81 protein-coding genes, 4 tRNA genes and 1 pseudogene (1 of these 86 only partly in view) are annotated in these 93,948 nt (G+C 61.4%); 60 read left to right on the forward strand and 26 right to left on the reverse strand.

What is annotated here, in order from left to right; translation table 11 throughout:
- From AB7E19_RS16310 to galE, 5 genes are all read right to left on the reverse strand, one after another.
- A protein-coding gene (locus AB7E19_RS16310) for an aldo/keto reductase (protein ID WP_263309478.1) crosses the window boundary here: on the reverse strand, window positions 1–208 show its 5' portion. 788 nt of this gene lie to the left of the window's left edge; the window shows 208 of its 996 coding nt (coding positions 1–208); its start codon is at window positions 206–208; the stop codon falls past the left edge of the window.
- Between the two features lie 143 nt (window positions 209–351).
- On the reverse strand, window positions 352–1,419 hold the full coding sequence (locus AB7E19_RS16315; protein ID WP_263309479.1) for a galactose-1-epimerase: 1,068 nt from the start codon (window positions 1,417–1,419) through the stop codon (window positions 352–354).
- 27 nt (window positions 1,420–1,446) lie between these two features.
- Window positions 1,447–2,595, reverse strand: a complete 1,149-nt coding sequence (gene galK, locus AB7E19_RS16320; protein WP_042882341.1) for a galactokinase — start codon at window positions 2,593–2,595, stop codon at window positions 1,447–1,449.
- Window positions 2,592–3,650 carry a UDP-glucose--hexose-1-phosphate uridylyltransferase gene (locus AB7E19_RS16325; protein WP_161470379.1) on the reverse strand — a complete coding sequence of 353 codons (1,059 nt, stop codon included), beginning with the start codon at window positions 3,648–3,650 and terminating at the stop codon, window positions 2,592–2,594. Before AB7E19_RS16325 ends, galK begins: the two co-directional genes overlap by 4 nt.
- Window positions 3,651–3,699: 49 nt before the next feature.
- Window positions 3,700–4,713, reverse strand: a complete 1,014-nt coding sequence (gene galE / locus AB7E19_RS16330; RefSeq protein ID WP_042864774.1) for a UDP-glucose 4-epimerase GalE — start codon at window positions 4,711–4,713, stop codon at window positions 3,700–3,702.
- 216 nt (window positions 4,714–4,929) lie between these two features.
- On the opposite strand from galE, the gene AB7E19_RS16335 reads away from it, so the two are divergent.
- From AB7E19_RS16335 to AB7E19_RS16360, 6 genes and pseudogenes are all read left to right on the forward strand, one after another.
- Window positions 4,930–5,934: a substrate-binding domain-containing protein gene (locus AB7E19_RS16335; protein ID WP_010676018.1), complete on the forward strand. Its 1,005-nt coding sequence runs from the start codon at window positions 4,930–4,932 to the stop codon at window positions 5,932–5,934.
- A gap of 661 nt (window positions 5,935–6,595) precedes the next feature.
- Complete coding sequence (locus AB7E19_RS16340; RefSeq protein WP_322131933.1) at window positions 6,596–9,670, forward strand: beta-galactosidase; 3,075 nt, start codon at window positions 6,596–6,598, stop codon at window positions 9,668–9,670.
- Between the two features lie 219 nt (window positions 9,671–9,889).
- On the forward strand, window positions 9,890–10,876 hold the full coding sequence (mglB, locus tag AB7E19_RS16345) for a galactose/glucose ABC transporter substrate-binding protein MglB (RefSeq protein ID WP_010676016.1): 987 nt from the start codon (window positions 9,890–9,892) through the stop codon (window positions 10,874–10,876).
- Window positions 10,877–10,929: 53 nt separating this feature from the next.
- A complete protein-coding gene (gene mglA / locus AB7E19_RS16350; RefSeq protein WP_010676015.1) occupies window positions 10,930–12,450 on the forward strand; it encodes a galactose/methyl galactoside ABC transporter ATP-binding protein MglA in 1,521 nt (506 codons plus the stop codon).
- 15 nt (window positions 12,451–12,465) lie between these two features.
- Window positions 12,466–13,475, forward strand: a pseudogene (mglC, locus tag AB7E19_RS16355) (galactose/methyl galactoside ABC transporter permease MglC).
- A gap of 57 nt (window positions 13,476–13,532) precedes the next feature.
- A complete protein-coding gene (locus AB7E19_RS16360; protein WP_427935948.1) occupies window positions 13,533–15,266 on the forward strand; it encodes a methyl-accepting chemotaxis protein in 1,734 nt (577 codons plus the stop codon).
- Between the two features lie 742 nt (window positions 15,267–16,008).
- Here AB7E19_RS16360 and AB7E19_RS16365 read toward each other — a convergent pair.
- The gene (locus tag AB7E19_RS16365) at window positions 16,009–16,185 is read right to left on the reverse strand and encodes a hypothetical protein (RefSeq protein WP_010676012.1); all 177 of its coding nucleotides are present in this window, start codon (window positions 16,183–16,185) and stop codon (window positions 16,009–16,011) included.
- Window positions 16,186–16,931: 746 nt separating this feature from the next.
- On the opposite strand from AB7E19_RS16365, the gene arcA reads away from it, so the two are divergent.
- The 4 genes from arcA to AB7E19_RS16385 all read left to right on the forward strand — a co-directional run bounded on the left by arcA (window position 16,932) and on the right by AB7E19_RS16385 (window position 21,752).
- Complete coding sequence (gene arcA / locus AB7E19_RS16370) at window positions 16,932–18,152, forward strand: arginine deiminase (protein WP_010676011.1); 1,221 nt, start codon at window positions 16,932–16,934, stop codon at window positions 18,150–18,152.
- A 62-nt stretch (window positions 18,153–18,214) separates the two neighbouring features.
- Entirely contained in the window at window positions 18,215–19,141 is a 927-nt protein-coding gene (locus AB7E19_RS16375; RefSeq protein ID WP_104454938.1) for a carbamate kinase, read from the forward strand.
- 78 nt (window positions 19,142–19,219) lie between these two features.
- Window positions 19,220–20,224: an ornithine carbamoyltransferase gene (argF, locus tag AB7E19_RS16380; protein ID WP_041211943.1), complete on the forward strand. Its 1,005-nt coding sequence runs from the start codon at window positions 19,220–19,222 to the stop codon at window positions 20,222–20,224.
- 121 nt (window positions 20,225–20,345) lie between these two features.
- Window positions 20,346–21,752 (forward strand): YfcC family protein, encoded by a 1,407-nt coding sequence (locus AB7E19_RS16385; RefSeq protein ID WP_010676008.1) that lies wholly within the window; start codon window positions 20,346–20,348, stop codon window positions 21,750–21,752.
- Between the two features lie 154 nt (window positions 21,753–21,906).
- On the opposite strand, the gene AB7E19_RS16390 is transcribed toward AB7E19_RS16385, so the two are convergent.
- From AB7E19_RS16390 to AB7E19_RS16405, 4 genes are all read right to left on the reverse strand, one after another.
- Window positions 21,907–22,398, reverse strand: coding sequence for an arginine repressor (locus AB7E19_RS16390; RefSeq protein ID WP_039039633.1), 492 nt, complete (start codon window positions 22,396–22,398; stop codon window positions 21,907–21,909).
- 218 nt (window positions 22,399–22,616) lie between these two features.
- Complete coding sequence (pyrI, locus tag AB7E19_RS16395) at window positions 22,617–23,081, reverse strand: aspartate carbamoyltransferase regulatory subunit (protein ID WP_010676006.1); 465 nt, start codon at window positions 23,079–23,081, stop codon at window positions 22,617–22,619.
- Between the two features lie 16 nt (window positions 23,082–23,097).
- Window positions 23,098–24,018: an aspartate carbamoyltransferase gene (pyrB, locus tag AB7E19_RS16400; RefSeq protein WP_010676005.1), complete on the reverse strand. Its 921-nt coding sequence runs from the start codon at window positions 24,016–24,018 to the stop codon at window positions 23,098–23,100.
- 274 nt (window positions 24,019–24,292) lie between these two features.
- Window positions 24,293–24,835, reverse strand: coding sequence for a hypothetical protein (locus AB7E19_RS16405; protein WP_039039632.1), 543 nt, complete (start codon window positions 24,833–24,835; stop codon window positions 24,293–24,295).
- Window positions 24,836–25,037: 202 nt separating this feature from the next.
- On the opposite strand from AB7E19_RS16405, the gene AB7E19_RS16410 reads away from it, so the two are divergent.
- Together AB7E19_RS16410 and AB7E19_RS16415 are read left to right on the forward strand one after the other, a co-directional pair.
- Window positions 25,038–25,114: transfer RNA gene (locus AB7E19_RS16410), tRNA-Trp, on the forward strand.
- 209 nt (window positions 25,115–25,323) lie between these two features.
- On the forward strand, window positions 25,324–26,694 hold the full coding sequence (locus AB7E19_RS16415; protein WP_322131983.1) for a phosphatidylserine decarboxylase family protein: 1,371 nt from the start codon (window positions 25,324–25,326) through the stop codon (window positions 26,692–26,694).
- A gap of 54 nt (window positions 26,695–26,748) precedes the next feature.
- Here AB7E19_RS16415 and AB7E19_RS16420 read toward each other — a convergent pair whose 3' ends face one another.
- On the reverse strand, window positions 26,749–27,621 hold the full coding sequence (locus AB7E19_RS16420; RefSeq protein ID WP_322131984.1) for a LysR family transcriptional regulator: 873 nt from the start codon (window positions 27,619–27,621) through the stop codon (window positions 26,749–26,751).
- 100 nt (window positions 27,622–27,721) lie between these two features.
- Between AB7E19_RS16420 and AB7E19_RS16425 the strand changes: the two genes are divergently transcribed.
- A complete protein-coding gene (locus tag AB7E19_RS16425; protein WP_041209527.1) occupies window positions 27,722–28,219 on the forward strand; it encodes a lactoylglutathione lyase family protein in 498 nt (165 codons plus the stop codon).
- Between the two features lie 200 nt (window positions 28,220–28,419).
- Window positions 28,420–30,309: a methyl-accepting chemotaxis protein gene (locus AB7E19_RS16430; protein ID WP_042015637.1), complete on the forward strand. Its 1,890-nt coding sequence runs from the start codon at window positions 28,420–28,422 to the stop codon at window positions 30,307–30,309.
- 128 nt (window positions 30,310–30,437) lie between these two features.
- Here AB7E19_RS16430 and AB7E19_RS16435 read toward each other — a convergent pair whose 3' ends face one another.
- Genes AB7E19_RS16435 through AB7E19_RS16445 form a run of 3 tightly spaced genes read right to left on the reverse strand, consistent with a single transcriptional unit; the run spans window position 30,438 to window position 32,324 of the window.
- The gene (locus AB7E19_RS16435; RefSeq protein ID WP_319861949.1) at window positions 30,438–30,881 is read right to left on the reverse strand and encodes a GNAT family N-acetyltransferase; all 444 of its coding nucleotides are present in this window, start codon (window positions 30,879–30,881) and stop codon (window positions 30,438–30,440) included.
- Window positions 30,878–31,399, reverse strand: coding sequence for a lipocalin family protein (locus AB7E19_RS16440; protein WP_041211937.1), 522 nt, complete (start codon window positions 31,397–31,399; stop codon window positions 30,878–30,880). The genes AB7E19_RS16435 and AB7E19_RS16440 overlap by 4 nt, the downstream gene beginning before the upstream one ends.
- A gap of 1 nt (window position 31,400) precedes the next feature.
- The gene (locus tag AB7E19_RS16445; protein WP_319861950.1) at window positions 31,401–32,324 is read right to left on the reverse strand and encodes an AraC family transcriptional regulator; all 924 of its coding nucleotides are present in this window, start codon (window positions 32,322–32,324) and stop codon (window positions 31,401–31,403) included.
- 118 nt (window positions 32,325–32,442) lie between these two features.
- Here AB7E19_RS16445 and yqhD point away from each other — a divergent pair, with 118 nt between their 5' ends.
- The 5 genes from yqhD to AB7E19_RS16470 all read left to right on the forward strand — a co-directional run bounded on the left by yqhD (window position 32,443) and on the right by AB7E19_RS16470 (window position 39,465).
- A complete protein-coding gene (gene yqhD / locus AB7E19_RS16450; RefSeq protein ID WP_161646668.1) occupies window positions 32,443–33,603 on the forward strand; it encodes an alcohol dehydrogenase in 1,161 nt (386 codons plus the stop codon).
- A gap of 506 nt (window positions 33,604–34,109) precedes the next feature.
- Entirely contained in the window at window positions 34,110–35,636 is a 1,527-nt protein-coding gene (locus AB7E19_RS16455) for a Re/Si-specific NAD(P)(+) transhydrogenase subunit alpha (RefSeq protein WP_010675996.1), read from the forward strand.
- An 11-nt stretch (window positions 35,637–35,647) separates the two neighbouring features.
- Window positions 35,648–37,132: a Re/Si-specific NAD(P)(+) transhydrogenase subunit beta gene (pntB, locus tag AB7E19_RS16460; RefSeq protein WP_042882769.1), complete on the forward strand. Its 1,485-nt coding sequence runs from the start codon at window positions 35,648–35,650 to the stop codon at window positions 37,130–37,132.
- 327 nt (window positions 37,133–37,459) lie between these two features.
- The gene (locus AB7E19_RS16465; RefSeq protein ID WP_025202524.1) at window positions 37,460–38,131 is read left to right on the forward strand and encodes a helix-turn-helix transcriptional regulator; all 672 of its coding nucleotides are present in this window, start codon (window positions 37,460–37,462) and stop codon (window positions 38,129–38,131) included.
- Window positions 38,132–38,157: 26 nt separating this feature from the next.
- Window positions 38,158–39,465, forward strand: coding sequence for a serine dehydratase subunit alpha family protein (locus AB7E19_RS16470; protein ID WP_041215805.1), 1,308 nt, complete (start codon window positions 38,158–38,160; stop codon window positions 39,463–39,465).
- A gap of 72 nt (window positions 39,466–39,537) precedes the next feature.
- Here the strand turns inward: AB7E19_RS16470 and AB7E19_RS16475 are convergent, their stop codons facing one another.
- The gene (locus AB7E19_RS16475; protein WP_029314864.1) at window positions 39,538–40,293 is read right to left on the reverse strand and encodes an outer membrane protein assembly factor BamD; all 756 of its coding nucleotides are present in this window, start codon (window positions 40,291–40,293) and stop codon (window positions 39,538–39,540) included.
- Between the two features lie 116 nt (window positions 40,294–40,409).
- On the opposite strand from AB7E19_RS16475, the gene rluD reads away from it, so the two are divergent.
- The 4 genes from rluD to AB7E19_RS16495 all read left to right on the forward strand — a co-directional run bounded on the left by rluD (window position 40,410) and on the right by AB7E19_RS16495 (window position 45,959).
- Window positions 40,410–41,390, forward strand: coding sequence for a 23S rRNA pseudouridine(1911/1915/1917) synthase RluD (gene rluD, locus AB7E19_RS16480; RefSeq protein WP_010675991.1), 981 nt, complete (start codon window positions 40,410–40,412; stop codon window positions 41,388–41,390).
- 119 nt (window positions 41,391–41,509) lie between these two features.
- The gene (pgeF, locus tag AB7E19_RS16485) at window positions 41,510–42,247 is read left to right on the forward strand and encodes a peptidoglycan editing factor PgeF (RefSeq protein ID WP_427935959.1); all 738 of its coding nucleotides are present in this window, start codon (window positions 41,510–41,512) and stop codon (window positions 42,245–42,247) included.
- A gap of 251 nt (window positions 42,248–42,498) precedes the next feature.
- Window positions 42,499–45,075: an ATP-dependent chaperone ClpB gene (gene clpB, locus AB7E19_RS16490; protein WP_223954799.1), complete on the forward strand. Its 2,577-nt coding sequence runs from the start codon at window positions 42,499–42,501 to the stop codon at window positions 45,073–45,075.
- A gap of 59 nt (window positions 45,076–45,134) precedes the next feature.
- Window positions 45,135–45,959, forward strand: coding sequence for an MBL fold metallo-hydrolase (locus tag AB7E19_RS16495; protein WP_408765897.1), 825 nt, complete (start codon window positions 45,135–45,137; stop codon window positions 45,957–45,959).
- 227 nt (window positions 45,960–46,186) lie between these two features.
- Here the strand turns inward: AB7E19_RS16495 and asnA are convergent, their stop codons facing one another.
- On the reverse strand, window positions 46,187–47,179 hold the full coding sequence (asnA, locus tag AB7E19_RS16500; protein ID WP_316287083.1) for an aspartate--ammonia ligase: 993 nt from the start codon (window positions 47,177–47,179) through the stop codon (window positions 46,187–46,189).
- A gap of 154 nt (window positions 47,180–47,333) precedes the next feature.
- On the opposite strand from asnA, the gene asnC reads away from it, so the two are divergent.
- Window positions 47,334–47,795, forward strand: coding sequence for a transcriptional regulator AsnC (asnC, locus tag AB7E19_RS16505; protein WP_010675986.1), 462 nt, complete (start codon window positions 47,334–47,336; stop codon window positions 47,793–47,795).
- 101 nt (window positions 47,796–47,896) lie between these two features.
- Here the strand turns inward: asnC and AB7E19_RS16510 are convergent, their stop codons facing one another.
- Window positions 47,897–48,652 (reverse strand): substrate-binding periplasmic protein, encoded by a 756-nt coding sequence (locus tag AB7E19_RS16510; RefSeq protein ID WP_233466804.1) that lies wholly within the window; start codon window positions 48,650–48,652, stop codon window positions 47,897–47,899.
- 258 nt (window positions 48,653–48,910) lie between these two features.
- Window positions 48,911–49,315 carry a CBS domain-containing protein gene (locus tag AB7E19_RS16515; protein WP_029314862.1) on the reverse strand — a complete coding sequence of 135 codons (405 nt, stop codon included), beginning with the start codon at window positions 49,313–49,315 and terminating at the stop codon, window positions 48,911–48,913.
- A 159-nt stretch (window positions 49,316–49,474) separates the two neighbouring features.
- On the opposite strand from AB7E19_RS16515, the gene AB7E19_RS16520 reads away from it, so the two are divergent.
- Window positions 49,475–50,179: an SDR family oxidoreductase gene (locus tag AB7E19_RS16520; protein ID WP_039039618.1), complete on the forward strand. Its 705-nt coding sequence runs from the start codon at window positions 49,475–49,477 to the stop codon at window positions 50,177–50,179.
- A 58-nt stretch (window positions 50,180–50,237) separates the two neighbouring features.
- On the opposite strand, the gene folK is transcribed toward AB7E19_RS16520, so the two are convergent.
- Entirely contained in the window at window positions 50,238–50,783 is a 546-nt protein-coding gene (gene folK / locus AB7E19_RS16525; protein ID WP_010675982.1) for a 2-amino-4-hydroxy-6-hydroxymethyldihydropteridine diphosphokinase, read from the reverse strand.
- A gap of 125 nt (window positions 50,784–50,908) precedes the next feature.
- Between folK and AB7E19_RS16530 the strand changes: the two genes are divergently transcribed.
- From AB7E19_RS16530 to AB7E19_RS16545, 4 genes are all read left to right on the forward strand, one after another.
- On the forward strand, window positions 50,909–51,001 hold the full coding sequence (locus AB7E19_RS16530) for a YnhF family membrane protein (RefSeq protein WP_010675981.1): 93 nt from the start codon (window positions 50,909–50,911) through the stop codon (window positions 50,999–51,001).
- A 102-nt stretch (window positions 51,002–51,103) separates the two neighbouring features.
- Window positions 51,104–52,516, forward strand: coding sequence for a sensor histidine kinase (locus AB7E19_RS16535; RefSeq protein ID WP_128342189.1), 1,413 nt, complete (start codon window positions 51,104–51,106; stop codon window positions 52,514–52,516).
- Window positions 52,517–52,621: 105 nt separating this feature from the next.
- Window positions 52,622–53,131, forward strand: coding sequence for a hypothetical protein (locus tag AB7E19_RS16540; RefSeq protein ID WP_039039694.1), 510 nt, complete (start codon window positions 52,622–52,624; stop codon window positions 53,129–53,131).
- 54 nt (window positions 53,132–53,185) lie between these two features.
- Window positions 53,186–54,466, forward strand: a complete 1,281-nt coding sequence (locus AB7E19_RS16545; RefSeq protein ID WP_124245197.1) for a sigma 54-interacting transcriptional regulator — start codon at window positions 53,186–53,188, stop codon at window positions 54,464–54,466.
- A 59-nt stretch (window positions 54,467–54,525) separates the two neighbouring features.
- Here the strand turns inward: AB7E19_RS16545 and AB7E19_RS16550 are convergent, their stop codons facing one another.
- Entirely contained in the window at window positions 54,526–54,999 is a 474-nt protein-coding gene (locus AB7E19_RS16550) for a DUF1097 domain-containing protein (protein WP_043153924.1), read from the reverse strand.
- Window positions 55,000–55,370: 371 nt separating this feature from the next.
- Here AB7E19_RS16550 and msrP point away from each other — a divergent pair, with 371 nt between their 5' ends.
- Together msrP and AB7E19_RS16560 are read left to right on the forward strand one after the other, a co-directional pair.
- The gene (gene msrP, locus AB7E19_RS16555) at window positions 55,371–56,381 is read left to right on the forward strand and encodes a protein-methionine-sulfoxide reductase catalytic subunit MsrP (RefSeq protein ID WP_322131683.1); all 1,011 of its coding nucleotides are present in this window, start codon (window positions 55,371–55,373) and stop codon (window positions 56,379–56,381) included.
- A gap of 91 nt (window positions 56,382–56,472) precedes the next feature.
- Entirely contained in the window at window positions 56,473–57,126 is a 654-nt protein-coding gene (locus AB7E19_RS16560; protein ID WP_286700084.1) for a protein-methionine-sulfoxide reductase heme-binding subunit MsrQ, read from the forward strand.
- 10 nt (window positions 57,127–57,136) lie between these two features.
- Here AB7E19_RS16560 and AB7E19_RS16565 read toward each other — a convergent pair whose 3' ends face one another.
- Complete coding sequence (locus tag AB7E19_RS16565) at window positions 57,137–57,385, reverse strand: PepSY domain-containing protein (RefSeq protein WP_286700083.1); 249 nt, start codon at window positions 57,383–57,385, stop codon at window positions 57,137–57,139.
- A 63-nt stretch (window positions 57,386–57,448) separates the two neighbouring features.
- Between AB7E19_RS16565 and AB7E19_RS16570 the strand changes: the two genes are divergently transcribed.
- The 4 genes from AB7E19_RS16570 (at window position 57,449) to AB7E19_RS16585 (ending at window position 60,468) form a co-directional block, all read left to right on the forward strand.
- Entirely contained in the window at window positions 57,449–57,781 is a 333-nt protein-coding gene (locus tag AB7E19_RS16570) for a PepSY domain-containing protein (RefSeq protein ID WP_010675972.1), read from the forward strand.
- A gap of 87 nt (window positions 57,782–57,868) precedes the next feature.
- Window positions 57,869–58,525, forward strand: a complete 657-nt coding sequence (locus tag AB7E19_RS16575) for a response regulator transcription factor (protein ID WP_005332666.1) — start codon at window positions 57,869–57,871, stop codon at window positions 58,523–58,525.
- A gap of 31 nt (window positions 58,526–58,556) precedes the next feature.
- A complete protein-coding gene (locus AB7E19_RS16580) occupies window positions 58,557–59,903 on the forward strand; it encodes a sensor histidine kinase (RefSeq protein ID WP_010675971.1) in 1,347 nt (448 codons plus the stop codon).
- A gap of 103 nt (window positions 59,904–60,006) precedes the next feature.
- Window positions 60,007–60,468 (forward strand): hypothetical protein, encoded by a 462-nt coding sequence (locus AB7E19_RS16585; protein ID WP_010675970.1) that lies wholly within the window; start codon window positions 60,007–60,009, stop codon window positions 60,466–60,468.
- A gap of 222 nt (window positions 60,469–60,690) precedes the next feature.
- Here the strand turns inward: AB7E19_RS16585 and torA are convergent, their stop codons facing one another.
- Window positions 60,691–63,171 (reverse strand): trimethylamine-N-oxide reductase TorA, encoded by a 2,481-nt coding sequence (gene torA / locus AB7E19_RS16590; protein ID WP_322131684.1) that lies wholly within the window; start codon window positions 63,169–63,171, stop codon window positions 60,691–60,693.
- Between the two features lie 22 nt (window positions 63,172–63,193).
- Window positions 63,194–64,324: a NapC/NirT family cytochrome c gene (locus AB7E19_RS16595; RefSeq protein ID WP_322131685.1), complete on the reverse strand. Its 1,131-nt coding sequence runs from the start codon at window positions 64,322–64,324 to the stop codon at window positions 63,194–63,196.
- A 298-nt stretch (window positions 64,325–64,622) separates the two neighbouring features.
- On the opposite strand from AB7E19_RS16595, the gene AB7E19_RS16600 reads away from it, so the two are divergent.
- Window positions 64,623–66,638 (forward strand): DNA topoisomerase III, encoded by a 2,016-nt coding sequence (locus AB7E19_RS16600; RefSeq protein WP_322131686.1) that lies wholly within the window; start codon window positions 64,623–64,625, stop codon window positions 66,636–66,638.
- 73 nt (window positions 66,639–66,711) lie between these two features.
- On the opposite strand, the gene AB7E19_RS16605 is transcribed toward AB7E19_RS16600, so the two are convergent.
- Both AB7E19_RS16605 and AB7E19_RS16610 read right to left on the reverse strand, forming a co-directional pair.
- Entirely contained in the window at window positions 66,712–68,067 is a 1,356-nt protein-coding gene (locus AB7E19_RS16605) for a TrkH family potassium uptake protein (RefSeq protein WP_041211921.1), read from the reverse strand.
- The gene (locus AB7E19_RS16610; protein ID WP_010675965.1) at window positions 68,064–68,717 is read right to left on the reverse strand and encodes a potassium channel family protein; all 654 of its coding nucleotides are present in this window, start codon (window positions 68,715–68,717) and stop codon (window positions 68,064–68,066) included. The genes AB7E19_RS16605 and AB7E19_RS16610 overlap by 4 nt, the downstream gene beginning before the upstream one ends.
- Before the next feature lie 125 nt (window positions 68,718–68,842).
- Here AB7E19_RS16610 and murB point away from each other — a divergent pair, with 125 nt between their 5' ends.
- Together murB and birA are read left to right on the forward strand one after the other, a co-directional pair.
- The gene (murB, locus tag AB7E19_RS16615) at window positions 68,843–69,880 is read left to right on the forward strand and encodes a UDP-N-acetylmuramate dehydrogenase (protein ID WP_103243871.1); all 1,038 of its coding nucleotides are present in this window, start codon (window positions 68,843–68,845) and stop codon (window positions 69,878–69,880) included.
- 2 nt (window positions 69,881–69,882) lie between these two features.
- Window positions 69,883–70,848 carry a bifunctional biotin--[acetyl-CoA-carboxylase] ligase/biotin operon repressor BirA gene (gene birA / locus AB7E19_RS16620; protein WP_042864793.1) on the forward strand — a complete coding sequence of 322 codons (966 nt, stop codon included), beginning with the start codon at window positions 69,883–69,885 and terminating at the stop codon, window positions 70,846–70,848.
- A 76-nt stretch (window positions 70,849–70,924) separates the two neighbouring features.
- Here birA and coaA read toward each other — a convergent pair whose 3' ends face one another.
- Window positions 70,925–71,863: a type I pantothenate kinase gene (gene coaA, locus AB7E19_RS16625; RefSeq protein WP_029314861.1), complete on the reverse strand. Its 939-nt coding sequence runs from the start codon at window positions 71,861–71,863 to the stop codon at window positions 70,925–70,927.
- A 263-nt stretch (window positions 71,864–72,126) separates the two neighbouring features.
- On the opposite strand from coaA, the gene AB7E19_RS16630 reads away from it, so the two are divergent.
- From AB7E19_RS16630 to gmhB, 22 genes are all read left to right on the forward strand, one after another.
- Window positions 72,127–72,211, forward strand: a tRNA-Tyr gene (locus AB7E19_RS16630).
- A 38-nt stretch (window positions 72,212–72,249) separates the two neighbouring features.
- Window positions 72,250–72,324: transfer RNA gene (locus AB7E19_RS16635), tRNA-Gly, on the forward strand.
- Window positions 72,325–72,496: 172 nt separating this feature from the next.
- The gene (tuf, locus tag AB7E19_RS16640; protein WP_005306325.1) at window positions 72,497–73,681 is read left to right on the forward strand and encodes an elongation factor Tu; all 1,185 of its coding nucleotides are present in this window, start codon (window positions 72,497–72,499) and stop codon (window positions 73,679–73,681) included.
- 52 nt (window positions 73,682–73,733) lie between these two features.
- Window positions 73,734–73,810, forward strand: a tRNA-Trp gene (locus tag AB7E19_RS16645).
- 60 nt (window positions 73,811–73,870) lie between these two features.
- A complete protein-coding gene (gene secE, locus AB7E19_RS16650; protein ID WP_010675960.1) occupies window positions 73,871–74,242 on the forward strand; it encodes a preprotein translocase subunit SecE in 372 nt (123 codons plus the stop codon).
- Window positions 74,243–74,251: 9 nt separating this feature from the next.
- Entirely contained in the window at window positions 74,252–74,803 is a 552-nt protein-coding gene (nusG, locus tag AB7E19_RS16655) for a transcription termination/antitermination protein NusG (protein ID WP_010675959.1), read from the forward strand.
- Window positions 74,804–74,937: 134 nt separating this feature from the next.
- On the forward strand, window positions 74,938–75,366 hold the full coding sequence (gene rplK / locus AB7E19_RS16660; protein WP_005306313.1) for a 50S ribosomal protein L11: 429 nt from the start codon (window positions 74,938–74,940) through the stop codon (window positions 75,364–75,366).
- A 4-nt stretch (window positions 75,367–75,370) separates the two neighbouring features.
- On the forward strand, window positions 75,371–76,072 hold the full coding sequence (gene rplA / locus AB7E19_RS16665; protein WP_010675958.1) for a 50S ribosomal protein L1: 702 nt from the start codon (window positions 75,371–75,373) through the stop codon (window positions 76,070–76,072).
- Between the two features lie 256 nt (window positions 76,073–76,328).
- Window positions 76,329–76,829, forward strand: a complete 501-nt coding sequence (gene rplJ, locus AB7E19_RS16670) for a 50S ribosomal protein L10 (protein ID WP_005339895.1) — start codon at window positions 76,329–76,331, stop codon at window positions 76,827–76,829.
- 51 nt (window positions 76,830–76,880) lie between these two features.
- The gene (gene rplL / locus AB7E19_RS16675) at window positions 76,881–77,246 is read left to right on the forward strand and encodes a 50S ribosomal protein L7/L12 (RefSeq protein WP_010675957.1); all 366 of its coding nucleotides are present in this window, start codon (window positions 76,881–76,883) and stop codon (window positions 77,244–77,246) included.
- A 223-nt stretch (window positions 77,247–77,469) separates the two neighbouring features.
- Complete coding sequence (gene rpoB, locus AB7E19_RS16680; RefSeq protein WP_010675956.1) at window positions 77,470–81,498, forward strand: DNA-directed RNA polymerase subunit beta; 4,029 nt, start codon at window positions 77,470–77,472, stop codon at window positions 81,496–81,498.
- A gap of 91 nt (window positions 81,499–81,589) precedes the next feature.
- Complete coding sequence (rpoC, locus tag AB7E19_RS16685) at window positions 81,590–85,894, forward strand: DNA-directed RNA polymerase subunit beta' (RefSeq protein WP_010675955.1); 4,305 nt, start codon at window positions 81,590–81,592, stop codon at window positions 85,892–85,894.
- 197 nt (window positions 85,895–86,091) lie between these two features.
- A complete protein-coding gene (locus AB7E19_RS16690; protein WP_322131909.1) occupies window positions 86,092–86,808 on the forward strand; it encodes a transcriptional regulator in 717 nt (238 codons plus the stop codon).
- 26 nt (window positions 86,809–86,834) lie between these two features.
- The gene (locus tag AB7E19_RS16695; protein ID WP_010675953.1) at window positions 86,835–87,215 is read left to right on the forward strand and encodes a RidA family protein; all 381 of its coding nucleotides are present in this window, start codon (window positions 86,835–86,837) and stop codon (window positions 87,213–87,215) included.
- A gap of 86 nt (window positions 87,216–87,301) precedes the next feature.
- A complete protein-coding gene (tusD, locus tag AB7E19_RS16700; protein ID WP_010675952.1) occupies window positions 87,302–87,694 on the forward strand; it encodes a sulfurtransferase complex subunit TusD in 393 nt (130 codons plus the stop codon).
- 9 nt (window positions 87,695–87,703) lie between these two features.
- Complete coding sequence (gene tusC / locus AB7E19_RS16705; protein WP_029314860.1) at window positions 87,704–88,060, forward strand: sulfurtransferase complex subunit TusC; 357 nt, start codon at window positions 87,704–87,706, stop codon at window positions 88,058–88,060.
- A 7-nt stretch (window positions 88,061–88,067) separates the two neighbouring features.
- Entirely contained in the window at window positions 88,068–88,346 is a 279-nt protein-coding gene (gene tusB / locus AB7E19_RS16710; protein WP_043153905.1) for a sulfurtransferase complex subunit TusB, read from the forward strand.
- 181 nt (window positions 88,347–88,527) lie between these two features.
- Window positions 88,528–88,902 carry a 30S ribosomal protein S12 gene (rpsL, locus tag AB7E19_RS16715; RefSeq protein ID WP_005306278.1) on the forward strand — a complete coding sequence of 125 codons (375 nt, stop codon included), beginning with the start codon at window positions 88,528–88,530 and terminating at the stop codon, window positions 88,900–88,902.
- Window positions 88,903–88,995: 93 nt separating this feature from the next.
- Window positions 88,996–89,466 (forward strand): 30S ribosomal protein S7, encoded by a 471-nt coding sequence (rpsG, locus tag AB7E19_RS16720; RefSeq protein WP_010675949.1) that lies wholly within the window; start codon window positions 88,996–88,998, stop codon window positions 89,464–89,466.
- 75 nt (window positions 89,467–89,541) lie between these two features.
- Window positions 89,542–91,647, forward strand: a complete 2,106-nt coding sequence (gene fusA / locus AB7E19_RS16725) for an elongation factor G (protein WP_010675948.1) — start codon at window positions 89,542–89,544, stop codon at window positions 91,645–91,647.
- A 54-nt stretch (window positions 91,648–91,701) separates the two neighbouring features.
- Complete coding sequence (gene tuf / locus AB7E19_RS16730) at window positions 91,702–92,886, forward strand: elongation factor Tu (protein ID WP_005306325.1); 1,185 nt, start codon at window positions 91,702–91,704, stop codon at window positions 92,884–92,886.
- 113 nt (window positions 92,887–92,999) lie between these two features.
- Window positions 93,000–93,542, forward strand: a complete 543-nt coding sequence (gmhB, locus tag AB7E19_RS16735) for a D-glycero-beta-D-manno-heptose 1,7-bisphosphate 7-phosphatase (RefSeq protein ID WP_322132005.1) — start codon at window positions 93,000–93,002, stop codon at window positions 93,540–93,542.
- Window positions 93,543–93,948 lie beyond the last annotated feature (406 nt).

Here is a 93,948-nt window from a genome sequence, read left to right on the forward strand (position 1 = left end):
GCCCGTAGTTGTTGGCGAGATCGAAGTGGGTGATCCCCAGATCGAACGCCTGGTGCACCATGGCCTTCGCGGTGGCGGGATTGCTCCCGGCACCGAAGTTGTGCCAAAGGCCCAGACCGATGCCGGGCAGGCGCAGGCCGTGGCGGCCCGCCGGTCGGTAGAGCTGGCGCTGGTAGCGGTCGGGGGCGGCGAGGTAGTTGTCATCCATCACGGTGCGGTTCCTTGGGCTGGTGTGCAATGAGGAGCGACGGGCCCTGCGGCGGGCCTCACCCCGGCTGATTCGGCGGTGCCATCGGGGCCGCCATGACGTGGCGGCGCGCCCGGGCCCCTTCGTCTGCCCGAGCAGGGCTGTCAGGGGGCAGGAATAAAGCGATAACGGGTCTGGTGGCGATAACGCTGCCCCGGCAGCAACCAGGGATCGCCGAGGGCGGGCCGGTTCGGGCTGTCGGGCAATTGCTGGGCCTCCAGGCAGAAGCCGTCGTAATCCCGGTAGGGTCGGCCCTGACGATCCGGTGTGCCGGTCAGCCAGTTGCCGCTGTAGAACTGCAGGGAGGGCTGATTGGTGTAGACCGCCATGGCCAGCTTGCCATCCCCCGAGATCACCCGGGCGGCCCATGGCTGATTGGACCCACCAAACGGCTCATTAGCAGGCTCAAAATCGCTGTTGTTGAGCAGAAATGCGTGATCGTACCCCTTGGCCAACTGCTGCTGGGGGTGGTCCAGCCACGCCTGGCCGATGGGGCGGGGGGCGCGCAGATCGAAGGGGCCTTCCACCGGGGCGATGGCCAGCGGCAGGCTCTGGTCATCCGTGGGCAGGTAGCGGTCGGCGTCGAGGCTGATGGTGTGGTGGCGGATGTCGCCACCGCCATCCAGGTTGAAGTAGGCGTGGCTGGTGAGGCTGACCGGACTGGGGGCGTCCGTGCTGGCGCAGAAGTCGACCACCAGATCGCACTGCTCCAGCCGATACTCCAGGCTCACCCTCAGATTGCCGGGAAAGCCCTGATCCCCCGCACGGGAGAGGAGCGCCAGCTTGACCCTGTCCGCCTCCTGCTCCTTGATCTGCCAGGTGCGGCGATGGAACCCGTCGCGCCCGCCGTGCAGGCAGTTGGCCCCCTGGTTGGCGTCCAGCGTCCAGCACTGGCCTTCCCGCTCAAGGCGGGCGCCGCCGATGCGGTTGGCAAAGCGCCCCGCCACGGCACCCAGCCATACCTGCTGGGTGAGGTAGGCCTCGTCGGCGCAGCCCAGCAGCACCTCCCGCCGCTCTCCCGCCACCGGCAGGGTGAGGGAGGTGAGGGTGGCCCCGTATGCGAGACCGCGCAGCCGCAGTCCCTCCTCGTTTTCCAGCTCGAATCTCATCATGGTTTGCGGTTCCCCGTCGTGATCCCGTCGCCCCCTGCCGGCCTCGCGAGTGCCGGGCAGGGGGCGTCACCCGTTGTCAGGCGTGCGTTACAGTCTGCCGGCCCCTGCGCTGGCACGGCAGACGTAGCAGTCCGCCTTGAGGCCGAAGCGTGCCGGGTATTCCGCCTCCACCACGGCGATCACCTCGGCCACCTTCTCGGGGCGCAGCAGGGCGACCACGCAGCCGCCAAAACCGCCGCCGGTCATGCGCACACCGCCTTCGCTGCCGATCCGGGCCTTGATGATCTCCACCAGGCCGTCGATGGGGGGCACGGTGATTTCGAAGTCATCGCGCATGGCGGCGTGGGACTGGCCCATCAGCTCGCCGAGGCGCACCAGATCGCCCTGTGCCAGCGCATCGGCCGCCGCCAGAGTGCGGGCGTTCTCGCCGACCACGTGGCGGGCACGGCGATAGCAGGCCTCGTCCAGACCGGCCTTGCCCGCTTCCAGCGTGGCCAGGTCAAGATCCCGCAGGGCCTTGACCCCGTAGTGACGGGCGGCGGTTTCGCACTGCTGGCGACGGGTGTTGTATTCGCTGTCCACCAGGCCGCGGCGCACGTTGGAGTTGACGATGAGCACCGCCAGATCGGTGGGCATGGGGATGAGCCGGGTCTCCAGGGAACGGCAATCGAGCAGCAGGGCGTGATCCTGCTTGCCGCTCGCGGAGATCATCTGATCCATGATGCCGCAGTTGCAGCCGACGAACTGGTTCTCCGCCTGCTGGCCGTTGAGGGCGATTTCCGCCTGGCTGATGGCCAGTCCCTGGGCCTCCTTGAAGGCCTGGCCGATGGCCACCTCCAGGGAAGCGGAGGAGGAGAGACCCGTCCCCTGGGGCACGTTGCCGGAGACCACCAGATTGAGGCCGCGCAGGGCGTGGCCCCGTGCCTGCAGGTGTTTCACCACGCCGCGGATGTAGTCGCTCCAGCGCTGGCTGGGGTGGTGCTCGATGGGTTGATCGAGACTGAACCGGTCGCGCTGGTTGTCGTAGTCGGCGGCGATCACTTCGACCAGGTTGTCGCCGCGCAGGCCGATGGCGACGCAGGTCTCGTAGTCGATGGCGCAGGGCAGCACGAAGCCGTCGTTGTAGTCGGTGTGCTCGCCGATGAGGTTGACGCGGCCTGGAGCCCGTACCAGCAGGTCGGGTTGTTGCTCAAACTGCTCGGCAAACACGGCGCTGACGCGCTGGCTCGGGGTCATAGGGCCTCCTCGTTGGACTGGTTCTGGTCGTTGTAGTGGATGGGACTGAGGGCGCGCAGCCGTTCCGCCGCCTGTTCCGGGGTGAGATCGCGCTGGGTTTCGGCCAGCATCTCGAAGCCCACCATGAATTTGCGCACCGTGGCGGAGCGCAGCAGGGGCGGATAGAAGTGGGCGTGCAGTTGCCACGCCTCGGGGCAGTCGGAACGGGGCGGGGCGAAGTGCCAGCCCATGGAGTAGGGGAAGCTGCACTGGAACAGGTTGTCGTAGCGGCTGGTGAGCTCCTTGAGCGCGATGGCCAGGTCCTGTTGCTGTTCCCGGGTGAGATCCAGCATGGAGGGGACATGGGCCTTGGGCAGCAGCAGGGTCTCGAACGGCCAGGCTGCCCAGAAGGGCACCACCGCCAGCCAGTGGGCGGTCTCCACCACGATGCGGGAGCGATCCGTCAGCTCCCGCTCCACATAGTCCAGCAGCAGGGGACGGCCGTGTTCGGCCAGCCAGGCGCGCTGGTGCGCCTCTTCCCGGGCAATCTCGTTGGGCAGGAAGTCGCTGCCCCAGAGCTGGCCGTGAGGGTGCGGGTTGGAGCAGCCCATGACGGCGCCCTTGTTTTCAAAGACTTGGACCCATTCCCACTGGTCAGAGAGCTCGGCCACCTGGTCCATCCAGGTGGTGATCACCCCTTCGATGGCGGGCAGGGGCAGCTCGGGCAGGGTCTTGCCGTGATCCGGCGAGAAGCAGATGACCCGGCTGGTGCCCCGGGCGGCTTCCAGCTTCAGCAGGGGATCCGGCGCCGCGTCAGCGGCCGGGGTGTCCTGCATCAGGGCGGCGAAGTCGTTGGTAAAGACGAAGGTGCCCTGATAGTCGGGGTTGATATCGCCGGTCACCCGGGTGTTGCCCGCACAGAGGAAGCAGTCGGGATCATGGGCCTGGCTCGGCGCCAGGCTCACCTTCTCGACCTGGCCTTGCCAGGGGCGCTTGGCCCTGTGAGGGGAGACCAGCACGTACTGGCCGGTGAGCGGGTTGAAGCGGCGGTGGGGGTGATCAACGGGGTTGAACATCATCACTCCAGTGTGTGAGTTGAATACATCCGAAGGCGCAGGCCAGGGCCTACGCCTCGTAACCATTGGGGTTGGCGGACTGCCAGCGCCAGCTGTCGGCGCACATGGCGGCGAGATCCCGGCTGGCGTGCCAGTCCAGTTCCCGAGCGGCCTTGGCGGGATCGGCCCAGCACTCGGCGATGTCGCCGGGGCGCCGTGGCTCGATTCGGTAGGGAAGGGGCCGACCGCAGGCGGCCTCGAACGCCGCGACCATCTGCAACACGCTCTGGCCCTGGCCCGTGCCCAGGTTGTAGGCGTGGACACCGCCCCGTCCGGCGCAGTGTTCCAGAGCCTTGACGTGCCCTTCGGCGAGATCCATCACATGGATGTAGTCGCGCACCCCGGTGCCGTCGACGGTTGGGTAATCGTTACCAAAGACCGAGAGGCAGTCGCGCCTGCCGATGGCGACCTGGGTCAAAAACGGCATCAGATTGTTGGGGATGCCCTGGGGATCCTCCCCCAGAGTGCCGGACTCGTGGGCGCCGACGGGGTTGAAATAGCGCAGCAGGGTCATGCTCCAGTGGGGCTCGGCCCGCTGCAGATCCTCGAGGATCTCCTCGATGATCAGCTTGGATCGGCCATAGGGGTTGGTGGCGCTGCGGGGGAAATCCTCCCGGATCGGGGTGCTGGCGGGATCGCCGTAGACGGTGGCCGACGAGCTGAACACCAGATTGCGTACCCCGGCCCGTTTCATCGCCTGCAGCAATACCAGGGTGCCGCTCAGGTTGTTCTCGTAGTAGTCCAGCGGGATGCGGGTCGACTCGCCGACCGCCTTGAGGGCGGCGAAGTGGATCACGGCGTCGATGTGCTGCTCGCTGAAGATGCGATCCAGCAGGGCCGGGTCACGGATGTCCCCTTCGTAGAAGCGGGGCTCGCGCCCGCTGATGGCGGCGACACGGGTCAGGACGCCCGCCTTGCTGTTGCAGAGGTTGTCCACCACCACGGGCTCCATGCCTGCGGCCTGCAAGGCCAGACAGGTGTGGCTGCCGATGTAGCCGCAACCGCCGGTGACCAGTACTTTCATCCGTTGTTCCACCCTCAACTCCTCGCATCAGGAAAGCCTGAGCAGGAGTCTAGCCGAGGGGCTGACGGGCAAACTGTGAGCTGCTTAACAAATATGTGTAAACGATTACACTTGTTTTCATCGACCAATGTGGCAAGTTCTGATTTTTCCCCCTGTTATCAGTGACATTGAACGGTATAATGCGGCCAGTTGCAGCGTGAAATAAGTGAAAACAGCATGAGCACCATCAAGGATGTCGCCCGTTTGGCCAATGTGTCAGTGGCAACGGTTTCACGGGTGATGAACAACTCACCCAAGGCCAGTGCCGCCTCCCGCGAGGTGGTGCTGAAGGCCATGGCCGAGCTGGGCTATACCCCCAACGCCAACGCGCGGGCCCTGGTCAGCCAGACCTGTGACACCATGGGAGTGGTGGTGGGCGACGTGGCGGATCCCTTCTTCGGCGCCCTGGTCAAAGGGGTTGCGGCAGTGGCGGTGGAGCAGGGCTTGCACCTGTTGATGGGTAATGGTTTTCACCGCGCCCAGCAGGAGCGGGAGGCCATCGAGCTGCTCATCGGCAAACGCTGCGAGGCACTGGTGGTGCACAGCAAGGCGCTCGGCGACGAGGAGCTGGTCGACTACGCCCTGCGTGCCCCCGGCATGGTGCTGATCAACCGCGACATTCCGAGTCTGAGGGGACGCTGCATCGCTCTCAACAACCGCCAGGGTGCGGCGACCGCCACCCGTCATCTGCTGGATCTCGGCCACCGCCATATCGCCTTCCTGAGCTCGGATCACGCCATCGAGGATGCGCTGTTGCGCCACCAGGGCTATCAGGATGCCCTGGCTGAGGCGGAGGTCTTCGCCGATCCCGAGCTGGTGGAGAGCGGCATGCCCAATGAAGAGGGGGGCGAGCGCGCCATGCTCAACCTGCTGGCCAAGGGGTTGCCCATCACAGCGGTGGTGGCCTACAACGACGCCATGGCGGCAGGGGCCATCTCTGTGCTGGCGGACAACGGCCTCAAGGTGCCGGAAGAGGTGTCGGTGGTGGGCTTCGATGACATCATCTACGCCAGATACCTGAGACCCAAGCTCTCCACCATGCGCTATCCCATCGAGCTGATGGCGGCCCAGGCGGCCAAGCTGGCGCTGCAACTCGCCGCAGGGGAGAGCGAATCGGTGCAGAGCCGCATCTATACCCCCACCCTGATCAACCGCCATTCGGTCGCTCCCGTCAGGTCCTGATCGCAGCGCTTGCGCCCCCGTCGGCGCAAGCGCTGCACCTGGCGAACCCGTACTGCAGCATATAAAGCACCCCCATAGCTCAGACGATAGATAGCTCAGACCATGGATAGCTGAGAGCATGGCTAGCGCAGACCACAGAGGGTTGCCTGAGGAGTGACAACCGTCCCCTCACGCTCCCTGCCTGCCGAACTCGGCAGCTCTTCCCGCTCGTCTGTCACGAGCCCCTCTCCCCCGGCCTGCCGAGCCTCACTTCCGGCCAGATCCTGCCAGACGCCCATCATGGCTTTTCTCTGCGCCGGGCAGGGGCGATCGTGGCCTCTGCGCGCTCCTTCGAGAGGCCGGGCTGCGTGCCCGGAACCGGGTTGAGGCGCTCCAGCACCTGATGAGGCGAGGGGGGCGCGATGTCGGGTCTTTGCCATGGCTTGCTCCGCTGGTTCGGCCATTGCCTCCCGGTTTCACACTCCCGGGCATCTTTTGCCCTTCCTAAGGTCCGCTTTTCCCCCCTTGGGGTCATTTACCCGGATTTATCCGATTTTTACTCCGTTTTACTTAACAAAACGAGTGTAATCGTTTACATCTGTGTGAGCGGGATCGCCGATCACCGGGCAAAACTCTCCTACACTGCAGTGGTTTTCAGCGTGAATGCAGGGAGAAGTGAAGCATGCTCAGGGAGATAGTGGCCCGTCAGGATTGGCAGACCCAGGGGATCACCGCCGTGAACCGGTTGCCAGCCCATACCCCCTTGTCCAGTTGGCGCAGTGAAGGGGAAGCCAGGATGGGGGGGCTGTCACCTTCCCGCCTGTTGCTGGACGGCGAGTGGCAGTTCTCCTGGTTCGAGGCCCCGGAGCGGGTGCCGGAGCTGTGGCTGGTGGAGGATCTGCCGGATGCCTGCCCCATCAAGGTGCCGGGCAACTGGCAACTGGCTGCGGCCTATCCGGGGGCGCGGCCCGTCACGGATGTGCCCATCTACACCAACATCAAATACCCCTTTCCCTGCGACCCGCCCCGGGTGCCTGCCGAGAATCCCACCGGTTGCTACTCCCGCGAGTTCACGGTTGCTGCGGACTGGCTGGCCGAGGGGCAGACCCGGATCATCTTCGACGGGGTGGACAGCGCGTTTCACCTCTTCTGCAACGGCCGCTGGGTCGGTTACTCCCAGGACAGCCGGCTGCCGGCGGAATTCGATCTGACCCCCTTCCTTCAGGCCGGGACCAACCGCCTCGCCGTCCTGGTGCTGCGCTGGTCTGACGGCTCCTATCTGGAAGATCAGGACATGTGGCGCATGAGCGGCATCTTCCGCTCCGTCAGCCTGCTGCACAAACCGGCCCGTCATCTGATGGATATCCGGGTGACGCCCGAGCTCGACGCCTGCTACCGGGATGCCCGCCTCAAGGTTGAATTGCAGGCGGCCAACGGAGCCGGTCTGTCGGTGGAGGCCAACCTCTATGATGGCGACGAGCGGGTCGCGACCCTGCGCCAGCGGATCGGCACCCTGGCCATCGACGAGAAAGGGGTGTATGACGATCGCGCCGAGCTGTGGCTGACGGTAACGGCGCCACACAAGTGGAGCGCCGAGACCCCGTACCTCTATCGCCTCACCCTGACCCTGCTGGACGAGCAGGGAAGCGCTCTCGAGAGCGAGGCCCATGACGTGGGCTTTCGGGCGGTGGAGATCCGTGGCGGCCTGCTGCGGGTCAACGGCCAGCCCCTGCTGATTCGTGGTGCCAATCGCCATGAACACCATCCCGCCACGGGTCACGTGGTGACCCCGGCCGACATGGAGCAGGATCTGCTGCTGATGAAGCGGCACAACTTCAACGCGGTGCGCTGCTCCCACTATCCCAATCACCCCGAGCTCTATCGCCTGTGCGACCGGCTCGGCCTCTATGTGGTGGACGAGGCGAACCTGGAGACCCACGGCATGACCCCCATGGGGCGGCTGGCGCGGGATCCCGCCTGGAGCAACGCCTTCCTGGAGCGGGTCACCCGCATGGTGGCCAGGGACTTCAACCACCCCTGCATCATCATCTGGTCCCTGGGGAACGAATCCGGTTATGGTCCGGCCCACGACGCCATGTATCGCTGGGTGAAGGGGGCGGATCCCAGCCGCCCGGTGCAGTACGAAGGGGGCGGGGCCGACACCCCGGCCACCGACATCATCTGCCCCATGTATGCCCGTACCCACCAGGATCAACCCTTCCCGGCGGTGCCCAAGTGGGCGCTGGCCAAGTGGATCGGCCTGCCGGAAGAGACCCGGCCGCTGATCCTGTGCGAATACGCCCACGCCATGGGCAACAGCCTGGGGGGCTATGCCCATTACTGGCAGGCATTTCGCGATCATCCGCGGCTGCAGGGTGGGTTTGTCTGGGACTGGGTCGATCAGGGGCTGGACAAGCAGACCGACGATGGCCGCCATTTCTGGGCCTATGGTGGCGACTTCGGCGACACTCCCAACGATCGCCAGTTCTGCTGCAACGGCCTGCTGTTCCCCGATCGCACCCCCCATCCCTCCTTGTTTGAAGCCCGGCGTGCCCAGCAGCCCTTCGTTCTGACCCTGCAGGGTCGCCAGCCGCTGACGGTGGAGATCCGCAGCGAATACCTATTCCGCGAGACGGACAACGAACGCCTGCTGTGGCGTCTGTGTGAAGACGGCGTGGTGGTGAGCCAGGGTGAATGCCCGCTCGAGCTGGCCCCCCGGGGGAGCGTGACGCTGACCCTGCTGGAGCAACTGCCGGCCTTTGCGCCGGGGGCGCTCGCCTGGCTGGATCTCGCCATCGTGCAGCCCACCGCCACGGCCTGGGCCGGAGCGGGTCACGAGGTGGCTCGCCAGCAATGCCTGTTGCCCGCGCCCCTGGCGCTGCCGTCGGCCTGCCCGGCGGTCAGCCTGACCGAGCAGCGCGATCACTGGGTGCTTGGCGCCGCAGATTCCCTGTGGCAGCTCGACAAGGCCAGTGGTCGCATCGTCAGCTGGCAGAAGCAGGGCCGCGAGCGGCTGCGCGACGCCATCGCCGATCACTTCTATCGGGCGCCGCTCGACAACGATATCGGCACCAGCGAGGCGGATCACGCCGATCCCAACGCCTGGATTGCCCGCTGGCAGGAGGCCGGACTCAATGATCTGCAGCACCGCTGTCTCGGCCTGGAGGCGAGTCCGGAGCTGGGTCTCATCACGGCGCACCACGGCTACTTCGTGGCTGACGAGCCGAAGATCCTGACCCGCTGGCATCACAGGGTGGACGGGGAGGGCGCCATGCACCTCGCCATCGAGGTGGAGGTGGCCGCCGACATGCCCTCCCTGCCGCGCATCGGTGCCCGGCTCTGGCTGGCCGATGAACCGGCCGAAGGTGCCCCGGTGAGCTGGCTGGGGCTTGGCCCCCACGAGAATTACCCGGATCGCCGGCTCGCCGCTGATCTCGGTCGCTGGCAATTGCCCATCGAGGCGTTGCACACCCCTTATGTCTTCCCGACCGACAACGGGCTGCGCTGCGATACCCGCGCACTGCAACTGGGGGATCTGGCGGTGGAGGGGCGCTTCCACTTCAGCGTCAGCCGCTACAGTCAGCAGCAGCTGACCGAAGCCCGTCACCAGACCGATCTGGTGGCTCTGGGGGGCACGCACCTGTGCCTCGATGGCTTCCACATGGGGGTGGGAGGCGACGACTCCTGGAGCCAGAGCGTGCGGCCCGAGTTCTGGCTGTTGCCGGGGCGTTATCACTGGCACTGCCGTCTGAGCTAGCCGGACCCGCCGTCGCGAGATGGCGAGACCCAAAGGCAGTTTCTCACGTAACTATTTAATTTTTAACAATATTACGGCTATGTAACAGAGTGTAAACGTTTTCATTTTGTTGCCAGGATCACAGACCGCCTCACAACAAACTGATTACATTAGGCTGGCGCCAGCTCAAACGGTGTACAGCATTCCCTACAAAAAACAGATAGAGATCGGAGCATAACAATGAAAAAACTCACGACAGTTGCCACCTTGCTGATGGGACTGATGGCGGGAGCCCAAGCCCAGGCCGATACCCGTATCGGGGTCACCGTCTACAAGTACGACGACAACTTCATGGCCGTGGTGCGCAAGGCCATCGAGAAAGAAGCGGCGGCCACCCCGGGTGTGGAACTGCTGATGAACGACTCCCAGAACGACCAGTCCAAGCAGAACGACCAGATCGACGTACTGCTGGCCAAGGGCGTGAAGGCCCTGGCCATCAACCTGGTTGACCCGGCGGCGGCCCCTGTCGTGATTGAGAAAGCCCGTGCGGACGAGATCCCCGTGGTCTTCTACAACAAGGAACCGAGCGCGGCCGACCTGGCCAGCTATGACAAGGCCTACTACGTGGGCACAGACTCCAAGGAGTCCGGCATCATCCAGGGCCAGCTGATCGCCAAGCACTGGAAAGCGCACCCCGAGTGGGATCTGAACAAGGATGGCGTCATCCAGTTCGTGCTGCTGAAAGGGGAGCCTGGCCACCCGGATGCAGAAGCCCGCACCACCTACGTCGTCAAGACTCTGAACGATGGCGGCATCAAGACCGAGCAGCTGCACATGGATACCGGTATGTGGGATACCGCCATGGCCAAGGACAAGATGGACGCCTGGATCTCCGGTCCGAACGCCAACAAGATCGAAGTGGTCATCGCCAACAACGACGGCATGGCGATGGGCGCCGTGGAGTCCCTGAAGGCCCAGGGCAAGACCGCCATCCCGGTGTTCGGTGTTGACGCCCTGCCGGAAGCCCTGGCCATGGTCAAGAGCGGTGCCATGGCCGGTACCGTGCTGAACGATGCGGCCAACCAGGCCAAGGCCACCTTCGAGCTGACCAAGAACCTGGCCGAAGGCAAGCCGGCCGGTGAAGGCACCAACTGGAAGATCGACAACAAGGTCGTCCGCGTTGCCTACGTGGGCGTAGACAAAGACAACCTGTCCCAATTCGAGTAATTCCTCCCCTCAGGGCAAGGGAGATCCCCTTGCCCTCTTTTCAACCAGATGTGATGGCTGATATGACAACACGGCAACAATCAGAATGGCTGTTGGAGATGATTGACGTCAGTAAGAGCTTTCCTGGCGTCAAGGCACTCGATAATGTCAATTTACGGGTCCGTCCTCATTCTGTGCATGCGTTGATGGGCGAGAATGGCGCAGGGAAGTCCACGCTGCTCAAGTGCCTGTTCGGCATCTACGAGAAGGATCAGGGCAAGATCTTCTTCAAGGGACAGGAGATCAACTTCACCTCGTCCAAAGAGGCGCTGGAGAATGGCGTTTCCATGGTGCACCAGGAGCTGAACCTGGTACTGCAACGCACCGTGATGGACAACATGTGGCTCGGCCGCTATCCCACCAAGGGACTGTTTGTCGACCACGGCAAGATGTATCAGGACACCAAGCATATCTTCGAGGAGCTGGACATCGACATCGACCCCAGGGTCAAGGTCGGCACCCTGTCGGTTTCCCAGATGCAGATGATCGAGATTGCCAAGGCATTCTCCTATGACGCCAAGATCGTCATCATGGACGAACCCACTTCCTCCCTGACCGAGAAAGAGGTCAACCACCTCTTCAAGATCATCAACAAGCTCAAGGAGAAGGGGTGCGGCATCGTCTACATCTCCCACAAGATGGAAGAGATCTTCCAGCTCTGTGACGAGATCACCATATTGCGGGATGGCCAGTGGGTGGCGACCCAGCCCCTCAAGGGCATGACCATGGATCAGATCATCGGCATGATGGTCGGCCGCGAGCTCACCCAGCGCTTCCCGGAAAAAACCAACCAGCCCAAAGAGGTGATCCTCGAGGTCGAGCACCTGACGGCCAAGAACCAGCCTTCCATCAAGGACGTGACCTTCAACCTGCACAAGGGGGAGATCCTCGGCATCGCCGGTCTGGTGGGGGCCAAGCGCACCGACATCGTGGAGACCCTGTTCGGCATCCGCGATCGCAGCGAAGGGACCATCAAGCTGCACGGCAAAGAGGTGGCGAACCACAACGCCCACGAGGCGATCCAGAACGGCTTCGCCCTGGTGACCGAGGAGCGCCGCTCCACCGGGATCTATTCACGCCTCGACATCGCCTTCAACTCCCTGATCGCCAACATGGACAACTACAAGGGATCCATGGGGCTGCTCAGCGACAACAAGATGAAGAGCGATACCCAGTGGGTCATCGACTCCATGCGGGTCAAGACACCGACCCAGCAGACCCAGATCGGCTCCCTCTCCGGTGGCAACCAGCAGAAGGTGATCATCGGTCGCTGGCTGCTGACCCAGCCCGAGATCCTGATGCTGGATGAACCGACCCGGGGTATCGACGTCGGCGCCAAGTTCGAGATCTACCAGCTCATCCTGGAGCTGGCGAAGAAGGACAAGGGCATCGTCATCATCTCCTCCGAAATGCCGGAACTGCTCGGCATCACGGACCGCATCATGGTCATGAGCAATGGCCGGGTCGCGGGGATCGTCAACACCAAAGAAACTGACCAGAGCGAGATCCTGCGCCTGGCATCTCTGTACCTATAAAGACAGGAAGACATTATGGAGTCGGCTAAAAATTTCAATCTGATGCAGGCGCTCAAAGAGAACGGCATCTATGTGGTGTTGCTGGTGTTGCTCATGATCATCGTGATCAAGGAGCCTTCCTTCCTCAGCCTCACCAACCTCAGCAACATCCTGACCCAGTCCTCGGTACGGGTCATCATTGCCCTCGGGGTGGCGGGCATCATCATCACCCAGGGTACTGACCTGTCGGCCGGTCGCCAGGTCGGCCTGGCGGCGCTGATCGCGGCCACCATGCTGCAGGCCCTGACCAACGTCAACAAGGTCTTCCCCACCCTGGGGGAGGTGCCCATTCCGGCGGTGATCCTGCTGGTGTGCGTGGTGGGGGCCCTGATTGGTCTGGTCAACGGCCTGATCGTCGCCTACCTGAACGTGACGCCCTTCATCACCACCCTGGGCACCATGATCATCGTCTACGGTATCAACTCCCTCTATTTCGACTCCGTGGGGGCTTCTCCGGTGGCCGGGTTTGATCCTCGCTTCTCCAACTTTGCGCAGGGCTTCATCCGGATTGGCGGGTTCAAGCTCTCGTACCTGACCTTCTATGCGGCCATCGCCAGCGTCTTCGTCTGGGTGCTGTGGAACAAGACCCGCTTTGGCAAGAACATCTTCGCCATCGGCGGCAACCCGGAAGCGGCCAAGGTGTCCGGCGTCAACGTCGCCGTCAACCTGGTGGTCATCTATGCCCTGGCCGGTGTCTTCTACGCCTTCGGCGGCATGCTGGAAGCGGGGCGGATCGGCAGTGCCACCAACAACCTCGGCTTCATGTACGAGCTGGATGCCATCGCGGCCTGCGTGGTGGGGGGGTTTCGTTTGCCGGCGGTGTGGGAACTGTCGCGGGTGTGATCACCGGCGTACTTATCTTCACGCTGATCAACTATGGTTTGACCTACATCGGTGTCAGCCCTTACTGGCAGTTCATCATCAAGGGCGGCATCATCATCCTGGCGGTAGCCCTGGACTCCATGAAGTACGCCAAGAAGAAGTAAGCATTGGCAGGGAGGGCCGGGTCATCCCGGCCCTTTCTCTTTGGAGGGACCCATACCATGGCATTCAAAGTCAAAATCAACGTGCTGTTGCTGCTCGCCATTCTGGTCACCATCGGTACCGCCTGGTTCAGCGTCAACCATTTCATCAGCGGCTACATCCGCACCCAGGCCACCCAGAACATCAACGAGCAGATCATCCTGGTCAGGGAGAAGCTGGCGGGTGACATCAACCAGAAGGTGCTGCTGGCCGCCAACCTCAACCTCGGGGTGACCAGCGTCAAGAAGGCGCTGCAGGAGACCGGCTTTCACAACATCGTCAAGCTCATTGGCGACATGGCATTCGACGCGAACGGGGTCATCGACGACAAGGCCAGGGTTGACGCCCTGCGCAAGCTGATCCCCGCCGCCAACAACCAGATCACCGTCAGCCCGCTGGAGCAGCTGGACGGCAAACCCGTCATCTCCATCCTGGTGCCGCGCGGTGCAGACTCCGCCTACCTCTACTACCTCGACATGAGTGAGTTCAAGACGCTGCTGACCAAGGTAAGCGGGGAAGGGCGTTACTTCTCCCTCACCGACAGTCAGGGACAGGTGCTCTACAGCAGCAAGCCCCAGGGAGAGAGCGAGAGCCGCCCCAACAAGCTGGATATTCGCGGCAGCGAGTGGACCCTGACCGGTTATGTGGATCTCGACTATATCCGGGCCATGACCCAGGCGCTCAACGGCAAGATCACCCTGGCCCTGCTCGGGGTGGCGGCGCTGGTACTGGCCCTCTCCATGGTGGCCCTCAACCTGGCCTATAGACCCATCCTCTCCTTGCGCGACCTGGTGCAGGAGCTCTCCCAGGGCAATGGGGATCTGACCCGTCGGCTCACGGTGACCAGCAAGGATGATCTCGGCCAGATCTCGGCGGGCATCAACCGTTTCATCGAGCAGTTGCAGGGCATGATGGGGGAGGTGAGACAAGCGAGCGGCCAGCTCAATGAAGGGATATCGGCATTGGCGAGGCAGACGGGGTCAGCCCAGGGCCTGCTGGCCGAGCATGTGCGGGAGACCGAACAGGTGGTCACCGCCATCAACGAGATGAGCCGTACTGCCGTCTCGGTATCGGAGAGCGCGGCCAATACTGCCCAGCTGACCGGCCAGAGCCAGCAACTGGCCAACCAGTCGCGTCAGGTGGTGGATCAGGCCATGGCCAGCGTCACTGCGCTGGTGACGGAGGTGGAGACCACGGCACACTCCATCGAAGCCATGCAGCAGGATGTGCAGCAGATAGGCTCGATTCTCGGGGTCATCGGTGGCATCGCAGAGCAGACCAACTTGCTGGCCCTCAACGCTGCCATCGAGGCAGCCCGGGCTGGTGAGCAGGGGCGGGGGTTTGCGGTGGTGGCGGACGAAGTGCGCTCTCTGGCGGGACGCACCCAGAAGAGTACTGCCGAGATTCAGACCATGCTGACCCGGCTGCAACGGGGCACCCAGACCGTGGTGGCCGCCATGGGCAACACCCGACAGAGCTGCCAGGATGCGGCGGAAAACACCAGCAAGGTGAATGCGTCACTGGATCTGATGGCGGGAGAAGTGGTGGAGATCAACGATCTCATCAGCCATATCGCCACGGCCGCGGAGGAGCAGAGTGCCGTTGCCGAGGAGATCAATCGCAACATGAGTGCCATCGCCGAAGTGATCACCCAGCTCAAGGGGAATGGCGAGCGCACCGTGGACAGCTCGAACGCCATGCAGCGCACCTATGACAGGCTGCGGGAGATAGTGGGGCACTTCCGGCTGGAATAGCGCCGGCTGGGCGAGTCCCGGGTACCCTGGCCAGCAATGCCGTGGCCGGGGTGACCCATCAGCGGGCAGACGTGAAAAATACCCAAAAAAGATGGGGGCGACTTGCGTCGCCCCCGATAGTCTTATCGCTCATATCCTTGAACGAAGTTGCTCCCTGCAATCCCTGACTATACCTCTTCCTTTAGGTTTCCCCTTCCCAATCCTTTGGGGTGTCCTTTAGCCATCATGGCCTGACGAGTCATCCGTTCCCGTCGCACTTTCTCCGTCCTGGGAGGTGTCCTTTACCACATCCTGTGGTGAGTCCATTTGCCCAACCCTGGCAGCCAGTCTTCCTGACCGACTTCATTGCGTCCGTGCAGGAGTAACTATAAGGATTTCGCGCAGGGCGACAATGACATGCTGAAAAACGTTTTATTCAAACTGGTTTCCCGCGAAAGGATAATGAGATTATCTTTTTTAAAATCATGGTTTTAATGATCTCTCATGCTGTTTTTTCACGCGCATCTTCCGACTATGGCGAGAATTTTGTTGGCACTTTACTTACGCAGTCGATGGCGAATATCTCACAAGGCGTTTAACTGCGGTTCAGAATCCGGGGAGACCGGTCAGTGTCGATCGCAGATGAGGGTGGAGGAGGGCAACGGGCATGATGCAGGTGGCGTGGTCCGGATCCCATTCAGGAGATAAAGGAGGGAAAGCGGGGGTGACCCAAGAGGAGATCGCCTCCCCTTGGGCGAGAGGGTCAGGGGTGCTGGCTGCCACCGTACCATTGGCATAGGTAGGCGGGTACCAGCATCTGGGGTGCCTGGTCAACGTGACAGACCACCAGCGGCATGGCGGGGGCTCCCTGAGCATGCACCAGGGCCGGTGTCATGGGCAGGACCAGGGCGACGAGCAGAAACAGCGACGGGATCTTCATGGTTATCTCCTTGGTGACGGGAACGAATGTGACAAGCATCACTTTTTGAGTTAAGGCGAACCCGAAATCGGCGCAAGGTGACTGAAAAAATTCAACTAATGAAAAAACTTTGAATCCCGGTTGCACTCCGGTCGGTGAAAAAGGCGCCATCAGGATGCGTGCAAAATGCATATCCATATAAAAGAGATAGTGCACACGACTTGGCGATGAGGCTCGCCATCTGGCCCGGGCAGGCCGCCATGATCTGGGACAAGAGATGGATTATTCAGCGATAAAGGAGCAGGTGATTATTTATGTGGGAGCAAACGGGATGACAAGCGAGGATAAATTCAAAGGTGGGTGAAGTTTATTCAAAAAATGAGCGATTTGATTTTAATATAATGATTTATTTGATGTTTTTTATTGGCGGCTATCCATTTATGGATATCATGGATGAATGAAATTGCGTTCTTTGTGGAATATATTGGGGCTTTATTGCGTATTTATGCCGGATGGAGGGTGAGGGAAATGTCAGATATGTAAACTCCATCATAAATTAACTTCTGAATTTATGCAGTCTCGGGCGAATGTGATCAATGTCCAAGTTTGGTGGAGTTGCCAGACCTAATCTCTGCGTCGAAAGGCAAGGGCAGGATAGAACACAAGCCGAGTACCCTACATAAAGAATATCCCGCCTTAGCCACGAGCCTGAATAGAAGGAATCTATTCAATCACTCGCAGGGACCACTGCTAGACGGAATATCATCATGAGCAAATTTTATGTGGGTTCTGAAGTTGGCCAGTTGCGCCGTGTCATGTTGCACCGCCCCAACCTCAGTCTGAAGCGTCTGACCCCTTCCAACTGCCAGGATCTGCTGTTTGACGACGTCCTGTCCGTGGAACGTGCCGGTCAGGAGCACGACAAATTCGCTCAGGTACTGCGCGATCAGAATGTCGAAGTCTTCCTCCTGACCAATCTGCTGGCGGAAACCCTGGACGTGCCGGAAGCCAAAGCCTGGCTGCTGCAACACCAGGTCTCCGACTATCGCCTCGGCACTGCCCTGGCCAACGACGTGCGCTGCTTCCTGGCGGACATGCCTCACCGCGAGCTGGCCCGCATCCTCTCCGGCGGCCTCACCTACTCCGAGATGCCCTACAGCGGCGTCAACATGGTGGTCGGCATGCATGCCCCGACCGATTTCATCATCGAACCGCTGCCCAACCACCTCTTCACCCGCGACACCTCCTGCTGGGTCTATGGCGGTGTCTCCATCAACCCCATGGCCAAGGCCGCCCGTCGTCGCGAGACCAACCACGTGAAGGCCATCTACCGCTGGCACCCGCAGTTTGCCGGTCAGGAGTTCATCAAGTACTTCGGTGACGAGGAGCGCGACTACGACAACTCCACCATCGAAGGGGGCGACGTCCTGGTCATCGGCCGTGGCGCCGTGCTCATCGGCATGTCCGAGCGCACCACGCCACAAGGGGTGGAGCACCTGGCCCGCAGCCTGTTCAAGCACGGTCAGGCGAAACAGGTCATCGCCATGGAGCTGCCGAAACACCGCAGTTGCATGCACCTCGACACCGTCATGACCCACATGGATGTCGACACCTTCTCCGTCTATCCGGAAGTCATCCGCAAGGATGTGAACTGCTGGAGCCTGACCCCGGGCGGTGCCACCGGGATGAACATCAAGGAAGAGGGTTACTTCGTGACCGCCATCGAGAAAGCGCTGGGGGTGGATCAGCTCAGGCTCATCACCACCGGCGGCGACAGCTTCGAGGCCGAGCGGGAGCAGTGGAACGACGCCAACAACGTGCTGACCGTGCGCCCCGGCGTGGTGGTGGGTTACGAGCGCAACACCTACACCAACGAGAAGTACGACAAGGCCGGCATCACTGTGCTGCCCATCCCGGGTGAAGAGCTGGGACGTGGTCGCGGCGGCGCCCGCTGCATGAGCTGCCCGATGGAACGTGACGGCATCTGACAAGACGGCGTGGCGCCGGCAGAGGCTGGCGCCACACACACCCGAATTCGAGAGTAACACCCATGAAAAAACCAACTGTCGTCGTCGCCCTGGGGGGCAATGCCCTGCTCCGCCGCGGTGAACCTCTGGAAGCCGACATCCAGCGCAAGAACATCGCCACCGCCGCCAAGACCATCGCCCGCATCGCCGAGGATTACAACGTGGTGCTGGTGCACGGCAACGGCCCGCAAGTCGGCCTGCTGGCCCTGCAGAACAGCGCCTACACCAAGGTCTCCCCCTATCCCCTGGATGTGCTGGGTGCCGAGTCCCAGGGCATGATCGGCTACATGCTGATCCAGGAATTGAAGAACCTGATGCCGAGCCGCAACGTCACCGCGCTGCTGACCCAGGTGCAGGTTGATCCCCAGGATCCGGCGTTTGCCAACCCGACCAAGTTTATCGGCCCGGTTTATGAAGAAGTGGAGGCCCGCGCCCTGGCTGCCGAGAAGCAGTGGTCGGTCAAGGCAGACGGCAAGTTCTTCCGCCGCGTGGTGCCGTCCCCGCTGCCCCAGCGCATCGTCGAAGGCGACGCCATCGAAACCCTGATCGCCCAGGGTCACCTCATCATCTGTACCGGTGGTGGTGGCATCCCGGTGACCTGGGATGGCCAGAGCCTGACCGGCATCGAGGCCGTCATCGACAAGGACATGTCTGCCGCCTACCTGGCCAAGCAGATCAAGGCCGACGCCCTGCTGATCCTGACCGACGCCGATGCAGTGTATCTGGATTGGGGCAAGCCGACCCAGCGTCCGCTGCGGGTCACCAGCCCGGACGAGCTGGCTGGCGTCAAGTTCGATGCCGGCTCCATGGGGCCCAAGGTCGAAGCCTCCTGTGAATTCGTCAAGGCGACCGGCGGCATGGTCGGCATCGGCTCCCTGGAAGATGGCCTCGCCATCCTCAAGGGGGAAGCCGGCACCAACATCGTCGCCACCCATACCGTCAATGCCTGAGCCAAGGCTCTGGTCTGAACAACTGCGTAGTCAATAACACTGCCAAATTGGTCTGAACAAATATAGAGAGAACTCATCATGGCTTTTAATCTGCGTAACCGTAACTTCCTGAAACTGCTGGACTTCACCCCGCGCGAAATCCAATACATGATCGATCTGGCCATCGACCTGAAGAAAGCCAAATACGGTGGCTATGAGCGCAAACACCTGACCGGCAAAAACATTGCCCTGATTTTCGAGAAGACCTCCACCCGCACCCGTTGTGCGTTTGAAGTGGCGGCCTTCGACCAGGGCGCCCAGGTCTCCTACCTCGGCCCGAGCGGTTCCCAAATCGGTCACAAGGAGTCCATGAAGGACACCGCCCGGGTGCTGGGCCGCATGTATGACGGCATCGAATACCGCGGCTACGGCCAGGAGATCGTGGAAGAGCTGGGGGCCCACGCCGGTGTGCCGGTCTGGAACGGCCTGACCAACGAATTCCACCCGACCCAGATCCTGGCGGACTTCATGACCATGCTGGAGCACGGCAAGGGCAAACGCCTGGATCAGATCAAGTTCGCCTACCTGGGTGACGCCCGCAACAACATGGGCAACTCCCTGATGGTGGGTGCCGCCAAGATGGGCATGGACATCCGTCTGGTGGCGCCGAAAGCCTTCTGGCCGGAAGAGGAGCTGGTTGCCACCTGCCGCCTCATCGCCGAAGAGACCGGTGCGCGCATCCACCTGACCGAAGACGTGAAAGAGGGTGTGCTGGGTGCCGACTTCCTCTACACCGACGTCTGGGTCTCCATGGGTGAAGCGAAGGAAGCCTGGGATCAACGGGTCAAACTGATGACCCCGTATCAGGTCAACATGGATGTCATCAACGCGACCAAGAACCCGGATGTGAAGTTCATGCACTGCCTGCCGGCGTTCCACAACGACGAGACCACCATGGGCAAGGAAGTGGCCGACAAATATGGCATGAAGGGCCTGGAAGTGACCGAGGACGTGTTCGAATCCGAGCACAGCATCGTGTTCGACGAGGCGGAAAACCGGATGCACACCATCAAGGCAGTGATGGTGGCTACGCTGGGCGACTGACGTCGTCAGTGGTGCCGGGGGGTGACCCCCGGCTTTTCAACCATGTGACAGCGGCATAATACCTCCAACCCTACGACCCGCAGCCTGCATGGATACCACACCCACAGAAGGAAGCTGGACCATGACCAAATTCAAGTTCCCGTCAGCCTACACGATACTGTTTGTGCTGATCGCCCTGGTGGCCGCCCTGAGCTGGATAGTGCCGGCCGGCAAATACGAGATGACCATGAACGAGGCCCTCGGCAAGGAAGTGCCGGTGGCCGGTACCTACAAACTGGTGGATGCCAATCCCCAGGGGATCGTCGACGTGCTGCTGGCACCCATCGACGGTCTCTACAACCACGACACCTACGAGGCTGGCGCCATCGACGTCTCCCTCTTCATCCTGATCATCGGTGGCTTCCTTGGCATAGTGACCAAGACCGGCGCCATCGATGCCGGTATCGAGCGCGTCACCGATCGCCTGCGTGGCCGTGAAGAGTGGATGATCCCCATCCTGATGGCGCTGTTCGCCGCAGGGGGCACCATCTACGGCATGGCGGAAGAGTCTCTGCCGTTCTACACCCTGCTGGTGCCGGTGATGATGGCGGCCCGCTTCGACCCCGTGGTCGCCGCCGCGACCGTGCTGCTGGGGGCCGGTATCGGTACCCTGGGCTCCACCATCAACCCGTTCGCCACCGTGATCGCCGCCAACGCGGCCGGCATCTCCTTCACCGACGGCATCTGGCTGCGGGTTGCCATGCTGGTGGCCGGCTGGCTGATCTGCGTGGCCTATGTGATGCGTTACGCCAAGATGGTGCGAAGCGATCCCAGCAAGTCCCTGGTGGCCGACAAGTGGGAAGAGAACCGTGCCCACTTCCTTGGCAACAAGAGCGACCAGATGCTGGAGTTCACCACCACCCGCAAGATCGTGCTGGGCATCTTCGTCGCCGCCTTCGCCGTGATGATCTACGGGGTGGCCGTGCTGGGCTGGTGGATGGCGCAGATCTCCGGCGTCTTCCTGGCTGCCGCCATCATCGTCGGTGTCATCTCCCGCATGAGCGAAGAAGAGCTGACCTCCAACTTTATCGACGGTGCTCGTGACCTGCTCGGCGTGGCCCTCATCATCGGTATCGCCCGCGGTATCGTGGTAGTGATGGACAACGGCATGATCACCCACACCATTTTGCACAGTGCAGAGGGGATAGTGACCGGCCTCTCCACCATCGTCTTCATCAACGTGATGTTCGTGCTGGAAGTGGTGCTCTCCTTCCTGGTGCCCTCTTCCTCCGGTCTGGCGGTGCTGACCATGCCGATCATGGCGCCGCTCGCCGACTTCGCCAACGTGGGCCGCGAGCTGGTGGTCACCGCCTATCAGTCCGCCTCCGGCCTGGTGAACCTGGTGACCCCGACCTCCGCCGTGGTCATGGGGGGGCTGGCCATTGCCAAGGTGCCCTATGTGCGCTGGCTGAAGTGGGTGGCCCCGCTGCTCGGCATGCTGACCGTGCTGATCGTGCTCTGCCTGAGCCTGGGCGCCGTGCTGGCATGAATGCCGACAGACATAGGGACAACAACGGGAGCCTGGGGCTCCCGTTTTTGATGGCTGGCAAGGCGGGGCGCCCGGCCTCTCCCGTGGCCTGGCTCCTTGCCGCGCGGGCAACAAAAAGGCGACCCCGGGGTCGCCTTCTGGCATCCAGCAGGGGTCAGCGGGCGTTTTCCAGGGTGCGCACCACGGCGGCGTGAGCCTGGCGGGTTCGGCTGATGTGGCGCGGGGCGATCAGTACCACGTCGTTGCCGGCCACGGCCCCCAGGATCTCGGGATTGGCGTTGCGATCCAGCAGGCGAGCCACCACGGTAGCGGCCCCCGGGGTGGTATGCACCAGCACCATCTGCTGGTTGTGGACCACGGCGCGCACCATGTCGTGGATGGAGCGGGTGCTGCCGGCGGGCTCCAGCTGCTCGTCCACCAGGGTGTAGACCTTCTTGCCGTTGGCGTTCTGGGCCTTGGCGACCCCGAGACGGCGCAGCAGGCGGGAGATGGTGGACTGGCTGATGTCCGCAAAACCGCGGGCGGAGAGCTCGCGGCGGATCTCCTCCTGGGTGCTGTAACAGTGCTGGCCGATGATCTGGCGGCAGGCGTCGAGCTGGGCCAGGTCGGACTCTGGTTCTGCTGGGCGGCTGAGGGTGTTGACCATGGCGACTTCCTTTGGCGATGAGCGATGGCGGTCTCGCCCAGTCTGTCGTTCCGGCTTTTCATAGCGAAAAACACTAATGAGGAGCACTCAAGCAGGGGATGAGCGAGGTATATCCATTACGGGATGGCAAATTATAACCAAAGGGGGAATAAGTGATGTGACAGGGTTCAAAAATGGGCCCGATGGGGCCCACATGGATATCCTTTGTCGGCAGGAAATCAGTAGCGTTCGCTGACGATGTCCTGGGTGAAGGACTTCTCGCAGTATTTGCACTTCATCCGCACCGCCCCTTTCACCTCGCGCACCCGGAAGTAGCTCTCCACCGGTTCGTTGTGGGAGATGCAGTTGGAGTTGGGGCAGTGGAAGACCCCTTCGATGAACTCCGGCAGCGCCAGCTGGTGCTTCTTCACCACCACGAAGTCTTCGATGATGTTGACGGTCGCCTTGGGGGCGAACAGGGCGAGCTGGTTGGCCTGCTGCTCGGTCAGACGGGTGTTCTCGATCTTGATGAGATCCTTCTTGCCGAGGGCGCCGGATTTGAGGTTGAAGCCGACGGTGATCCGCTCCTGGGTCTCGATCAGCTGGAACAGCTTGAGGATCTTGATGCCCTGGCCGGCGGGGACGTGGTCGATGACGGAGCCGTGACGGATGGCTTCGACTTGCAGTTGGTTCTTCTCGGACATGATGTTCCCCTTTCCCTTAGACGGTTTCGTTCAGTACCAGTGCCAGCAGTGCCTGGCGGGCATAGACCCCGTTCTCCGCCTGCTGGAAGTAGTAGGCGTGGGGGGTCTTGTCGACGGCGACCTCGATCTCGTCAACCCGGGGCAGGGGATGGAGGATCTTCATGGTGGGCTTGGCCCCTTCCAGGGTCGCCAGCTCCAGCACGAACTTGGCGGCCATGTGCTTGTACTCGGTCTCGTCGAAGCGCTCCTTCTGGACGCGGGTCATGTAGAGGATGTCGAGCTCCGGCATCACCTCTTCCATGGTCTCGTGCACGCTGAAGCGGATGCCCTTCTCTTCCAGCTCCTCGCAGAGGTAGTCCGGCATGGCCAGCGCCTCCGGGGAGATGAAGAAGAAGCGGCAGTTGAACAGGCTCAGGGCCTGGGCCAGGGAGTGGACGGTGCGGCCGTACTTCAGGTCACCGACGAAGGCGACGTTGAGGCCGTCCAGCTTGCCTTGGGTCTCGTGGATGGAGAAAAGGTCGAGCAGGGTCTGGGTGGGATGCTGGTTGGAGCCGTCACCGCCGTTGATGACCGGCACCCGGGAGAACTCGGAGGCCAGACGGGCTGCCCCTTCCTTCGGGTGGCGCATCACCACCGCATCGGTGTAGGAGCTGATGATCTTGATGGAGTCGGCCAGAGTCTCGCCCTTCTTGGCGCTGGTGTTGCCGCCGTCGGCGAAGCCGATGATGTTGCCGCCCAGGCGCTGGACCGCGGTCTCGAAGGAGAGACGGGTGCGGGTGGAGGCTTCGAAGAAGCAACTGGCGACCAGCTTGTCTTTCAGCAGGCGGCTGTCGGGTTCGGCCTTCAACCGCTGTGCGGTGGCGACCACCAGTTCCATGTCGGACCGGGTCAGATCCGAGATGGAGATGACGTGTTTGTTATAGAGTGGATTGGTCATCGTCTGCATTCCCTTTGGCATCAATGAAGGTTTTTCCGGCACAAAAAAAAGCCCCTGAAACAGGGGCTCTTTTCAAAAAAAACGGGGGATCTGTGGGACGGGAACCGGAAACAACGGGGCCGCTCTGGTGCGCTCCACCCGTCTGCAAGGCTGCTTTTTTCATCAAAAACGGCATTGTCCTGTCCCGACCTTTTTCAAAACCGCACCGATTATAGGGCTGGTTTTTGAATTGTCAAAAATTTATTTCAGAGGCAGGATTTGCCAAGAAAAACGTTTAAGTGTCGCGAACGGGTCGACAAATCCAGAGTGCGTGCTGCGCCTGCAAAGGAGCGCCATCGGCGGCCATGCTGCGCAGGTAGCCGAGCCTGTGGTGCCCCTCCAGCAGGCAGTAGGGATGGGGCAGGGGGTGACCGTCCGGGTAGCAGGTGCCCGGGGCGGTGGCGAGGACGATGACAGGCTCGGACCAGGTGCCCCGGCGCAGCATGTCATCGCCGAGCCAGGAGCGGCGCACGTAGCGGTTGCTGCGCAGCATCTCGCCCCAGCGATCGATCACCTCCATGTGGCGGGAGTCTATCTGCTCGATAATCTGCGCGGTGGGCCAGTGCTCGCACTCGAACTGGTGGCTGGCGAGATCGATAAAGCTCCAGTTGGATTCAAAACCGCGCCAATGACGGTAAATCCACTGGGCGAGCACATTGGAGGGAATGGAGGGCACCAGGGGAGAGACTCTGTCCAGATAGTCGGCCAGGGTCTCCGTCTTGCGCTCATCCCGGAAGTTGAGGGGCGCAAGCTGTTGCAGCAGTCGGTAATTGAGCATGGGCAGCCTCCCTGAGCCTGGTTTCACCCTACCCCCATTTGTGTCCCATTCCTACCCCGTCGGGGCTGCAAATACAGCAGCTTACCCCCGCTCCTTGTTGGAATTGCGGGGATCTGCTCGTCATTTGTTCGATCGCATCGAAAGTGAGAAAAAAAGCCTTTACCTTTGACCTCCGCTTTGTATACTACGCCTCGTTTGTTGCAGGGGCGTAGTTCCAATTGGTAGAACAGCGGTCTCCAAAACCGATGGTTGCGGGTTCGAGTCCTGCCGCCCCTGCCATTTTTCAGAAAGGCCAGCTCATTGAGCTGGCCTTTCGCATTTCCGGCGTTTGCCACCGCCTCCGTTAGCCTCTTTTTCCCCGCTTCGCCGCTGCCATTTCTGTCAATGGAGGCCGCTTTCCCCCTGTGCTACACCTTGCTTCCTGCCAGATGGCGCCCTCAGGCGCATCGCATCCGGCGGGCCCAAGGCGCTTCAACAAGGAGAGAGCGATGAACAAGGCAGTGGATACGCGTCACCCCCATGCCCATGCCGGTGGCTGGGTCCCCCGGGATCAGGCCCATGTGGCGCGCTGGGTGCAGCGGCTGCGTCAGGCGGTCACCCGCCAGCCTCGCCCGCTGGTGGCCCCGATCGCCGGATTGAAGGCGCTGGTGGAGCAGGATCCTCTCCTGCATCAGCAGGCCCAGGGGATGTTTGACGAGGCGTGGCAGCACGAGCACAGCACGCCGCTCGGTCAGGTCCAGGTGCGCAGCTTCGATGAGTTCCTGCAGCTGCTCAACGGCATCATGACCACGGCCCCGGAAGCCTATCAGGATGTGCAGACCCAGGAGCCCGCCGGGCTGATCGGATTCCCCATCAATGCCCTGCTCAACTGGCCCATGGCGACGGCCGCCGGGTACGACTTCTTCGCCAATGCGCTGGTGAACCAGCAACTGCGCAAGATCCTCGGTTACTGGGCCGACTTCCTGCAAAGTCCCGCGTCCCGTTATGTGCTGACCGAGTCGGTGAGCCCCCTGGATCGCCAGACCCTGATCGTCCCCTGGCTGGGTGACGTGGCGAAACGGGAGATGGTCAAGGTGGCGCAGGGGGCGCTCGGGGCCGGCGACAACCCCACCCCAGAGCGCTTCGAGGGGATCTTCCACACCGTGCCGGGAGAGGAATACGAGGGCTTCGCCAGCTGGGACGACTTCTTCACCCGCCGCTTCTGCCCCGGCGTGCGGCCGGTGACGGCCCCGGACGATGACAGCGTGATCGCCAACGCCTGTGAGTCGGCCCCGCTGCAGGTGGTGACCGGGGTACGGCGGCAGGACGCCTTCTGGCTCAAGGGGCAGCCTTATTCCCTGGACAACCTGCTGGACTTCGACCCGCGCGCCGCCGCGTTCGAGGGGGGCACCCTCTATCAGGCCTTCCTCAGCGCCCTCAGCTATCACCGCTGGCACAGCCCGGTGAGCGGCACGGTGCGCTCGGTCAAGGTGGTCAACGGCAGCTACTACCTGGCCAACCGCCACCAGGGTTTCGACAGCCCGGCGGGGCCCGACCCCAGCGCCCCGAACCAGTCCCAGCCCTTCCTCACCGCGGTGGCGACCCGGGCACTCATCTTCATCGAGGCGGACAACCCCAAAATCGGCCTGATGTGCGTGGTGCCGGTGGGCATGGCGGAGGTGTCGAGCTGCGAGGTGACGGTGCAGCCGGGGCAGCGGATCGCGAAGGGGGAGCAGCTCGGCATGTTCCACTTCGGCGGCTCCACCCACTGCCTGCTGTTTCGCCCCGGGGTCGAGCTGGCGTTCGACTTTTACGGCCAGCAGCCGGGGCTGGAGGCGACCAACCTGAGGATCAACACGGCGCTGGCACGGGTCAAATAACCCAGCCGCCGGACAGTAAAAGGCCGCCCTTGAGGCGGCCTTGTTGTTTGTCCATCAGATGGCGCCGACCTGCGTCTTGAGGGTTTCCACCAGCCGCTGGTGGCGTGCGGGGAGCGGCCACTCGGCGCGGTAGATCAGCCAGAGGGTGTCGATCACCTCAATGCTGCTCTGGATCACCCGGATCTGCTCCTGTTGGGCAAAGACGGTGACGGCGAAGCGGGGCAGCACGGTAAAGCCGAGGCCGCGGGCGACTGGCTCCAGGATCAGGCCGATCTGGTTGGTAAAGCCGCGCAGCGGGATCTCGCCGAAGCGCTGGCCGGGATAGCGTCGTCCCAGCAGGCGCTGAGCCATGCTGCGGCCATCCGGGTGGTCAATAAAGCCGAGCTGACAGAGGTGCTGCCAGCTCGGCTCCTCGCCGTCGTTGGGTACTACCAGACAGAGGGGTTCGCGGGCGAAGGGCTCGGCGGCTATGCTGGGGTGCTCCGGCGGTTGATCCACCAGTCCCAGATCGCTGCGCCCCGCCAGTACCGCCTGCACTATGTCGGGGGTGGGGGCAAAGCGGTGCTGGATGGTGAGTCCGGGATGCTCCTGTTGCTGATCGAGCAGCAGGGGATAGAGCAGCAGGCCAATGCTGCCGGGGGTGGTGAGGGTGATGGCGCCGCGGTGAGGGTCGTCATCAGAGAGACGGGCTCGCAGCTGTTCGGCGGCCTGCGCCTGCTGGCGGGCGAAGTCGAGCAGCACCAGCCCGCGCGGGGTGAGCTCCAGCTGACGGGGCTTGCGTAGCAGCAGGGGGCCGAATTCGGCCTCGAGGCGCGAGATATGCTGACTGACGGCGGCCTGAGTGAGATCCAGCCGATCGGCGGCACGGGTAAAACTGCCGGTTTCATGCACCACCACCAGGGTGTGGAGCCAGAGTGGATTAACCATAAATTTAATTTATGTATTCCATTAGTTTGACCTTATTTTTCATTATGGCGTCTCTTCCTATCATGTCACCTGTTTCCCACACACAATTTCAAGGTGACTTATGACTTACCCGCGCAACTTCTCCCACATCGGCATCACGGTGACTGACCTCGACAAGGCAGTCGAGTTCTATACCAAGGTGATGGGCTGGTATCTCATCATGCCGGCGACCACCATCACCGAGGATGACTCCGCCATCGGCGTGATGTGCAACGACGTATTTGGCCCGGGCTGGGGCTCTTTCCGCATCGCTCATCTCTCCACCGGCGACAAGATCGGCATCGAGCTGTTCGAGTTCCCCAACAGCGAGCAGCGCGAAAACAACTTCGAATTCTGGAAGACCGGGGTGTTCCACTTCAGCGTGCAGGATCCGGATGTCGAGGGGCTGGCGGCGCGCATCGTCGCAGCGGGTGGCAAGCAGCGGATGCCGGTGCGCGAGTACTATCCGGGCGAGAAGCCCTACCGCATGGTCTACATGGAAGATCCCTTCGGCAACATCATCGAGATCTACAGCCACAGCTATGAGCTGACCTACTCCGCCGGTGCCTATCAGGGGTAAGTGACAGGCCGCCTTCGGGCGGCCTTGTGGTGCCTGCGGGTGTCAGCATGGAATAGTGAACAGTCTATTGCTGGTAGTGCGTTCTGTTGTTGATAGATGAAAAAATATCAGGATTCACTAAAGACCGTTCATCATTGTGCCGATAGAACTACCAAGATGGGGGTATTCCCGGCCCCCGGCTACCACAAGGATTCGTTGTCATGACTCTCTCGTTGCGCGGCAAGCTGCTCGCGGCCAGCCTGGGGGTAGTGCTGCTGATGGCAGCCCTGCTCGGTATTGTCGCCTTCCACACCCTCAAATCCCGCACCCTTGACGCCATCCAGAGCGAGGCGGTCAACTACGGCCACGCCCACTCGGTGGCCATCGGCAACTGGCTTGAGGATCGCAAGCACGCGGTCGACGCCCTGGCCGCTGTCATTGCGCGCGACCCCGACACGGCCCTGGTGCCCCACCTGTTGCAGACCCGCACCTCCGGCGGTTTCGGCCTCACCTATTTTGGTTCGGCGCAGGGGGAGATGACCCGCCACGATCCCGCCCTCAACACCGCCAACTATGACCCCAGGGCCCGCCCCTGGTACCAGAACGCCGACAAGGCGGGCAAGCTCATCGTCACGCCGCCCTATGTCAGCGTGACCATGCAGCAGATGGTGGTGACCCTGGCCGAGCCGGTGAGCCACCAGGGCCGGGTGATCGGGGTGGCCGGGGCGGATCTCTCCCTCGACGCCCTCATCGACGAGGTGCTGGCCATGAAGGTGCAGGGAGAGGGCTACGCCATGCTGCTCGACCGCACCGGCCTCATCGTCGGCCACCCGAACAAGGAGCTGGCGCTCAAGCAGGTGGCGGAGCTGGATCCCGGTCTCACCGGGGCGGCGCTGGATGCGTGGAGCCGCGACGGCGAACTGCACGGCGCCAACTTGAACGGGCGCGAGGTGCTGCTCTCGGTGCAGGGAGTGCCCGGCACCGACTGGCTGCTCGCCATGGTGATGTACAAGGAGGTGCTGGAGGCGCCGCTCGCCTCCCTGCTGTGGCAACTGGTGGGGCTGACCCTGGTGCTGCTGCTGGTGTTCGGTGCCCTGCTCATCGCCATGTTCAACTACCTGTTCGCGGATCTGGGACGGGTCTCCAGGGCGCTCGCCGACATCGCCCACGGGGAGGGGGATCTCACGGTGCAGATCGCCACCCGCAGCCAGGATGAGGTGGGGCAGCTGGCCCAGAACTTCAACCAGTTCGTGGCGCGACTGCACGGCATCGTCAGCCGGTTGCGGGACGTCACCGTCGAGCTGGCGGCCCAGTCCCGCACCCAGGCGGCGGGGGCCGAGGCCCGCAGCCAGCGGGTGCGCCAGCAGCAGGACGAGATCGTCATGGTGGCGACCGCGGTGACCGAGATGGCCTCCGCCACCCAGGAGATCGCCGGCAACGCCGAGTTTGCCGCCAACACCGCCGGCGATGCGGTGCGCCTCGCGGTGGCTGGCCAGTCCCAGGTCGGCCAGAGCCAGCGCAGCATCACGGGGCTGGCGGGGGAGGTCTCCGACGCCAGCCAGACCATCCACGAGCTGGATGGCCACGCCCAGCAGATCAGCGGCATTCTGGCCACCATCAGCGGCATCGCCGAGCAGACCAATCTGCTGGCCCTGAACGCCGCCATCGAGGCGGCCCGGGCCGGGGAGCAGGGACGCGGCTTTGCCGTGGTGGCGGACGAGGTGCGGGTGCTGTCGCGCCGCACCCACGACTCCACCGCCGAGATCCAGCAGATGATCGAGGCGCTGCAGCAGACCACCCGCAAGGCGGTGGGCGGCATGGAGACCAGCCGCCAGCTGGCGGGCACCAGCGTGGAGGACGCCGAAGCGGCGAATCTCAGCCTGGGCAGGATCAACGAGGCCATCGGCGCCATCAGCGACATGGCGACCCAGATCGCGGCGGCGGCCGAGGAGCAGACCTCAGTGACCGGCGAGATCAGCCGCAACACCGAGAATATCCGCCACGTCTCCCAGGCGCTGGCGGCCCAGGCTGGCGAAGAGGCCGCCCAGGCGGCCCAGCTCAAGTCTCTCACCGAGCGGCTGGAGCAGGAGATCGGGCGCTTCCGGCTCTAGGCTGCGACCCGGATGTGACAAAGGCGACCCCGGGGTCGCCTTTATTCATCCTGTGTATGGATATTATTTCGTCATGCACCCGTTGAATAATGCCGGGTCCTGGCCCGGCAATCGGCCAGGCCAGGGGCTCAGAGGGGCTTGATGTAGCTGTAGAACTCGTTGTCCCGCTGGTAGCCGTGCCCTTCGTAGAGGGCCTGAGCCTGCCGGTTGTCGGTGGCGGTGCTCAGCATCAGGAAGGCGGCGCCCGTCTCCTGGCCGTGGCGATCGGCCCGCGCCAGCAGCGCCTGGGCCACCCCCTGCTGGCGGGCCGCCGGCGCCACGAACAGATCGTACAGCAGCCAGATGGGCTTCAGGGCGAGGGAGCAGAACAAGGGATAGAGGTGGGCAAATCCCAGCACCTCTCCCTCCTCGTTCTGGGCCACGAAGAGCACCGACTCCCCGGCGGTGCAGCGCTCCAGCAGGAAGGCTTCGGCAGCCTCGGGCCGGGCAGGCAGCCGGTAGAACGCCCGGTATTGCACGAACAGGGGGGTGACCCGGGGAATGTCCCCGGGGGTGGCCTGGATGATCCTCATGGGGCGTTCCCCGCCGGATCCTGGCTGACCCAGATCAGCCGGTCGGTGGCAAAGCCGAGCCCCCGGGCCCGCTCGACCAGGGCCTCTACCTTCTCTTTGGGGGGATGGGGCGTGCGGGAGAGGATCCAGAGGTACTGGAGGTTGTAACTGCTCACCAGGGAGAGCTCATAGTCCGTCGCCAGCACGTTGTAGCTGCCGTAGAAGGGGCCGAAGAAGCTCACCTTGAGGCGCCCCTCGTCGCTGTCGCCCACGAAGTAGGCGCGCCCCTCGGCCTCGCGCCACTCCCCCTGTTCGTCCTGCCCCCGGTTGATCACCCTGACACCGCCGTCATCCCGCAGGCTGTAGGTGGCGGTGACCCGGTTCAGGCCGCGCTCGAAACCGTGATCGAGGCGGGCCACCTCGTACCAGGTGCCCAGGTAGCGGTCGAGCTGGAAGGGCTTGACCACCTGGTGCCCCGGTGGAATGCCGGTGCAGGCGGTGGCCAGCAGGGTCAGAACGAGCAGGATCAGTGTGCGCATGTCATCCCTCCACGATACGCAGTTGTCCCGAGCGGAAGCGTGCCGCGTGTTCGCTCGGGGTGTTGCCAAAGAAGCGTTTGTATTCGCGGCTGAACTGGGAGCCGCTCTCGTAGCCTACCCTGTCCGCCGCCACCCCGGCCTTGAGGCCGTCGTGCAGCATCATCAGCCGCGCCCGGTGCAGGCGCAGGGTCTTGATGTACTGCAGGGGCGAGGTGGCGGTGGCCGCCTTGAAGTGGTGGTGGAAGGCCGAGACGCTCATGTTCGCCTCCCGGGCCAGCTCCTCCACCGTCAGGTTCTCGGTAAAGCGCTGCTCCATGATACGCAGCACCCGGGCTATCTGGCTCACCTGGCTGTGACGGCTGGCCATGGCCAGCAGGGCGGGGGCCCCCCCTTCGTGCAGGGCGTGGAACAGGATTTCGCGCACGATCTGGGGCCCCAGCACCCGGGCGTGGAGCGGTTTGTCCATCACGTCGATGAGGCGCTCCACCGCGCAGAGCATGGTCTCGGAGAGGGGCACGGAGACGACGCCGCGACCCGGTTCCGCCGGGGCGGGGGCCGCGTCCCCCATCTCCAGCAGCAGGGCCTGCAGCGCCGCCACGTCGATCTCCACCGAGAGCCCCACCAGAGGGGATTCGGGGGAGGCGAAGCACTCGCACTCGCAGGGCAGCGGCAGGGTCATCATCAGGTAGTGCTCGGGGTCGTAGCGGAAGGTGAAGTCCGAGAGATAGCCCACCTTGTGCCCCTGCAGGATGATGATCATGCGCGGGCGGTAGAGCACCGGGATGCGGTCGTGATGCTCCGTGGTGTAGATGAGGTGCACGCCGGGCACGGGGGCGGCGGTGATCCCCGGGTGGGGTGCCAGGGCGGCGAGTCGGCTGGCGAGGGCGGACTGGTGGGTCGCCGCGATGGGCTGATTTGTACTCATTTATCCAGGCTCAGTAGAAATAGGCAAGAAATCGGCAGAAAGCTCCCTTGATGGTAGGGGGTTATAAGAGAAAAATGCAACCCATACCTTACCGACTACGACCACCCCGGGAGATCCCATGAACAACTTCATCCTGCACACCCCCACCAAGGTGCTGTTCGGCAAGGGCCAGGTGGCCCAGCTGCGCGGCCAGATCCCCAGCGACGCCCGCATCCTCGTCACCTACGGCGGTGGCAGCGTGGTGCGCAGCGGCCTGCTGGACCAGATCCGCAGCGAGCTGGCCGGCCTGACCCTGTTTGAATTTGGCGGCATCGAGCCCAACCCCACCTACGAGACCCTGATGGGTGCCGTCGAACTGGCCCGCGCCGAGAAGGTCGACTTCCTGCTGGCAGTGGGTGGCGGCTCCGTGCTGGACGGCACCAAGTTCATCGCGGCGGCGGCCCACTACGACCTGGCCAAGGACCCCTGGCACATCCTCGAGACCGTCGGGGGCGAGGTGGCCTCCGCCATTCCCCTGGGCAGCGTGCTGACCCTGCCGGCCACCGGTTCCGAGATGAACATGGGCGCCGTCATCACCCGCAAGAGCACTGGGGACAAGCAGCACTTCTTCTCGCCCTTCGTGATGCCGCGCTTCGCCGTGCTCGACCCCGTGCTCACCTACACCCTGCCCGCCCGTCAGGTGGCCAATGGGGTAGTGGATGCCTTCATCCACACCCTGGAGCAGTACCTCACCTACCCGGTGGATGCCAAGGTGCAGGATCGCTTTGCAGAAGGGCTGCTGCTGACCCTGGCGGAAGAGGGGCCCAAGGCGCTGGTGGAGCCGGAAAACTACGACGTGCGTGCCAACATCATGTGGAGCGCCACCCTGGCGCTGAACGGCCTGATCGGAGCCGGTGTGCCCCAGGACTGGGCCACCCACATGCTGGGCCACGAGATCACCGCCCTGCACGGTCTGGACCACGCCCAGACCCTGGCGGTGGTGCTGCCCGCCCTGCTGCAGGCCAAGCGCGAGCAGAAGCGCGCCAAGCTGCTGCAATACGCCGAGCGGGTCTGGGATCTGCGCAGCGGCAGTGACGAGGCGCGTATCGACGGTGCCATCGCCGCCACCCGTGACTTCTTCGAGCGGATGGGGATCAAGACCCGGCTGCGGGATTACGTGGCCGACGCCCGGATCGACGCCCTGCTGGCCAAGCTCGAAGAGCACGGCATGACCGCCCTGGGTGAGCACGGCGACATCGACCTGGCCCAGAGCCGGCATATTTATGAGGCGGCCTGGTAAGCAGAGCGCGCCTGAAGCGGGCCGCAGGCCCGGTTGCACCAGGGGGCCCGAACCCGCCAGCAGGCGGGGACGCGGCCCCCTGATCGTTGCAAAATGGTTACTTTTTCCCTTTTCATCTCATCAGATGAGCCAACGGCAGATTTCGTAAGAACAAAAAACGCTAAGGTAGAGGCCGGGTTAAACATTTTTTTTGACTGGTTGGATCACTTTTTTTAGCGCTTTTTGCTGGTATAAGCCCCTAATTTGGTTTGTTTTTTTTAATCACGGTCCGGGATGGGCTGAATTCTGTACCCGCCCGCCCGGGGCCGTGGTTGTAATAAAACTCCAAAATTTGATACTAATCACCCTCGCGCCTGAAAAGCGGGGGCCTGACCGTGACAGGAGGTCGAGGTGAAGCCTGCTGATTTTCATAACAAAGGGCCCGTGACCTGCACTTTGATCATGCCTTGTCCCCTCAGACATGAGAGACTTGGCGATGATTGTTTATTAACCATCAGGGAATAGTCATGCAGATTGGAATACCGAGAGAGAGTCTCGCCGGTGAGACCCGGGTCGCAGCGACCCCGGCCACTGTCGAGCAGCTGAAAAAGCTCGGCTTCGAGGTTGCCATCGAGGCCGGTGCCGGCCTGCGAGCCAGCTTCGATGATGCCGCCTTCGAGGCTGCCGGTGCCAGCGTGGTACCGAACGTCTGGCAAGCCGACCTTGTCTTCAAGGTCAACGCGCCGACCGAGGCCGAAATCGCACAAATTAAGGATGGTGCCACCCTGGTGAGCTTCATCTGGCCCGCCCAGAACCCCGAGCTGGTCAAGAAGCTTTCCGAGCGCAACATCAATGTGATGGCGATGGACATGGTGCCGCGGATCTCCCGTGCCCAGTCCCTCGACGCCCTCTCTTCCATGGCCAACATCGGTGGCTATCGCGCCGTCGTGGAAGCCGCGCACCAGTTCGGTCGCTTCTTCACCGGCCAGATCACCGCCGCCGGTAAAGTACCGCCCGCCAAGGTGCTGGTCATCGGTGCCGGTGTGGCCGGTCTGGCCGCCATCGGGACCGCCGGTTCCCTCGGTGCCATCGTGCGTGCCTTCGATACCCGTCTGGAAGTGGCCGAGCAGATCGAGTCCATGGGTGGGGAATTCCTCAAGCTGGACTTCGGCGGCGAAGATGGCGCTTCCAGCGACGGTTACGCCAAGGTGATGAGCGAAGAGTTCATCAAGGCCGAGATGGAGCTGTTCGCCCAGCAGGCCAAGGAAGTGGACATCATCATCACTACCGCCCTGATCCCGGGCAAGCCGGCACCCAAGCTCATCACCAAGGAAATGGTGGACAGCATGAAGCCGGGCTCCGTCATCGTGGACATGGCGGCCCAGGCCGGCGGCAACTGCGAATACACGGTACCGGGTGAACTGCATGTCACCGACAACGGCGTCAAGGTGATCGGTTACACCGATCTGCCGGGCCGCCTGCCTGCCCAATCCTCCCAGCTCTACGGCACCAACCTGGTGAACCTGATGAAGCTGATGTGCAAGGAGAAGGACGGCAACGTCGCCATCGACTTCGAAGACGTGGTGCAGCGCAACATGACGGTGGTCCAGGCCGGTGAAGTGACCTTCCCGCCCCCCGCCATCTCCGTCTCTGCCGCCCCGCAGAAACCGGCTGCCGCCAAACCGGCCGCCAAGAAGGAAGAGGCCAAGCCCTCCAACAAGAAGTTCGTGTTCGGTGCCCTCGGCATCGCCGCCTTCGGTTGGGTGGCCGCTGTGGCGCCTGCCGCCTTCCTCTCCCACTTCACCGTCTTCATCCTGGCCTGCGTGGTCGGTTACTACGTGGTGTGGAACGTCTCTCACGCCCTGCACACGCCGCTGATGTCGGTCACCAATGCCATCTCCGGCATCATCGTGGTCGGTGCGCTGTTGCAGATTGGACAAGGGTCGACCCTGGTCACCGTGCTGGCCTTTGTCGCCGTGCTGATTGCCAGTATCAACATCTTCGGTGGCTTCACCGTCACTCAGCGCATGCTGAAGATGTTCCGTAAGGATTAAGGGGGTTTAACGTGTCTCAAGGACTGGTAACAGCATCCTATATCGTTGCCGCCGTGCTCTTCATCCTCAGTCTCGCGGGACTGTCGAAGCAAGAAACGGCCAAGCATGGCAACCTGTTCGGTATCGCGGGGATGGCCATCGCCCTGCTCGCCACCGTCTTCAACCCGGAAACCAGTGGCGTCCACTGGATAGTCCTGGCCATGGCCATCGGTGGCGCCATCGGCGTGCGTCTGGCCCTCAAGGTCGAGATGACCGAGATGCCCGAGCTGGTGGCCGTGCTGCACAGCTTCGTGGGCATGGCAGCGGTGCTGGTGGGCTTCAACAGCTTCATCGATCTGCACCCCTCCGCCCCCGCTGAAGTGGTGGTCTCCGTCGGTTCCAACCTGGATGCGACCCTGGCAGCCGCCCGGGCGGCGTTCGAGCAGGCGGCAAGCGTCGCCCAGGTCGAGCACCTCTCCGGCGCCATGCTGAACATCCACCTGGTGGAAGTGTTCCTGGGCGTCTTCATCGGTGCCGTGACCTTCACCGGTTCCGTGGTGGCGTTCGGCAAGCTGCGTGGCCTCATCTCTTCCAAGCCGCTGATGCTGCCGCACCGCCACAAGCTGAACCTGCTGGCCGTGGTGGTCTCCATCGCGCTGATGATCCACTTCGTCAACGCCGGTGGCTCCACCTTCGCCCTGCTGGTGATGACCCTGATCGCCTTCGCCTTCGGCTGGCACCTGGTCGCCTCCATCGGTGGCGCGGACATGCCGGTGGTGGTCTCCATGCTGAACTCCTACTCCGGTTGGGCGGCGGCGGCGGCGGGCTTCATGCTTTCCAATGACCTGCTGATCGTCACCGGTGCCCTGGTGGGTTCCTCCGGTGCCATCCTCTCCTACATCATGTGCAAGGCGATGAACCGCTCCTTCATCTCCGTGATCGCCGGTGGCTTCGGCTCCGACGGCGTGGCCTCCACCGCCGAGCAGGAGCTGGGCGAATACCGCGAGACCAACGCCGAAGACGTGGCCGACATGCTGAAAAACGCCAGCTCCGTCATCATCACCCCAGGCTACGGCATGGCGGTGGCGCAGGCCCAGTACCCGGTGGCCGAGATCACCCAGAAGCTGCGTGATCGCGGCGTCAAGGTGCGCTTCGGCATCCACCCGGTGGCCGGTCGTCTGCCTGGTCACATGAACGTGCTGCTGGCGGAAGCGAAAGTCCCCTATGACATCGTGCTGGAAATGGACGAGATCAACGATGACTTCGCCGACACAGACGTGGTGCTGGTGATCGGTGCCAACGACACCGTCAACCCGGCCGCCATGGAAGATCCGGGCAGCCCCATCGCCGGCATGCCGGTGCTGGAAGTGTGGAAGGCGCAGAACGTCATCGGCTTCAAGCGCTCCATGAACACTGGCTACGCCGGTGTCCAGAACCCGCTGTTCTTCAAGGAGAACACCCAGATGCTGTTTGGCGATGCCAAGGCCAGCGTCGAGGCCATCCTGAAGGCGCTGTAAGCGTTGACCGGATGAGACAAAAAGGGGGCTTCGGCCCCCTTTTTCTATGACCAGAGTGGGTGACAGTGGCAGGGAACAGACAGGCGGTGGTGCCTGCCTGTCCGGACTGACTGGCGAGCCCTGGCTCAATTAAAGTTGAGCAAAAGCACCAAAAAACCACCTTGAAGGCCTCTCATGGGGCCTTTTTGTCATTTCAGTCGTGATTTTGCTCACATTTTGTGGTGTTGTCTCACCAGTCGGGCATAATGCCCGCGCAAAAAGCGGATTTGCTCAATTTTATTTGAGTCCGCTTCGAATATCCTTACCCAACGTTGACCGGATGACCCCATGACCGAGGTAGCCCCCTTGCGCGACGCCAGCACACTGACCGATGAAGAGCGCCATCTGATCGCCAGCTTCGAGCCTGCGGTGGCGGCGCTGTCCGCCCTGTTTGGCCCGGGTTGCGAGGTGGTGCTGCACGCCTTTGACAGCCTGCATGCCTCCGTCATCAAGATTGCCAACGGCCACATCACCGGCCGCCAGGAGGGAGCGCCGGTCACCGATTTTGCGCTCGACAAGTTGCACAGTGCCGCCGGCAGCCAGTGGAGCAGCTATTTCTCCCGCTCCCGGGAGGGCACCCTGCTGAAGTCTTCGTCCATCACCATCAGCAACCGCGAGGGCAAACCCATCGGTATGCTGTGCGTGAATTTCAGCCTGGACACGCCCCTTGGCAGCCTGCTCGACACCTTTGCCCCGCCCGCAGTGCCCCCTGCCCACGGCACCGAGACCTTCGCCAGCTCGGTGGATGATCTGGTGGCGCAGGTGATCGCCAAGGTGGACAGGGATCCCGGGCTGGGCAGCAGCGTGCGCAACAAGGCGATCGTGCACCGGCTCTACGACATGGGCATCTTCGAGATCAAGGATGCCGCCCAACTGGTGGCCGAGCTGCTCGGCATCTCCCGCCATACCGTTTACCTGCATATCCGCAATCACAAGGCGGAACTGGCCGAACAACAATGACGAGCCCGCACGCGGGCGTCATGAACATGAGACACATCGCAATGAACGCACAATGGACCGACTTTATTACCCTGCTCAAGCGTGAAGTGGTGCCGGCCCTCGGCTGCACCGAGCCCATGTCGGTCGCCTTGGCGGCGGCCAACTGCCGCAAGCTGCTGGGGCAGGTACCGACTCGCACCCGCGTCTGGGTCAGCGGCAATCTGTTCAAGAACGGCATGGGGGTCGGGGTGCCGGGTACCGGCATGATCGGCCTGCCGGTGGCCGCCGCCGTCGGCATCACCGGTGGCAACCCGGATGCCGGGCTGGAGGTGCTCAAGAGCCTCACGCCGGATCAGGTCGAGGCGGCCAAGGGGCTGCTGCCCACCATAGAGGTGGATGTGAAGGATGTGCCCGACGTGCTCTACGCCGAGGTGCTGGCCGAAGTGGAGGGGCACAGCGCCCGGGTGGTGATCTGTACCGACCACACCCGCATCGTGCTGATGGAGAAGGATGGCGAGGTGTTGATGGTGCAGGACAGCGCCCCCGGAGTGCAGATCCAGCCAGCCAAGGCCGACAAGCCCGCCATGACCCTGAAGGAGATCGTGGCCTTCGCCCTGGAGGTGCCGCTGGCCGAGATCGACTTCATCCGCGAGGCGGCCACCATGAACCAGGCGCTGGCGGACGAAGGGCTGCAGGGCTATGGCCTGCGTATCGGCAAGATCCTCACCGACCAGGTGGAACGCAAGCTGCTTTCCGACGATCTGATGACCCTGGCCATGCGCCTGTCGTCTGCCGCCTCCGATGCGCGGATGGATGGCGCCATGCTGCCCGCCATGTCCAACTCCGGTTCCGGCAACCAGGGCATTGCCGCCACCATGCCGGTGGTCGCCGCCGCCCGCTTCCTCAAGGCCGATGACGAGCAGCTGGCCCGTGCCCTGGTGATGAGCCACCTGGTGGCCATCTACATCAAGGCCTACCAGAACAAGCTCTCCGCCCTGTGTGCCGCCAGTACCGCCGCCATGGGATCGGGGGCCGCCATCACCTGGCTGCTGGGGGGCCAGTTCGAGCAGATCAGCCACTGCATCAACAACATGATTGGGGATGTTTCCGGCATCATCTGCGACGGCGCCGGCAGCGCCTGCTCCATGAAGGTCTCCACCTCCACCTCGGCGGCGGTGAAATCCTCGCTGATGGCCATCAACAACCTGCGCGTGCCCCAGAGCGAGGGGATCGTCTCGGACGATGTGGACCAGACCATCGCCAACCTGGGTCGCCTCTCCAGGGAGGGGATGCTGGATACCGACATCGAGATCATCAACATCATGCGGGCCAAGCAGCAGGGTAAGCACCAGTGACCCCGGAGTGCCGCCGTCGGCCATAAAAAAACCGGAGCCAGTGGCTCCGGTTTTTCATTGTTCGTTCGCTACTCAGCCGCGACCGAGACGGTTGTCCGGGTAGTTCTTGGCAAGCACTTCGCGGGCATGCTGGGCCAGGGTCGGCATCTTCAGGGTGTCATAGGCGTTGACCATGATTTCCAGTGCCTTCTCGGTTTCCATCGTGTCGGGATAGGTCTCGACGATCAGCTTGGCGCGGTTGGCTGCGGCGATCAGGGCGTCACGCTTGACGTAGTACTCGGCTACCCCCAGGTCATAGCGGGCAAGACGGTTCTTCAGGCCGATCATGCGGGCACGGGCATCGGCTGCATAGCTGCTGTTGGGGTAGTTCTGCAGCAGGGTCTTGAAGTCCTGGAAGGCCTGACGGGCGTAGGAGGGGTCCTTGTCATCCCGATTGATGCCGAGGAAATCCTGGAAGAAGTTGTAATCCGCAGCCATGTTGGTCAGGCCGCGCATATAAAAGACGTAATCGATGTTCTTGTGCGCCGGGTTCAGGCGGATGAAACGGTCGATGTTGGCGATCGCCTGGGCGGTATCATCCTGCTTGTAGTAGGCATAGATGAGATCGAGCTGAACCTGGTTGGAGTAGGCGCCGAACGGGTAACGAGAGTCCAGCGCTTCCAGCAGTTCGATGGCATTGAGGTAGTTGCCGGTATCCAGTTTGATGCGGGCTTTCTGGTACAGAACTTCCGGCGGTTCGTCGGGAACCTTGGGTTTGGTGCTGGAACAGCCAGTGATCAGAGTAGCGACCAAGGCGAGCGACATCAGCAGGTGAGACTTCTTTCCCATCAACAACATCCGGTCCATTTCCACGAAATTGGCAAAGTATCCGTTATGCTTGGCTAAAAGAAAAGCTAGAATACCCGGATTATTTCGAATTGATACCCCCGCTCAAGAGACCATACATGAGCCAGCATATTGAACTGACAGGCGAATTTCAGGATCACCAATTCGGGCAACGACTCGACCAGGCCCTGGCCGAATTGTTTCCCGACTACTCCCGGACCCGCATCAAGGAGTGGATTTTACAGGACAGAGTGACCCTGGACGGTCAGGTTGCCAATACCCCGCGCGAGAAAGTGGTGGCCGGGCAGCAGGTACATGTAAATGTGGAACTGGCAGACGACACCCGCTGGGATGCCCAGAACATCGAGCTGAACATCGTTTATGAAGATGAACACATCCTGGTGATCGACAAGCCGGCCGGCCTGGTGGTTCACCCGGGCGCCGGTACGCCGGACGGCACCGTGCTCAACGCCCTGCTGCACCGCTACCCCGGTATCGCCGAGGTCCCCCGCGCCGGTATCGTGCACCGTCTGGACAAAGACACCACGGGGTTGATGGTGGTGGCCAAGACCATTCCCGCCCAGACCCACCTGGTGGAAGCCCTGCAGGCACGCCAGATCACCCGTGAGTACGAGGCGATTGCCATCGGTCACATGACCGCCGGCGGCACCGTCGATGCCCCCATCGGTCGTCACCCGACCCAGCGTACCCACATGGCCGTGGTGCCCAACGGGCGCGAGTCCGTCACCCACTACCGGGTGCACGAGAAGTTCCGTGGGCACACCCGTCTGCGGTTGCGGCTGGAGACCGGTCGTACCCACCAGATCCGTGTCCACATGGCCCACATCAAGCATCCGCTGGTGGGGGATCCCGCCTACGGCGGTCGTCTGCGTCTGCTGCGCAACGCCACCCCCGAACTGACGGAGGCCCTGCGCGGTTTCCACCGTCAGGCGCTGCACGCCACCATGCTGAAGCTGGCGCACCCCATCACGGGTGAAGTGATGGAGTGGCACTCCCCCACGCCGCAGGATATGGTGGCGCTGATGGAAGTGCTGCGGGCGGATACCCTGGCCAATCCGGACGATCTTGTCTGGAACTGATCCCGGAGGCGGCCTTGCGACGATTCCTGCCGTAACCTGCCCTCCATGATCTGATGCGGGGCCCCTTGACTGGTTGCAGCCAAGGGGCCCCGTTTTCATATGAACGAAAGGAGCCACAGATGAACTGGATCGCACCCGACTGGCCCGCACCGGGCAATGTCAGGGCTCTCTCGACCACCCGGGACGGCGGCATCAGCGAAGGGGTCTTTGCTGGTCTGAACCTCGGGGCCCATGTAGGCGATGCACTGGGCAGGGTCGAGGCCAACCGCGCCCGACTGCAGCAGGTGGCGGGGATCCCCGGCACTCTCAACTGGCTCAACCAAGTACATGGCATCGCCGTCCATCCGGTGAGCGACCGTTATGAGCGCGTACCGGATGCCGATGCCGCCTGTGCGCATGAGGCGGGGCAGGCCTGCATCGTGATGACTGCCGACTGCCTGCCGGTGCTGTTCTGCGATCGGGCAGGCACCGTAGTGGCGGCGGCCCATGCCGGCTGGCGCGGACTGCAGGGGGGCGTATTGGAGGCAAGCATCGCCGCCATGGGCTGCGAGCCTGGCGAGATCCTGGCCTGGCTGGGCCCGGCCATCGGTCCCGCCGAGTTCGAAGTGGGTGGCGAGGTGCGCGATGCCTTCATGGCGGAGCAGGCGGAAGCGGCGACTGCATTCGTGCCATCCCTCAACGAAGGGAAATGGCTGGCGGATATCTACCAGCTGGCCCGACTGCGCCTCGCCCGCGCCGGCGTCACCGCCATCTATGGTGGCGAACATTGCACCTTCAGCGACAGCGAGCGCTTCTACTCCTATCGCCGCGACGGGCAGACGGGTCGCATGGCCTCCCTTGTGTGGCTGGAAAAATAGCCGAAAAGGCGCTCGCGAGTGGCCGCAAGCGCCTCTTCACTCCCTGGTGATGGGCCTCCGGCGGCCATGATCTTGCTGCCGAGCAGGCTCAGGGTACAGGCTGCCATTGCGAGGTTGTTTTCCCTCGGTCATTGCTATTGAGGAAAAAATAAACAGCCACCCCTTGAAATTGCCCTTCAAGACCACATCTTCCTTGTCAGAAAGCGATGTTGTTGCCGCGCATGCGGCGTCTGTCTTGAAGGGGGAGTGCAATGCGCCTCGATCGCCTGACCAGCAAATTCCAGATTGCCATTTCCGATGCCCAGTCTCTTGCACTGGGTCGTGACCACCAATTCATTGAACCCGTCCATCTGATGAGCGCCTTGCTCAATCAGGACGGCGGATCCATTCGTCCGCTGCTCACCCTGACCGGGCTCGACATCAATACCCTGCGCTCGCGCCTCGGCGAGGAGCTGGACCGCCTGCCCCGCGTCAGCGGCGTGGAAGGGGACGTACAGCTCTCCAACGGCCTAGGCCGGCTGCTCAACGTCTGCGACAAGCTGGCCCAGCAGCGCAAGGATCAGTTCATCTCGTCCGAGCTGTTCGTGCTGGCGGCCCTGGACGAGAAGGGGACGCTGGGCGAACTGCTGCGTGCCCAGGGGCTGACCAAGGAAAAACTCGAGGCAGCCATCGACAAGGTCCGTGGCGGCAAGAAGGTGGAGGATGCCAACGCCGAGGAGAATCGCCAGGCGCTGGAGAAGTACACCATCGATCTCACCGAGCGGGCCGAACTCGGCAAGCTCGACCCGGTGATCGGCCGGGATGACGAAATTCGCCGCACCATCCAGGTGCTGCAACGCCGCACCAAGAACAACCCGGTGCTGATCGGTGCCCCCGGCGTCGGCAAGACCGCCATCGTCGAGGGGCTGGCCCAGCGCATCATCAATGGCGAAGTGCCGGAAGGGCTCAAGAACAAGCGGGTGCTGTCGCTCGACATGGGGGCCCTGGTGGCCGGTGCCAAGTATCGCGGCGAGTTCGAGGAACGCCTCAAGGCGGTACTGAACGATCTGGCCAAGGAGGAGGGCAGCGTCATCCTCTTCGTGGACGAGCTGCACACCATGGTCGGTGCCGGCAAGGGCGAGGGTGCCATGGATGCGGGCAACATGCTCAAGCCCGCCCTGGCCCGCGGCGAATTGCACTGCGTCGGGGCCACCACCCTCGATGAGTACAGGCAGTACGTGGAGAAGGATGCCGCCCTGGAGCGCCGTTTCCAGAAGGTACTGGTGGAGGAGCCCTCGGTGGAGGACACCATCGCCATCCTGCGTGGCCTGAAGGAGCGCTACGAGCTGCACCACCATGTGCAGATCACCGATCCCGCCATCGTCGCGGCGGCCCAGCTCTCCCACCGCTACATCGCGGATCGCCAGCTGCCTGACAAGGCCATCGACCTTATCGACGAGGCGGCGGCCAGCATCCGGCTCCAGATCGACTCCAAGCCGGAATCCCTGGACCGGCTCGAACGGCGCATCATCCAGCTCAAGCTGGAGCAGCAGGCGTTGATGAAGGAGGACGACGACGCCAGCCGCAAGCGCCTCGATCTGCTCAATCAGGAACTGACGGAAAAAGAGCGGGAATACAATGAGCTGGAAGAGGTGTGGAAGGCCGAGAAGGCTGCCCTCGCCGGGACTCAGCACATCAAGGCGGCACTGGAGCAGGCCCGTCAGGATCTCGAAGTGGCGCGCCGCGCAGGGGACTTGGGCCGCATGTCCGAGTTGCAGTACGGCCGCATCCCGGAGTTGGAGAAACAGCTGGATCTCGCCACCCAGGCCGAGATGCAGGAGACCAGCCTGCTGCGCAACCGGGTCACCGACGTGGAGATCGCCGACGTCCTGGCCCGCTGGACCGGCATTCCGGTGGCCCGCATGCTGGAAGGGGAACGGGAGAAGTTGCTGCGGATGGAGGATCAGCTGCACAGCCGGGTGATCGGCCAGGAAGAGGCGGTGGACGCCGTCTCCAACGCCATTCGCCGCTCTCGTGCCGGGCTGTCCGACCCGAACCGCCCCATCGGCTCCTTCCTCTTCCTCGGCCCCACCGGTGTGGGCAAGACCGAGCTGTGCAAGGCGCTGGCGGAGTTCCTGTTCGATACCCAGGACGCCATGGTGCGGATCGACATGTCCGAGTTCATGGAGAAACACAGCGTGGCCCGTCTGGTGGGGGCGCCTCCGGGATACGTGGGTTACGAGGAAGGGGGGTATCTCACCGAGGCGGTGCGCCGTCGCCCCTACTCGGTGATCCTGCTGGACGAGGTGGAGAAGGCCCACCCGGACGTGTTCAACATCCTGTTGCAGGTGCTGGACGATGGCCGCCTGACCGACGGTCAGGGGCGTACCGTGGACTTCCGCAACACGGTCGTCATCATGACCTCCAACCTCGGGTCTGATCTCATCCAGGAGCACCACTCCGAGAAGGATTATGACGAGATGAAGGCCATGCTGATGGAGGTGCTGACCCGCAGCTTCCGGCCGGAGTTCATCAACCGGATCGACGAGACCGTGGTGTTCCACCCGCTCGGTGAGGAGCACATCAAGTCCATCGCCCGCATCCAGCTCAAGAGCCTGATGAGCCGTCTGGAGTCCCAGGGCTTCGAGGTGGAGGTGAGCGAGGAGCTGCTGACCAAGCTGGTTCATGCCGGGTTCGATCCCGTCTACGGGGCGCGTCCCCTCAAGCGGGCGATCCAGCAGAAGGTGGAGAACCCGCTGGCCCAGGCCCTGCTCAGCGGCCGGGTCATCCCCGGCAAGAAGCTGCTGCTGGGAGCCGACAGCAATGGGCTCACCATGAGCCAGCCTTAACGCCGTTATCGATGAAAACGCAGGCCTCGCGCCTGCGTTTTTGTTTTCAGGGAGGTGAGATGATCAAGTTTTCTGTGCTGGTGGATGACGAGGTTCATCGCCCGGCTTGTGTGCCCGAAAGAGGGCTAGCCCTGCTGCTGGAGTGCGATGGCCTCAGGGTGTTGTTCGACAGCGGCCGTGGCCGGGCGCTGTGCCACAACGCCGCCGTGATGGGGATCGATCTCGTCTCTCTCACCCATGTGGTGCTGTCCCACGGCCATTACGATCACGTGGGAGGCATCGGCTCCCTGCCCGTCTATTCCGATCCCATTCCATTGATCGCTTGTCCGGATGTGTTCAATGAGCGGGGCTACTTCCTGCCGTTGCTGCCCCGACGCTACAACCTCTACCGCCTCTCGGGCGACCTGGATCCGCGACAACTGGCGACGAGAGGGCTGCTCCCTCACTGTTCAGCTGAGCCGGTCTGGCTGTCCGAGCGGCTGGTGTTCCTGGGATCCATACTGCGACGGGAGCAGGCCAAACCCTCCTTGCTTGGTTACATGGTGCGGGGCGGGCGAGTGGAGAAAGACCTTATCAGCGATGATTCGGCGCTGGTCTACAAGAGCGAGCAGGGTCTGATAGTCTTCATCGGCTGTGGTCACGCCGGGGCCGAGAACATCATCGCGCGGGCCAAGGAGGTGTGTGGCGATGAGCGGATCCACGCCGTCATCGGCGGCCTGCATCTGAAGTTTTCCGGCCCGCAGCGGGCGGTGGCGCTCGGCACTTATCTGCAGGAGGAGGCGGTAGAGAAGCTGTTTGCCTGTCATTGCACCGGCAAACGGAAGGCGGTGCTGCCGCGGCAGCGCCAGATCGGGGCCGGTTTCGAGTACCGATTTCCTGCATAAAAAAACGGCAATCCGAAGATTGCCGGGAGGAATGTATTCGATGCGATCTGACGTGGGTTGAGCGGATCGCAGGGGCAAGCCCCAGGGTCGGCAGGCACAGTCAGCGACCATGCCCGCCTTACAGTCAGTCGGGATACGCTCTCCACCCCGGCTGACCAGCTTCGCTATCGCGTCTGTCCCGCGCCGTGTTGCCGCGATAGGAGGACAGATGCAATCAAATCAATTCGTTACAGCATGTCTGGGATGGCAGCCTTCATTTCAGATGGCCAGACGCCGACCTGGACCTGACCGATGTGCTCTTTTTGCAGCAGCAGCATGGCCAGACGGGATTGGCCGATGCCGCCGCCGATGGTTTGCGGCATGCGTGCTGCCAGCAGATCCTGGTGCCAGTCGTACTGCAGGCGATCCTCGTCCCCGGTGATGGCCAGCTGACGGCGCAGGGCCTCTGCGTCGACCCGGATCCCCATGGAGGAGATCTCGAAGCTGTCCTGCAGTACCGGGTTCCACACCAGAATGTCACCATTCAGACCCGCCAGCCCCAGCTCGCTCTCGCTGCTCCAGTCGTCGTAGTCCGGGGCACGGACGTCGTGGCGTTCGCCGTGGGAGAGGGCGCCACCGATACCGATGAGGAAGACCGCTCCCAGCTCTTTGGCGATGGCGCGCTCGCGTCCCTTGGCATCGAGGTCCGGGTAGCGGGTCAGCAGCTCTTCACTGTGCAGGAACTGGATATCCGCCGGCAGGAAGGGGGTCAGCTCATGCTCGGCACAGACCGCGCGCTCGGTGGCCTTGATGGCGGCCCAGATGCCGCGCACCGTCTCCTGCAGATAGGCCAGATCCCGGCGCTCGCCCGGCATTACCTTCTCCCAGTCCCACTGGTCGACGTAGACGGAGTGAATGGGGCTGAGACGATCCTCGTCCGGACGCAGTGCCTTCATGTGGGTGTAGATGCCTTCACCCGGGCCGAAACCGAAGCGACCCAGGGTCTGGCGCTTCCACTTGGCCAGGGAGTGGACCACCTCATAGCTGTGCTCCGGCAGGGTTTTCACCTTGACCTGCACTGCATGCTCGCAGCCGGAGAGGTTGTCCTGGGTGCCGTCACCGACCCGGCTCAGAATGGGGGCTTGTACCTCCATCAGGCCGAGTTGCAGTGCGAGTTGGCGGGAGAACATCTCTTTGACGAAGCTGATCTGCTGTTGGCTGCGGATGTAGTGCTGTTTCATGCTGAATTACCTGTCGTGAATCCGTTGAATGCGGTGATTCTTCAACAGAATGCCAACTAAATTCAATATTCGATAATTGAAATAGGCTTTGTGTGTTTTTTTCTTCAAAATAAGCCATCAATTAATGATGAATCATTAAAAGGAGCGCAAAAAAGTGTCAGAAAATTATCGGATCGATAATCTCGATCAGGCCATCCTCACCGCCCTGATGGAGAATGCGCGCCTGCCTTACGCCGAGCTGGCCAAACAACTGCTGGTGAGCCCGGGCACCATCCACGTGCGGGTAGAGAAGATGAAGCAGGCGGGCATCATCGAGGGAACGCGAGTGCAGGTGAACCCCAAGAAGCTGGGCTACGACGTCTGCTGCTTCATCGGGATCAACCTCAAGAGCGCCAAGGATTACCCGTCGGCCCTGGCCAAACTGCAGGCGCTGGACGAGGTGGTGGAGGCCTACTACACCACGGGCCACTACAGCATCTTCATGAAGGTGATGACCCGCTCCATCGACGAGTTGCAGACGGTACTGATCCACAAGATCCAGACCATCGACGAGATCCAGTCCACCGAGACGCTGATTTCGCTGCAAAACCCGATCCTGCGGGATGTAAAGCCTTGAGTCGGGTGGTCTGAGGGGGGCGTAGAGATCCCTCTCCCGTGCGAGACCCTGTCCGCGCAGCAGAATTTGACCCTGCGGGATAGGGCACCCTGACCGGTGGATCAGGGTTCGATATAGGGGATGCCGTATTTGTCGTAGAGGGCCTTGAGCCGGCCGTCCCGCTTCATGTGCAGCAGTTCGGCATCATAGGCGGCCATCAGGGCCGGGGTGTCGGCATCGGCCCGGGAACGGGTCCAGACATTGAAGTAGGGGCTGGTCTTGAGGGGTTTTGGCAGGTAGTCGAGCTTGCCTTCCAGTCCCTCCTCTCTTATCTGGGTGAAGGCGGTGACCAGGGACATGGGCACCACGTCGATGCGACCGGCGATGAGTTTGCGCAGTTGCAGCTGGTTGATGGGGATCTCCTGGAAGTGATAGCTCGGGTCTGTCATGGCCGCCGCGAGCTCGGGGGTATAGGAAAAATCCCGGGTGACACCGATGCGCCAGGGTTTGAGATCCGTCAGATGGTCATAATGGATCCGGCCTGCGGACTCCTTGCGTATGAAGAAGTGCCAGCTATGGAGCATATGGGCCTGTTTGGGGTAGAGCAGATAGGCCTCCCGCTCCGGTTTGTAGGAGTGGGTCAGCAGCAGGTCATAGAAGCCGCTTTCGGCATTGCGGGTGAGCCTGGCCCCCGAATCGATGAGCTCAATCCTGATGGGGGTATGGAGCGTGCCGAAGATGGCGGTGACGAGATCAACATCCAGCCCGCGAGGGTGTCCCTGTGCATCCAGCCACTTGAGAGGGGGTTCCAGGATGCCACCAATGACCAGCTCCCTGGCTGACAGCCAGCAGGGCAGCAGCAAGCAGAATACGAGCAAGCGTCGCACGTTACATCTCCTGAGCACTCGGGACGGGGTCGCATCCGGCAGGGACTGTGACCGGCACCTATCTAACTAGAGACGACCACGGATGGCAAACCCTGAAATGGGGAGGGGACAAACGAACGGTGCCGGTGGGAGGAGGGCGGCGCTGCCTCGACAGGCCGCCCCGTGGCAGAGTCGGGCGGGGTGGACCAGCCACTCGCCGGCTGTGGGCGGGAGGGTGGTCGGCATGAAACGTGTGCGAGGTTGCCTGCCTCAGGTTGCCTGACACTGTTTCATCTGGGTGTTGAGGGCCTGCATCACCTGACGACGGCTGATGATGCCCGTCACCTTGCCTCCCTCCATTACCGGATAGACCTTGGGTCTGGCCCCGGCCATCTGGCGGGCGAGATCCACGATGTTGTCATCAGGAGAGACGAACAGCGGGGTCCGGCTCATCAGATCTTCGACCAGAGTACGGGTGTCGCAGTGATAGCTGCCCGTGAGCAGGGCGGGAATGCAATCCTGCTCGGAGAGAAATCCGACGAGGTGCTGATGGTCATCCAGTACCGGCAGGCCCCCCAGGTTTGCCCGATGGAGTCTGTCCAGCGCCTCGGCCAGACCGAGGCCGGGGTGCAGTGAGTGGGTCAATGGCTGCATATGATCGCGAATTTGTAGCATGATGGTGGCTCCATGGGGGTCGATGGGGCCACTATGCCCGGTGGCTGTGACACGGGGCCAATGGGTTTTGCCTCGGACATCGATAGGTCATGGCCGATGAATGGGCTCTCCGTGCGATCCTGCATGGATCGGGGAGGGCGACAACCACAAGGAGAGGGTATGCGTGCATTGGTAACGGGCTGTGGCCGTCGCCTGGGATTCTATCTGTGCGAGCAGCTGGTGGCCGCTGGCTGGCAGGTGACGGGCAGCTATCGCAGCGAACGGCCCGAGCTGGATCGTCTGCGAGACGTGGGCGTCGAGCTGGTACAGGCGGACTTCACCCGGGAAGAGGAGGTGGGCGCCGTGGTGACGGCGCTGGCGGCCCATGAGGATCTTGCCCTGATCATCCACAATGCCTCCGCCTTCGAGCCCCAGGCGGCGGATCCTGCGGTGCAGCTGGCCCAGTTTGATCAGTTCTACCGGGTACACATGGCGGCTCCCTTCCAGCTCAACCGGGCGCTGGCCCCTGCCCTTGCCCGCCAGCCCAACGGGGGCATCATCCACATCACCGATATCTACATCCATGCCCCGGCGCCCCAGTTTGCCGCCTACGTGGCCACCAAGGCGGGAGCCCATTCCCTGGCCATGAGCTTTGCCCGCGAACTGGCACCCGCCGTGCGGGTCAACACCATAGAGCCTGGCCCCATCCTGTTTCTCGACGAGCACGGGGATGACTGGCGCCAGCAGGTGCTGGCGAAGACGCCGCTGGCGCGGGAGGGGGGTCTGGAGCCCATCTGGCAGGCGGTACAGATGCTGATGAAGAACGACTACATGACCGGGGCCAGCATCCGGGTGGACGGGGGGCGCGCCCTCGCCGTCATCTAGGGCAAGGCGGGCCGCCATGACATGAGGCGCCTTTGGGCGCCTCATGTGTGTGAACGGCTCAAGGGTGCCGGATGGCGGCGTGCCGGGAAGGGGGGCCGGGGTGGCCGTTGCCGGGAAGCAGGGCCTCGTCTTGCTGGCAGAGATGGATGGGGGCCTGGCCGATGCGCTGCTTCGCAAACACCTTGCTGCCCGGCAGGCCGAGGGTCACCTTGCCGGAGTCCACACTGCCGCCCTGATACATCTCCGCCAGCAGATCCCCCAGGTAGGCATCCACCCCGGCCTCGGCGAAGTCATCCCGTTCGCCGCAGGCCAGTATGTCGATGTCCAGTGGCCTGTCCGCCACCTTGCACAGGGGGTTGCTGCGATCCCGGCCATGGGCCAGCTCCATGGTGACAAACTCGGCCTTGAGCTGGACGGGGGAGAGGTCGCTCTGGACGACGAACAGGCAGTTGAGGAAGTCGTGGCGCGAATGCATGCCCACGGGCTTGGTCTGGATGACGGAACTCAGGTGAAGGCGACCAAAGCGGGCCAGCAATTCGGCGACGACCTGACTGACGTGCAGGGCGGGGTCGAGATTGGATCCAATGCTACAGAGGTAAAACATGCTTTCCATTCCTTGGGTTGGGCTCGTCTGAAATATATACGCAGCTCACGGTTATGGGATTCACTATGAATTAACATGTCGTTATCTGTTGTGATCCAACGCTGATTGGCAGAAAGGAGGTTTGCATGAGCGTAGAAATGAAATGGGCACTGTTGGCCGCGTCAGGGGCCCTTGCCATGATCATTGTCATCTGTGTGGCGTCCGTCGGCCTGGCGTGAATCCGGCCTCGGTGAGCAATCAAACCGGCTTTATGGCCGGTTTTGCTTTTTGGGGCAGTGCGGATATGCTGGCTCCCCCATGACGAATCGAGACCGCAGAAGATGACCAAGGTTCGGCCCCGCTCCCTGCTCCAGGTAGTACTGATGGGCTTCGTGCTGGTGCTGATGCCCCTGGGGGGCATGATCTGGCACGACAGTCAGGCTCTCTCCCACCTGGGCCAGCTCACCAGCGACGAGATGGAACGTGCGGTGCGGGACACTCGCCGGGCGACGCTGCTCTCCACTCAGGCCATCGATCTGGAGCGCACCCTGCGCCGCTATGCGGTCCTGGGTGATGACCGCATCCTGGCCAGCTATCGACAGCAGCTGGTGCGCTACCGGGAACTGCTCGCGACCCATCAGGACTCCATTCCGGATGCCGAGGTCTACGGAGATCTCGAGGCGGCGCTGGTCTGGCTCGACGGCCTGCAGGATCTGCGCAAGGCCAGGCAGGAGGCGACCAGCCCCCGTTTCACCGACTTCAACGAACTGAACCAGCAACTGGAAGTGGTCACCCGCAGCCAGGTGGATGATCACGTGACCCGCATGCGGGGCGCCATCGTGGAGCTGAAACAGCAGATCTGGTGGGTCAGCGGCTTCGTGGTCGGGCTCAGCCTGCTGCTGGTGTTGCTCTTTACCTACCTCATCATCCACCCGGTACGTCAGATTGAGTCGCGGATCCTGAGTCTGGGCGCCGGTGTCGAGCCGGATCAGCGCCCGGTGGATGGTCCGGCCGAACTGGTGCTGCTGGGGGAGCGGATCAGCTGGCTGCACGACAAGCTCAAGGAGCTGGAACAGCAGAAATACCAGTTCCTGCGCCACGTATCCCACGAGCTGAAAACCCCCCTTGCCGTGCTGCGGGAGGGGGCTGATCTGCTCTCGGAGCAGCTGGTGGGTCCCCTCAACGGGGATCAGCAGGAGATCTGCCAGATGCTGGAGGAGAACAGCCGCCGTCTGCAGACCCTTATCGAGCGGCTGCTCGACTTCAATCGCCTCAGCCAGCAGGAGGTGTTCACCCTGTCCGAGGTACCCCTGGCGCCCTTGTTGTCAGACTTGTCCGAAGAGTATCGGCTCGCGCTGGAATCCAAGCAAATCAGTGTACACTTGCCGCCCGAGCCCATCAGCCTGCGGGCAGAGCCCTACCGCCTGCGACTCATCCTCGACAATCTCTTTTCCAACGCGGTCAGCTATGGCGCCAGGGGCGGACAGATCTGGATCCGCGCCGGGGCGGGGGCGGGCGGCGGCTGGCTGGAGGTGGCCAACGAAGGGCCTGTCATCCCGCCAGACGAGCGGGAGCGCATCTTCGAGCCCTTCGAACAGGGCAGCATAGTGCGCCAGGGATTGCTGAAAGGCTCCGGTATGGGCCTCTCCATTGCCCGTGAGTCTGCCATGAGTCTGGGCGGCGAGCTCAGGCTGATCGAGGATGCCCAGGCGGATGTCTGTTTCCGGCTGGATTTGAACGTGCGCCCGAGCTGACGGGCGTGGCGGCGACCCCGCAGGTGCGGGTGGCGCCTTGACACCGAATATTGAGAGGAGCGGGCAGGAGCCTGCTCCCCACCAGGATCTGAAGTGACATTCAAGATGAAACGATTTGTGATTCCCGTATTGATGATAGGCCTGCTCGCTGGCTGTTCCCTGCTGCCTTCTACCAGCCTCACCGAGCCTTCCCAGGAGGCGATCGCCAGGCGGATGGAGTTTGCCAACAAGGAGATGCAGGTGCGCCTGCAATACTCGGACTGGCTGCTGGCCAGCCATCCCCAGCAGCGGATGCAGGAGCGCCAGCGACTGGCCGGCGCCACCGACCTCGAGAGCCGGGTCAGCCTGGCCATGGTCAACACCCACCCGTCCGAATCGGTGGCCAGCCGCCGGGCCGGGCTGGATCAGCTGAAGGCTCTGTTGCCGGAGCTCGGTCTCGATGCCCAGGCCTTCCTGCGCAGCTGGATCGCCCTCGGGGAGGAGCTGCTGGTGCGAGACAGCCGCCGCGACGATCAGAGTCAGGAGGTGAAGCGTCTGCGCCAGCAGATAGAGCAGCTCTCCGCCATCGACGAGCAGCTCAACCAGCGTAAGCTCAATGGGGGAGGTCAGCCATGACAGCTCCGGACCGCGCCGCAATGACCGCGTTTTTCGCCAAGAGGGGGTGAGAGCATGAGCCGTATTCTGCTGGTGGACGATGATGCCAGCCTGCTCAAGCTGATGAGCATGCGCCTGCGCAGCCAGGGTTACGAGGTAGATACCGCCGACAGCGCCGAAGGAGCGCTGGACAGGCTGCGCCAGCAACGGGCCGACCTGGTGCTGAGCGATCTGCGCATGGGGGGCATGGACGGGCTGGCGCTGTTCGAGCGGATCCAGTCCCAGTGGCTCGGCATGCCGGTGATCATCATGACCGCCCACGGCACCATTCCCGACGCCATCCAGGCGACCCGCTCCGGGGTGTTCAGCTTCCTCACCAAGCCCATCGACAAGGACGAGCTGCTGGTCACCATAGAACATGCTCTCAGCCTGACCCGTCCGAAGCAGCAGCAGGAGTGGCAGTCCCTCATCCAGACCCGCAACCCGCAGATGGAGCAGTTGCTGATCCAGGCGAGCAGCATCGCCACCATGGACGTGCCCGTGCTGATCCTGGGCCCCTCCGGCGCCGGCAAGGGGGTGATGACCCAGGTGCTGCACCAGGCCAGCCACCGCCGCGACAAGCCGCTGCATACCATCAACTGTGCGGCTCTGCCCTGGCCCGCGCTGGACTTGCAGCTGTTTGGCGAGGATGGCCAGTCCGGCCTGTTTGCCGAGGCCAAAGGCGGCACCCTCTTCCTCGACGAGATAGGGGATCTGTCGGAGTCACTCCAGGCCAAGTTGCTCCAGGTGCTGGCGGAGTATGGTCAGGGTACCCCCGAGGTGCGGGTCATCAGCTCCAGCCATCAGGATCTGGTGACCGCCATGGAAGAGGGGCGTTTTCGCGAGGATCTCTTCTACCGCCTCAACGTGGCCAACATCACCCTGCCGCCTCTGAGCGCCCGCAGCGAGGACATCCCCCTGCTGGCCCGTCAGGCGCTGGACGATTACCGCAACCGTCACCCCGATTGCGCCGCCCTCGGCTTCTCGCCGGAGGCGCTGGCCCTGCTGGCCGCCGCGGCCTGGCCGGGCAACGTGCGCCAGCTCTGCGGGGTGGTGGAGCAGCTCGCCAGCCTCTGCTGCAGCCCGGTGATAGGCGCGGCCATGGTGGAGTCGGCCCTGAGTGGCGGCGGTGGCGGCATTCCCTCGTTCAACGAGGCGCGGGCCGAGTTCGAGAAGGAGTATCTGATCCGGCTGCTGCGCACCACGGAGGGGAACGTGACCCTGGCGGCCAACATGGCGGGGCGAAACCGCACCGACTTCTACAAGCTGCTGAATCGGCACGGCATCGAGGCGGCCAACTTCAAGTCGAAGGGATAAATGACAGAGGGGCGGCCGTCGATGACGGGCCGCCCCTCTGGTTTCCGACAGAATCGGCCTCAGGCCGGGTCGCTGACACCGCTGGTAGAGAGAGTCTTCTGGGAGAGCCAGAGGCCGCTCGCCTTCATCAGATAGCCAAACAGGGCGCCGATGATGAGGGAGGGCAGAATGAGCCGCCACTCGCCTGCGGCGCCGAAGGTGGCACAGCAACCGGCGAAGGTGCCGGGAATGTAGGCGAGCCACTGCTGCCTGGCCTGCACGCACATCAGGGTGGCCACCACCCCTGTCATCAGATAACCCGCCATGCCGGCCCCCCACCAGGTCTCCCCGTGGATCAGCAGGAGTGCCCACAGCATGCCGGTGGTGTTGCACAGCAGGGTCTGCAACAGCGCCTTGTAACCGCCACTCGAGGCGAAGTAGCTGGTGCAGCCGAGGAAGCCGACCCAGGAGATGAGACCGAGTGCGGCGGCCAGTCCACCCCAGACGGCGGAGAGGATCCCGGTCGTGATGGCGATGGCGAACAGTGGGCTCATGGCGTGACTCTCAGTGGTTGAATCCGGAAAAGGAGGCAGCCTACTCCGCGGTAGAGCGGCAGCAAGCGGGGGCCGGATTGTGTGTGATCCCGATCACTCTTTGCAACTCTGGAATACGCTTGCGCTCGCGAAAAAAATTCATTGGAGGCGCCGCAGACCTTGTTCCATAGTTAGAGGCCCTGTCCTGCTCATGGAGTGAGTCTGATGGTGCCAAACGTGATCGTTCCTCTGCTGGTGTTCGTAGTGCTCTTCCTGGCCGGTACCATGGCCAAGGCACTGCCCCTTTACCAACTCATGTAATTCTGTGTGAAATAAAACTCGGCCGGGGCGGGTCTTATGGTTGTCAACCTCATCGTCCCGGGAGTTTTTTCATGTTGATCAAGCGCCGTACTTCTCATCACCCCACCGAACAGGATGTCACGCCGGAAACCGTCTATCAGGATCGTCGCCGCATCCTGAAAGGGCTGGGCCTGGGCGTCGGTGCCGCCACCCTGGCGTTTCCGGTGAAGGCCAGCCTGCTGGATCTCTTCGCACCGGACAAGCCGGCCACCGTGGCCCCCACCAGACCCCTCGACATCCGTGCCGCGACCCGGCCAGAGGGATTGATCCTCACCCCGGAGGAGAAGGCCACCACCCACAACAATTTCTACGAGCTGGGGACCGGCAAGGGGGACCCGGCCCGCAACGGCCATTACCTCAGGCCCGAGCCCTGGACCCTGAAGGTGGAAGGGGAGGTGGCCAAACCCTTCACCCTGGATGTGTGGGATCTCATCAACAAGAGCACGCTGGAGGAGCGCATCTATCGGCTGCGCTGCGTGGAGGCCTGGTCCATGGTGCTGCCCTGGAGCGGCATTGCGCTGGCGGATCTGATCCGCCGTGCCGAGCCCACCAGTCGCGCCAAGTTCGTGGCCTTCGAGACGCTCTATGATCCGGAACAGTTACCGGGGCAGGCCTCCCGTGCCCTGGGGGGCGGCATCGATTATCCCTATGTGGAGGGCTTGCGCCTCGACGAGGCCATGCACCCCCTCTCCTTCCTCGCCATGGGGCTCTATGGCAAGACCCTGCCCGCCCAGAACGGGGCTCCCATCCGGCTGGTGGTGCCCTGGAAGTACGGCTTCAAGAGCATCAAGAGCATCGTCTCCATCCGCCTGGTGGAGGAGATGCCCCCCACCACCTGGAACCTGCTTGCGCCGAACGAATATGGCTTCTACGCCAACGTCAACCCGAGCGTGGATCACCCGCGCTGGAGCCAGGCGAGCGAGCGTTTCATCGGCGAGGGGGGCATTTTCGGGGCCAAGCGCCAGCCGACCCTGATGTTCAATGGCTACGGCGACGAGGTGGCGTCCCTCTATCAGGGGATGGATCTGCGTAAATGGTATTGAGACTGACGCTCTGCCCGACTGATCTCTTGCCCCCTTCTCCCCTGGTGGGAGAGGGGATGAGAAGCGGTAAAAACATGACGGGAACTGCAATATGATGCCGAGACTGAAAACAGCCCATATCAACGGCTTGCGGGCGCTGGTGCACCTTGGTTCGCTCGGCTTTCTGCTCTGGCTGGGCTATGCCGTGCCAGCCGGGCTGCTGGGGGGGGATCCGGTCCAGGGGCTGACCCATTACCTTGGCAAGGGGGCCCTCCACCTGCTGTTGCTGACCCTGCTGGTGTCGCCGCTCGCCAAGCGCTGGCGCCAGGGGCAGCTCATCAAGTTGCGCCGCCCCCTCGGGCTCTGGTGCGCCGCTTGGGCGTCCCTGCACTTCATGGTCTGGCTGGGGCTGGATCTGCAGTTCGACTGGGGGCTGATTGGCGGCGAGCTGGTGAAGCGCAGCTACATAGTGGTGGGCATGGTGGCGCTGCTGCTGTTGCTGGCGCTCGGCATCACCTCGATCCCGGCCCTGTTGCGGCGCATGGGGCCTGCCTGGCAGAAGCTGCACAACTGGATCTACGGGGTGGCTCTACTGGTGCCGGTACACTACTGGTGGTCGGTCAAGAGCGGGTGGCAGGAGCCCCTCATCTATCTGGTGCTGGCCTGCGCCCTGCTGTGGCCACGGCGAGAGAAGCTGCTGCGCCCCTGGCGCAGGCGAGCGCAAGTAGCCGGGAGGGGGGCGGCGCAACAGCCGTCACACCCATAGCAAAAGAGGCCTATTCGGCCTCTTTTTTGGTGATCTCGCCGGTGTTGGCATCGACCTGCAACTGGACGCGCTGATCGTTGGCATTCAGGGTATCGACCTCGAATTTGTCCCCTTCCAGCTCCACTTCCCGAATGTCGTGATACCCTTGTGCCAGCAACAACTTGACCAGTCCGGCCATGTCGAGACGTGTCTGCGCCGCCCAGCCAAAGGTGGAAAAGAGGCACAAGATCAGCAGGATACTGCGTGGGATCATATTCATTCCGGATTCATGGCTGGCACACTATAAACGGCATTATGTTAGGTTTTGAGAGATGAATCACCCATGAATAGCGCGCTGCCCCTGCTTGGATTGCTGCTGCCGATGCTGGTTCAGGCGGCCCAGCCGAACGAGGCCTTGTTGCAACAGGCGGTCAGCGAGGGGCGGGTCCGCCCGTTTCATGAGTTGATGGAGGTGGCCTCCCGCCTGCCGGTGCGCGTGCTGCGCGTCGATCTGGGTGAGGAGGATGGCGTCTGGCTCTACGAGCTCAGGCTCATCGACGAGGAGAACAGCGTCATCAAGGTGGGCTACCGGGCTGACAACCTGGAGATGGTGTGGCTCAAGGGTCACCATCTGGAGCGCCTGTTCGCTCCGCGCCCGCCCCCGGAAGAGGAGTAACGGCGTGAGTCCGCGAACGTACCGTCGTCCGGTTCGTCCCCCCAACCGTTGCCGGTGCCGGCACAACCCTGTTTTGGATACCCATGTATGCGCATTCTGATAGTTGAAGATGAAAAGATCCTCGCGGGCCAGCTGGCGGAGCAGCTGCGTCTGTCCGGTTTCGTCACCGATCTCTGCCACGATGGCAACGAGGCGGGCTTTCTCGGCGAGACCGAACCCTATGACGCCATCATCCTGGATCTCGGCCTGCCCGGTCGCGACGGGCTGAGCGTACTGAAGGAGTGGCGCAGCAAGGGGATGGACACCCCGGTGCTGGTGCTGACCGCCCGTGGCCAGTTGCACGAGAAGATTGAAGGGCTCAACGCCGGGGCGGACGACTACCTCACCAAGCCCTTCCAGGTGGCGGAGCTGGTGGCCAGGGTGCAGGCGCTGGTGCGCCGGGCGGCGGGGAACGCCAGCTCCATCCTCGAGATCGGTGGCGTGCGTCTCGACATGGCGGCTTCCCAGGTGTGGTACGAGGGGACCCCCATCAAGCTCACCGCCCACGAGTTCCGGGTGCTGGGCTACCTGATGCAGCACAGGGGCAAGGTGGTGTCCCGCAGCGAGCTGATCGACCACATCTATGCCCAGGATTTCGATCGCGACTCCAACACCGTGGAGGTGTTCATCGGCCGCATTCGCAAGAAGACCCACGCCGATCTCATCGAGACGGTGCGCGGCCTCGGCTACCGGATCAACGAATGACATCCTCGCAACCGATGGCGGGGTGGGTTGAATGAGGCTGGTACGCACCCTGCGAGGTCGGCTGGTGGTGATCGCCATGGTCTGGTGCGGTCTCTTCCTGTTCGCCACCGGCTTCAGCCTGCAGACCATGATGCGCAACTACTGGCAGGAGGCGGAGGCCGATGGCCTGCGCCTGCAGCTCTACGATCTGCTCTCCCGCCTCGAGATCCAGCCGGACGGCATGCCGGTGGTCACCGAGCCCATGGCCGACCCCCGTTATCGCCAGCCCTACTCCGGCTATTACTGGCAGCTGGAGCTGGGGGAGACGGTGGTCAGTCGCTCCCGCTCCCTGTGGGATGCCCATTTGAGCGCCCACGGCCTGAAGTCGGCCTTCGGCGATCCGGATCTCTTTGTCGGCAAGGGGCCCAACAAGGAGCCCCTGCTCATCATGACCCGTACCGTGCTGCTGCCGGGGTCTGATCGGGTCTTCACCCTGGTGATGGCCAAGGACAGCAGCGCCCTGACCCAGACCCTGAAGAAGACCCGCATCAGCCTGTTTCTCGGCCTCGGCTTCGCCGCCACCGGCCTGGTGCTCGGCTTCATGTTCCAGATCCTCTACGGCCTGCGCCCGCTGCATCTGTTGCGTCGCGAGCTGAGCCGCGTCCATCAGGGTCATCAGGAGGGGTTCCGGCTGCGCTACCCCCTGGAGATCCAGCCGCTGGTGGAGGACATCAACCGCCTGCTGCACCACTATGGCGAGCTGCTGCAACGAGCCCGTTCCCACACCGGCAACCTGGCCCACGCCCTCAAGACGCCGCTCAGCATCATGCGCAACCAGGTGACCCAGTTGCCGCCGGAGGATCAGGCCGCCCTCGGCGAGCAGCTTGACCAGATCCAGCGCCACATCGACTACCACCTCGGCAAGGCGCGGGTGACCGGCGCCGCCAAGATCCTCGGGGTGTCGACCCCGGTGCGGGCCCGGGTGGAGTACATCTGCCGCGCCTTCTCCCGCCTCTATCCCGGCAAGACGGTGGACTTGCAGGTGCCGGTCAATCTGGCGGTCGGGGTGGAGGAGCAGGACTTCGACGAGATGGTGGGCAACCTGCTGGAGAACGCCTTCAAGTGGTCCGCCAGCGAGCTGCGCATCTCCAGCGCCGAGCTGGGGGGCTGGATCACCCTGCGCATCGAGGACGACGGTCCCGGCATGAGCGAGGATCAGATCGCCAAGGCGGTGCTGCGGGGGGTGCGCCTCGACGAGAAGGTGCCGGGCTCGGGCCTTGGCCTCAACATCGTCTCGGATCTCGCGGAAGCCTATCGCGGCAGCCTCATCATGGGGCGGGCCGAGCTGGGGGGGCTCGCCGCTTCCCTCTCCCTGCCCAAGGTGGCCAGGGTCGAGTGACGGGGCGCCCCGTCGGGGGGCCCCTTTTGTGCCGCAGTGCTGGCAAGGGGGGCGGCACCCGGCATAAGATACGTCTCTTGTTTCAGGTGTAGGAAGGGTAGCAATGACTGACGATCCTTGGGCTTTGTGCCATCTCGATGATTCGTTCGATGCCTCGGTGCTGGGCACCAAGGGGGCCCAGATCCAGTGGTTCGAGGACAGGGATGCCCTGATCCAGTTCCTGCTGGAGGATTTTGTCGACCTGCTGGCCGACGTGGGCGAGCTGGACGAGGATCAGACCGAGAGCGCCCGCGAGCGCTTCACCCTGCTGGTGGAGCAGAGCCTGGATGATCGCACCCTGATGGATGCCATCAACGATCTCGCCTCCGGCCTGCGCCGCATTGCCTGGCTGGGGCCCCTCTCCGAACTGGCGGAGTTGAGCGACGACTTCGCAAGCGGGCTGCGTGCCTTCTTCTGGAGCCAGTATGACGGTGACGAGGATGACCCCGAGGCCTGGGTGCCGGAAGATCTCTGGCCCCAGCTGGTGGAGTGTGCCGAAGAGTACATGGTGGAAGGAGACTTCTGAGCTACCTTGTCCGCGCTCTGGCTGCAAGGCGGGTGGAGTGTGCCGAAGAGTACATGGTGGAAGGAGACTTCTGAGCCACCTTGTCCCCACTCTGGCTGCAAGGCGGGTGGAGTATGCGGAAGAGTATATGGTTGAGGGTGACTTGTGATTCTGAGCCACACCACAAACTGCGATAAGAAAACGGCGCCTTGATGGCGCCGTTTTTGTTGCTCAGTCCTCTACTCAGCCGTTGGCCGGTACCTCGTGCGCCGTGTTGGCGAGCACTGGCCCGATATACTTCTCTATCTGCAATTGGGCCATGTGGCCGCAGTTGCCCTGGGCCAGACTGGACGAGCCCTCGTCGAAGGTGAGGCAGTTGACGTTGCCGTTCTTGCAGATGCTGCCCGCTTCGCCCGGCTTGGCCGGATCGTACCAGGCCCCTTCACACACCCGCACTACCCCGGGCCGGATATCGGCGGAGATCAGGGCCCCCACCAGGATCTGGCCGCGCTCGTTGAAGGCCCGCACCAGATCGCCATCCTGGATGCCGCGCGCTTTGGCGTCGTCCGGATGGATCAGGATCGCCTCCCGATCGGCGATGGCGAACTTGTCCCGCAGCGGGGTGTTGTCGAGCTGGGAGTGCAGCCGCTGGGTCGGGTGGGAGGTGTTGAGCGACAGCGGATAGCGCGCCGCCATCTCGCTCTTCACCCACTCCTTGGGCTCATACCACTTGGGATGACCGGCGCAGTCGGCGTAACCCATCCCCGCCACCGTGTTGGAGAAGATCTCGATCTTGCCGGACGGGGTACCGAGCGGGTTGAGCAGCGGGTTTTCGCGAAAATCGGCGTGACGGATCCACTGGCGGTTGGCCTCCGGGATCGGGAAGCGGATGTAGTTGTTGGCCTCCCAGAACATGTTGAACGGCGGCAGCGCCACCCGGGCACCGCGAGCCTGGGCCGCCATGCCGTCGTACATCTGCTTGAGCCACAGCATCTCGTCCTTCCCTTCGGTGTACTGCTCCTGCACGCCCAGCTTGGCGGCGATGGCGCTGAAGATGTCGAAGTCGTTGCGAGCTTCAAACTGGGGGGGCACGCACTGGTGCATGGGGAAGACGTAGCGCTGGGAGTAGTCGCCCCCCATCTCCAGGTCGTTGCGCTCGTAGCTGGTGGTGACCGGCAGCACGATGTCGGCGTGTTTGGCAGTCGCCGTCCAGTAGGGCTCGTGGACGATCACGGTCTGCGGCTTGCGCCACGCCTGCAGCAGGTTGTTGGTGTCCTGATGGTGGTGGAAGGGGTTGCCCCCCGCCACGTAGACCAGCTTGATGTCCGGATAGGTCACCTTGCGGCCGTTGAAGTCGATGGTCTTGCCCGGATTGGCGAGGCAGTCGGCGATGCGCGCCACCGGGATGGGGGCCGGGCTGTTCTTCGGTGCGTTGCCGGCGGAGATACCCGCCAGAATGCCGCCCTTGGCGGTGGGGCTGCCACCGGAAGAGTAGTGGTAGCTGAAGCCGTAGCCGCCACCCGGCAGGCCGATCTGGCCCAGCATGGCAGCCAGAGTGACCAGCATCCAGTTGGGCTGCTCCCCGTGGTGCTGACGCTGCATGCCCCAGCCCGCCATGATCATGGTGCGCTTGGCGGCCATGTCGAGGGCCAGCTGGCGAATTACCTTGGCATCGACGCCGCAGACGCTGCTCGCCCACTCGGCGCTCTTCGGCTGACCGTCCTCCTTGCCGAGCAGGTAGGCGAGGAAGGTGTCGAAGCCGACGGTGTAGCGATCGAGGAAGGCCTGATCGTGCTTCTTCTCGCTGTAGAGGGTGTGGGCCACCCCCAGCATCATGGCCACGTCTGTGTAGGCGTTCGGGGCAATCCACTCGGCGCCGACCAGCTTGGCGGTCTCGTTGTAGACGGGATCGATGCTGATGACCCGGGTGCCTTTCTCTTTCAGCGCCTTGAAGCCCGCTTGACCTTCGTGATCCGGCATGTTCCAGCTGTTCTTCAGGGTGACCTGGGCGTTGACCCCCCAGAGCACTACCAGTTCGGCGTGCTCCACCACGTTGGGCCAGGCGGTCTGCTGCTCGTACACCTCGATGGAGCCCATCACGTGGGACATGATCACCTGAGCCGCGCCGGTTGAGTAGTCACCGGCATAACCGGTGAAGCCGCCCGAGAGGTTCATCAGGCGGTGCAGCAGGGTGCGGCTGTTGTGGAACATGCCGACACTCTTCCAGCCGTAGGAACCGGCGTGGATCGCCTGCGGGCCGAAATCAGACTGAACGCGCTGGATCTCGCCGGCCACCAGTTCGATGGCCTTCTCCCAGCTCACCCGTACCCACTCGTCGGCTCCGCGCAGCTCCGGTCTGGCACCCGGGCCGTGCTCCAGCCAGCTCTTGCGCACCATGGGGTACTTGATGCGGTTCTTGGCGTGTACCTGGAACGGCGCCATGTCGATGAGGTCATTCGGCGCTGGGTCATCGGCCACAGGCTGGACCCGCACCATGCGGCCCTCGGAGACGATGGCCTCGAAGGCTCCCCAGTGGGCGCCGGTCAGGATGCCCTTCTGGGCGGGCACCAGGGTGGGGAACTGCTCAAGGGCCGTGCTGACGGCCTTGGCCAGGGCGCTTTTCGGGAAGAGACCAGCCAGCAGGGGCAGGGCGGCACAGGCCCCCAGCCCCTTGAGCAGAGTACGGCGGGAGAGGTTGGTCTGTTGGTCATTGAAAAAAGTCATGGGAGAGTCCTCTGTTCCTGCCTTAATGGGCCGCGCTCATGTCGCTGGCGTGTTTCTGCACGTATTGGGTGAGCATGCGCGCCTGCTCCGGGGTGAGGGAGGTACGGGACTCCATCCCCTTGATGACGCCGATCCACTGGTTGGCGTTGAAGTGATCCAGCGCGGTGAGGCCGTGACAGCCGGTGCAGTTGTTGGACATCAGGGTGGAGGCGTATTGCCACAGCTTGCCCTGGTCGCCGATGAGCTGGCTCTGGTCGACCCAAGCGGTCAGGCTGACCTGATGCCAGGTGAGGTTGGTGGCGCTGTCGGTCTCGCTCTTGCCGGTTACGAGGGCTTTTCTGGCGGCTTCGCCGACCAGCACGCTCAGGATCCGTTTGCCGGGGGCGGCGTAGAACACCTCGCTCACCCCGTCCTGCTGCCAGCCGTCGATGCGCACTTGGGCGCGGCCGTTGTCGTTGGCCAGCACTTCCACCTGGGTGGAGGGCATCAGGGTGCCTTCATCAGTCTTGGCGCCGGCATCCAGATAGAGCGGGGTGGTGGCAATGGCATAGCGGGTGGTGACGGTGGCCGGGGTCTGGGCGGCGGCTTGCGCCAGCTCGCTGGCACCGGCGGCAGCCAGGCCGCTCATGTCCGGCATGATGTGGGCGACGCCGCGGTGGCAGTCGATGCAGGTCTGACCCTCCTTGATGGCGACCGGGTGCTCGGCGCGGGCATTGGGGCGCTGGGCCAGGATGTCCATGGCGGCGTAGCTGTGGCAACTGCGACAGGTGGCGGAGTCATTGGCCTTGAGCTGACCCCACACGGTCTGGGCCATGCGCAGCTTGTGGGCCTCGTATTTCTCCGGGGTGTCGAGGGTGCCGATCGCCTCGTGATAGATGTCTTTCACGGCGCGGATCTTGGTCCAGAGATAGGCGGCGGGTTCACTGGGGATGTGGCAGTCGGCGCACTCGGCGCGGATCCCCTTCACGTTCTGGAAGTGGACGCTGCCCTGATATTCGGCGAGCGGGGTCTGCATGGAGTGGCAGGAGACGCAGAACTCGGTGGAGCTGGTCTTGTGCAGCACGGTGACGGTGACGCCCAGTGCGGCGATCCCCAGCAGGGCCCCGAGCAGCAGAAGCCAGAACCAGGTCTTTCTCAACAGTTTTCCAAGCATGGTGACGGTGTCCTTCGAATTCGGGTATTACCAATATAGTAGTAGTCCCAGGATTCTAAGGGTTGACCTCGGTCATGGTTTTAATTCCGACATATAATTGATTTTTGGTTTTGTTATTTGTTTTGTCATGATTTTTTGAATTTAAATCTCACTTTACCCATCCAACGGGAGCGGGATGCGCTGTGGTGAGGGCGATGCCCAAGCCGGGGCGAGGAGGCAGTACGCCACCCCGGGGCTTGGGGTTTGTGGCGGGAGGATTGTATACTGTTCACATATACAGTATTCAGGTGTATCCATCATGCGACTCTTTATCGCCGAGAAACCCAGCCTTGGCCGCGCCATCGCCGATGTCCTCCCCAAACCGCACAAGAAGGGGGAGGGTTTCATCGAGACGGCGCAGGGAGACGTGGTGACCTGGTGCATCGGTCACCTGCTGGAGCAGGCCGAGCCCGATGCCTACGATGCCGCCTACAAGCAGTGGCGCATGGAATCCCTTCCCATTGTCCCGACCCAGTGGCAGTTGGTGGCCAAACCCAAGACCAAGGCCCAGCTGGCCGTCATCAAGGGGCTCATCAAGCAGGCGGACTGCGTGGTCAACGCCGGTGACCCGGACAGGGAAGGGCAACTGCTGGTGGACGAGGTGATCGACTTTCTCGGCTATCCCAAGACCAAACCGGTTCAGCGCTGCCTCATCAGCGATCTCAATCCCCCCGCTGTGCGCCGCGCCCTCGACAAGCTCAGGGACAACAAGGAGTTCGTGCCGCTGGCGGTGTCGGCGCTGGCCCGTAGCCGTGCCGACTGGCTCTATGGCATCAACATGACCCGGGCCTATACCCTGCTTGGCCGCAAGGGGGGTTGCAGCGAACTGCTGTCGGTGGGTCGGGTACAGACCCCCTTGCTCGGTCTGGTGGTGCGCCGGGATCTCGAGATCGAGGCCTTCGTTCCCAAGCCGTTCTACGAGGTGATGGCCCATCTGTTGACCCAGGGCAACGAACGCTTCACCGCCAGGTGGCTGCCATCGGAGGCCTGTCTGCCCTGGCAGGATGAGGAGGGACGGGTGCTCAACCGGGCGCTGGCCGCCAAGGTGGTGGAGCGGATCCAGGGGCAACCCGCCCGGGTGGAGGCGGTGGAGGAGCAGGCGCGCAAGCAGGCGGCGCCGCTCCCCTACAACCTCTCCAGCCTGCAGATCGACGCGGCCAAGCGCTTTGGCATGGATGCCAAGCGGGTGCTGGATATCTGCCAGAGCCTCTACGAGCGGCACAAGCTCATCACCTATCCCAGATCCGACAGCCGCCATCTGCCGAGCGAGCACTTCAACCGGGCCGGCCAGGTGCGGGAGGCCATCGCCAGCACGGCCTCTGCGCTGGCCAGGGCGGTCGCCGAAGCGGATGGCAGGATCCGCAGCAAGGCGTGGAACGACAGCAAGGTGGATGCCCACCACGCCATCATTCCCACCGAGAAGAGGGGGAACGAGGGGAGCCTGGGGGCCGACGAGGCGAAGCTTTACGGCCTGATTGCCCGCCAGTATCTGCTGCAGTTCTACCCGCCGTTCGAGTACAACGACAGCAAGGTGTTGCTGCGCATCGCCGGAGGGCTGTTCCAGGCCAAGGCGCGCCGCATCCTCAAGGCGGGCTGGAAGGCGCTGCTCGGAGTGGAAGAGGATGACGAGGAGGAGGCGGGAACCCTGCCTGCCCTGAAAGAGGGGGAGGAACTGCTGTGCGAGCGGGGGGAGCTGCTGGAGAAGATGACCCAGCCCCCCAAGCCGTTTACCGATGCCACCCTGCTTGCCGCCATGACCGGCATCGCCCGTTATGTGCAGGATCCCGAGATCCGCAAGACCCTACGGGAGACCGACGGTCTGGGCACCGAGGCGACCCGGGCCGGGATCATCGATCTGCTGTTCAAGCGCCGCTTCCTGGTGCGCCAGGGCAAGAGTATCAAGGCCACCCCGACCGGGCGAGCCCTAGTCCAGGCGCTGCCCACGACCGCCACGACACCGGACATGACGGCACTGTGGGAGCAGAGTCTGGGTCAGATCGCCGAACGTCACGGCAGCTACCAGCAGTTCATGGGGCCGCTCACCGAGCAGCTCAACGGCCTGATCGAGGGGGCGCGGCAGGATTCCGGCGCCAGCTTCAGCGTGCTGCCCAAGGCGGCGCCCGGTGACAGCAAGCAACGCTTTGCCCGCCGCAAGCGGACTGGGTCCACCGCCGCACGCCCCCGCACGAGCACGAGCACGGGCAAGAGTGCTCGTGTGGGGAAGAGCCCTGGAAAGAGCACTGGTAAGGGGACGACCAGGGGCAAGGCTGCCTGAGGCTGGTGCGCGCCGTGATCACATAAAAATAAGAAGAGGGGCCAGTGGCCCCTCTTTGCATGGATGGAGCGGCTTACCCCGTGTAGACGCTCTCTTCCGGATAACGGATGCGGGTCTCCACCGGGCGGGCCAGCATGATCGCCAGGGTGAGGGGCCCCAGACGGCCACAGATCATCACCAGCACCAGGATCAGCTTGCCCGGCTCGCTCAGTGAGGCGGTGATGCCGGTGGACAGTCCCACGGTGGCAAAGGCCGAGATGGTCTCGAACATGATCTTGTCGAATGATTGCGACTCCGTGAGCATCAGCAGGAACATCGCCAGCATCAGCACCATGGTACTGACGATGATGATGGCCAGGGAGCGGGTCACTATCTGGGGTGACAGGGTGCGGCCGAAGGCGGTGACATGGGGGCGCTTGGTCAGAAACGCCCGGGTCGCCAGCAGAACGACGGCAAAGGTGGTGACCTTGATACCGCCCCCGGTGGAGGTTGCCCCGGCACCGATGAACATCAGCATCATCATGAACAGCAGGGAGGCCGGTACCATCTGGCCGATATCCACCGTGTTGAAGCCCGCCGTACGCGCGGTGGCCGACTGGAAGAAGGCTGCCAGCCACTGGCTCCCGAAGGAGGCGTTGCCCAGGGTGCCAGGGTTGTTGTGCTCCAGCAGCCAGAACATCAGGGTCCCCAGCAGCAGCAGGGCAGGGGTCATCAGCAGCATCAGCTTGCTGTGCAGTTTCAGCTTGCGCCAGCGGCGGTTGCGCACCAGGTCGACGATGACGGTGAAGCCTACCCCCCCCAGGATCAGCAGGGCCGGTATGGTCAGGCTGATGATGGGGTCATCCCGGTAGTCCATGAGGTTGTTGGCAAACAGCGAGAAGCCGGCGTTGTTGAAAGCCGACACCGCGTGGAAGAAGCTGACGTAGAGGCCGTGGCCCCAGCCCATGTCGGGCACCCAGCGAATGGCCATGATGGCGGTGCCGATCAGCTGGGCAATCAGGGCGAACAGGACGATGCGTTTCACCAGCTGGACGATGTTGACGGATCCCTCCTGGCCCAGTGCCTCCTTGGCCAGCACCTGCTGGCGCAGCCCGACCCGCTTGCTGAACATGGCGATGAGCAGCAGTGTCATGGTCATCTGGCCGAGACCACCAATCTCCATCAATATCAACAGGATGATCTGCCCCTGCAGGGTGAAGGCGGTGCCGGTATCCACCACCCCGAGGCCGGTCACGCTGATGGCGGAGGTGGCGGTGAACAGGGCGTTGATGACGGTGACCTCACCCTTGTGGCTGGAGGGCTGGACCAGAAATAGGGTGCCAACCAGCAGGATGATGAGGAAACTGCCCAGGATGAGCTTGGCCTCGCTCCAGCGGGAGTTGTCTTCCCGATGCAGGGTGAAGGCGTAGTTGCTGCGCCAGTTGATCATAGGGTGTCGAGCCAGTGATCGATGGCGTGCTTGTTGCCGGCCAGGATCAGGATGTCACCGAGTTGCAGCTCCATCTTGCCGGTCAGGACGTTGTGCAGCACCTCACCCCGCTTGATGGCCAACAGCTGGAAATCGCTTTGCTGCAGCAGGCGCAAGTCGGCCAGGGTGCGGGTGTTTTGCTGCAAGCCGATCACGAACTCGGTCAGCACCATGTCGTGACCCAGCTCCAGGTAGTCGAACAGCCGGTTGTCCAGCATGCTCTGGGCCACCCGGCGGCCCATGTCCCACTCCGGGTTGATCACCTTGTCCGCGCCTACCTTCTGCAGGATCTTGGCGTGGAACTTGTCGCGGGCCTTGACCCAGACCTTCTTCACGCCCGCCTCTTTCAGCACCAGCGTGGTCAGGATGCTGGTCTCCAGGTTGTCGCCGATGGCGACAAAGACGATGTCGAAATTCGCCAGGCCCAGTTCGGCGACTGTGGCCTCGTCGGTGGCATCGGCCACGATGACGTGGTTGCAGAGGGTGGCTATCTGGCGGGTCTTGCTCTCGTCGATGTCGATGGCCAGTACCTCGGCATTCTGGCGCTGCAACTCTTCGCACAAGGCGCTGCCAAACAGGCCCAGGCCGATGACGGCGAATTGATTGTTCATACATGCTTCCTCAGCGGGATGAAGGGGTTACTCTACTCCAGAGCCCTGAGTCCGAAAAGTGTCCGGGTTTTTTGTCCCGGGGGATCTGGGGTAAACTGCGCCCTTGTCCTTGTCGGAACACACAGATGAAACTCACCCCCCACGCCTCCCTGTCGACCCTCAATACTCTGGGCCTGGATGCACACTGCCTCTGGCTGGCCGATGTGACCCGGCCGGATGATCTCGCGCAACTGCGGACCAACCCGGAGTTGGCCACCTTGCCGCGCCTGGTGCTGGGAGGAGGAAGCAACATCCTGTTCTGCGATGACTTTGCCGGTCTGGTGATCCACAACGGCCTGAAAGGGATCACGCTGCACGAGGAGTCCGAGCACTGGCTGCTGCACGTGGCGGCAGGTGAAAACTGGCACGAGCTGGTATGCCACGCCCTGCAACAGGGCTGGCACGGGCTGGAGAACCTGGCACTCATTCCCGGGACGGTCGGGGCGGCCCCGGTACAGAACATCGGTGCCTACGGGGTCGAGCTGGCCAGCGTCTGTGCCTACGTGGAGGCGTTCAACTGGCAGAGTGGCGAGGTTGAGCGCATCGCGGCGGCCGACTGCCGGTTCGGTTACCGTGACAGCATCTTCAAGCACGACTATCAGGACTCCCACTTCATCATCGCCGTCGGTCTGCGCCTGCCCAAGGCATGGCGCCCGGTCGCCGGCTATGGCCCGCTGGCGGCGCTGGGGGATGCCCCTTCGCCACAGGCCATTTTCGACACCGTCTGTGCCACCCGCATGGCCAAGCTGCCGGATCCGGCGGTGCTGGGCAACGCGGGCAGTTTCTTCAAAAACCCTGTGGTGCCCGCCGCCCTGGCCGAGACCCTGAAACAGCAATACCCGCAGATGCCCTGCTACCCTGCGGCAGAAGGGCAGGCCAAGCTGGCGGCTGGTTGGCTCATCGATCAGTGCGGTCTCAAGGGGTTTGCCATCGGTCGTGCCGCCGTGCATCAGGAGCAGGCGCTGGTGCTGGTCAATCTGGGGGGCGCCAGCGCCATGGAGCTCATCGCGCTGGCGGCCCATGTCCGCGACAGCGTGGAGCACCAGTTCGGTGTGGTGCTGGAACACGAGGTGCGCTTCATGGGGCGCAGCGGTGAAACCTGGCTCGACGAGGTACTGGCATGACCCTGACCCTGACCCCCGTCAGACAGACCCTGATCACCCTGCTCAGCGACGGCCAGTTTCATTCCGGCGAGCAGCTGGGCGAGCGCCTTGGCATCAGCCGGGCGGCGGTGAGCAAGCACATGGCCGCGCTCAAGGATCTGGGGCTGGATCTCTTCAGCTTGACCGGCAAGGGCTATCGGCTGGCGGTGCCCATGGCCCTCTATGACGAGGGGCGGCTGCAGGCAGAGGCACCGATGGCACCGGTGCACTGCTTCCCAGTCATCGACTCCACCAACCAGTACCTGCTGGAGCGGGTCAACACCCTGAGCTCCGGCGAAAGCTGTCTGGCCGAGTGCCAGACCGCCGGGCGGGGACGTCGTGGCAAACCCTGGGTTTCTCCCTTCGGTTGCCAGCTGATCCTGAGCATGTACTGGCGGCTTGAGCAGGGCATGGCGGCCGCCATGGGACTGAGTCTCGCGGTCGGCGTGGCGGTGGTCGAGGCGCTGGAGTCCCTCGGTTATCCCGGGGTGGAGCTCAAGTGGCCGAACGACCTCTATTACCAGGGCCGCAAGCTGGCGGGCATCCTGGTGGAGATGAGCGGCAGTGCGGGTGCCAGCTGCCATCTGGTGATCGGGGTCGGCCTCAATCTGGCGATGCCGAGTCGGGAGGGGGAGAAGATCGATCAGGCCTGGTCCGAGCTGCGCCATATCCAGCCCGAGCTGGTGGATCGCAACGAGCTGGCCGCCTGCGTGCTGCTGCACCTGCAACAGGCCATGCAAACCTTCGAACAGACGGGGTTGGCGAGTTTTGTCGAGAGCTGGAACCGGCTCGACCACTTCGCCGGCCAGCCGGTGAAGCTGCTGATGGGAGAGCAGGTGATCCGCGGGATTGCCCGGGGGATCGACGAACGCGGAGCCCTGCGTCTGGAGACGGAAGAGGGGCTCAAGCTCTATCTGGGAGGGGAACTCTCCCTGCGGCGGGGGGACTGAACCCATACGCTCATGACGACTGAATGAAAGAGGGGGCCTGCGGGCCCCCTCTTTCATGTATGCACTGCGACAGTGGTCACTTGCGCAGCTTGATCTGCTCGATGGCGTGCTCGTTGCCCTTGGTGAGGATGAGGTTGGCCCGCTCCCGGGTCGGCAAGATGTTCTCTTGAAGGTTCAGGTAGTTGATATCCTGCCAGATGTTGTTGGCGATCTCGGTCGCCTCGCTCTCGGCCAGCTTGGCGTAGTGGTGGAAATAGGAGTCGGGATCCGAGAAGGCGCCGCTGCGGAATTTGAGAAAACGATCGATGTACCAGGTGCGCAGCAGCTCGGCGTCGGCATCCACATAGATGGAGAAGTCGACGAAGTCCGACACGAACACGCGATGGGGGTCCTGGGGATAGTCCATGCCGCTTTGCAGCACATTGAGCCCCTCCAGGATCAGGATGTCCGGCTGCTCCACCACTTTCTTCTCGTCGGGCAGGATGTCATAGATCAGGTGGGAGTAGACGGGGGCCTCGACCTTCTCGTGGCCGGCGCGGATATTGGCGACAAACTCCACCAGATGGCGGATGTCATAAGACTCGGGGAACCCCTTGCGACGCATCAGGCCACGGGCTTCCAGCTCCTTGTTGGGAAACAGGAAGCCGTCGGTGGTGACCAGCTCCACCCTGGGGTGCTCCGGCCAGCGCTCCAGCAATGCCTGAAGGATACGGGCCGTGGTGCTCTTGCCCCCCGCCACGCTGCCGGCGATGCTGATGATATAGGTGCCCTTGCCGCGGGACTGACCGAGAAACTGCTCCAGCACTCGGCTGCGGCGCTGCTTGGCCTTGACGTAGAGATTGAGGAGACGGGAGAGGGGCAGGTAGATTTCTTCCACTTCCCGCAATGACACCTTCTCGTTGATCCCGCGCAGGGTCTGCAGATCGTGCTCGGTCAGGGTCAGGGGGACCGCATCGCGCAATAACGCCCATTGTTCGCGGGTGAATTGCAAATAGGGGTTATGCTCTGTCGTCATGGTGTCATCACTGTTTCTTGGGCAGGGCGACCATACACCAAGGGATCGGGAGCGACAAGGGACGCGTCCGGTCGGGACGGAGAAGGAGCGTTTTTTTGCCTGGATCCCGGCATAAATGCACATTTTGCAAGGTGCAATGGTTGCATCCCCAAAATCCTTACCATAAAATGCGCGACGCTTGGATGTCTGTCGTCTATTTGCCGAGCAAAAGCGACAAAAACAACGGGTGCAAGCAGAATTACCGTTGTGGCATTTATGCAACTGGAGGGGTTCCCGAGCGGCCAAAGGGATCAGACTGTAAATCTGACGGCTCTGCCTTCGAAGGTTCGAATCCTTCTCCCTCCACCATATTTCTCTGCGGTTTGAGTTCTTTGGGTTAGAGAAATGCGGGCATCGTATAATGGCTATTACCTCAGCCTTCCAAGCTGATGATGCGGGTTCGATTCCCGCTGCCCGCTCCAAGATGCTGATATGGCTCAGGTAATTCTGAGAGCCACACCTTAGGGTGAGTTCGGCAATCGAACCAGCCTGTCAGCACCAACCTCTCTACTCCCCTTGATTCAAATCCATCATATAAACTGTTCTGTGGTTAGCTTGCCACCGCGTACTCAGCGTTAGTTTAGAGGGACGATCATGTCTAAAGAAAAATTTGAGCGTAATAAACCGCACGTTAACGTGGGTACCATCGGCCACGTTGACCACGGTAAAACCACCCTGACCGCCGCTATCACCAACGTGCTGGCCAAGCACTTCGGTGGTAAAGCTTTCGCCTTCGACCAGATCGACAAGGCACCTGAAGAGCGTGAGCGTGGTATCACCATCAACACCTCCCACGTAGAATACGACACTGCTACCCGCCACTACGCTCACGTAGATTGCCCGGGTCACGCCGACTACGTTAAAAACATGATCACCGGTGCTGCCCAGATGGACGGCGCAATCCTGGTAGTAGCAGCGACTGACGGCCCGATGCCGCAGACTCGTGAGCACATCCTGCTGGGTCGTCAGGTAGGCGTTCCGTACATCATCGTGTTCATGAACAAGTGCGACATGGTAGATGACGAAGAGCTGCTGGAACTGGTCGAGATGGAAGTTCGCGAACTGCTGTCCGAGTACGACTTCCCGGGTGATGACCTGCCGGTAGTCCGTGGTTCCGCACTGAAAGCGCTGGAAGGCGAAGCTCAGTGGGAAGAGAAGATCCTGGAACTGGCTGGCCACCTGGACACCTACATTCCGGAGCCGGAGCGTGCGATTGACCAGCCGTTCCTGATGCCTATCGAAGACGTCTTCTCCATCGCAGGCCGTGGTACCGTAGTAACCGGTCGTGTAGAGCGCGGTATCGTCAAGGTTGGTGAAGAAGTGGAAATCGTTGGTATCAAAGATACCACCAAGACCACCTGTACCGGCGTTGAAATGTTCCGCAAACTGCTGGACGAAGGTCGTGCAGGTGAGAACGTTGGCGCACTGCTGCGTGGCGTGAAGCGTGAAGACGTAGAGCGTGGTCAAGTACTGGCCAAGCCGGGTACCATCAAGCCGCACACCAAGTTCGAATCCGAAGTGTACGTGCTGTCCAAAGAAGAAGGTGGTCGTCACACCCCGTTCTTCAAGGGCTACCGTCCGCAGTTCTACTTCCGTACTACCGACGTGACCGGTACCATCGAACTGCCGGAAGGCGTAGAGATGGTAATGCCGGGCGACAACATCAAGATGGTTGTTACCCTGATTGCGCCGATCGCGATGGACGACGGCCTGCGTTTCGCCATCCGTGAAGGTGGCCGTACCGTAGGTGCTGGTGTTGTAGCCAAAGTTATCGCTTAATCTTGGCTTACATAAATAAAGCAAAGCCCCTATAATAGGGGCTTTCTTATGCAGGGGCGTAGTTCGAATTGGTAGAACAGCGGTCTCCAAAACCGATGGTTGCGGGTTCGAGTCCTGCCGCCCCTGCCATATACCTCGTCTCGTACGGGGCTTTTGTGTCTTTGGTTACGTCAGATACAGGTGGGTTGTATGAGTGTTAGTTCTGAGGGTCAGGGCGGAAGCAAGGATACCCTGCTTTGGGGCCTGGTTTTCATCATCCTGGCGGCCGCTGTAGTGGGCAATTACCTGCTGAGCGACGTTATTGCTGCCGTCCGCGCCCTGGGTGTGGTCGTTGTCATCGCCGCTGCCGGTGCAGTGGCCCTGCAAACCACCAAGGGCAAGGCAACACTGGCGTTTGCCCGTGAGTCTCGCCTGGAAGTCCGCAAGGTCGTATGGCCGACCCGTCAGGAAGCCATTCAGACAACCCTGATTGTGCTGGCGGTGACTGCCGTGATGGGGCTGCTGCTGTTCGTGTTGGACGGCGCCTTGGTCTGGTTGGTCAACCTGATTACCGGTGTGTAAGGATAAGCCATGACTGAACAACGTGAACAGCGTATGAGATGGTATGTCGTGCAGGCATTTTCCGGCTACGAAGGCCGTGTTGCCAAATCCCTGCGTGAACATATCAAGATGCATGGCATGGAAGAGCTGTTTGGTGAAGTGCTGGTCCCGACCGAAGAAGTGGTCGAGATGCGTGCTGGCCAGAAGCGCAAGAGTGAGCGCAAATTTTTCCCAGGATACGTCCTGGTCCAGATGGTGATGGATGAAACCACATGGCACCTGGTACGCAATGTACCACGTGTAATGGGTTTCATCGGCGGTACCTCCGATCGCCCTGCTCCTATCTCCGATAAGGAAGCGGATGCCATCCTCAATCGTCTGCAAGATGCCCACGACAAGCCGCGTCCGAAAACCCTGTTTGAACCGGGTGAGATGGTCCGGGTTGCCGATGGTCCGTTCGCCGACTTCAACGGTACCGTTGAAGAAGTGGACTACGAAAAGAGCCGCGTGAAGGTCTCCGTACTGATCTTCGGCCGCTCAACGCCGGTAGAACTGGATTTTGGTCAGGTCGAAAAAGGCTGATTAATCTCTGTACGTTTAACGGTTGTCAGGGGCAGCGATTATCTCTATAATTCGCTGCCCCTTTATTTGTTGGGGAGCCGTTTGCAGGAGCATGTCTCCGAGGCGCTAGAACCCATTTTTGAGGTATTTTTGTAATGGCTAAGAAAGTCACAGCTTATATCAAGCTGCAAGTTAAGGCTGGCAGTGCTAACCCCAGCCCTCCCGTTGGTCCCGCTCTGGGTCAGCACGGCGTGAACATCATGGAATTCTGTAAGGCGTTCAACGCCCGTACAGAAAAGCTGGAAAAAGGTTCTCCGACTCCGGTCGTGATCACCGTTTACAGCGACCGTTCCTTCACCTTCGAAACCAAGACTCCGCCCGCTTCCTTCCTGCTGAAGAAAGCCGCTGGTATCCAGTCTGGTTCTGCCAAGCCGAACAAAGACAAGGTTGGTAAGGTGACTGTGGCTCAGCTGCAAGAAATCGCCAAGACCAAAGAGCCGGATATGACTGGTGCCGATCTGGATGCAAAAGTACGTTGCATCGCCGGTTCCGCTCGTTCCATGGGCCTGGTAGTGGAGGAGTAAGACAATGGCTAAACTGTCCAAGCGTATGCGCGTTATTCGCGAAAAAGTTGACGGTACCAAAGAGTACTCCATCAACGAAGCCATTGCCCTGCTGAAAGAACTGGCTACTGCCAAGTTCGTTGAAAGCGTTGACGTTGCCGTTAACCTGGGTATCGATGCTCGTAAATCCGATCAGAACGTACGTGGTGCAACTGTACTGCCGCACGGTACCGGTCGTGACATCCGTGTCGCCGTGTTCACCCAGGGTGCCAACGCCGAAGCCGCCAAGGCTGCCGGTGCTGAACTGGTTGGTATGGACGACCTGGCCGAGCTGGTCAAAAAAGGCGAGATGAACTTCGACGTCGTCATCGCATCCCCGGATGCCATGCGTGTTGTTGGTCAACTGGGTCAAATCCTGGGCCCGCGCGGTCTGATGCCGAACCCGAAAGTGGGTACCGTCACTCCGAACGTAGCCGAAGCCGTCAAGAACGCCAAGGCTGGTCAGGTTCGTTACCGTAACGACAAGAACGGTATCATTCATACCACTCTGGGCAAGGTCTCTTTCAACGAAGTTCAGCTGAAAGAAAACCTGGAAGCGCTGCTGGTTGCCTTGAAGAAGGCCAAGCCGTCCTCCGCCAAGGGTGTATTCATCAAGAAAGTCAGCATCTCCACCACCATGGGTGCCGGTGTTGCCGTAGACCAAGCTTCCCTGGAAGCTCAGGCCTAATTGATGGGTTTTACAAGGCGCAAAATTTAATCTATAATTTTGCGCCTTGATTGGTTGGGGGTTTCGACCTCCGTCCAAGACCGCAGGAGGCCGCAAAGCCTTAATTCTTCCTGCGTAGACGGTGCCGGAAACCCAGCGAGAAAGATTCTTTCTCTTCTGGAATCCTGCTACCGCATCGTTCCCCTCTGTTGTAAAGGTAGGGGGGATGTGTCAGTACTGGGTCAACAGACCCGGATTCAATCCAGGAGTTAAGCCAATGGCATTGGGACTCGAAGACAAAAAGGCAATTGTTGCTGAAGTCAACGAAGCTGCCAAAGGCGCTCTTTCTGCAGTTGTAGCCGATTCTCGCGGCGTCACTGTAGACAAGATGACCGTCCTGCGTAAGACCGCTCGTGAAGCTGGTGTGTACATGCGCGTTGTGCGTAACACCCTGCTGCGTCGCGCGGTAGAAGGTACCGAATACGAGTGCCTGAACGACGCATTTACCGGTCCTACCTTGATTGCTTTCTCTAACGAACACCCGGGCGCTGCCGCTCGTCTGTTCAAAGAGTTTGCCAAAGCGAACCAAAAGTTCGAAATCAAGGCTGGCGCTTTTAACGGTGAGTTTATCGCCGCAGCACAAATTGATCGTCTGGCCACGCTGCCGACTTACGAAGAAGCAATTGCGAAGTTGATGGCTACCATGAAGGAAGCCTCTGCTGGCAAGCTGGTTCGTACTATCGCTGCTGTTCGCGACCAGAAACAAGCTGCTGCTTGATTCTCGCCTATCTAGGCTGTTTGAGTTTATTCAACATCAGGAATTTTTGTCATGTCTATCACTAAAGACCAAATCATCGAAGCCGTTGCTTCCATGTCCGTAATGGAAGTTGTTGAGCTGATCGAAGCTATGGAAGAGAAGTTCGGTGTTTCTGCCGCTGCTGCCGTCATGGCTGGCCCGGCTGCTGCTGAAGCAGTAGAAGAGAAGACCGAGTTCGACGTAGTTCTGACTGCTGCTGGCGCCAACAAAGTTGCCGTCATCAAGGCCGTTCGTGGCGCTACCGGTCTGGGCCTGAAAGAAGCCAAGGACCTGGTAGAAGCTGCTCCGACTAATCTGAAAGAAGCCGTGTCCAAGGACGAAGCTGAAGCTCTGAAGAAAGAGCTGGAAGCTGCCGGTGCTTCTGTTGAGATCAAATAATCTGCATTTATGTAGATTAGCCTGATAAAACAGGCTAAGGCTGGTGAATCTTTATTCACCAGCCTTTTTGCGCTGTAGACTGAGAGTATTTCACACCGTTCACGACTCTCGGTGCACCAGCAATCCGGACCGCCTCATCGTCCGGGCCAACACAAAACGGTGTTGAGACAGAGCTGTCCCGTGGGGACAGAGTGGGTCACTTATCAGCGAGCTGAGGAACCCTATGGTTTACTCTTATACCGAAAAAAAACGCATACGTAAGGACTTCGGTAAGCGAGACCAGGTACTGGACACGCCTTATCTGTTGTCCATTCAGCTGGACTCCTTCAAGCAGTTCATCGAGGCTGACCCGGAAGGTGAGTACGGCCTAGAAGCCGCCTTCCGTAGCGTTTTCCCGATCACCAGTTACTCCGGTAGTGCTGAGCTTCAGTATGTCAGCTATCGCCTGGGTGAGCCGGTATTTGACGTAAAAGAATGCCAGATCCGTGGAGTGACCTACTCCGCGCCGCTGCGTGTCAAGCTTCGTATGGTTCTGTACGACCGTGAAGCAGCTGCCGGCACCGTCAAAGACATCAAGGAACAAGAAGTTTACATGGGCGAAATTCCGCTCATGACCGAAAACGGCACCTTTGTCATCAATGGTACCGAGCGGGTCATCGTCTCCCAGCTGCACCGCAGCCCGGGCGTCTTCTTCGACCACGATAAAGGCAAAACACATTCATCCGGTAAGGTGCTTTATAACGCTCGCGTTATCCCCTACCGTGGCTCCTGGCTGGACTTCGAGTTCGATGCGAAAGACAACCTGTTTGTCCGTATCGACCGTCGTCGCAAACTGCCGGCCTCCATTATTCTGCGCGCCCTGGACTTCAGTTCCGAAGAAATCCTGGCCACCTTCTTCGAGACCATCGGTTTCGAGGTCAAGGATGGCAAGTTGATGATGGATCTGGTGCCCGAGCGCCTGCGTGGCGAGACCGCGACCTTCGACATCATTGCCAATGGCGCCGTGGTGGTTGAAACCGGTCGTCGTGTCACTGCCCGTCACATCCGTCAGCTGGAAAAAGACGGCATCACCCAGATCGAGGTGCCGGTAGAGTATGTTGTTGGCAAAGTTGCAGCCAAGAACTACGCGCACCCGCAGACTGGTGAGATGGTTGTCACTGCCAACCAGGCGCTGAGCCTGGAAGCGGTTGCCAACCTGTCCCAAGCCGGCTTCAAGCACTTCGAGGTTCTGTTCACCAACGAACTGGATCACGGTGCCTACATGTCCGAGACCCTGCGTATCGACTCCAGCTCCAGCCGCCTGGAAGCCCTGGTCGAGATCTATCGCATGATGCGTCCGGGCGAGCCGCCCACTCGCGAAGCGGCCGAGCAGCTGTTCGAGAACCTGTTCTTCTCTTCCGAGCGTTACGACCTGTCTACCGTAGGTCGGATGAAGTTCAACCGCCGTCTGGGTCGTGAAGACGAGACCGGCGTTGGCGTGCTGACCAAGGACGATATCGTCGAGGTCATGAAGCGCCTGATCGACATCCGTAACGGTAACGACGAAGTGGACGATATCGACCACCTTGGTAACCGTCGTATTCGTTCCGTCGGTGAAATGGCCGAGAACCAGTTCCGTGTCGGTCTGGTCCGTGTCGAGCGTGCGGTGAAGGAGCGCCTGTCTCTGGGCGATCTGGACACCCTGATGCCGCAGGATCTGATCAACGCCAAGCCGATCTCCGCCGCGGTCAAAGAGTTCTTTGGTTCCAGCCAGCTGTCCCAGTTCATGGACCAGAACAACCCTCTGTCCGAAGTGACCCACAAGCGCCGTATCTCCGCGCTGGGCCCGGGCGGTCTGACCCGTGAGCGTGCCGGTTTCGAAGTTCGAGACGTACACCCGACCCACTACGGTCGTCTGTGCCCCATCGAAACGCCGGAAGGTCCGAACATCGGTCTGATCAACTCGCTGTCCGTGTATTCCCGCACCAACGAGTACGGTTTCCTCGAGACCCCGTACCGCAAGGTGATCGACGGTGTGATCACCGACGAAGTGGATTACCTGTCTGCGATTGAAGAAGGCAAGTACGTGATCGCACAGGCCAACGCCGCGACCACCGAAGATGGCCGTCTGAAAGATGAATTGATCCCGTGCCGTCACAAAGGTGAATCCACCTTTATGAACGCCGACCAGATCCAGTACATGGACGTGAGCCCGCAACAGATCGTCTCTGTGGCTGCGGCCCTGATCCCGTTCCTGGAACACGATGACGCGAACCGCGCATTGATGGGTTCAAACATGCAGCGTCAGGCTGTACCGACCCTGCGCGCGGACAAGCCGCTGGTAGGTACCGGTATGGAACGCGCAGTGGCCGTTGACTCCGGTGTGACCGTAGTGGCCAAGCGTGGCGGCATGATCGACTATGTCGATGCCTCCCGTATCGTTATCAAGGTCAACGAAGATGAGCTGCTGCCTGGCGAAGCCGGCATCGACATCTACAGCCTGACCAAATACACCCGTTCCAACCAGAACACCTGTATCAACCAGCGTCCGTGCGTGATGTTGGGTGAGCCGGTGATGGCGGGCGACGTACTGGCTGACGGCCCGTCCACCGATCTCGGTGAACTGGCGTTGGGTCAGAACCTGCGCGTCGCGTTCATGCCGTGGAACGGTTACAACTTCGAAGACTCGATCCTGGTGAACGAGCGTGTTGTTCAGGAAGATCGCCTGACCACCATTCACATCCAGGAACTGGCCTGTATCTCCCGTGACACCAAGCTGGGTCCGGAAGAGATCACTGCTGACATCCCGAACGTGGGTGAAGCCGCTCTGTCCAAGCTGGACGAGTCCGGCATCGTCTACGTGGGTGCGGAAGTGAAGGGCGGCGATATCCTGGTCGGCAAGGTGACTCCGAAAGGTGAAACCCAGCTGACCCCGGAAGAGAAGCTGCTGCGCGCCATCTTCGGTGAGAAGGCGTCCGACGTGAAGGACTCCTCCCTGCGTGTACCGAACGGTGTGTACGGTACCGTGGTTGACGTGCAGGTCTTTACCCGCGATGGCGTGGAAAAAGACAAGCGCGCCAAAGAAATCGAAGAGATGCAGTTGAAGGAAGCGAAGAAGGACTTGACCGAAGAGTTCAAGATCCTGGAAGACGGCATTTTCGGCCGTTCCCGCAACCTGCTGCTGGCCGCCGGTTACAGCGAAGATCGTCTGAACAAGCTCGATCGTTCCAAGTGGTTTGAGCTGGCCATCGAAGATGAGGCCAAGCAAATCGAGCTGGAGCAGATCGCTGAACAGCACGTTGAGCTGAAGGCCGAGTTCGACAAGAAATTCGAGAACAAGCGTCGCAAGATCATCCAGGGCGATGACCTGGCGCCGGGCGTACTGAAGATCGTCAAGGTCTATCTGGCCGTCAAGCGTCGCATCCAGCCGGGTGACAAGATGGCGGGCCGTCACGGTAACAAGGGTGTTATCTCCAAGATCTGTCCGGTCGAGGATATGCCCCATGACGAGTACGGCCGTCCGGTCGACATCGTACTGAACCCGCTGGGTGTACCGTCTCGTATGAACATCGGTCAGATCCTCGAAGTGCACCTGGGCCTCGCGGCCAAGGGCATCGGCGAGAAGATCGACCGCATGATCAAAGAACAGCGCGAGCTGCACGAGATGCGCGAGTTCCTGCAACAGGTCTATGACCTGGGCGAGAAGGACTCCCAGCAAGTGAACATTGCCGAGCTGTCTGACGACGACGTGCGTACCCTGGTGGGTAACCTGCGTAAGGGTCTGCCGGTGGCTACACCTGTCTTTGATGGTGCCAAAGAGCGCGAAATCAAAGCCTTGCTGAAGCTGGCCGATCTGCCGGAATCCGGTCAGATCTCCCTGTTCGACGGTCGTACCGGTAACGCCTTCGAGCGCAAGGTCACCGTGGGTTACATGTACATGCTGAAGCTGAACCACCTGGTAGACGACAAGATGCACGCGCGTTCTACCGGTTCCTACAGCCTGGTTACCCAGCAGCCGCTGGGTGGTAAGGCGCAGTTCGGTGGTCAGCGGTTCGGTGAGATGGAAGTGTGGGCCCTGGAGGCTTACGGTGCGGCATATACCCTGCAGGAAATGCTGACCGTCAAGTCTGACGATGTGAACGGCCGTACCAAGATGTACAAGAACATCGTGGATGGCGACCACCGTATGGAGCCGGGCATGCCCGAATCCTTCAACGTATTGCTGAAGGAAATCCGCTCTCTGGGTATCAACATCGAGCTGGACGAAGAGTAAGAGCTCGCTCTTATTGTTCGAGAATTGACGTGGGCGCCCCGCTGTTTCGGCAGCCGGGGCGCCGAGGTTAGACTCCTGACAGGGGAAACACGTGAAAGACTTACTCAAGTTTTTGAAGGCTCAGACCAAGACCGAAGAGTTTGACAGTATCAAGATCGGTCTGGCCTCTCCTGACATGATCCGCTCCTGGTCATTCGGTGAGGTCAAAAAGCCTGAGACCATCAACTACCGGACTTTCAAGCCGGAGCGTGATGGTCTGTTCTGCGCCCGTATCTTCGGACCGGTGAAGGACTACGAGTGTCTGTGCGGCAAGTACAAGCGCCTGAAACACCGTGGTGTGATCTGCGAGAAGTGCGGTGTAGAAGTGACCCAGACCAAGGTCCGTCGTGAGCGCATGGGCCACATCGAGCTGGCCAGCCCGACTGCCCACATCTGGTTCCTGAAGTCCCTGCCGTCCCGTATCGGTCTGCTGCTGGACATGACCCTGCGTGACATCGAGCGCGTGCTGTATTTCGAATCCTATGTAGTGATCGAACCCGGCATGACCAACCTCGAGCGCAGCCAGATGCTCTCCGAAGAGAACTATCTGGACGCACTGGAAGAGTGGGGCGACGAATTCGACGCCAAGATGGGTGCCGAGGCCATTCTGGCCCTGCTGCGCGCCATCGATCTGGAAGGTGAAGTCAAAGCCATGCGTGAGGAGCTGGATCAGACCAACTCCGAGACCAAGCGCAAGAAGACCACCAAGCGTCTGAAGCTGATGGAAGCCTTCCTGCAATCCGGCAACAAGCCGGAGTGGATGATCATGACAGTGCTGCCCGTGCTGCCGCCGGACCTGCGTCCGCTGGTACCGCTGGACGGCGGCCGTTTCGCGACCTCCGATCTGAACGATCTGTACCGTCGCGTGATCAACCGTAACAACCGCTTGAAGCGTCTGCTGGATCTGGCTGCGCCGGACATCATCGTGCGCAACGAAAAGCGCATGCTGCAAGAGTCCGTGGATGCCCTGCTGGACAACGGCCGTCGTGGTCGTGCCATCACCGGTTCCAACAAGCGCCCGCTGAAATCCCTGGCCGACATGATCAAGGGTAAGCAAGGTCGTTTCCGTCAGAACCTGCTGGGTAAGCGTGTCGACTACTCCGGTCGTTCCGTTATCACCGTAGGTCCGACCCTGCGTCTGCATCAGTGCGGTCTGCCGAAGAAGATGGCACTTGAGCTGTTCAAGCCCTTCATCTACGGCAAGCTGGAATCCCGCGGTCTGGCGACCACGATCAAGGCCGCCAAGAAGATGGTGGAGCGCGAAGAAGCTGTCGTTTGGGACATCCTGGACGAAGTGATCCGCGAACACCCGGTTCTGCTGAACCGTGCACCGACCCTGCACCGTCTGGGTATCCAGGCGTTTGAACCGACCCTGATCGAAGGGAAGGCCATCCAGCTGCACCCGCTGGTTTGTGCTGCGTATAACGCGGACTTCGACGGTGACCAGATGGCGGTCCACGTACCGCTGACCCTGGAAGCCCAGCTGGAAGCGCGCGCCCTGATGATGTCCACCAACAACATCCTGTCGCCTGCCTCCGGTGAGCCGATCATCGTTCCTTCCCAGGACGTGGTCTTGGGTCTGTACTACATGACCCGTGCCCGTATCAACGCCAAAGGCGAAGGTATGGTGCTGTCCGGTCCGAAAGAGGCCGAGAAGGTCTACCGTGCCGGTCTGGCCGACCTGCATGCTCGCGTCAAGTGCCGCATCACCGAGTACGTGAAGAACGAAGCCGGTGAGCTGGTTGCCAAGACCGAGATGAAGAACACCACCGTTGGTCGTGCGATCCTGAGCCTGATCCTGCCCAAAGGCATGGAGTACGCGCTGATTGACGAGCCCAAGGTACTGACTGCTGCAGAGCAGGCTGACCTGGACGCCAACCCGCAGAACTGGATCAAGTGCGTCTCCAACAAGGCGCTGGGCAAAAAGCTCATCTCCCGTCTGCTGAACACCTGCTATCGCAAGCAGGGCCTGAAGGATACCGTCATCTTCGCTGACCAGCTGATGTATACCGGTTTCCACTACGCGGCCCTGTCCGGTGCCTCTGTTGGTATCGATGACATGGTCATCCCGGATGCCAAGAAAGACATCATCGCTGCTGCAGAAGCCGAAGTCGCCGAGATCCAGGACCAGTTCCTGTCCGGTCTGGTGACCGCGGGCGAACGCTACAACAAGGTTATCGATATCTGGGCCAGCGCGAACGATCGCGTCTCCAAGGCCATGATGGACAACCTTTCCAAGGAGCGTAACGTCAACTCCCTGGGCGATGAGGAAGAGCAAGCCTCCTTCAACAGCATCTTCATGATGGCCGACTCTGGTGCGCGGGGTTCCGCCGCCCAGATCCGTCAGCTGGCCGGTATGCGTGGCCTGATGGCGAAGCCGGATGGCTCCATCATCGAAACGCCGATCGTGGCGAACTTCCGTGAAGGTCTGAACGTACTGCAGTACTTCATCTCCACTCACGGTGCTCGTAAAGGTCTGGCGGATACCGCGCTGAAGACAGCGAACTCCGGTTACCTGACCCGTCGTCTGGTTGACGTGGCCCAGGACATGGTGATCACCGAGGACGATTGCGGCACTACCGACGGTCTGTGGATGACTCCGCTGATCGAGGGTGGCGACGTGGTCGAGCCGCTGCGTGAGCGCGTGCTGGGTCGTGTGGTGGCCGAAGACGTGATCAAGCCGGGTACCGAGGATGAAGTGCTGGTAGCGCGCAACACCCTGCTCGACGAGCAGCTGTGTGACCTGCTGGAGCGCAACTCCGTCGACCGCGTGAAGGTACGTTCTGCTATCACCTGTGAGACCGACTTCGGTAACTGTGCTCACTGCTACGGCCGTGATCTGGCCCGTGGTCACCTGGTTAACAAGGGTGAGGCTGTCGGTGTTATCGCCGCTCAGTCCATCGGTGAACCGGGCACCCAGCTGACGATGCGTACCTTCCACATCGGTGGTGCCGCATCCCGAGCGGCTGCCGAGAGCAGCATCCAGGTGAAGAACACCGGTAGCATCAAGTTGCAGAACGCCAAGTTCGTTCTGAACAACTCTGACAAGCTGGTTATCACCTCCCGTTCTACCGAGCTGACCATCATGGACGAGATGGGCCGTACCAAGGAAAGCCACAAGCTGCCTTACGGTTCCGTGCTGGAAGTGAAGGATGGCGAAGCGGTGAACGCCGGTGATACCGTCGCGAACTGGGACCCGCACACCCACCCGATCATCACCGAAGTGGCGGGTCGTCTGCACTTCGAACACATGATCGACGGTGTGACCATCACTCGTCAGACCGACGAGCTGACCGGTCTCTCTTCCATCGTCGTGCTGGATGTCAACGAGCGTCCTAGCGCCGGTAAAGAGATGCGTCCGACCGTGAAACTGGTCGACCTGAATGGCAAGGATGTGATGATCCCGGGTACCGACGTTCCCGCCCAGTACTTCCTGCCGGGCAAGGCGATCGTGAACCTGGAAGATGGTGCCAACGTGGGCGTGGGTGACGCGGTTGCGCGTATCCCGCAAGAGTCCAGCGGTACCAAGGACATCACCGGTGGTCTGCCGCGCGTTGCGGATCTGTTCGAAGCACGTCAGCCGAAAGAGCCGGCCATCCTGGCCGAGATCTCCGGTACCATCTCCTTCGGGAAAGAGACCAAGGGCAAACGTCGTCTGGTCATCACCCCGACCGATGGTGGCGAGATCTATGAAGAGATGATTCCGAAATGGCGTCACCTCAACGTGTTCGAAGGTGAAAAAGTTGAGAAGGGTGAAGTGCTGGCGGACGGTCCCGAGTCTGCTCATGACATCCTGCGTCTGCGCGGTATCAGCCCGGTCGCCAACTACATCGCCAACGAAGTGCAGGACGTTTACCGTCTGCAAGGCGTTAAGATCAACGACAAGCACATCGAAGTCATCGTGCGTCAGATGCTGCGCAAGTGCGAGATCCTGAGCGCTGGCGACACCGACCTGATCGAAGGTGAGCAGGTTGAAGTGGCCCGTGTGAAGATTGCCAACCGTAAACTGGTTGCCGAAGGCAAGACCCCGGCTACCTACCGTCATATCCTGATGGGTATTACCAAGGCATCTCTGAGCACTGAGTCCTTCATCTCCGCAGCTTCCTTCCAGGAGACCACCCGGGTGCTGACCGAAGCAGCCGTTGGTGGCAAGCGTGATGAACTGCGCGGCCTGAAAGAGAACGTGATCGTGGGTCGTCTGATCCCGGCTGGTACCGGCTTTGCCTACCACCACAGCCGCATCAACCAGCGTGCCGCCGCAGCCCGTGCTGTCGGTGTGCCGCAGGTGACTGCCGATGAAGCTCAGCAAAACCTGGCGGATCTGCTCAACGCAGCCGGCAGTTTTGACGAAGAGTAATCTTCCGCTGCAGTGATCGAAAAGGGCCCCTTCTAGGGGCCCTTTTTTTATTTCCCATCCGGCGCCCAGCGTGCACTGGGCTGGGGCAGGGGGATGATCCAGTGCAAGGTTATAGAGCAAAAAATCAAAAAAAGTTGACATTGCCCCGTCGCAACTGAAAACTCGGGAAAGTTGAATGGGTATTACAGGGGTAGAACATGGCTGTCGGTATCGAGGAAGTACTGCTTCCCGAAGAGCAACTGAGCGGTCGCGCTTTTACAGACGAAGACAGGGAGCTGTTGCGTTCATATGAGGGCCTTATCGAAGGCCTGGCCGATCTGTTCGGCAAGCACTGCGAGGTGGTGCTCCACTCCCTGGAAAATCTGCATGAGTCCGTGATCCAAATCGCGAATGGTTTCAATACGGGTCGAACTCTGGGGGCGCCGATCACCGATCTCGCCCTGCGGATGCTCAAGGATATCGAGAGCACGGGTCAGGATCACACCCAGAGTTATTTTGCCCGCAGTCGGACCGGTGCCTTGATGAAGTCGAGCACCATCGCCATCCGTAACCGAAACAAGCAGGTGATCGGCCTTATCTGCATCAACCTGCACATCAATGCACCTTTCCACGAGTTCGTGGCCGAATTCTTCCCGACGCCACAGCAGGTGGAGCGGCAATCACCGGAGACCTTCGCCAACAGCGTCGAAGAGCTGGTTGCCCAGACGGTGGACAACACCATCGACGAGATCAATCGTGATCCCTCCGTGGCCAACAATGCCAAGAACCGTTTTATCGTGACCCAGTTGTTCGAGAAGGGCATATTTGATATCAAGGACTCGATCAACCTGGTCGCCGACAAGCTGAATATTTCCAAACATACCGTGTATCTCTACATCCGACAGCGCAAGCAGGGTGAAGAAGAGAGCGAGTAAGCGCCATAGATAGGGGATAGATAACAATGGCTAAAGAAGTGATTGCAACCGACAAGGCGCCTGCCGCAATTGGCCCTTATGTCCAGGCTACCAAGCTGGGTGAGCTGGTCTTTACCTCCGGGCAGATCCCGCTCGATCCGGCCACCATGGACATCGTTGCCGGTGGCATCGAGGCTCAGGCAGAGCAGGTGATGAAGAATCTGGTCGCAGTCTTGAAAGCCGCAGGGGCCGATACCAGCAAGGTACTGAAGACCACCTGCTTCCTGAGTGACATGAACAACTTCGTGGCCTTCAACCAGGTGTATGCCCGCTACTTTGGCGAATCCGCTCCGGCACGTTCCTGCGTGGAGGTCGCTCGTCTGCCCAAGGATGTGCTGGTCGAAGTCGAAGCCATCGCTTACGTCTGAGCCTGTGTCATTGCAAAAGCCCCTCCCAGGAGGGGCTTTTGCGTCTATGAGGTAGAATGGATGCACCGCTGTGCAGGAGTGCGATCATGAGTCTGAATTTTGCTCTGCTGGTCACCGGGCCCGCCTATGGCACCCAGACGGCCAGTACGGCCTATCGTTTTGCCCTGAGTCTGGTCGAGCAGGGACACCGCTTGTCCCACCTCTTCTTCTATCAGGAGGGGGTGTGCAATGCCAATGGCCTCCATGCGCCAGCCAGCGATGAGACCGACCTGGTGGCATTGTGGCGCGAGTTGGCCATCCAGCAGGGTATCCGCATCGATGTGTGTGTGGCTGCGGCCATGCGCCGTGGCGTGCTGGATGAGCAGGAGGCCAAGGGAATGGGACGGGAGCATTTCAATCTGGAAGCGCCATTCTGCCTGAGCGGGCTCGGTCAGTTGGCGGAAGCCGCACTGACCGCTGATCGCTTCGTTCAGTTCTAGGGGGACAAAATGACCAGAATAGCGTTTATCTCACGGCGTGGTCCCCATGGTTCGGCGAGTGGTCGGGAGGGGCTGGATGCTCTGCTGGCCACCTCTGCATTGACGGAGTCCCTGGCACTCTTTCTGGTGGGGGATGGCGTGATGCAACTGGTGAGGGAGCAATCACCACACGCCATATTGCAGCGTCACTACGCCCCGACCTTCAAGATGCTGGAACTGTATGACATCGAAGAGATCTATGTCTGTGCGGTGTCACTGGCTGAGCGAGGACTGACGGCGGCGGATCTGCTAATCCCAGTGATTCCGCTCTCTCCTGCGGAAATTCGCCGTAGCTGGGCGGGTTTCACCACCCACATCTGCTTCTGAGGTGCCCGTGATACAGCTGATATTGAACTCTCCCTTCATGAGCCAGGATCTCGAGTTGGCGTTGCGTTACCGCATGGAAGGGGATCTGGTGGTGTTGATGCAGGATGCCGTGATGGCGGCTGCTGCCCCCGGGTGGTGCGAGCGCTTGGCAGACGTCCCCCTGTACGTCATGAAGGAAGACCTACAAGCGAGAGGCTTGTCATCCGGGATCGGGATGGAACTCGATATGCCGGGTTTGATCAGGTTGATCGCCGAGCACGGATCACCGCAGACCTGGGGCGGTTAGGCTTGGTTTTCCTTTTTATCTCAGTTGCTTAGCATAATGTCATTCGACTGTCATTTGCCATTTCGGTGTGCAAATTGTATAAATCTTGACTCCCCAGACAACAGGGCATAAAATTTCGCGTCCCCGTATCTGCGGGGAGGATTTTTCACACGTTTATGAAGTCATTATCAGGAGCCTTTTGATGGCAACTATTAACCAGTTGGTTCGCAAGCCACGCATCAAGCTCGTTGTGAAAAGCAACGTGCCGGCGCTGGAAGCGTGCCCTCAGAAGCGTGGCGTATGCACCCGTGTATACACCACCACCCCGAAGAAGCCTAACTCTGCACTGCGTAAAGTATGCCGTGTACGTCTGACCAACGGCTTCGAAGTCACCTCCTACATCGGTGGTGAAGGTCACAACCTGCAAGAGCACTCTGTTGTTCTGATCCGCGGCGGTCGTGTAAAAGACTTGCCAGGTGTTCGTTATCACACCGTTCGTGGTGCGTTGGACTGTGCCGGTGTTAAAGACCGTAAGCAGGCTCGCTCCAAGTACGGCGTGAAGCGTCCGAAAGCTTAATGGTTCTCCGTTAAGTAAGGCCAAACGTTAATTCGTTTCTAGTTAGATAACTTTCTAGTTTTGGGTAACCCCTGAAGTTACGGAGAATTTGAAATGCCAAGACGTCGTGTTGTTGGTCAGCGTAAAATCCTGCCGGATCCCAAGTTCGGATCAGAGCTGCTGGCTAAATTTGTCAACGTAGTAATGGTTGACGGTAAGAAATCTGTTGCAGAAGCCATCGTATATGGCGCCCTGGACATCATTGCCACCAAATCTGGCAAAGAGCACCTGGCCCTGTTCGAAGTCGCTCTGGACAACATTCGTCCGGCGGTCGAGGTTAAATCTCGTCGCGTCGGTGGTGCAACCTATCAGGTGCCGGTAGAAGTTCGTCCGGTACGTCGCAATGCTCTGGCAATGCGCTGGTTGGTTGATGCCGCTCGTAAACGTGGTGAAAAATCAATGGCTCAGCGTTTGGCTGGCGAGCTGCTGGATGCCGCTGACAATAAGGGTTCGTCTGTCAAGAAACGTGAAGACGTTCACCGTATGGCTGAAGCGAACAAGGCCTTCGCTCACTTCCGCTGGTAATCCGCTTGCGCAGGGTCTTCTGACTCTGCGCACCTTTAATTATCTGGGGACAAGCGCCCTAGTAAGAGGATGACAATGGCTCGTACAACCCCCATTGAGCGTTATCGTAATATCGGTATCTCCGCTCACATCGACGCCGGTAAGACTACTACTACCGAGCGCGTTCTGTTTTACACCGGTGTAAGTCACAAGATCGGTGAAGTTCACGATGGCGCCGCCACCATGGACTGGATGGAACAGGAACAAGAGCGTGGTATCACCATCACCTCCGCCGCGACCACCGCTTTCTGGTCCGGTATGGGTAAACAGTTCCAACCGCACCGTATCAACATCATCGATACCCCGGGCCACGTTGACTTTACTATCGAAGTAGAGCGTTCCATGCGTGTTCTGGATGGCGCCGTGATGGTGTACTGTGCCGTAGGTGGCGTACAGCCCCAGTCTGAAACCGTATGGCGTCAGGCTAACAAGTACAAGGTTCCCCGTATTGCGTTCGTCAACAAGATGGACCGTACCGGTGCCAACTTCCTGCGCTGCGTTGAGCACATCAAGACCCGTCTGAAAGGTAACCCGGTTCCTCTGCAACTGAACATCGGTTCCGAAGAGAACTTCAAGGGCGTTATCGACCTGGTCAAGATGAAAGCCATCAACTGGAGCGAAGCTGACCAGGGCGTATCCTTCGACTACGAAGACGTCCCGGCTGAGCTGCTGGAACAGGCGCAAGAAATGCGCATGAACCTGGTTGAAGCCGCTGCTGAAGCGTCTGAAGACCTGATGGAAAAATACCTGGGTGGTGAAGAACTGACTGAAGAAGAGATCAAGAAAGCTCTGCGTCAGCGTGTTCTGAACAACGAAATCATCCTGGTTACCTGTGGCTCCGCGTTCAAGAACAAGGGCGTACAGGCCATGCTGGATGCCGTGGTCGAGTACCTGCCGGCTCCGACCGACGTTGCTGCTATCGACGGTCTGAAGCTGGATGGCGAGACCAAGGACGAGCGTCACGCTTCCGATGACGAGCCGTTCTCTGCTCTGGCATTCAAGATTGCTACCGACCCGTTCGTGGGCAACCTGACCTTCTTCCGTGTTTACTCCGGTGTGGTCAACTCCGGTGACTCCGTGCTGAACTCCGTTAAAGAGAAGCGCGAGCGTTTCGGCCGTATCGTTCAGATGCACGCCAACAAGCGTGAAGAGATCAAAGAAGTTCGCGCAGGCGACATCGCTGCTGCCATCGGCCTGAAGGACGTCACCACCGGTGACACCCTGTGTGACGAAAGCGCACCGATCATCCTGGAGCGTATGGAATTCCCGGAACCGGTAATCTCCATCGCCGTTGAGCCGAAATCCAAGGCTGACCAAGAGAAGATGGGCCTGGCTCTGGGCCGTCTGGCTCAGGAAGACCCGTCCTTCCGCGTATGGACCGACGAAGAATCTGGCCAAACCATCATCGCCGGTATGGGTGAGCTGCACCTGGACATCATCGTTGACCGTATGCGTCGCGAGTTCAAGGTAGAAGCCAACGTAGGTAAGCCGCAGGTTGCCTACCGTGAAACCATCCGCAACACCGTCAAGGACATCGAAGGCAAGCATGCCAAGCAGTCCGGTGGTCGTGGTCAGTACGGTCACGTCGTTATCGACATGTACCCGCTGGAAGAAGGCAAAGCCTACGAATTCGTCAACGACATCAAGGGTGGCGTGATTCCGGGCGAATTCATCCCGGGTGTTGACAAGGGTATCCGCGAGCAGCTGAAGTCCGGCCCGCTGGCAGGCTATCCGGTAATGGATCTGGGAGTGCGTCTGCACTTCGGTTCCTACCACGATGTCGACTCTTCCGAACTGGCGTTCAAGATCGCTGCTTCTCTGGCGTTCAAGGCTGGCTTCATGAAGGCCAACCCGGTACTGCTCGAACCGATCATGAAGGTCGAAGTCGAGACTCCGGAAGACTACATGGGCGACGTGATCGGTGACCTGAACCGTCGTCGCGGCCTGATCGAAGGCATGGAAGATGGCCCGTCCGGCAAGATCGTACGTGCGCTGGTGCCGCTGGCCGAAATGTTCGGTTACGCCACCTCCCTGCGTTCTGCTACCCAGGGTCGTGCTTCCTACGCCATGGAATTCGCCAAGTATCACGATGCCCCGACCAACGTCGCCCAGGCCGTGATCGAAGAGCGCAAATCCAAGTAATTTAAGATTCCCCGCCTACGACGGTAGGCGGGTTTAACCTAGAAGGACTACGTCGTGTCTAAAGAAAAATTTGAGCGTAATAAACCGCACGTAAACGTCGGCACCATCGGCCACGTTGACCACGGTAAAACCACCCTGACCGCCGCCATCACCAACGTGCTGGCCAAGCACTTCGGTGGTAAAGCTTTCGCCTTCGACCAGATCGACAAGGCGCCGGAAGAGCGTGAGCGTGGTATCACCATCAACACCTCCCACGTAGAATACGACACCGCTACCCGCCACTACGCCCACGTAGACTGCCCGGGTCACGCCGACTACGTTAAAAACATGATCACCGGTGCTGCCCAGATGGACGGCGCGATCCTGGTAGTAGCAGCGACTGACGGCCCGATGCCGCAGACTCGTGAGCACATCCTGCTGGGTCGTCAGGTAGGCGTTCCGTACATCATCGTGTTCATGAACAAGTGTGACATGGTAGATGACGAAGAGCTGCTGGAACTGGTCGAGATGGAAGTTCGCGAACTGCTGTCCGAGTACGACTTCCCGGGTGATGACCTGCCGGTAGTCCGTGGTTCCGCACTGAAAGCGCTGGAAGGCGAAGCTCAGTGGGAAGAGAAGATCCTGGAACTGGCTGGCCACCTGGACACCTACATTCCGGAGCCGGAGCGTGCGATTGACCAGCCGTTCCTGATGCCTATCGAAGACGTCTTCTCCATCGCAGGCCGTGGTACCGTAGTAACCGGTCGTGTAGAGCGCGGTATCGTCAAGGTTGGTGAAGAAGTGGAAATCGTTGGTATCAAAGATACCACCAAGACCACCTGTACCGGCGTTGAAATGTTCCGCAAACTGCTGGACGAAGGTCGTGCAGGTGAGAACGTTGGCGCACTGCTGCGTGGCGTGAAGCGTGAAGACGTAGAGCGTGGTCAAGTACTGGCCAAGCCGGGTACCATCAAGCCGCACACCAAGTTCGAATCCGAAGTGTACGTGCTGTCCAAAGAAGAAGGTGGTCGTCACACCCCGTTCTTCAAGGGCTACCGTCCGCAGTTCTACTTCCGTACTACCGACGTGACCGGTACCATCGAACTGCCGGAAGGCGTAGAGATGGTAATGCCGGGCGACAACATCAAGATGGTTGTTACCCTGATTGCCCCGATCGCGATGGACGACGGCCTGCGTTTCGCCATCCGTGAAGGTGGCCGTACCGTAGGTGCTGGTGTTGTAGCTAAAGTTATCGCTTAATCGATACTTTATATGCACACATAAAAGGGGTGGCTTCGGCCACCCCTTTTACTTTTGGGGCTTTAAATGGCTTGTGAGATACTTTTGCGAAATCATCTATAGAGGTAGTTGCTGTGAGTAAACCCGCCATTTTTCTGGATCGCGATGGTGTCATCAACAAAGACACGGGTTATGTCAGCCAGGTTGATGACTTCCATTTTCTGCCCGGGGCAATTGAGGCCATGCAATTGCTGAAGAAAAAAGGCTATTTGCTGGTCGTGGTGACCAACCAATCCGGCATTGCCCGTGGTTACTTCACTGAAGATGACTTCATGAACCTGACCGAGTGGATGGATTGGTCATTGGCCGATCGCGATGTGGATCTCGATGGTATCTACTTCTGCCCCCATCACCCGAACCACGGTGCCCCCTGCGACTGCCGCAAACCCGAACCGGGTATGTTGTTGCTTGCCCAGCGGGAGCTCTGTATCGATATGAGCCGCTCTTATATGGTGGGTGACAAACCTTCAGACTTGAAGGCGGCCATCAATGCCAAGGTCGGTCACAAGATAATGGTCAGAACGGGTAAGCCGATTACTGATGCGGGGATTGAACTGGCTGATACCATCTACGACAACCTGCATGATTTTGCCGTTGCAGCACCTGCCGCAGGCTGATTTCGCTGGATTAAGATGCTTTTTGGTGGCTTTGTGAGCAATTGAACGATGGAAGCCATCTTTTTGCAATTATCCCCTTGCCAGAACGAATTCGCTCCCTATAATGCGCCTCCATCGACAGGGCAAGCGGTAACGCATAGCCTGAGTCGGTAGCCTCGAAAAGCCTTTGAAAATAAGGCTTGACTCGAGAAGGCGGTTGAGTAGAATGCCACTCCCGCAGCAGCCAAAAGCTGTGTCGCTCTTTAACAATTTGAATCAAGCAATCTGTGTGGGCACTCGCAGCATCGAGCATCAAAAACAATTTTTGATTTTCAATGTCTGATGAAGTGACCAAAGCAACGAAAGTTGCAGCAGTTAATTCAGCAATTCATTGAGCCGCCTTAACAGGCAACCAAACTTAAATTGA

The sequence above is a fragment of the Aeromonas sp. genome, assembly GCF_050252055.1.
Taxonomy (GTDB): Bacteria; Pseudomonadota; Gammaproteobacteria; order Enterobacterales; family Aeromonadaceae; genus Aeromonas; species Aeromonas caviae.

What these genes read in the sequence shown, in the direction of transcription:
- galK (WP_042882341.1), bottom strand. Translation starts at nt 2,595, where the DNA reads ATGACCCCGAGCCAGCGCGTCAGCGCCGTGTTTGCCGAGCAGTTTGAG.
- AB7E19_RS16325 (WP_161470379.1), bottom strand. Translation starts at nt 3,650, where the DNA reads ATGTTCAACCCCGTTGATCACCCCCACCGCCGCTTCAACCCGCTCACC.
- galE (WP_042864774.1), bottom strand. Translation starts at nt 4,713, where the DNA reads ATGAAAGTACTGGTCACCGGCGGTTGCGGCTACATCGGCAGCCACACC.
- AB7E19_RS16335 (WP_010676018.1), top strand. Translation starts at nt 4,930, where the DNA reads ATGAGCACCATCAAGGATGTCGCCCGTTTGGCCAATGTGTCAGTGGCA.
- AB7E19_RS16340 (WP_322131933.1), top strand. Translation starts at nt 6,596, where the DNA reads ATGCTCAGGGAGATAGTGGCCCGTCAGGATTGGCAGACCCAGGGGATC.
- mglB (WP_010676016.1), top strand. Translation starts at nt 9,890, where the DNA reads ATGAAAAAACTCACGACAGTTGCCACCTTGCTGATGGGACTGATGGCG.
- mglA (WP_010676015.1), top strand. Translation starts at nt 10,930, where the DNA reads ATGGCTGATATGACAACACGGCAACAATCAGAATGGCTGTTGGAGATG.
- AB7E19_RS16360 (WP_427935948.1), top strand. Translation starts at nt 13,533, where the DNA reads ATGGCATTCAAAGTCAAAATCAACGTGCTGTTGCTGCTCGCCATTCTG.
- AB7E19_RS16365 (WP_010676012.1), bottom strand. Translation starts at nt 16,185, where the DNA reads ATGAAGATCCCGTCGCTGTTTCTGCTCGTCGCCCTGGTCCTGCCCATG.
- arcA (WP_010676011.1), top strand. Translation starts at nt 16,932, where the DNA reads ATGAGCAAATTTTATGTGGGTTCTGAAGTTGGCCAGTTGCGCCGTGTC.
- AB7E19_RS16375 (WP_104454938.1), top strand. Translation starts at nt 18,215, where the DNA reads ATGAAAAAACCAACTGTCGTCGTCGCCCTGGGGGGCAATGCCCTGCTC.
- argF (WP_041211943.1), top strand. Translation starts at nt 19,220, where the DNA reads ATGGCTTTTAATCTGCGTAACCGTAACTTCCTGAAACTGCTGGACTTC.
- AB7E19_RS16385 (WP_010676008.1), top strand. Translation starts at nt 20,346, where the DNA reads ATGACCAAATTCAAGTTCCCGTCAGCCTACACGATACTGTTTGTGCTG.
- AB7E19_RS16390 (WP_039039633.1), bottom strand. Translation starts at nt 22,398, where the DNA reads ATGGTCAACACCCTCAGCCGCCCAGCAGAACCAGAGTCCGACCTGGCC.
- pyrI (WP_010676006.1), bottom strand. Translation starts at nt 23,081, where the DNA reads ATGTCCGAGAAGAACCAACTGCAAGTCGAAGCCATCCGTCACGGCTCC.
- pyrB (WP_010676005.1), bottom strand. Translation starts at nt 24,018, where the DNA reads ATGACCAATCCACTCTATAACAAACACGTCATCTCCATCTCGGATCTG.
- AB7E19_RS16405 (WP_039039632.1), bottom strand. Translation starts at nt 24,835, where the DNA reads ATGCTCAATTACCGACTGCTGCAACAGCTTGCGCCCCTCAACTTCCGG.
- AB7E19_RS16415 (WP_322131983.1), top strand. Translation starts at nt 25,324, where the DNA reads ATGAACAAGGCAGTGGATACGCGTCACCCCCATGCCCATGCCGGTGGC.
- AB7E19_RS16420 (WP_322131984.1), bottom strand. Translation starts at nt 27,621, where the DNA reads ATGGTTAATCCACTCTGGCTCCACACCCTGGTGGTGGTGCATGAAACC.
- AB7E19_RS16425 (WP_041209527.1), top strand. Translation starts at nt 27,722, where the DNA reads ATGACTTACCCGCGCAACTTCTCCCACATCGGCATCACGGTGACTGAC.
- AB7E19_RS16430 (WP_042015637.1), top strand. Translation starts at nt 28,420, where the DNA reads ATGACTCTCTCGTTGCGCGGCAAGCTGCTCGCGGCCAGCCTGGGGGTA.
- AB7E19_RS16435 (WP_319861949.1), bottom strand. Translation starts at nt 30,881, where the DNA reads ATGAGGATCATCCAGGCCACCCCCGGGGACATTCCCCGGGTCACCCCC.
- AB7E19_RS16440 (WP_041211937.1), bottom strand. Translation starts at nt 31,399, where the DNA reads ATGCGCACACTGATCCTGCTCGTTCTGACCCTGCTGGCCACCGCCTGC.
- AB7E19_RS16445 (WP_319861950.1), bottom strand. Translation starts at nt 32,324, where the DNA reads ATGAGTACAAATCAGCCCATCGCGGCGACCCACCAGTCCGCCCTCGCC.
- yqhD (WP_161646668.1), top strand. Translation starts at nt 32,443, where the DNA reads ATGAACAACTTCATCCTGCACACCCCCACCAAGGTGCTGTTCGGCAAG.
- AB7E19_RS16455 (WP_010675996.1), top strand. Translation starts at nt 34,110, where the DNA reads ATGCAGATTGGAATACCGAGAGAGAGTCTCGCCGGTGAGACCCGGGTC.
- AB7E19_RS16465 (WP_025202524.1), top strand. Translation starts at nt 37,460, where the DNA reads ATGACCGAGGTAGCCCCCTTGCGCGACGCCAGCACACTGACCGATGAA.
- AB7E19_RS16470 (WP_041215805.1), top strand. Translation starts at nt 38,158, where the DNA reads ATGAGACACATCGCAATGAACGCACAATGGACCGACTTTATTACCCTG.
- AB7E19_RS16475 (WP_029314864.1), bottom strand. Translation starts at nt 40,293, where the DNA reads ATGGGAAAGAAGTCTCACCTGCTGATGTCGCTCGCCTTGGTCGCTACT.
- rluD (WP_010675991.1), top strand. Translation starts at nt 40,410, where the DNA reads ATGAGCCAGCATATTGAACTGACAGGCGAATTTCAGGATCACCAATTC.
- pgeF (WP_427935959.1), top strand. Translation starts at nt 41,510, where the DNA reads ATGAACTGGATCGCACCCGACTGGCCCGCACCGGGCAATGTCAGGGCT.
- clpB (WP_223954799.1), top strand. Translation starts at nt 42,499, where the DNA reads ATGCGCCTCGATCGCCTGACCAGCAAATTCCAGATTGCCATTTCCGAT.
- AB7E19_RS16495 (WP_408765897.1), top strand. Translation starts at nt 45,135, where the DNA reads ATGATCAAGTTTTCTGTGCTGGTGGATGACGAGGTTCATCGCCCGGCT.
- asnA (WP_316287083.1), bottom strand. Translation starts at nt 47,179, where the DNA reads ATGAAACAGCACTACATCCGCAGCCAACAGCAGATCAGCTTCGTCAAA.
- AB7E19_RS16515 (WP_029314862.1), bottom strand. Translation starts at nt 49,315, where the DNA reads ATGCTACAAATTCGCGATCATATGCAGCCATTGACCCACTCACTGCAC.
- AB7E19_RS16520 (WP_039039618.1), top strand. Translation starts at nt 49,475, where the DNA reads ATGCGTGCATTGGTAACGGGCTGTGGCCGTCGCCTGGGATTCTATCTG.
- folK (WP_010675982.1), bottom strand. Translation starts at nt 50,783, where the DNA reads ATGTTTTACCTCTGTAGCATTGGATCCAATCTCGACCCCGCCCTGCAC.
- AB7E19_RS16530 (WP_010675981.1), top strand. Translation starts at nt 50,909, where the DNA reads ATGAGCGTAGAAATGAAATGGGCACTGTTGGCCGCGTCAGGGGCCCTT.
- AB7E19_RS16535 (WP_128342189.1), top strand. Translation starts at nt 51,104, where the DNA reads ATGACCAAGGTTCGGCCCCGCTCCCTGCTCCAGGTAGTACTGATGGGC.
- AB7E19_RS16540 (WP_039039694.1), top strand. Translation starts at nt 52,622, where the DNA reads ATGAAACGATTTGTGATTCCCGTATTGATGATAGGCCTGCTCGCTGGC.
- AB7E19_RS16545 (WP_124245197.1), top strand. Translation starts at nt 53,186, where the DNA reads ATGAGCCGTATTCTGCTGGTGGACGATGATGCCAGCCTGCTCAAGCTG.
- AB7E19_RS16550 (WP_043153924.1), bottom strand. Translation starts at nt 54,999, where the DNA reads ATGAGCCCACTGTTCGCCATCGCCATCACGACCGGGATCCTCTCCGCC.
- msrP (WP_322131683.1), top strand. Translation starts at nt 55,371, where the DNA reads ATGTTGATCAAGCGCCGTACTTCTCATCACCCCACCGAACAGGATGTC.
- AB7E19_RS16560 (WP_286700084.1), top strand. Translation starts at nt 56,473, where the DNA reads ATGATGCCGAGACTGAAAACAGCCCATATCAACGGCTTGCGGGCGCTG.
- AB7E19_RS16565 (WP_286700083.1), bottom strand. Translation starts at nt 57,385, where the DNA reads ATGAATATGATCCCACGCAGTATCCTGCTGATCTTGTGCCTCTTTTCC.
- AB7E19_RS16570 (WP_010675972.1), top strand. Translation starts at nt 57,449, where the DNA reads ATGAATAGCGCGCTGCCCCTGCTTGGATTGCTGCTGCCGATGCTGGTT.
- AB7E19_RS16575 (WP_005332666.1), top strand. Translation starts at nt 57,869, where the DNA reads ATGCGCATTCTGATAGTTGAAGATGAAAAGATCCTCGCGGGCCAGCTG.
- AB7E19_RS16580 (WP_010675971.1), top strand. Translation starts at nt 58,557, where the DNA reads ATGAGGCTGGTACGCACCCTGCGAGGTCGGCTGGTGGTGATCGCCATG.
- AB7E19_RS16585 (WP_010675970.1), top strand. Translation starts at nt 60,007, where the DNA reads ATGACTGACGATCCTTGGGCTTTGTGCCATCTCGATGATTCGTTCGAT.
- torA (WP_322131684.1), bottom strand. Translation starts at nt 63,171, where the DNA reads ATGACTTTTTTCAATGACCAACAGACCAACCTCTCCCGCCGTACTCTG.
- AB7E19_RS16595 (WP_322131685.1), bottom strand. Translation starts at nt 64,324, where the DNA reads ATGCTTGGAAAACTGTTGAGAAAGACCTGGTTCTGGCTTCTGCTGCTC.
- AB7E19_RS16600 (WP_322131686.1), top strand. Translation starts at nt 64,623, where the DNA reads ATGCGACTCTTTATCGCCGAGAAACCCAGCCTTGGCCGCGCCATCGCC.
- AB7E19_RS16605 (WP_041211921.1), bottom strand. Translation starts at nt 68,067, where the DNA reads ATGATCAACTGGCGCAGCAACTACGCCTTCACCCTGCATCGGGAAGAC.
- AB7E19_RS16610 (WP_010675965.1), bottom strand. Translation starts at nt 68,717, where the DNA reads ATGAACAATCAATTCGCCGTCATCGGCCTGGGCCTGTTTGGCAGCGCC.
- murB (WP_103243871.1), top strand. Translation starts at nt 68,843, where the DNA reads ATGAAACTCACCCCCCACGCCTCCCTGTCGACCCTCAATACTCTGGGC.
- coaA (WP_029314861.1), bottom strand. Translation starts at nt 71,863, where the DNA reads ATGACGACAGAGCATAACCCCTATTTGCAATTCACCCGCGAACAATGG.
- tuf (WP_005306325.1), top strand. Translation starts at nt 72,497, where the DNA reads ATGTCTAAAGAAAAATTTGAGCGTAATAAACCGCACGTTAACGTGGGT.
- secE (WP_010675960.1), top strand. Translation starts at nt 73,871, where the DNA reads ATGAGTGTTAGTTCTGAGGGTCAGGGCGGAAGCAAGGATACCCTGCTT.
- nusG (WP_010675959.1), top strand. Translation starts at nt 74,252, where the DNA reads ATGACTGAACAACGTGAACAGCGTATGAGATGGTATGTCGTGCAGGCA.
- rplK (WP_005306313.1), top strand. Translation starts at nt 74,938, where the DNA reads ATGGCTAAGAAAGTCACAGCTTATATCAAGCTGCAAGTTAAGGCTGGC.
- rplA (WP_010675958.1), top strand. Translation starts at nt 75,371, where the DNA reads ATGGCTAAACTGTCCAAGCGTATGCGCGTTATTCGCGAAAAAGTTGAC.
- rplJ (WP_005339895.1), top strand. Translation starts at nt 76,329, where the DNA reads ATGGCATTGGGACTCGAAGACAAAAAGGCAATTGTTGCTGAAGTCAAC.
- rplL (WP_010675957.1), top strand. Translation starts at nt 76,881, where the DNA reads ATGTCTATCACTAAAGACCAAATCATCGAAGCCGTTGCTTCCATGTCC.
- rpoB (WP_010675956.1), top strand. Translation starts at nt 77,470, where the DNA reads ATGGTTTACTCTTATACCGAAAAAAAACGCATACGTAAGGACTTCGGT.
- AB7E19_RS16690 (WP_322131909.1), top strand. Translation starts at nt 86,092, where the DNA reads ATGGCTGTCGGTATCGAGGAAGTACTGCTTCCCGAAGAGCAACTGAGC.
- AB7E19_RS16695 (WP_010675953.1), top strand. Translation starts at nt 86,835, where the DNA reads ATGGCTAAAGAAGTGATTGCAACCGACAAGGCGCCTGCCGCAATTGGC.
- tusD (WP_010675952.1), top strand. Translation starts at nt 87,302, where the DNA reads ATGAGTCTGAATTTTGCTCTGCTGGTCACCGGGCCCGCCTATGGCACC.
- tusC (WP_029314860.1), top strand. Translation starts at nt 87,704, where the DNA reads ATGACCAGAATAGCGTTTATCTCACGGCGTGGTCCCCATGGTTCGGCG.
- rpsL (WP_005306278.1), top strand. Translation starts at nt 88,528, where the DNA reads ATGGCAACTATTAACCAGTTGGTTCGCAAGCCACGCATCAAGCTCGTT.
- rpsG (WP_010675949.1), top strand. Translation starts at nt 88,996, where the DNA reads ATGCCAAGACGTCGTGTTGTTGGTCAGCGTAAAATCCTGCCGGATCCC.
- fusA (WP_010675948.1), top strand. Translation starts at nt 89,542, where the DNA reads ATGGCTCGTACAACCCCCATTGAGCGTTATCGTAATATCGGTATCTCC.